The following is a 113,315-nucleotide window of genomic DNA, read 5'->3' as shown; positions in this document are numbered from 1 at the left end:
GCGAGCTGGACCCGGTCCGCTCCCTGGACCTCACCCGCCCCACCGGTCACCGGGGCTGAGCCGCGCGCCGGGGCTGAGCCGCGCGCCGGGGACGGCGACGGACGGCCGGTCCACGGCTCACCGGAAGGGGCCGGGCCCCGGGGGGAACAGCGCCCCGGGGCCCGGACTCCGTTCCGGTTACGGTCAGACCGCCGCGTGCAGGGCGTCCGCCAGGATCGCGGCGCCCTCCTCCGCCTCGGCGACCGTCAGCGACAGCGGCGGCGCGATCCTCAGCACGCTGGTGCTGTGGCCGCCGCCCTTCCCGAGGAGCAGTCCGCCTTCGCGGGCCGCCTCCAGGACGGCCGCCGCGGCCTCCGGGTGCGCCTCGTCCGTGCCGGGCTTCACCAGTTCGATGCCGATCATGAGTCCCCGGCCGCGCACTTCCCGTACGCACGACGAACGCGCGCCGATCGCCCGGAGGCGTTCGATGAGCAGTCCGCCGACCCGGCGCGCGTTGCCCTGGAGGTCGTGTTCCAGGAGGTACGAGAGGTTGGCGAGCCCGGCGGCCATGGTGACCGGGGAGCCGCCGAACGTCGAAATGGAGTTGGAGTCCAGGCAGTTCATGACCTCGGCGCGGGCCACGACCCCGCCGATGGACATGCCGTTGCCGATTCCCTTGGCGAAGGTGAGGATGTCCGGCGGCCCGTGCTCGCCGTGCGCCTGCCAGCCCCAGAAGTGGTCGCCGGTACGCCCCCACCCGGTCTGCACCTCGTCGGAGATCCACAGGATGCCGTGCCGGTCGAGGACTTCACGGAACGCCGCGAACAGCCCGTCGGGCGGTGAGGTGAAGCCGCCGACGCCCTGGATGGGTTCGGCGATCAGCGCGGCGGCCTCCCGGGTGTGCCCGAGCAGGTCCTCCAGATCGGCGACGCACGCCTTGATGAACCGCGCGTCGCTCAGTTCGGCGTACGGACCGCGGCTGCGGACGCCACCGTGGACGTACAGGGTCTGCAGCGGTGACAGACTCGTGGGCGACCAGGCGTGGTTGCCCGTGATGGAGACCGCCGAGAACGACCGTCCGTGGTAGCTGTTGCGCATCGCGAGGACCTGGTTGGACCGGCGGTACGCGGTGGCGAGCAGCAGCGCGGTGTCGTTGGCCTCGGTGCCCGACGTGGTGAAGAAGACCCGGGCGTCGGGGATGCCGGAGAGCGTGGCGACACGCTCGGCGAGCTCCACCATCGGCCGGTTGAGATAGAGCGTCGAGGAGTGGATCATGCGCGCGGCCTGCTCGGCCACCGCCTTGGTGACCTCGGGCAGGGCATGGGCGGTCATGGTGGTGAGGATGCCGCCGAAGAAGTCGAGATACCGGTTGCCGTCGGCGTCCCGGACATGACGGCCCTCGCCATGGGTGAGCTCCAGGGGCCGCCGGTAGTAGAGCGCCAGCCAGTCCGGACTGACCGCCAGATGCCGCTCGTGCAGTCCGGTCACGGCTCCACCAGCCCGTCGTACGCGTCCGGCCTGCGGTCCCGGTAGAACGCCCACTGCTGACGGACCTCCTCGATCAGGTCGAAGTCGAGGTCCCTGACCAGGAGTTCCTCCTCCTTGTCGCTGGCGACCTCACCGACGAACCGACCGCGCGGGTCGACGAAGTAACTCGTGCCGTAGAAGTCGTTGTCGCCGTACTCCTCCTGGCCGACCCGGTTGATCGCGGCGATGAAGTACTCGTTGGCGACGGCGGACGCGGGCTGTTCCAGCTGCCAGAGATAGCTGGAGAGACCGCGCGAGGTGGCCGACGGGTTGTAGACCAACTGAGCTCCGTTGAGACCCAGTTGTCGCCACCCCTCGGGGAAGTGCCGGTCGTAGCAGATATAGACGCCGACCTTGCCCACGGCGGTGTCGAAGACGGGCCACCCGGCGTTTCCGGGCTTGAAGTAGTACTTCTCCCAGAAGCCCTTGACCTGCGGGATGTGGTGCTTGCGGTACTTGCCGAGGTACGAGCCGTCGGCGTCGATCACCGCCGCGGTGTTGTAGTAGAAGCCGCTCTGCTCGACCTCGAAGACCGGCACGACGATCACCATGCCGGTCTCGCGGGCCAGGTCACGCATCCGCTGGACGGTCGGCCCGTCGGGCACCGCCTCGGCCCAGCGGTAGTGCTCGGGCTCCTGCACCTGGCAGAAGTAGGGGGCGTTGAACACCTCCTGGAACCCGATGATCCGCGCCCCCTGCCGGGCGGCCTCGCGCGCATGCTCCTCATGCTTGGCGATCATGGATTCGGTGTCGCCGGTCCAGGTCGCCTGGACAAGTGCGGCGCGTACGACGTGGGACATGAGCTGCTCCTTCGACGCGGCGTCCGAGAGCCTCTACGCGTTTCTACGCACGTAGACATCTGCGTTGGAGGAGAACGTAAGCCCCGCCACACGGCGGGGCAAGACCATCGCCGTGAACCGGCGGAGTCGATCATGTTTCGCACCCGAGCGGTCCACACCGTTCCGGCCGGCAGTCGATCGCGGTCGAAACAGGTGCCCGGCACGGCATGCGCGCCCGGTCCGATCCGGCGGAAAGCCCCGGGGAGCGCCCGACGCACGGAGGTGATTTGCGCTGGAGTGCGCTCCAGCTCATAGCCTCCGGGACACCACCCGACCGAAGGGGATCATTCGTGCGTTACACACTGTTCGGCAGAACCGGTCTGCGAGTCAGCGAACTGGCACTGGGTGCCATGACGCTGGGCAGCCATGAGTCGGGGCCGGACGCCGTCCGGGACACCAGCGGGCGGATCGTCGACGCGTATGTCGAGGCGGGCGGCAACTTCCTCGACACGGCCGACATCTACGCGGCGGGCACCTCGGAGACGGTCCTCGGGGAGGTGCTCGGCGACCGCCGCGACTCCCTCGTCCTCGCCAGCAAGTACACCTGCGCGACCGCCCGCGGCGACGTCAACTCCGCGGGAAATCACCGCAAGAACCTCGTGCGGTCGGTGGAACAGAGCCTCGGCCGGCTGCGCACCGACCGGCTCGACGTGCTGTGGGTGCACGCACGGGACAACTTCACCCCGGTCGAGGAGGTCATGCGGGCCCTCGACGATCTCGTACGCACCGGGAAGGTGCTCTACGTCGGGGTCTCGGACTGGCCCGCCTGGGAGATCGCCCAGGCCAGTACGCTCGCCGAGCTGCGCGGGTGGACGGCCTTCGCCGGTTCGCAACTGCGCTACAGCCTGCTGGAGCGTACGCCGGAACGCGAACTGCTCCCCCAGGCACGCGCCTTCGACCAGGCCGTCTTCGCCTGGAGCCCGCTGGCCCGCGGCCGGCTCACCGGCACCCACTCCGTCGACGGCACGGCTCCGGCGGCGGGCGACGGCCGCGACGGCACGGAACGCCGCGCGTACGAAACGGTCCGCGCGGTCGTGGAGATCGCCGAGCGGGGCGGCTGGACCCCGGCCCAGGTCGCACTGGCCTGGCTGCGCGGGCGTCCCGGCAACATCGTCCCGATCATCGGCGCCTCCACCGAGGCCCAGCTGACCGACAACCTGGCCTGTCTGGACGTCGAGCTGGACGCCGACGCGGTCGAGCGCCTGGACACGGTGAGCGCGGTGCCGCTGGGCTTCCCGCACGACTTCCTGCGCGAACCGGGAATCAGGGAGACGGTGTACGGAGACCGTTGGGCGGACATCGAGGACCGGCGCTCCACCTACCGGCGTACGACCGGCGACGTCCGGTAGCGGCGCGGGGCGCACCTCCGGCGCGCACGCGGCCCCGCCGGCCGACGCCCTACGTCCCCGCCACACCCGCCACCCGCAGTGCGTGCACCAGGTCCCATTCGCTCTCCGCGGACACCTGACGGGCGGCGGCCAGGAGGCGGGGGACGAGGTGGGCCCGGCCGCCCCCGGCGACCCCGGCCGCGTCCTGCGGGGTTCGTACGCGCACGAAGGCGCCCAGCAGTGCCCGCGCCTCGGACGCCCGGCCCGCGCGGTCCAGGGCGACCACGGCGTCGGCGATGTCGGCGGCGGGGCGCGCCACCCCCAGGCGCAGCAACTGCCCGCAGTCCTCGGTGCGGCCCGCCGCGGCCAGCGCGCCCACCGCACCGGCGAGTCCTTCGGGCGGCAGCAGCGACACCTCCCACAGCAGGGTCGCCCAGTCGGCCGCCAGCCCCGCGCGGTGCAGAGCGAGGGCCAGTACCGGCAGATGTCCGGCGGGCCACGCCGCCGCCTCGCAGAGCACGACGTGCGCCTCGCCACTGCGGCCCCCGGCGCGCAGCCGGAGCAGCTGCGCGACGGCGGTGGACGCGACGCGGAGGGCGGCGGGGTCCGGTGGCGTCTCCGGCACCGGGGCGGCGGCAGGGGCGGGGCCGTTCCCGTCCCGCACGCCGCCGAAACGGGCACCGCGCGGCACCGCGGCACCGGCCGAGGGAACGGGCGGCACGGGGACGGGCGAGGGGGCGTACCCGGTCTCCTCGTCGTCCACCTCAAGACCGGCGAACCGGGCCCCTCGGGGTTTCTTGCGCCGGGGCGCGGGCGCCGGGGCAGGTGCCGACACGGGCTCCGGAGCGGCCTGACGCGCGGCGTCCTCGCCCGCAGCGGTGGGCCCGGTGGCCGGAGTGGCTGAAGGGGCGACGGAAGGCGCGGGACCGGTGGGTGCGGGGAGGTGTTCCGCGCCGGGCCCGGGCCGGGGGCCCGGCACCCGCGCGGCGTCCTCGCCCGCGTCGCCCTCCTCCCGGAACCACCCTTCCGGCACCGCGAGGGCCGCCATCCGCTCGCGCAGGTCCGTGCAGCGGGCCGAGGCGCGTTCGTGGTCGTCCCGGGCCCAGGCGAGCGCGTCCGTGTCCGGTGCGTGCGGGCCGCCCGCCCCTGCCGCACTCAGCCGCTCGGCCGCCCGGCTCTGTTCCCGGAGCATCAACTCCAGCCGGTGGACGAGCGCTTGGCGCCCGCCGGGCGCTCGGTCGTGGGCGGCGGCCGATGCGGAGTACAGCGCGGCGGCCCGTACCGATTCACGCTCCGCGAACGCGGTGCCATGTGACACGGCGAGGTCCGACAGCAGGGACTCCACCACGTCCCAGGGCGGGATCTCGACACCGTCGAGGCAGGCTCTCATGCCGACGGGATCGCGGCGGGTGAAGACGCCGAACCACCCGCCTGCGGGGTCCAGCCGGGCCGCGAGGTCCCGGAGGTACTGTGCGAACGCCCCTACTTCCACCGCGTGTTCATGCACCGTGATCGTCGCCCTCGCCGACTGTCGACTGGAGCCTTCCAGTCCGGAGGCATTCGACCGCAGGTGTGTTACGGGCGGGTCACGCGCGTCTTTCCACCGCGGTGCGGGCTCAGAAGGTGACGGCGATACCCGTGTGCGGGCGCTTGCCGAGCCGGACGACCGTGGCGGGCCAGTCGACGATCCAGAACTTCCAGGTGTACTTGCGGGCCAGCACCTTGCGTACCGCCCGGGTCCCCGCCTCGTCGAGCAGCCGTGCGGTGCCCTCGGCGCCGGTGGCGCCCTCCGCGATCCGGCCGCGCATGTCGCAGACGGTGACCAGGACCCGGCCGTTGTTGCGCAGGCGTTTCACCTTCCACGAGTCGGAGCGGGTCCAGATGTACAGCACCTCGCCGTCGGCCGCCGCCCAGACGGGCGTGGCGACGGGGGTGCCGTCCTTCCGGTACGTGGTGAGGCTGACGTACTCGCTGCGGGCGAAGTCCTGAAGAGTCACGGGCGTGACCCTACGCGCCCGCTCAGGCGATCAGGGGAACCGCATCCGGTTCCGGCGCGCATCGGGTGAGCAGTTCGTCCATCGAGAGGCCGAGTGCGCCGGCCAGTGCCGCCACCGTGAAGAAGGCGGGGGTCGGGGCCCGGCCGGTCTCGATCTTGCGGAGGGTCTCGGCGGAGAGTCCGGCGCTCGCGGCGATGGTGACCATGCTGCGTCCGCCGCGAGCCTCGCGGAGCAGTCGGCCGAGCCGTTCGCCGCGGAGGCGCTCTTCGGGTGTCAGTGGCGTACGTACCATTCCGTCATTCTAATACCGTGCGGACCGGTACAGTCATTGGCTCGTCACCGCTCGGGGCAGACGCATACCCGGGGCGGACACGTCCCTCACGGTGCGGGCCGGCCGACGCACGAGGATCCGCCGCTCCGGTCCCGTCCGCTTCCCCGTCCGCTCCGGTCGACTGCGCCGGTCAGGTGAGGCTCACCCGCTGCCGAGGAACTTCCTCGCCAGCGCCTCACCGGTGGTGACCGCCTTCGCTCGGCTCTCGATCGGCGAGACCCGGGAGCCCTTGAACACGAGGTAGGTGACGCCGGAGCCGGTGCCGCCGGTCCGGGGGTCGGGGTCGATGCCGAGCGCGCGGGCGGTGGCGTACGACGCCTCTCCGATGATGCCGCCGGGGCCCGTGTCACCCACCACGGCGTACCGCACCCGGTCACGGTGGATGACGGCGGCGACGCTGCCGCCCCTGATCTGGGACTTCCGGTAGTCCCAGACGGAGCTGGGGCCCGGCACCACGATGTACGGGAGCGCGGCCGAGTCCAGCGGTCCGCCGCCCGACGTCACGAACGCCGTCTCCGGCAGGAAGTACGGGTCGGTCTTCCTGTTGCACGCCTTCGTCTTCCGGCCGTCGCAGTCGATGTCCATGTCCGCCTTCCAGAACACGGCATCGTCCGTGCCGCACACGGGGACGGTGGCCTTCGGCCGGGAGGCGTCCGTGCGGTACTTCCCCTTGGAGATCCGCGTACAGGACGTCATCCGGGCCAGCAGCGCGGCGGCGGTGACCGGCCCCTCCCCGTCCCCGGCCGGCCGGGAACCGGCAGTGGCGTTGGCGGGCAGTGCCGCGGGGCCGAGCAGAGCGGCGCCGCAGACGGCGGTCAGGGCGAGCGTTCGGGTACGCACTGTGGGGGACTGCCTTTCCGCTGGACCTGAGGGCTCCGTCGAGCCTTCCTTGCCGACGCGGAGCCTCCGGCCGCCCCGCATCCGGCCGGGGCGGCCGGAAGCCGCGTCAGGACGGCGGGACCGGTACGCGCGACAGGTCGCCGCGTACCGGTCCCGCCGACGTGCTCGTCCGACCGGGAGGTCAGTTCCTGCCGCTCGGATGCACCACCATGGCCGAGCCACCGCCCCGCCGCACCTTTTCCGCCGCCGCCAGCCACCGGCCGTCCGGCAGCCGCTGTACGCCGGTGGCCGCGCCGATCTCCGGATTCAGCTTGAAGACGTGGCCGAGCGCCTCCAGCTCCGCCCGCACCGGGCTGTCCCAGATTCCGGGCTCGATCTCCGTCGTCGGCGCGTTGCGCTGGCTGGCGCGCGGCGCGGCGATGGCGTCGACCAGCGGGAGGCCCCGGTCGACATGGCCGGTCAGGGACTGGAGCACGGTGGTGATGATGGTGGCGCCGCCCGGGGACCCCAGGGCCAGCACCGGCTTGCCGTGCTTCAGCACGATGGTCGGTGAGATCGACGACCTCGGCCGCTTGCCCGGACCCGGCAGATTCGGGTCGTGGACCGCCGGGTTGGCGGGCGCGAAGGAGAAGTCGGTCAGCTCGTTGTTGAGCAGGAAGCCGCGGCCGGGCACCGTGATGCCGCTGCCGCCGGTGGACTCGATGGTCAGGGTGTACGCGACGACGTTGCCCCACTTGTCGGCGGCCGTCAGATGCGTGGTGTTCTCCCCCTCGTACGTCGTCGGGGCGGCCGTCCCACCGGTCGCGCAGGCGGTCGGGTCGCTCGGGTCACCGGGCGCGAGCGGGCTGGTCAGCACCGCGTCGTCCTTGATCAGACACTCCCGCGAGTCCGCGAACCGCTGGCTCAGCAGCCCGCGGGTCGGCACGTCCTCGAACGCCGGGTCGCCGACCCAGCGCCCCCGGTCGGCGAACGCGATCCGGCTCGATTCGATGAGCCGGTGCAGATACTGGACCTTGCCGGCCCTCGAAAGGTCCGTGGACTCCAGGATGTTGAGCGCCTCACCGACACTCGTACCGCCGGACGAGGACGGCGCCATGCCGTACACGTCGAGCCCCCGGTAGCCGACCTTCGTCGGGTCCTGCCGCAGCGCCCGGTACGCCTTGAGGTCCTTGCCCGTCAGATCGCCGGGCCGCACCACCCGGTCGGCCCGCGGGTCGACCGGGGGCCGGCGGACCGTACGGACGATGTCGTCGGCCAGTTCACCCCGGTACAGCTCGTCGACGCCCTCGCGGCCCAGCTCCCGGTAGGTGCGCGCCAGATCGGGGTTCTTGAAGACCGAGCCGACCACCGGCAGCCGACCGCCGGGCAGGAACAGCTCGGCGGACGCCGGGAAGTCGGCGAACCTGGCCTGATTTCCCTCGGTCTGCGAGCGGAACGTTTCGTCCACGACGAATCCGTCGTCGGCCAGCCGCTCGGCCGGCTTCAGCAGCGTACGCAGCGACTTGGTGCCCCAGGTGTCCAGCGCCTTGTCCCAGGTCGCCGGGGTACCGGGGGTACCGACGCCGAGGCCGCTGGTGACGGCGTCGTTGAACGGGATCGGCTTCCCGTTCTCCAGGAAGAGCGAGGAGTCCGCGCTGCGCGGCGCGGTCTCCCGGCCGTCGATGGTCCGGACGGTGCGCTTCTTCGCGTCGTAGTAGACGAAGTAGCCACCGCCGCCGATGCCCGCCGAATACGGCTCCGTGACACCGAGCGCCGCCGCGGTCGCCACGGCGGCGTCAACCGCGTTGCCTCCCTTGCGGAGCACCTCGATACCGGCCGCCGAGGCGTCCTCGTCGACGCTCGCGACAGCTCCCCCGTACCCCACCGCCACGGGCGACTTGGCCGGCGCCGGGCGCGTGGCGGCCGGCGGCGCGGAACCGGCCGGGGCCGCGGCCCCGATCGAGGCGACAACAGCGAAAACAGCTAAGAACGACGTGTTCCGGCCGACGGAACGGCGCATGTGTACCTCCGATAAGCGTTCCGCGCAGGGTAGCGTCGTGCCGCCCCGAACGTCAGGACCGCCTCGGACAACGACCCGACGAGCGCCTGTTCCCCGAGCGGCGGGCCGTCGTCCGGCGGGGCGGCCACCCGGTACCGGCGCGGGCCCGCCTCCACGTCAGCGCCGCCGGAGCCGCCCCCGGCCCGCCGTCACCATCGCGTCGATCTCCACGATTCCCAGCGGCCGGGCCAGCAGGACCACCACGAGCAGCAGCACCAGGGCCCCGGTCCCGGCGGCCGCCGCGTCGCCCGCGCCCTCCACCGCCCGTGCCGCCCCGTACGCCAGCGCCCCGGCCGGCACGCACGCGGCGATCAGCCGGAGGTGCGCCCCCAGCGCGGGCGACCGCAGCAGCGCGCCGCCGCCCGCCCCCGGGACGCGCCGGTGCAGCACATACGCGGTGACGGCGAACCCCGCGAAGAACGCCACCGAGTGCGCCCCGGCCATCCCGGTCACCGCCCAGCGGGCGGGCAGCAGCAGATACGCGGCCACGCACAGTGCGGCGTTGACCCCGGCGATCACCAGGTTGAGGAGGAAGGGGGTGCGGGTGTCGCTCATCGCGTAGAAGCCGCGGGTGAGCACGTACTGTCCGGAGAAGGCGATCAGCCCCGGTGCGAAGGCCGCCAGCATGCCTGCCATCACCGCGATGTCGGCGTCCGTGGTCCGCCCGTACCCGAAGACCGACCCCATCACCCACGGTGCCAGCACGAGCAGGACGGCCGCCGCGGGCACGACGGCCGCGGCGCTGGTCCGCAGGGCGTACGAGACGTCCCGCCGCACCCCGGCCGCATCCCCGTCGGCCGCCGCCCGGCTCATCCTCGGCATCAGCGCGGTGACCAGGGAGACGGTGATGATGCCCTGCGGGACGACCAGGAGCTGGTACGCGTAGCTGTAGGCGGTGTATCCGGCGCCGCCCGGCACCCCCTGGTCGACGGCGCGCTGCCCGGTACCGGTGGAGAGCCGGGTCACCACCCAGTAGGCGAGCTGGTTGGTCAGGACGAGCAGCACGAGCCAGCCCGCCGAGCGCAGCGGCCGGGTCAGCCCGCTGCCGCGCCAGTCGAAGCGGGGCCGCCAGCGGAACCGGGCGGCGCGCAGCGCGGGGATCAGGGCGAGGGTCTGCACCGCTGTTCCGGCGGTCGTCCCCCAGCCGAGCAGCTGGGCGTCGGCGTCGCCGAGGGCGCCGTCGGAGCCCGCCGCGACCGAGAGGTAGAGACCGAACACCGCGATGATCACGACGTTGTTGAGGACCGGGGTCCACATCATCGCGCCGAAGCGGCCGCGGGCGTTGAGGACTTGACCGAGGAGGGTGAAGAGCCCGTAGAAGAGGATCTGCGGCAGGCAGTAGCGGGCGAGGGCGACGGTCAGCTCGGCCTGCCGGCCCGTGTAGTCGGTGTAGAGGGAGACGATGAGGGGCGCACCGGCCACCGTGATCGCGGTGAGCGCGACGAGGCCGACCGTGCACACGGTCAGCAGCCGGTCGGTGTACGCGGCTCCGCCGTCGGCGTGGTGTCCGGCTGCCCTTACCAGCTCGGGGACGAAGACCGCGTTGAGGGCGCCGCCGATGAGCAGCATGTACAGGATGTTGGGGACGGTGTTGGCGACCGTGTACCCGTCGGCGGCAAGCCCGGTGCCGAGTGCGGCGACGACGACCGCCGAGCGGATGAAGCCGGTGGCGCGGGAGACGACGGAGCCCGCCGCCATGACGGCTCCGCTGCGCAGCACGGAAGCGGGCTTCGCCGTGCCGTCCCCGGCGGCCTCCGCGCCGGGGACGATGGCGACGGAGGTTCCGGCGGCGGTTCCGGCGGCGGGGCTCAGTGCGGGGTCGGTTCCGCCCACCGGTCTCTCCTGGTCTCCGAGGATGTCGAGGGCCTCGTGCCCGGTCGTCGGGCCGAGTGCCGACGGCCGGAGGCCGAGGGTGGAGGGTACCCCGCGCGGCTCGTACACCCGTACGCCCTGAGCGGGCCCTGTCGTCCCGCACCGCGCCGGTTGTCACACCGGGAGTTCCTCGATTTCCGGAAATTTACGGAACCTTGGGCCGGGGAAATGCCTCTCTTCTCACGAGAAGCACTTGTCCTGGAGGTTTTCCCGTTGAGCTCTGCACGCCGGCACATACGCCGCATCGCCCCGGCCGGCCGTCCCGCCCGGCACGCCCTGATCGGCCCGGTCGTGGTGCTCGGTGCCGCACTCACCGCCTGTTCCGGTGGCGGGTCCACCGCGGTGGCGGGGTCGGGGAAGGCTCCGGACACCAGCATCTCGGTGAACCTGCGGGGCACGAAGGCCGCCGCGGGCGGGCCGGTGAAGGTGACGCTGGCGCGGGGCGAGCTCAAGAAGGTCACGGTGACCGGGGGCGAGGGCGGGGCACTGGCCGGGCGGATATCCGCCGACGGCCGTAGCTGGACGTCCGAGCGGGTCGCGGCGCCCGGCACGGCGTACACCGTGGAGGCGAAGGACACCGACGGCGGCAGCGACCGGGCCGGCTTCACCACGGCACCGGCGGACAAGGTCAACAAGCTGACCCTCGCCCCGGGGAAGAACACCACGGTCGGCATCGGGCAGCCGCTGTCGATCGTCTTCGACAACCCGGTGAAGGACAAGACCGCGGTGGAGAAGCGCCTGAAGGTCTCCACCTCGAACAGCACCGAGGGCTCCTGGGGCTGGCTCCAGGACTACTCGGGCAAGGACCGCGTCGACTGGCGGCCCAAGGAGTACTGGAAGTCCGGCACCGAGGTCACCCTGGACGCGGAGCTGAACGGCGTCGACACGGGCGGGGCGGGCGGCTGGTTCGTACGCGACTACACGACGACGTTCACGATCGGTGCCGCCCAGGTGGTCAAGGTCGATCTCGACAACCACCGGCTCGCCCTGCACCGCGACGGCAAGCAGGTCATGGACGTCCCGATGTCGGCGGGCACGCCCGGCGGCGACAAGGCGTCCTGGCGGGGCACGGCCGTCCTGATGTCCAAGGAGGGCACGATCAACATGCGCTCCGAGACGGTGGGCCTCGGCGATGCCTACGACAAGATGGTCGACTCGTCGATGCGTCTGACCTGGTCGGGCATGTACGCGCACGCCGCACCGTGGAACGCCGCCTACTTCGGCCGCGTCAACCACAGTTCGGGCTGTGTCGGCATGAGCGACGCGAACGCCGCGTCGCTCTACCAGCAGGTGCTAGTCGGTGACCCGTTCGAGATCACCGGGGCCGACGCCAAGGGCACGGTGGCCGAGGGCAACGGCTACGGCGCGTGGAACGTCTCCTGGGCCGACTGGCGGACGAAGAGCGCGCTGAGCTGATCCGCGGCGCCCGCGCCCACTACTGACAACTCGTCCAACAATCGTTACCCTCGCGCAACACACCGACCGGTTACCAGCGGTAAACAACCGGGGTTACCGTCGGGTCACTTTGCACTGACACGCGTGAGGAGTGACCCGTGGGACGTCCGAACCCGGCTCTGCGCACCACCGCTTCGATCACGACCGCCGCGGTCCTGTTCGCCGGAGCCGCCCTCGGGGCGGCCCCGGCGGCGGCCGCCCCGCCCGCCACCGCTCCGGCGGGCGCCTCCGCCTCCGGCCTGACCTTCCACGACATCCCCGGCTCGGGCGGCATCACGCTCAAGGGCAATGTCTTCACCCCCGCCGGAGCCGCGGCAGGCACGAAGCATCCGCTGATCGTGCTCCCCACCAGCTGGGGGATGCCACAGATCGAGTACGCCGCACAGGCCCAGCGGCTCGCCGACTCCGGCTACGTGGTGGTCAGTTACACCTCACGCGGCTTCTGGCTCTCCGGCGGGAGCATCGAGGTCGCCGGGCCGCCGGACATCGCCGATGTCTCCGCCGTCATCGACTGGGCGCTGGACCACACCCCCGCCGACCCGGACCGCATCGGCATGGGCGGCGTCTCCTACGGCGCGGGCATCAGCCTGCTGGCCGCCGGGCACGACAAGCGGATCAAGGCCGTCGCCGCGCTCAGCGGCTGGGCCGATCTCATCGATTCGATCTACAGCGGCCGCACCCAGCACCTCCAGGCCGCCGCCCTCCTCGGCGGAGCGGGGCTGCTCACCGGCCGCCCCGGCGAGGAACTCACCCGGACCCTGACCGACTTCCTCGGCTCCAACCTCGCCAAGGAAGCGGACATGATCGCCTGGGGCAAGAAGCGCTCCCCCGCGACGTATCTGGACCGGATCAACGCCAACGGCGCCGCGATCATGATGGGCAACGCCTGGGGCGACACCATCTTCCCGCCCAACCAGTACGCCTCGTTCTACGAGAAGCTCACCGGCCCCAAGCGCCTGGAGTTCCGCCCCGGCGACCACGCCACCGCCGAGGCCACCGGACTGCTCGGCCTGCCCAACGACACCTGGACGAGCACGCACCGCTGGTTCGACCGGTATCTCAAGGGCGAGCGCAACGGCATCGACACCGAGCGGCCGGTCCAGCTCAAGTCCCGTACCGACAAGGGCTACGAGGGCTACCCGGACTGGAAGTCGGTCGGCGCCGGGAAGCACCGGATCGAGCTGGACGGCACGAAGAAGATCCTGGCGAATGTCGACTCGGGTGCCAACGGCGGCATCGTCATGCTGTCCAACGCCCTCGACCAGTTCGTGAAGCTGCCGCCCGTCGCCTCCATCCCCCTGCTGCCGCGCGCCTTCGCGAGCGTCTGGCAGTCCGGGCCGTACGCCGCCGCCCGGCACATCCGCGGCACCGCCGCGCTGCACACCACGGTCACCAGCACCGAGGAGAGCGGCACCCTCGTCGCCTATCTCTACGACGTGGGGCCGCTCGGCCTCGGCAAACTGGTCAGCAACGCCCCCTACACGTTCCACGGGCAGACCCCGGGCCGGCCGTTCCCCGTGGACCTGGAGCTGTTCTCCACGGCCTACGACGTCCCGGCCGGTCACCGGCTCGCCCTGGTGATCGACACCGTTGATCCGCTGTACATCGAGCACAACCCGACCGGCTCGCAGCTGACCTTCTCCTCGCCCGGTGCGGATCCGAGTTACCTCTCGGTCCCGCTGCGCGAGAAGTGATCACCGGCTGCTGCCGGGCGGGCGCTGCCCGGCTACTGCCCTCCCGGCAGCAGCGTCCCTGGTTCGGCCGGGGCCACATCCACCGCCTCGGTCTTCGGGTTGCGCCGCTGTCGTTTCGCCACCCAGGTGGCGAACCAGGAAAGCAGCATGCACATCCCGATGTAGATGGGTGAGATCACCATCACCACAGGGATGAAGGGAAGATCGTAGTCGAGATTCGACGCGATCAGCTTTCCCGCGTGGAGGAATTCCTCATAGGTGATCAGATAGCCGAGCGAGGTGTCCTTCAGGGCCACCACCAGCTGGCTGATGATGGTGGGGAGCATGGCGCGTACCGCCTGGGGTGCGAGGACGAAGGTCGTGACCTGCGTCTTGCGCATGCCGAGCGCGTACGCGGCCTCCCGCTGACCGCGATCCACCGAGTTGATGCCGGTACGGAACACCTCCGCGAGGACGGAACCGTTGTAGAGGGTCAGCCCGGCGACCAGCGCGGGCAGCGGCTGCACCTTCAGCGCGACGAAGATGAAGAAGATCATCACCAGCACCGGCATGGCCCGGAAGAATTCGACCAGCAGCGTCGAGATCCAGCGCACCGGCCGGTGCGCGGAGAGCCGGCCGACGGCGAGCAGGGCACCGAGTGCCAGTGACAGCACCGCGGCGTACCCGAACGCCTTGAGGGTGTTGCCCAGTCCGCGCAGCAGCAGCTCCTGGATGCCCTTGTACTCGAAGGGCGTCCACTTCTCGCTGGTGAACTGGTCGGTGTCGAAGAGCAGATAGATGACCCAGCCGACCAGCGCGAGGATCAGGATCGTGGAGCCGACCCCGTAGAGGAAGTGCCGTCTGCGGGTCAGCGGGCCCGGGATGTCGTAGAGCGCGGTGGCCGTGGGCATGGAGCGTGCGGTCATCGGGCGACTCCCCAGCGCTTCTCCAGCACGTTGAAGAGCGCGCTGATGGAAAGGGTGATGATCAGGTAGCCGACGGCGATCCAGATGAACGTCCAGATGATGCTGTAGCCCAGCTCATTGAGGGTCTTGTAGGTGCCGAGCAGCTCCGTGACGCTGAACGCTCCCGCGATCGCGGAGTTCTTGGCCAGCGCGATGAGGGTCGAGCCGACCGGCGGGATCACCGAGCGGAAGGCCTGCGGCAGGACCACATGGCTCAGCGTCTGGCCGAAGGACATGCCGAGGCTGCGGGCGGCCTCGCCCTGGCCGGTGGGCACGGTGTTGATGCCGGAGCGCAGCACCTCGCAGATGAACGCGGAGGTGTAGCAGCCGAGCGCGAGGACCGCGAAGACCTTGAACGGCAGGACCAGGCCGAAGCGCGGCAGGCCGAGCAGGACGGCGAAGAACAGCAGGGTGAGCGGGGTGTTGCGGAGCACCGTCACCCAGACCGTGCCCAGCACCCGGAAGGAGCCGACGGGCGCGACCCGGCAGGAGGCCATCACGAAGCCGAGGACCAGCGCCAGGACCGAGGCGTACACGGTCAGCTCGACGGTACCGAGGAAGCCCTTGCCGTAGAGGGAGAAGTTCTCTGTCAGTACATCCATGTGCGGTGCCGTCCCCTCAGTTCGCCGGGTAGCGGTCGATGGGCGGGGGCTTCGGCGCGGGCACTCCGGACAGGCCCAGCGTCGCTTCGAACGCCTTCTTCCAGTTGCCGTTCTTCTCGTTGGCCTCCAGGGCGTCGTTGAGCGCGGCGCGCAGCGCGTTGTCGCCGCGGGGCACGCCGATGCCGTACGGCTCCTGCGAGAACGGCTTCCCGACCACCTTCATCTCGTCCGGAGCCTTCGCCGCGAAGCCCAGCAGGATGGCGTCGTCGGTGGTGACGGCGTCGACCTGGTAGGTCAGCAGGTTGTCGACGCAGATCGAGTACGTGTCGTAGGCGACGAGGTGCGCCTTGGGGTAGTCGGCGGCGATGCGCTGGTACGGAGTGGAGCCCGCCGCCGAACAGACGGTCTTGCCGTCCAGGTCCTGCGGCCCGTGGATGTCGTTCTCGTCGGTGCGCACCAGCAGCCCCTGTCCGGCCAGGTAGTAGGGGCCGGCGAACCCGACGAGCTTCTTGCGCATGTCGTTGATGGTGTAGGTGCCGACGTAGTAGTCGATCTGGCCGTTCTGCAGGGCTGTCTCGCGGTTGGCCGAGGCGATCGTCCTGAACTGGACCGCCTTCTGCCCGAAGCCGAGCGAGGCCGCCACCATGCGGGCGATCTCGATGTCGAAGCCGGAGTAGATCCCGGTGGCCGGGTCCTTCTCGCCCAGGTAGGGCTGGTCCTCCTTGGCGCCGACCACGAGGTGGCCCCGCCTCTTGGCCTTCTTCCAGGTCGTGGAGCCGGGCAGTTCGAAGCCGGTGTCGACCTTGTAGTGCGGCAGCGCCTCCGGCTTCGGCCCCTTGACCGGCGGGCTGCCCTCCTTGCCGCACCCGGCGGTGAGCAGGGCGAGCAGAAGGCCGGCCAGAGCGACCGCGCCCGTCCTCGTACGTGACCTTTTCGTACGCGAGTTCCTCGTACGCAACATGGAGCCCCCCGTCAGTGCTTGAGGATCTTGGACAGGAAGTCCTTGGCGCGGTCGCTCGACGGCGCCGTGAAGAAGTCCTCCGGGGTGCGGTCCTCGACGATGCAGCCGTCGGCCATGAAGACGACGCGGTTGGCGGCGGACCGGGCGAAGCCCATCTCGTGCGTGACCACGATCATGGTCATGCCCTCCTGGGCGAGCTGCTGCATGACCTCCAGCACCTCGTTGATCATCTCCGGGTCGAGTGCCGAGGTGGGCTCGTCGAAGAGCAGCGCCTTGGGGTCCATGGCCAGGGCGCGGGCGATGGCCACGCGCTGCTGCTGACCGCCGGAGAGCTGAGCGGGGAACTTGTCGGCCTGGGAGGCGAGGCCGACCCGGTCCAGCAGTTCCCTGGAGCGCCGGTCGGCCTCGTCCTTCTTGCGCCTGCGGACCTTGAGCTGGGCGAGCGAGACATTGGCCAGCACGGTCTTGTGGGCGAACAGGTTGAACGACTGGAAGACCATGCCGACTTCGGCCCGGAGCTGCGCGAGCCCCTTCCCCTCCTCCGGGAGGGGCTTGCCGTCGATGGCGATGTAGCCCGACTCGATCGTCTCAAGTCGGTTGATCGCCCGGCAGAGCGTTGATTTGCCGGATCCGGAGGGGCCGATGACCACCACCACCTCCCCGCGGCCGACGGTGAGATTGATGTTCTGCAGTACGTGCAGCTCTCCGAAGTGTTTGTTGACGTCCCGCAGCTCGATCAACGGATCGACGGCCATACGCTGCCCTACCCACTTGTCGCTGTGTCGAGGTCAGCGCAAACTATCCATCCCGACAAGGGACTTCGTACCCGACACGCGCATATAGGGCATAAGGCTGTTTATCTCGATTCGGTGACGCGGGTCAGTTCTCGGCGGACTCCGCGTACACCTGGGAAAGCTCGGGGCTGCCCGCCATCGCCCAGTCGAGACCGGCCGCGACGACATCGATCTCACGTCCGGAGGCCAGGCGCACCACGGGCTGGCCGCTCGGCCAGACGTCCCAGGCCGCACCGGGCACGGTCCGCACGAGAACCGTGCCGAGATAGAGACCGGCGTCGTTGCCGAGCCAGGGCAGTTCCTCGGGGTCGTCGCGCCAGCGGGGCGGCAGCTGGTCGAGCGCGGTCAACGAGGCGGGGCTGTCGTCGAGTTCGAGTCCGTTCTGCCCCGCTCGGACACGCAGCAGTTCGCATTCGGCGAGCAGCTCGGCCACGCCGTCGGGATCCGCTTCGACGGCGGCAGCGAGAGCCGCTCCCGGCGTACCACCCTGACGCTTACGCCAGTTGTCCAAGAAAGGGATGTTCATACCACTAGGGTCCCATCCCCGCCGCGATCCGCACCACAGGGCGCGCGGCCGTTGCCGATCCGACACCCGGCCCGGGTCGCGCGGGACCCGGCACCTAGGGTGCGTACATGATCTCGCAGACCTATCTGTCCGAACTGTTCTCCCTGGAGGGCCGGGTCGCCGTGGTGACCGGCGGGAGCTCCGGCATCGGCCGGGCGATCACCGGAGCCCTCGCCCGCGCGGGGGCGAGCGTCGTCGTCGTGGCACGCCGGGAGGCGGAGCTGGCCGCGACGGTGGACGAGCTGACGGGCGAGGGCTGCCGGGCGGCGTGGGTGAGCGCGGATCTGAGTACCGCCGAGGGTGTGCGTACGGGAGCCGAGGCGGCGGCCGCGCCTTACGGGGAGCCCGACATCCTGGTGAACTGCGCCGGGATCAATCTGCGGCCGCCCATGGGCGAGCTGGGCGAGGACGTCTGGGACACCACGATGACGGTGAACCTGAAGGCGCCCTATCTGCTGGGGCAGCGCTTCGGACCCGGCATGGCCGAGCGTGGCTTCGGGCGGATCATCCACATCACCTCCCAGCAGGCGCACCGCGCGTTCGTGAACAGCGGCGCCTACGGGGTGTCCAAGGGCGCCCTGGAATCGCTGGCCCGCTCACAGGCGGAGGCGTGGTCTCCGCACGGCGTCACCTGCAACACGCTGGTGCCGGGGTTCGTGCTGACGCCGCTGAACGAACGGCTCGCCTCCGACCCGGAGAAGGTGGCGGCCCTGGCGGCGCGCACCATGGTCGGACGCAATGGACTGGCCGAGGACTTCGCCGGCGCCGCGGTGTTCCTGGCGGGCCGGGGCTCCGGCTATGTCACCGGCCAGTCGATCTTCGTCGACGGCGGGTTCTCGGTGCACTGAACCCGCCGCCGCACCCGTCGGTCAGGATTCCCGCTGCCCCGAGGCCGCCGCCGCTTCGGCCACGGCGGTTTCGACGGCGGCCGATACCGCGTCCTTGCCGAGGCCGAGGCCGGTGAGCGCACCGGAGCCGTCCTCGAATTCCAGCAGGGCCAGCAGAATGTGCTCGGTGCCGACGTAGTTGTGCCCGAGCCGGAGCGCCTCACGGAAGGTCAGCTCCAGGACCTTGCGGGAATCCGCGTCGTACGGGATCAGCTCGGGCACCTCGTCCGCGGCGGGAGGCAGCGTGGCGGCCGCGCCGGTGCGGATGGCGTCCGGGCCCACCCCCTGGGCGGTGATCACCCGGGCGGCGATGCCGTCGGGCTCGGCGAGGAGGCCGAGCGCCAGGTGGGCCGGGAGGATCTCGGCGTGCCGGGCGGCCTGGGCCTCGTTGTGGGCGGCCATGACCACATTGCGGGCGCGCGGGGTGAAGCGGCCGAAGCCCTGGCTCGGGTCCAGGTCGGAGCCGGAACCGGCGCCCGCCTCGGTCCTCTTGGGAACGAAGCGCTTCTGGGCGGCCTGCCGGGTGACTCCCATGCTCCGGCCGATGTCGGTCCAGGAGGCGCCGGAGCGGCGGGCCTGGTCCACGAAGTGGCCGATGAGATGGTCGGCGACATCACCGAGATGGTCGGCGGCGACGACCGCGCCCGACAGCTGCTCCAGGGCGTCGGTGTGGCTGTTCTTGATGGCCGCGATCAGATCGTCGAGGCGCACGGACGGCGTTGCGGGAAGAGGCTGCGTCATATGTCAACCGTAGGTTGACGCCCTTGAGGTGTCAACCTACGGTTGTCAGCAGATTCCGCCGCCGTAGCTCAGAGGTCGAGGTCGACGACTACCGGGGCGTGGTCGGAAGCGCCCTTGCCCTTGCGCTCCTCCCGGTCGACATAGCTGTCCTTGACCGCCGCCGTGAACGGGGCGTTGCCGTAGACCAGGTCGATGCGCATGCCCCTGTTCTTCGGGAAGCGCAGCTCGCGGTAGTCCCAGAAGGTGTACGGGTGGTCGTACTTGAGCGGGCGGGGCATCACATCGCTCAGCCCCTCCTCCCGGAGCGTCGCCAGGGCGGCGCGCTCGGCGGGGGTGACATGGGTGGCGCCCTCGAAGAGCGCGGGGTCCCAGACGTCCTCGTCCGTCGGGGCCACGTTGAAGTCGCCCAGGACCGCGAACGGCAGCGCCCCCGCGGCGTCCACCGCCACGGCCTTCTGGAGGGCCTCGAACCAGCGCAGCTTGTACGCGTAGTGCGCGTGCTCGACCTCGCGGCCGTTGGGCACGTAGACCGACCAGACACGGACCGGGCCGCAGGTCGCGGAGATCGCCCGCGGCTCCTGCACCCCGTCGTACTCCGGGCCGTCCGGCAGTCCCGTGACGACATCGGTGAGCCCGACCCGGGAGAGCAGCGCGACCCCGTTCCACCGGCCGGTGGCGTTGACCGCGGACTCGTAGCCCAGCTCGCGCAGCTCGTCGGAGGGGAACTGTTCGGCCGTGCACTTGGTCTCCTGGATGCACAGCACGTCGGTGCCGGTGCTCTCCAGCCAGGCCAGCAGCCTCGGGAGCCGGGCGGTGATCGAATTGACGTTCCAGGTGGCGATGCGCATGGCAGCAAACCTAGCCGGTCCCACTGACAGTCGCCGTCGGTCCGGCCCGAGCGCGACCGTGCGTCCGGTCGCCGGGCAGTCCGGCGACCGGCCGGCCGTTCAGACTTCCGTGACGTCCCCGGGCGCCAGCCGGCCGTGGTCGGCGCCGCCGAGGCTGCCGATCTGGCTGTCGTAGATGGGCCGCGCGAGATCGGTGAGCAGCGCGTCGTGGATGTCGATGGCACGCCGCGGCCTGACCTCGCGCACGTAGTCGATGACCTCCGAGATCTTGTTCCACGGGGCCATCACCGGGAGCATCAGGGTGTCCACCGGCCGGTCGGGGACGGTGAGCGCGTCCCCGGGGTGGAAGAGCGAACCGTCCACCAGGAAGCCGATGTTGGTGACCCTCGGGATGTCCGGGTGGATCACCGCGTGCAGCTCTCCGTGCACGGCCACCTCGAAGCCCGCGGCGGTGAAGGTGTCACCGTGCCCCACGGTGTGCACCCGCCCCGGGAAGGCGGCGGAGAGCTGATCGGCCACACTGCGCAGCGTCCAGATCTCGGCCGCCGGGTTGGCCGCGAGACCGGCCCGCAGCCGCGCCTCGTCGAAGTGGTCCGGGTGTTCGTGCGTGACCAGGATGACGTCGGCACCGATCGCGGCGTCGTCCTCGGAGAAGCCACCGGGGTCGATGACGAGCGCCTGCCCGTCCTTCTCGATCCGGATGCACGAGTGCGTCTTCTTGGTGAGTGTGAGAGGCGATGCGTTCATGCCGCTCATCCTGCTACGCGGGCGGTGTGGTTTCCTCCTGGATCACGGACCGTGCGATGTCGAAGGCGGCACCGGCGGCCGGAATGCCGCAGTACACCGCGGTCTGGAGCAGGACTTCCTTGATCTCGGCGGGCGTGAGCCCGTTGCGCAGCGCCGCCCTCGTGTGCGCGGCCAGGCCGTGGAGGTGGCCGGAGGCGACCAGCGCGGTGAGCGTGATGCAGCTGCGCGTCCTGCGGTCCAGCCCCTCCCGGGTCCAGACCTCGCCCCAGGCGTACCGGGTGACGAGGTCCTGGAAATCCTCGGTGAAGGCGTCGGACGAGGCGTTCACCCCGTCGACGTGGGCGTCTCCCAGCACCTCGCGGCGGATCTTCGTACCGCTGTCGAGCACGTCGCCGCGGCCCGCGCCGTCGGCCTCGGGCCGGGCTGCCGCGGGGGCGATCTCGGCGACGGGGGTGAAGGGAACGGAGAGCGCCGGGACGACGGGCAGGACCGGAATGGCGGCGAGGGTGTCCTGCCAGGCCGTGGAGAAGTGGGTCAGGAGCAGATCGCAGACGGCGCCGGGCTGCTCGACGGGGGCGAGGTGGGAGGCGCCGGGGACCAGGGCGAGCCGGGCGTCCGGGATGCCCGCGACCAGGGTGCGCGCCTCGGCGGGGCCGGTGACCTGGTCCTCGGCGCCGACCAGGACGAGGGTCGGGACGCCGATGCGGCCGAGTTCGGCGCGGATGTCGAAGGCGGCCAGCGCCTCGCAGGCGGCGATGTAGCAGCCGGGGTCGGTGGTGCGGACCATCTGCACGGCCCACTCCACGATGGCGGGCTGGGCGGCGGCGAAGCCGGGGGTGAACCAGCGCTCCGGCGCGGTGCGGGCCATCGGCTCCAGCCCGTTGGTCCGGACGATCACACCGCGCTGGCGGAACTCGTCGGCGCTGCCGAACCGGGGCGAGGCCGCCACCAGGGCCAGCGAGGCCACCCGGTGCGGGTGGCGCAGGGCGAGCTCGGCGCCGATCGCGCCGCCGATGGAGCAGCCCGCGTACCCGAAGCGCTGGACACCGAGGCTGTCGAGGGTGGCGAGCAGCCGGTCCGCCAGCTCCGCGACGGCGGTGGCGGGGTGGGCGGGGGCGCCGCCGTGGCCCGGCAGGTCGTAGCGGAAGACGCGCCAGTGCTGGGACAGCTCGGGTATCTGCCGGTCCCACATGTGCCAGGTGGTCCCCAGCGAGGGGCCGATCACCAGGACGGGCGCGTCGTCCGGCCCGTCGAAGCGGTACTGAAGGGTCTGCGGGGCCTGGGGAGCGGGCGGGGGCACGGGCGCCCGAGCGGCGTGCGGAGCCTGCGGGGGTGTCGGGGACTGCGGGGGCGTGGGGGCCTGCACCGCCTGCGGGACCATCGGGGCCTGTTCCGCGTACGGGCCCATCGGGGCCTGTTCCGCGTACGGGGGCACGGGGACGTGGGCGGCGTGCGGGGGTGCCGGTGCGGGCTGCGGGGCCGGAGCGATGTGCGCGGGCGGCTCGCCCGGACCCGGCTGCGGGGCGGGGGCGGCCGGTGCGGGCTGCGGGGACATGGGGTGGTGCTGCGGGGCCACGAGGGCGTGTGGGGCCAAGGGGGCCTGTACGGCGTGCGGGGCCACCGGGGCCTGCACCGTGTGCGGGGCCGCAGGGGCCTGCGGAGCTGTCGGTGCCGGGGCGGCGGGCTGCGGGGCCGGCGCGGGCTGCGGGGTCGTGTCGCTCACTTCACTCACTCGCTCCAGGTTAGTGAGCGCGCTGCCGGGCCGCGGTCAGGGGGTCGCCGCGGAAACGACATACACGACAGGGCTGGCCGGATCGGTCATGTTGACGGTGATGTTCTGGGTGGGACGCGGGTCCTTGTTGGTGTGGGTCGTACCCGCCCAGAACACACCGGGCCCGAAGTACCAGTCGCTGATCTTGATATCGCGTTCACCGATGGTCACCGCCCCCGGCTTCAGGGCGGCGCGGCCCGTTCCGACGCCGGACAGGAACCGGTCGAGGCCGGCGGATGTCGTACGGAACTTCACGTACATCCGGCTGGCCTTCCAGTTGTTGGTCTCGTAGTACTGGACCCCCGTGGCGTTCCCGGGGATCGGCACCTCGAAGATCCGGCGCTGCATCCCGGACGGCCAGTCCTCGCGGAGACCCTGCGCCGCCGCCTCGGCCTCCTTGTCCTTGCCGGAGCGGCGGCTCTGGCCTGCGGAGATCAGCAGATAGCCGGCCGGGATGCCGATCAGCAGCACGATGATCGTCGCCGTGATCAGCCGTCGGCGGATCACCCGCCGGCGGTCCTGCGGAGGCTTGCCGTCGCCGTCGCCCGGCGGAACGGACTGGCGCGGCACGACGGGGTGCTCGGCTGCGGTCATGATCGGAGTTCCCTTGGTACTGCGGCTGCTGCGGATGCGGTCACTGGCCGGAGGACGCCGCGCGGCGCGGCCGCGGTTCAGTCGGCGGTGCGGGTGGATCGCGTGTTGCGGATGGTGCTCGCGGCCTGGTCGTAGATCTGCGCGTACCGCTCGTACCGCTCCACGCGGCGGCGGTTGGCCCGGCGGAATCTGCGGGCGACCAGTCGGGCCAGGTCCGCGGCGCCGACCATACCCGCCTCGGGGCCGAGCTGGGCCTTCGCGATCCGGGCCTCGGGGCGGTAGCCGCGCCCTGTGAGATGCCGCTTGAAGGCGTCCCTGGCGGGGCCGATCAGCAGGTCGTCGGCGGCGCTGACGCCGCCTCCGATCACAAAGCAGGACGGGTCGAGCGCGGCGGCCAGGTTGGCGATGCCGACACCGAGCCACTGACCGATGTCCTGGAGGAGCTCGATGCACATCGCATCGCCCTCCCGGGCCAGTTCGGTGATGAGCGGCCCGGTGATGTCGGGGATGTTGCCCTTGACCCGGTCCAGCAGATAGTGCGCGACCGGGGAGTCCGCCGCGGCCAGCTCCCTGGCCTCGCGCACCAGCGCGTTGCCGGAGCTGTACTGCTCCCAGCAGCCGCGGTTGCCGCAGGGGCAGCGGTGGCCGCCGGGGACGACCTGCATGTGGCCGAACTCACCCGCGACGCCGTACTTCCCGCGCTTGACCTGGCCGTCCTCCAGGATCGCGCCCCCGATGCCGGTACCGAGCGTGATCATGACGAGGTGGTCCTCGCCTCGGCCCGCGCCGAAGCGCCATTCCGCCCAGGCGGCCGTATTGGCGTCGTTGTCGACCATGACGGGGACAACGAGGCGGGAGGCGATCGCGTCGCGCAGGGGTTCGTCGCGCCAGGCGAGGTGGGGGGCGAACAGGACCTTCGAGCGGTCGGCGTCCACCCAGCCCGCCGCGCCGATGCCCACGGCATGCACGTCGTGCCGGTCGGAGAGGTCCAGGACCAGCTCGACGATGGTGTCCTCGACGACCTTGGGGCTCTTGGACTTGTCCGGGGTCTCGGTGCGCAGCTGCTCCAGGATGTTGCCGTCCGCGTCGACGACGCCGGCCATCACCTTCGTCCCGCCGATGTCGATGCCGACGGTCGGGACGCGTGGCGCGGTGAGGTGCGAGCGCCGCTCCCTGGTGCCGACGGTCTTGAGGACGGTGGCGCGGGCGGAGCCGCGGTGTGTGAAGTCGCGGTACGTGCTCATCGTCCCTGCGGGGTCTGGAGGGCCGGTCGGGTGCTGCTGCCGGCGGCGGACGGCGTCCACCGCGCTCGATTCTGCCACTGCCGGCCCCCCGGGGCCGGTGGGCGGGGTCGGCCGCGCCGGAAGCTATGCCTCCACTACGGCGTGCCGTCGCCCGCCCCGGGCACTTCGGGACGGCCGGGCGCGAGGGTGCGCTCCAGCTCGTGGCTGAGCTCGTCGAGCTCGCTGCCGCCCGCCATCTGGCGGGTGAGCTCGTCCAGGGTGATGTCGTCCTTGGTGTGGCTGCCCGACATCGCGCCACGCTTGAGCAGCACGAACCGGTCCCCCACGAGGTAGGCGTGGTGCGGGTTGTGCGTGATGAGAACCACGCCGAGCCCGGCGTCCCTGGCGGCCGCGACGTACTTGAGGACGACACCGGACTGCTTGACGCCGAGTGCCGCCGTCGGCTCGTCCAGGACGAGGACCTTGGCACCGAAGTAGACGGCGCGGGCGATCGCCACACACTGGCGCTCGCCGCCGGACAGGGTGCCGATCGGCTGGTCGACGTCGCGCAGGTCGATCCCCATGCGCAGCAGCTCGGAGCGGGTCGTCTCGCGCATCCGGCGCACGTCGAGGCGCTTGAAGGGCCCGGAGCCGATCGTCGGCTCGGAGCCGAGGAAGAAGTTCCGCCAGACCGGCATGAGGGGGACGACGGCGAGGTCCTGGTAGACCGTGGCGATGCCCCGGTCCAGGGCGTCGCGCGGGTTGGCGAGGGCGGTCTCCTCGCCGTCGATCAGGAAGGTCCCCGCGTCGTGCCGGTGCAGCCCCGCAATGATCTTGATGAGCGTGGACTTGCCGGCCCCGTTGTCGCCGAGGACACAGGTGATCTCGCCCGCGTGGACCACCAGCGAGACGTGTTCCAGCGCCTTGATGTTGCCGTAGAACTTGGCTACGTCGGCCAGCTCGACGAGTGCCCGGTCGGCCGTCACTTTGTCGCCTCCGCGCGCTTGCGTACCCATGCGTTGAGCAGGGTGGCCAGGAGCAGCATCGCTCCCAGGAAGAACTTGAACCAGTCCGGGTTCCACTCCGCGTAGACGATGCCCTTGCTGGTCATGCCGAAGATGAAGGCACCGACCGCGGAGCCGATCGCGGAGCCGTAGCCGCCGGTGATCAGACAGCCGCCGATGACGGCCGCGATGATGTACGTCAGCTCGTTGCCGACGCCCTCGCCGGACTGGACGACGTCGTAGCTGAAGAGCAGGTGCTGCCCGGAGACCCAGGCGGCGAAGGCCACGCCGAGGTAGAGGCCGATCTTCGTACGGATCACCGGGACCCCGACCGCGCGGGCCGCGTCGGCCTCACCGCCGACGGCGAAGATCCAGTTGCCGAAGCGGGTACGGAGCAGGATCCAGGTGGCGACCGCGACGAGCGCCGCCCACCACAGGATGGTGACCTTGAACTCGACGTCACCGATCGTCAGCTGGGAGGCGAACACCTTGCGGGCCGACTCGAAGCCCTCCATGTCGCCGATCGCCTTGGTCGAGACGGTTTCGCTGATCAGTTTGGTGAAACCGAGGTTGAGTCCGGTCAGCATCAGGAACGTACCGAGCGTGATGATGAAGCTCGGCAGCTTGGTACGGGTCAGCATGAAGCCGTTGAACGCGCCGACGGCCAGGGTGACCAGCAGGGACACGAAGACGCCGACCCAGACGTTGGCCGTCATCTGGTAGCTGAACATCGAGGAGATCAGCGCGGAGCTGGTGACCAGCACACCGGCGGAGAGGTCGAACTCGCCGCCGATCATCAGCAGCGCCACCGGCGCCGCCATGATCCCGATGGTGGAGGCCGCGTACAGCACCGTGCCCAGACTGGATGCCTGGAGGAAGCTGTCCGCGACGATCGTGAAGAAGAGGAAGACGGCCGCCGCGCCGACGACCGAACCGAGCTCGGGACGGCCGAGCAGCCTGCGCAGCGGCGAGGTGCGGAGCAGCCGCTCGTCGGCACCGCCCTTGGACGGGGCCGGAGCCGGGGCCGGGGCCGCGGGCTGTCCGGTCCCGCTCATCGAGTTCCCCGCTTCGTGTATGCGGCGAGCGCGTCGGCATCGTCGGACGTGATGACCTGCGGGCCGGTCAGGACGGGCAGGCCGCCGCCGAGCACATTGCGGTTGTAGCGGTAGAGCCAGAGCAGGTCGACGGCCTCGTAGCCCTGGAGGTAGGGCTGCTGGTCGACGGCGAAGCCGAGCTTCTTCTCCTTGAGCCCGGCGGCGACCTTGGCGTTCAGGTCGAAGGTGTCGATCTCCGCCTTGCTGCCCGCGGTCGCCTTGGCCTGGACGGCGGCGTCGGCGAACGGCGCGCCGAGGGTGACGACCGCGTCGATGCTCCTGTCGGCCTGGAGCTTGGCCTCGATGGACGCCTGGACGTCGGGCATGTTGGTGCCGTCGACGTACAGGTTCTGCATCGTGCCGGCGAAGGACTTCTTCGCCCCCGCGCAGCGCTGCTCATGGCCGACGTTGCCCTGCTCGTGCAGGATGCACAGGGCCTTCTTGCGGCCCCGCTCGTCCAGCTCGTCGCCGACCGCCTCACCGGCGATGGACTCGTCCTGGCCGATGTGGGTGAGGGCGCCGAACGCCTTGGACTCCGCGGAGCCCGAGTTCACCGTGATGACCGGGATACCGGCCTTGACGGCCTTGGCCACCACGGCCTTCATGGCGTCGGGCTTGGCGAGCGTGACGATCAGCCCGTCGACCTTCTTGTCGATCGCGGTCTGGACGAGCTGGGCCTGCTGCTGCGCCTCGTCGTTGTGCGAGTACAGGAAGTTGATGTTGTCCTTGGCTGCCGCCTGCTCGGAGCCCTTCTGGACGATGTCCCAGAAGGTGTCGCCGTCGCCCGAGTGGGTGACCATGGCGAAGGTCCAGCGGGGTGTGGACACCGCGGACCGGCCCTCGGCGGCCTCAGCCGCGCGTTCTTCCGCCCGCTTGCCACCGGTGCTGCTGCATCCCACGAGGGAGGCGCCGAGCACCGCTGCCAGCACGGCGCCCATCGCGCGTACCCCTGTCCGAACCCTTGCCACGACGCCGTGCCCTTCTTGTGCTGCTCGCTGTGCTGCTTGGAGGAGCCGGGGGGAGCGCTGTCCCGGCCCGGCTGCCCAAGTATCCCCGAGCCCCGCCCGGCATCGCCCGGCAGGGGCCGGGCGGGGGCGGGTCGCGGTGGTGCGGCGGCGGTTCACCGGGTGCCGCGCTCGGTGAATTTCTCCAGCTCCGGTACGTCCTTCGCGGTGACGATCGCCGGTCCGGTGAGCACCGGCCTCCCTCCGCCGACGACATTTCCGTTGGTCCGGTTGAGCCACAGTCCGTCGACGGCGAGATAGCCCTGGAGGTAGGGCTGCTGGTCGACGGCGAAGCCGACCTCCTCGGCCTTGAGGCGCCCGACCACTTCGGCGTTGAGGTCGAAGGTGTCGACCTCCGCGGTGGAACCGGAGCCCTTCTTGGCCTTGACGGAGGCGGCGGCGAAGGGGGCACCGAGGGTGACGATCGCGTCGATGCCCGTGTCCGCCTGGAGCTTGGCCTCGATGGAAGAGGTGGCGGCGGGCATGTTGGTGCCTTCGACGTTGAGGTTCTCGACGGTCCCGCCGAAGGTCTCGGCGACTCCGGCACAGCGCTCTTCGAGTGAGACGTTGCCCTGTTCGTGGATGACGCAGACGGCCTTCTTCCGGCCGCGTGCGTTCAGCTCGCTGCCGACGGCCTCGCCCGCCACGGTCTCGTCCTGCCCGATGTGGCCCAGTGCGCCGACCTCGGTGGAGAACCGTGCCCCGGAGTTGATCGTGACGACGGGGATGCCCGCTCCCACGGCCTTGGCGACGACGGCCTTGAGCGCCTCGGGTTTGGCGAGGGTGACGATCAGCCCGTCGACCTTCTGGTCGATGGCGGCCTGGACGAGCTGGGCCTGTTCCCTGCCCTCCTTGTCCGCGGAGTACAGGAATGCGACGTTGTCCTTGGCCGCGGCCTGTTCGGCACCGTTCTGGACGATGTCCCAGAAGGTGTCGCCCTCCCCCGAGTGCGTCACCATCGCGATCTTCATCCGGGGCGTGGAGACCGCCTTGCCGCCTCCCCCGCCGCCGGAGGTGCCCTCGGAGTCCTTGCCGCCGGAGCCGCTGCATCCGGCGACGGTGAGGGCGACTGCGGCGATCAGGACTGCTGCCGTGCGAGTCGTACGCAAGGTGGGTCCGCCTTCTCTCCCCGGCCGCCGGAGTGCGGCTGGAGGAGTTCTAGCGGCGTTGTATGACCACCGTCAATAGTTTGTCCGAACATGACGCCGGGCTACGGGGCCGACCGGGCGGGGCCGGACAGGTCCGGCCGGGTCGGATCGGTCCGGCCCGGTCGGGTCGGGTCGGGTCGGGATCGGGTCGGGATCGGGTCGGGTCGGTCGGGTCGGCCAGATCACTCGGAGCGGGGCCTGGGTCGGGTTCAGGAGCGTACGAGCAGCTGGAACTCGAACGCGTACCGCGCCGCCCGGTAGACGTGCGAGCCGAACTCGACCGTGCGGCCCGTGTCGTCGAAGGTGGTCCGCTCCATCGTGAGCAGCGGCGCACCCGTCGCCTCGTGGAGTTCGCCGGCCTCCCGCTCGGTGGCGGCGCGCGCGCCGATGGACTGGCGGGCGCTGTGCAGGGTGATGCCCGAGAGGCGCATCATCCGGTACAGCCCGGTGGCCTCCAACTGCTCGGTGCCGAGGGCGAGCAGTCCCGGAGGCAGGTGGTTGCGCAGCAGTGCCACCGGCTCGTCGTGCGCGTACCGCAGCCGCTCGACGAGGTGGACCTCGCTGCCCTCCGGGACGCCGAGGGCGGCGGCGACCTCGGCACCGGCGGGTTCGAGGGTGTTGCGCAGGACGCGGGTCGCGGGGCGCTGACCGGCCGCCTCCAGGTCGTCGTAGAGCGAGCTGAGTTCCAGCGGGCGCCGGACCTTGCTGTGCACGATCTGGGTACCGACGCCCCGGCGGCGCACCATCAGCCCCTTGTCCACCAGCGACTGGATCGCCTGGCGCACGGTGGGCCGGGACAGGCCGAGGCGGGAGGCGAGCTCGATCTCGTTGCCGAGCAGGGTGCCGGGGGCCAGCCGGCCCTGTTCGACGGCCGCCTCCAGCTGTTGCGCCAGCTGGAAGTAGAGCGGCACCGGGCTGGTGCGGTCCACGCTCAGCGGGAGCGGCTGGTCGGTTCCTCGTTCGGTCACGGGCCGAGCGTAGTTCGATTGTCCGGACAAAACCATGGCGGCCGGTGCAGCGGGAGAACGGTCCCTCATTTGTCAGGACAAACGCTTGACATGACGAAGGGGCGAACGTCACCTTTGGGCCATGCGCATCGGACTCATCGGAACGGGACGAATCGGCAGTTTCCATGCGGAGACGCTGAGCCGTCACTCCGCCGTGGACTCACTGGTGGTGGCGGACGCCGATCGGGACCGGGCGGCCGGGGTCGCCGCGCGGACCGGGGCCGCGGCCGTCGCGGTGGACGAGATGTTCGCCTCCCGCGCGGACGGCGGTGTGGACGCGCTGGTGATCGCCTCGGCGACCTCCGCCCACGCGGGTCTCATCGAGCGGGCCGCCCGCGCCGGGCTCCCCTCGTTCTGCGAGAAGCCGATCGCCCTCGATCTGCCCGGCACCCTGGGCGCCCTGGCGGCGGTCGAATCGGCGGGATCCGTACTCCAGCTGGGATTCATGCGGCGCTTCGACGCGGGGTTCGCCGCGGCCCGCGCCGCCGTACGGGAGGGGCGGCTCGGACGGTTGCACACCGTGCGCACGATCACCTCGGACGCGGCGCCGCCGCCCGCCGCCTACCTCCCGCTCTCCGGCGGCCTGTACCGGGACTGCCTGGTCCATGACTTCGACATGCTGCGGTGGGTGACGGGCCGCGAGGTGAGCGAGGTGTACGCCATGGGGTCGGACGCCGGGCCCGCGATGTTCCGCGAGGCGGGCGATGTCGACACGGCCGCGGTCCTGCTGACCCTGGACGACGGGACGCTCGCCACGGCCACGGCCACCCGGTGCAACGGCGCCGGATACGACGTACGGATGGAACTGGCGGGCGAACGCGATCAGCTCGCGGTCGGCCTCGACGACCGCACCCCGCTCACCTCGGCGGAACCGCAGGGCCCCGCCGCCCCGCCGAAGCCCTGGCCGGGTTTCCTGGAACGGTTCGCGCCGGCGTACGAGGCGGAGCTGGACGCGTTCCTCAGGGTGGCGCGGGGCGAGCTGGCCAATCCGTGCGACGGGCGGGAGGCGCTGCACGCGCTGCGGATCGCGGAGGCGTGCGAGGTGTCACGCCGCGAACGCCGGCCGGTGAGCCTGCGGGAGATCCCCGGGGACTGACCGGCCGGCGTCCCCGGGCAGTCACCCGCGGCGCGGCATCACCGGACCGGGCGCCCCACACACGGGGCGGGCACTCACCAGGCCACCGGCAGGGTGAGCGGCCCCCGCATCAGCATCCCGGTGCGCCAGCTCAGCGTCGCCGGGTCCGCGGCCGGTCGCAGGTCCGGGCAGCGCTCCAGCAGCGACCTGATGGCGATCCGGGCCTCGATACGGGCCAGCGGCGCACCCAGGCAGTAGTGGATGCCATGGCCGAACGCGACATGGCCGCGGGCGTCCCGCGTGATGTCGAAGCGGTCCGCCTCCGCGTACCGGGCGGGGTCGCGGTTGGCGTCCGACATCGCCACGAGGACCAGCTCCCCGCCGCCCGGGATGACCGTGCCGCCGACCTCGATCGGCTCGGTGGTGAAGCGGTACGTGGGGGTCTCGACGGGTCCCTCGAAGCGCAGGATCTCCTCGACGGCCTTGTCGATGAGGCCGAAGTCCGCGCGCAGAGCCATCAGTTGATCCGGATGGGCGAGCAGATGGTGTATGCCGTTGGTGATGAGGCCGACGGTGGTCTCGTGTCCCGCGATGAGCAGCAGCCAGGCCATGCCCAACAGCTCGTCGCCGGAGAGCCGGTCGCCGTCGCCGTCCGATGTGTGGATCAGCGCGCTGAGCAGGTCGTCGCCCGGCTGCTCGCGCTTGCCGGCCAGGAGCCGGGTCAAGTAGGCGGTCATCTCCGCCGTCGCGTGGGCGCGGGACTCGGCCGCGGCGGCCGAGAGGGCGAGGTTGGACCACTCCCGGAACACCGTCCGGTCCAGGAACGGCACCCCCAGCAGTTCGCAGATGACGGACATCGGCAGCGGGAAGGACAGCCCCTCCACGAGGTCGGCGCTCCGGCCCTCCGATGCGAGCATCGCGTCCAGGAGCTCGTCCGTCATCTCCTGGATACGCGGCGCGAGTGCTTCCATGCGGCGCGGGGTGAACTCCCTGGTCACCAGCTTTCTCAGCCGGGTGTGGTCGGGCGCGTCGCTGCTGAGCATGGTCGTACCGGCGGAGACCTTGGACACGCCCAGCGCGGGCGAGGCGTTCTGCCACTGCTTGGACAGGCGCTGGTCGGCGAGGAGTTCACGCCCCACGTCGTAGCCGACGACGAGCCAGGCAGGAGTGCCCTCGGGAATGCGGACCCGGTGGACGGGTCCCAGGGCCCGCAGTCGCGCGTACACGGGGTAGGGGTCGCGAACGAAGTCCTCGCCGAGTGCGGCGAGGTCGACCATGGCTTCGGTGGTCAACACGGTTCCTTTCCGTATGACATGGCGATCGGCCGCGCGAATCGCTCGGCGATCGGCCCGGCGGATGACCTGGTGGACGGCTTGCCCGATCGCACGGGCCGCGGCCGGGGTGTACGGGGCGGCGTCACCAGCGCACCGGCAGCCGCCGCACACCCCGCAGCAGCAGGCCGGGCACCCACTCGGGCTCCCCGCCGTCCGGGTCGCGTGCGAGGCCGGGGCAGCGCTCCAGCAGTGCCCGGATCGCGATCCGGGCCTCCATCCGGGCCAGCGGCGCACCCAGGCAGAAGTGCACCCCGTGTCCGAAGGCCAGATGTCCCTGGGTGTCGCGGCGGATGTCGAAGGTGTCCGGGTCCGGGAAGCGGCCGGGGTCACGGCCGCCGGAGCCCAGCGCCACGACCACCACTTCGTCCGCCGGGATGACGGTGGAGCCGATCGTCACCGGTTCGCGGGTGAACCGCAGCGTGGCCGTCTCCACCGGTCCGTCGTAGCGCAGCGTCTCCTCGATCGCGCCGTCGATCAGACCGGGGTCGGCCCGGAGCAGGGCCAGTTGCGCCGGATGGTCGAGCAGCGCCCGTACCCCGTTGGAGATGAGATTGACCGTCGTCTCGTGGCCCGCGACGAGCAACAGGAAGGCCATGCCCACCAGTTCGTCGGGAGACAGCCCGTCACCGCCCTCGTCGCGCGCCCGGATCAGCGCGCTCATCAGGTCGTCGCCCGGCGAGCATCGCTTGTCCTCGATGAGTTCGACCAGGTAGTCGCCCATGGCGCCGACCGCATCGCCCTCCTTCTGCTCCGGGGTCGGGGAGACGACTCCGTTCGACAGCAGGCGAAAGGCGTCGCGGTCCAGGTCCGGCACACCGAGCAGCTCGCAGATGACGGTCATCGGCAGCGGAAAGGCGAGCGCGTCGACGAGGTCGGCGCTGCCGGTGGCGGGCATCGCGTCGAGCAGTTCCGCGGTGATCTCCTCGACGCGCGGGCGCAGCGCCTCGATCCGCCGGGAGGTGAACTCACGGGCGACGAGCCTGCGCAGCCGGGTGTGCCGGGGTGCGTCCAGCTCCAGCATGTTCGTGCTGATCGCACTGTCCCCGTCCGGCCAGCGTCCCGTCGGCCGCCAGTCCTTGTTGAAGCGCGGGTCCGCGAGGGCCGCCCTGCCCTCGTCGTACCCGACGATCAGCCACGCCCGTTCGAGTTGATCGGTGCGAATGGCGTGCACGGGCCCCTCGACGCGCAGTTTCGCGTAGTACGGATACGGATTCGCCACGAAGTCCGGCACATCACGCAGATCGATCACGGACATGGTCCGCCCCCTTCAGGTCCGGTCCGGTCAGCGTATGCCGCCCCCGTCCCCACCGTCCTCGTCGAGCAGCCCGGCGTCGTGCACCAACAGTGCGATCTGGACACGGTTGTTGAGGTCGAGTTTGGCGAGAATCCGGGACACGTGCGTCTTCACGGTGGCCACGCTCAGATACAGCGAACCCGCGATCTCCGCGTTGGACCCGCCGCGTCCGACGGCGAGGGCGACCTCCCGTTCCCGCTCGGCCAGATCGTCGAAGCGCCTGCGCGCCCGGTCCGCACGGCTGCCGCGGTCGTCCGGTGCGCCGCCCGCGGCACGTGCCATCAACTGCCGTGTGACAGCGGGCGAGAGGACCGGATCACCGGCGGCCACCCGCCGGACCGACTCGACGATCTGCGCGGGTGGGGTGTCTTTCAGGACAAATCCTGCGGCTCCCGCGCGAATGGCCCGCAGCACCTGCTCATCGGCGTGGAAGGTGGTGAGGACGACGACCTCAGGGGCCGAGGGACGGCGGCGCAGCTCCTCGGTCGCGGTGAGCCCGTCCATGCCGGGCATCCGGATGTCCATCAGCACCACATCGGGGCGCAGCCGGTCGACCAGTGCGGCGACCTCGTGGCCGTCGGCGCCCTCTCCCACGATGTCGATGCCGTCGGCGCCGCCGAGCATCAGCGTGAGCCCTGCCCGGACGAGCGGGTCGTCGTCGACGATGAGCAGCCGGACCGGTTGCGCCACCGGGGGCGTGGGAGACATCGGGGTGTTCATGAGGGCCACCGTAGCCAGCTCCGGCGGGGGTCCCGCACCCGGCCCGCGGCCGCTCCCGGCCGTCGCGGCATCACGCGGCGGGCCACGGCAGTCGGGCGCGGACGGCGAACCCGCCGTCGGCCTCGGGCCCGTGGTCCAGGTGGCCACCGGTGAGGGTGGCGCGTTCGGTGAGTCCGATGAGCCCCTGTCCCGAGCCGGGCACCCGCTCGAAGGGTTCGGTGGGGGCCGGGTTGCGGACCTCGATCGTGAGCCCCTCGCCCGGCCCGCCGGTCACGGTGACGGTGACCTCGGCGCCCGGCGCGTGCTTGCGCGCGTTGGTGAGGCACTCCTGCGCGATGCGGTAGACGGTGCGGCCGGTGGCAGCGGGGGCGGCGGCGGGGTCGGCCACACGGTTGTCGAGGGTGACCTTCATTCCGGCCAGCCGGGACTCGGCGATCAGGGCGTCCAGGGTGACGAGGGTGGGCTGCGGCCGGTGGCTCTCGTCGCCCTCCCCGGGCGCTCGGAGTACGCCGATGATCTCGCGGAGGTCCTGGAGCGCCTCGTGGGCGCTGTCCCTGATGACTCCGGCGGCCCGGCCGACCTCGGCCGGGGGCGCGTCGGGGCGGAATTCGAGTGCTCCGGCGTGCACGCTGAGCAGGGTCAGCCGGTGGGCGAGGACATCGTGCATTTCGCGGGCGATGGCCTCGCGGGCCAGCCGCTGGGCCTGTTCCGCGCGCAGTTCGGCCTCGGCCTCCGCCCGGCGCGCCCGTTCCCGCAGGGTGACGACGAGCTGGCGCCTGGACCGTACGACCATGCCCCAGCTGAGCACCAGCAGGGTGAGCAGCACGCCGATGACCGTCGAGGCGAGGTAGGAGGTCTCCGGGTCCGGGCGCAGATAGGGCTGGAGCGGAGCCACGGCGAGGGCGAGGGCGCCGACGACCGCGGTGGGTCTGAACGGCCGGTGCACGGCCAGGCTGAACAGGGCGACCAGCAGGGCGCCCGCCGCGACCGGCTCCACGATGCCGACGGCGATCATGGCCACCGCCAGCCCGACGGGCCAGCGCCGCCGCACCCAGAGGGCGCAGCACGCGGCCGCGCCGATCAGCGAGTCCACGAAGACGACCATGTCCGGCGTGGTGTGGTCGGCGTCGATCGCACCGACCACGAGCATGCCGAAGAACGCGGCGCACAGGAAGGCCGCGATGTCGACGGCCCAGTCCCGCACGGTGCGGCGTGAGCGCGCCCGGTCGTCGGGCAGCTCTGGTTCGGCCATCGCCGACGGCAACAGCCAGCGGTACTCGGTGCGGGTCATATCGATAAATCTATGCGGGTGAGCGGCCCGGACGGGCCTGCCGGGGGCAGGAAGCGACCAAAGTCGTACGGTCCGCGACTTTCGGCGCGCGGACGAAGACCGGTGGCCGACGCGGGGGCGGCGGCACGGGCGGAAGGCTCGGCCCATGAAGAAAATTGTCGAGTCGGTCGGGTTCCTCGTCTTCGCCCAGGGCGCCGCCGGGCTCCTCTACGAGTGGACGGGCTGGTTCCGGCTGTGGACGGTGGTGCGGCGGCTCGACTTCATGAGCGAGTACGGGGTGTTCGTCAATATCGTGCTGGTGGTGACGGGGGCCGCGGTGATGATCGCGGCCGACTCGATCAGGACATGAGCCTCACGGCACGATCGGTCAGGAGGCGGGCGGCGCTCCGTCCGCGCTGCGCCGTCCCCACGCCGTGCCGGCCAGCACCAGCAGCGCGCCGGACAGACCGAGGACACCGAGCCGCTCGCCGCCGATCGTGATGCCCACGGCGGCGGCCCACAGCGGCTCCGTACCGAGCAGCAGGCTGACGCGGGAGGGTGAGGTGCGGCGTACCGACCACATCTGCACGAAGAACGCGAAGAGCGTACAGAACACGGACAGGAAGATCAGCCCGGCCCACTCCCGGGCACCGAAGTCCGCCGCGACGGTCCAGGGCGCGGAACCGGTGCCCGGAACGGCGGCGAGGACGGCGAAGACCGCGACGGCGCCGCCGAGCTGGACGGTGGTCAGGGAGAGCGAATCCGCTTCCTGGACCGCCTTGATACGGGCCATGGCCAGGACATGGACGGTCCGGGCGAGAGCGGCCAGCAGCATCAGGAGGTCACCGGTCGAGGGGCTGGTGAACCCGCCCCCCTGGGTCAGGAGCACCACACCCGCGACGGAGAGCCCCGCCGCGGCGAGGAAGCGGGCGGGCGGCCGGACCCGGGTCACCGCGGCCTCGGCGAGCGGGGTGAGGATCATCGTGAGGCTGATGATCAGTCCCGCGTTGGTCGCCGAGGTGTGCACCACTCCATAGGTCTCCAGCAGGAAGATCCCGCTGAGCACGAGGCCGAGCAGACCGGCCCCGCGCCACTGCCCGGCGCTCAGCGCCCGCAGCCCCCGCCACCCGGCGACGGCCAGGACCGGCAGCACGATCGCGAAGCGCAGGACGAGGACGGCGACGACGGTGTGGGTCGTGGTGATGCCCTTGGCCGCGAGATAGCTGGCACCCCAGACGACGGCGACCAGCAGTACGGGCAGGTCGGTGAGCCAGGCGCGGCGCGGCGGCACGAGGACGGGCAGGGCGACAGAGGACACCGGGTTCTCCTGGTTCTCCACAACGGGAAACGATGTGGAGACCTCGCCGGCTCACACGCGGAGCGGTCACGGTACCGGGCGGGAACCGCCGACGGGAACACCTGTCTCAACGGCCGGTCTCCTGGACCGGGCACCCACCGGTGGCGCTCCTAGAATGACGCCTCCCGCCCTTCGACGCACGGAGTTGGCACATGACTGGATCGCGGCCGGACGACCGGCCCGAGCGGACCGGACGGGCCGGACCGACCGGGCGGACCGTCCCGACCGGGCAGATCGAGCGGACCGGGCATACCGTCCAGACCGAGCGGACAGAGCGGACCGGGAAGGAGGACGGGACCCGGCAGCTGATTCTCGGGCACGCGGCGGCGGTCGCCTCGACCCAGGGCCTGGCGGGAATCTCGCTCCGAGGGCTGGCCACGGACCTGAAACTGAGCACGAGCGGTGTGTTCGCCCTCTTCGGCTCCCAGGAGGAGCTTCAACTCGCCACCGTCCAGACCGCCGTCACGATCTACGTCGACCATGTGCTGAAACCCGCCAGGGCCCTGCCGGCCGGTCTGGGGCGCTTATGGCGGCTGTGCGAGAGCTGGATCGCCTACTCACGGGGGCGGGTGTTTCCCGGCGGCTGCTTCTTCTACTCCACCATCGCCGAATTCGACGCCGTCGAGGGCCGGGTGCACGACGCACTGGTGTCCGCACAGACCGGCTGGGTCACCTTCGTCGAGCAGACGGTCGAGGAGGCCCGTGTCCTCGGCGAACTCGCCGAGGACACGGACGTCTCCCAACTGGCCTTCGAGATCATCGCGTTCCTCGAACTGGCCAACGCGGAGTCGGTGCTGCACGACAACACGATCGGATACACGAAGGCGGCGCGGGCGATCCTCGGACGCCTGCGCGCCTGCGCGACGAACGGGGCCCCGCTGCCGCCCCCACCCTGAAGCCACGGCTCACTCGTCGAGGGCGAACGATCCGTAGCGCGCCCGGCCGCTGGGGCGGTAGGTGTGGATCGCGACGCCGGTGGAGGTCGTGCGTGCGGCCGCCAGTTCGAACGCGGTCGGCAGTGCGCCCTCCGCGAAGAGGCGACGGCCGGCGCCGAGGACGACGGGGAAGATCAGCAGGTTGTACTGGTCGATGAGATCGAGCGCCATCAGCTCCTGGGCGAGCCGGACGCTGCCGTGGATCTGGAGCTCACCGTCCCCGATCCGCTCCTTCAGCCCGGCCACCTCGGCCGCGAGGTCCCCGTCGACAACAGTGGTGTGCTCCCACTCCGGGTCCTTGAGCGTCGAGGAGACGACGTACTTCGGCAGCCCGTTGAGCCGGGCCGCCACCTGGTCCCCCTCGTCGGTGACCTTGGGCCAGTGCGCCGCGAAGATGTCATACGTACGCCGTCCGAGCAGGAAGGCCACCGGGCGCTCGAACACCTCGCTGATGAACTGGCCCATGCCCTCGTCCGCGAACGGCACGATCCAGCCTCCCTGCCCGAAGCCGCCGCTCCTGTCCTCTTCGGGGCCTCCGGGTCCCTGGATGACTCCGTCGAGCGTCAGGAAAGTGGTGAGAGTCAGTTCGGCCATGCCCGTGCTCCTTCTGATCGCGCACCGGGCCCCGTCGACAGGGCCGGCGCCTGCTCACTCATGACTCCACTCTCGCCCGTAACTCATCGGCTCACCTGTCGGGCGGAGCGAAGGGGTCCGTACACGCGTGCCGGCACGCGTGTACGGAGTGGCTGTCCGTTTCCCGCCGGTGTCCGGGCCGCCGGAGGACTTTCCTTGTCCTTGTCGCCGCAGGACGTGGTCAACACGACGTCGTGGTCTGCGCGACACCACTCCCCTATCGCCCATCGGCAAGGAATCCCGCATGTCCAGCACCACCGGCTCCACCGGCATCACCACCACCAGGACCGCGCTCGTCACCGGCGGCAGCCGCGGCATCGGCGCCGCCACCGCCCTGCGGCTCGCGCAGGAAGGAGTCGACGTGGCCGTGACGTACGTACAGGACGAGGAGGCGGCCCTGGCGGTCGTCCGGAAGATCGAGGGCCACGGACGCCGGGGCATCGCCCTGCGCTGCGACGCCGCGGACGCCGAGGCCGCCGCCGAAGCCGTGAACCGTGCGGCGGACGCACTGGGACGGCTCGACATCCTCGTCAACAACGCGGGGATCGGCGTCCTCGGCCCCATCGCCACGCTCAGCACGGCGGACGTCGACCGGGTGCTGGCCGTGAACGTACGCGCGGTGTTCCTCGCCTGCCGGACCGCCGCCGAGCGGCTGGCCGACGGGGGACGTGTCATCACCGTCGGCACGGCCCTCAGCCGGTACGCCGGCGGCCCCGGCGGCACCCTCTACGCGATGAGCAAGTCCGCGCTGTCCGGTCTCACCAAGCCGCTCGCCAGGGAACTCGGCCCGCGCGGCATCACGGTGAACCTGATCCAGCCCGGTCCGGTCGACACGGACCTGAATCCGGCCGACGGGCCGTTCGCCGAGGGCCAGCGCTCGGCGACCGCACTCGCCCGGTTCGGTACGACGGATGAAGTCGCCTCTCTGATCGCCTACTTGGCGAGCACCGAGGCGGGGTACGTCACCGGGACCGAGGTCGTCGTGGACGGCGGCCACGCGGCCTGACGGGCTCGGGCGCCTCCCGTACCGGGCGCGGGCCATGGCCGTGCCCGGTACGGACGGCCTGCGCGCCGCCGCTCATCATCCAGGCCTCGCGGCCCCCGAGCGGATCGCCCGCGGCCCGGTCCGTACGCCATGCGGACCCGGGCGCCATGCGGACCCGGGCGGCGCGCGGGCCTCGGCGCGATCAGGAACCCGGCCTTCCGCCGGCGGCCGGGGTCCGCTCCCGTCGCAGGTCGCACACATCGCCGGTCTCCGCGTGGGCCGGCCGGGGTCCTGACCCCCCACGCGCTCACCCCGCCATGGCGCATATGCCCCGTTCCGGTACCCGGCCTACCCTGGTCGGGACGGAAGCCGAACGGGAAGAGAGATCATGACAAGGACTCCGGCCCGCCCCCTGAACGACGGCCACGCCATCCCCGCGGTCGGCCTCGGTACCTGGCCGCTGGACGACGACGCCGCCGAGAAGGCGGTGGCCGGGGCCCTGGGCCTCGGCTACCGGCTCCTCGACACCGCGATGAACTACCGCAACGAGACCGGTACGGGGCGCGGGATCGCCCGCGGCGGCGTACCGCGCGAAGACGTCTTCCTCACCACCAAGGTGCCCGGCCGGCATCACGGGTACGAGGAGACGCTGGCCTCGTTCGAGGAGTCGCGCGGCGCCCTGGGGGTCGAGTACGTCGACCTGTATCTGATCCACTGGCCGCTTCCCCGCGTCGACAAGTACGTGGACACCTGGCGGGCGATGATCAAGCTCCGCGAGGACGGGCTGGTCCGCTCCATCGGTGTCTCCAACTTCACGGCCGCCCATCTCGACCGGCTGGAGCGGGAGACCGGTGTGCTGCCCGCGGTGAACCAGATCGAGATGCACCCGCTGCTCGTGCAGGACGAACTGCGTGCCGTGCACGCGGCGAAGGGCATCGTCACCGAGAGCTGGAGCCCGCTGGCCCGGGGCCGCGACGTGCTCGACGCCCCGGAGACCGTGGCCGTCGCCGCCGCCCACGGGGTGAGCTCCGGTCAGGCGGTGCTCCGCTGGCACACCCAGCTCGGTGCGGTGCCGATCCCGAAGTCGGCGGACCCCGGCCGGCAGCGCGAGAACCTGGACCTGTTCGGGTTCGAGCTGACGCCCCGGGAGATGGCACGGATCGCCGCCGGTCCGCAGCGGCGGTTCGGCGGCGACCCCGATGTGCACGAGGAGTTCTGAGCCTCCTGGAAGCGTCAGCGGTTGCGCGGGGTGACCTCCGCCATCCGCGACCAGCCGTCGCCCGGCACCTCGACGTTGACGATCTCCGGAACCTCGGCGACCATCTCCGACATCGTCTTGATCGCCGCCGTGAAGTGATCGGACTTCACGTGCGCCGCACCGGCGTCCGCGTCGGCGAAGGCTTCCAGCAGCACGAACTGGTTCGGGTTCTCGACGCTGAAGGACCACTCGAAGAACACGTTGCCCGGTTCCGAGCGGGTGGCGACGGTGAAGTCCTCCAGCGCGGGAAGCCAGTTGTCGCGCTCGGCGACGAGGACGGTGAACTTGACGGCGATGAAGATCATGGCAACTCCTGGTCGGGACGTCCGAGAGTGCGGCGCCGCGCCCCAGGGGCACCTCGCCGCACCTCGACCAGGGTGACACAAGCCCTCGTATCCGGACTCATCGGGCACACCGGAGTACCGGAGTACTGGAGCACCGGAGGGCGGATGCTCAGCCGACCGGCTCCTCGTGCCGGGCGGCCAGCCGGGCCGCCCCCTCCTCGGTGAGCGAGCCGAAGAGCCGCAGCCGGGAGATACCGCCGTCGGGGAAGATGTCGATCCGGACGCGGGAGCCCCGGACGGCCCGCTCCAGGACGAAGCGGTGGTTGGTGTCGGGCTGGAGCCGGGTCCTGGGCAGGATCTCGGTCCACTCGCCGTCGCCGTCGTCCCCGTCCTGGACCGAAAGGCTCGCCCAGCCCGCCGAGTTGCCCTTGAGATAGGCGGTGTCGATCTCCACGGCCCGGATCTCCGCCTGGGCGGCGAGCGCGTAGCGGATCCAGTCGTTGCCCTTGTCGCGTCGGCGCCGGGTCTCCCAGCCGTCGTCCATCTTGCGGGAGCGGCCCGGCTGGATGGTGTGGGTGGCCGGGGAGTAGAAGCGGTCGGAGGCGTCCTCGACCCGCCCGCCGTTCTCCAGGGCCGCGAGGTCGAAGGTGCCGAGGGCGGCCAGCCAGGCGGGGTCCGGGGCGACTTCGCCGTACACGCGGAGCCGGGCGATTCCGCCGTCCGGGTGCTGGTTGACCCGCAGGTGGGTGAAGCGGGCTCCGGCGTCGATGGCGAACCCGTTGGCGGCGTGGCCGCCGACGGCCGTACGGGGAACCAGCGTTGTCCACTTCACGTCGGGGGCGAGCAGTTCCCCGGGGGACGGGGAACCGGCGACGCAGGCCGCTTCGACGGAGACCGCCTGCGGGTAGTTGCCGCGGAAGTGGGCGGTGTCGACGACGATCCCCCGGACGACACCGGGCGCCCCGAGCCGCACCAGCGCCCAGTCGTGGTCCTCGTCCGTGGGGTGCGGCTCCGCGGCGCTCACGCCGCGGCGGCGGCGGGTCTCCCAGCCGTCCATGATCTTGCCCTTGTGCCCGAAGCGCTCCGGGTCGAACTCGGCGGGCTCCGGCTTCAGCAGGTTCTCCCGCTCGGCGAAGAACTCGTCGTTGGCGGCGATCACTCCGGCGCCGAGCCGCCGGTCGGCGAGGTCGACGAGATGACCGAAGGGGAAGTCGGCGGTGCGGTGGTCGGCGTACGGGTCGCCGCCCGCGTAGGGGCTCGCGTCGCCGGTGAAGCGCGGTATCGCCGCGTCCGTCATGGTCACTGGGTCCTTTCGAGGAGGCGGCCGGTGGGTTCGGCGAGTACGCCGTCCGCCGCTATGCGGACACCACGCAGCCAGGTGGACTTCACGACGCCGTGCAGGGTCCTGCCCGCGTAGGCGGTGACCTGGTTGCGGTGGAAGAGTTCGGCCGGGTCGACGGTGAACGTCTCCTCGGGGGCGAGGACGGCGAAGTCGGCGTCGCGTCCGGCCTCGATGGCGCCCTTGCGGGTCAGTCCGGCCAGGTCCGCGGGGGCCGTCGACATCCAGCGGGCCACGTCGTCGAGGGAGTGACCACGCCTGCGGGCCTCGCTCCAGATGGCGGGCAGGCCGAGCTGGAGGGAGGAGATGCCGCCCCACGCGGAGGCGAAGTCGGGGGTCTTCAGATCGGTGGTGCAGGGCGAGTGGTCGGAGACGATGCAGTCGATGGTGCCGTCGGCGAGCCCGTCCCACAGCGCGTCCTGGTTGGCGGCCTCCCGGATGGGCGGGCAGCACTTGAACTCCGTGGCCCCGTCCGGGACTTCCTCGGCGGTGAGGGTGAGGAAGTGCGGGCAGGACTCGACCGTGACGCGCACGCCCTCGCGCTTGGCGGCGGCGATGAGCGGCAGGGCGTCACTGGAGGAGAGGTGCAGGACGTGGATACGGGCGTTCAGCCGCTCGGCCTGGGCGATCAGGGTCTCGATCGCGGTGTTCTCGGCGTCGCGCGGGCGGGAGGCGAGGAAGTCCGCGTACGCGGGGCCGCCCCGCTGCGGTGCGGCGGCCAGCCGGTGCGGGTCCTCGGCGTGGACGATGAGCAGTCCGCCGAATCCGGCGATCTCGGCCATGGAGCGGGCCAGTTGCTCCTGGTCCAGCTCGGGGAACTCCTCGACGCCCGAGGGCGACAGGAAGCACTTGAAGCCGAAGACCCCGGCCTCGTACAGCGGTCGCAGGTCCTTGGTGTTGGACGGTATCGCGCCGCCCCAGAAGCCGGTGTCGATGTGCGCCTTGGGGGCGGCGACCCGCTGCTTGGTGCGCAGGTGGTCGACGGTGGTGGTCGGCGGGAGGGAGTTGAGCGGCATGTCCAGGAGGGTGGTGATGCCGCCCGCCGCGGCTGCCCGGGTGGCGGTGAAGAAGCCTTCCCACTCCGTGCGGCCGGGGTCGTTCACATGGACGTGCGTGTCGACGAGTCCGGGCAGCAGGACGTCGTCGCCGAGGTCCTCCAGCCGGGCCCCGGAGGGCGGCTCGGCGTCGTACGGCAGGACCGCCTCGATCGTCCCGCCGGCGACGGCGACCGACGCGGGGCGCGTGCCTTGGGGGGTGACGACGCGCGTCGAGCGCAGTATCAGGTTCACGTCCGGACCGGACACCCGTGCTCCTCACTCAAGAATTCAACGAACTGTTGAAGGAGTCTTCACTCGGGAATCCGCTCCGTCAAGACCCCGCCCGCCCTGTTGCCTCGACTGGAGATTTCCACAAAGTAGAAGGCAAATTTCGGAGGGCGGAACGTAGCATGGAACAGTGGCGCCCTCGCCGCACCTTGGGCCCGAACGTCGGCACCAGGACAAAACAGGCTCTGACCGGCAAGGACGCCGCACCGGGAGCAGTGGGCCGATCAGGAACAGCCCGGTAGGCTGCTGCCTTGCCTTCCGCTTCGAAAGGACCGTTGACGTGCCGTCGTCCCACGCCAGCACATCCGACTCCAAGCCCACCGGTTCCAGCGGTGGGGTGCAGTCCCTTGAGCGCGCCTTCGATCTGCTGGAGCGGATGGCCGACGCCGGGGGCGAGGTCGGGCTGAGCGAGCTCTCCGCGAGCAGCGGGCTTCCGCTGCCCACCATCCACCGGCTGATGCGCACGCTGGTCGTCTGCGGTTACGTACGCCAGCAGCCCAACCGCCGCTACGCGCTCGGCCCGCGCCTGATCCGGCTCGGCGAGTCCGCGTCCCGGCTGCTCGGCACCTGGGCCCGCCCGTACCTCCAGCGCCTGGTCGAGGAGACCGGCGAGACGGCGAACATGGCGCTGCTCGACGGCGACGAGATCGTGTACGTCGCCCAGGTGCCCTCCAAGCACTCGATGCGCATGTTCACCGAGGTGGGCCGCCGGGTGCTCCCCCACTCCACGGGGGTGGGCAAGGCACTGCTCGCGAACACGCCCGCCGACGAGGTACGGGCGCTGCTCGCGCGCACCGGGATGCCGGCCGCCACCGAGAAGACGATCACCACCGCCGACGGCTTCCTCGAAGCGCTGGAGCAGGTGCGCAGGGCCGGTTACGCGGTGGACGACAACGAGCAGGAGATCGGGGTCCGCTGCCTGGCCGTGTCCGTGCCCAACTCCCCCACCTCGGCCGCGATCTCCATCTCGGGCCCGGCGGGACGGGTGACGGAGACGGCGACGGAGCGGATCGTGCCGATCCTCCAGCAGGTCGCGAAGGAACTCTCGACGGCACTGGCGAGCAGCGGCTCGGCCGGCTGAGACGCGCGGGAACCCGGGCCGTGCCCGGGTTCCCGGTCCACCGGAGAACGGCGGGTCCCCGCCGAAGGCGGCCGGTCCCCACCCCGAGCCGCCGGTCCCCGCCAACGGCGGCCGGTCCCTGCCCGGGGTCGCCGGGCCGTCCTGCCGGCCCCGCCCCACGACGCCCGGTCCGCCCTCAGACGGCGGGCACCTGCGCGGTCAGCCGCCCGTCGTCCATCGCCACCGTCCGGTCCATCCGGTCCAGGTGCGCCCGGTCGTGCGTGACCAGCACCGTGGCCGTGGACCGTTCCCGGGTCAGGGCCGTCAGCAGATCGAGCACGGCCGCGCCCCGTTCGTGGTCGAGTGCGCTGGTCGGCTCGTCGACGAGCAGGACCGCCGGGTCGTTCATCAGGGCGCGGGCGATATTGACCCGCTGGCGCTGACCGCCCGACAGCTGGTGCGGGCGGCGGTGCGCCTGATCGGCGAGGCCGACCGCGTCGAGCAGTTCGAGGGCGCGGCCACGGGCGGCCCGCGCCGCCCGGCCCGACAGATGGGTCATCACCTGGAGCTGTTCGACGGCGGTCAGTGAGGGCAGCAGGTTGGGCTGCTGGAAGACGATCCCGATCCGCTCCCGGCGCAGGGCCGCCAGATCGGCGCGGCCGAGTCCCTCGGTCCGGGTGCCCGCGACGACGACCCGGCCCTCGTCCGGGGTGACCAGGGTGGCGGCCACCGCGAGCAGGCTGGACTTCCCGGAACCGGAGGGCCCGACGACCGCGGTGAGCGATCCCGCGGGGACCTCCAGCGAGACCCGGTCCAGTGCGGTGAGCCTGCCGTCGCCGTCCGGGTAGGTGAGGGTGACATCGGACAGGGTGAGGGTCATCGGGCACTCCCGAGCGCGGTGAGCGGATCGACGGCGGTGATCCGCCGGATGGACAGGGCCGCCCCGAGCGCGCCGAGGACGATCATGACGGCCGCCGGCACGAGGACGGTCGAGGCGTCCAGGACGAAGGGCACGGCACCCCCGCTGATCAGGGCGCCGACGCCGGCGGCGAGCGCGGTGCCCAGCCCCGTACCGAGGGCGAGCATCACGACGGCCTGTCCGAGCGCGTCCCGCAGCAGATACGGGGTCGAGGCACCGAGCGCCTTCAGTACGGCCACGTCGCCGCCGCGCTGGATCGTCCAGACGGTGAAGAAGGCGCCGATGACCAGGGCGGAGATGGCGAAGAGGAACCCGCGCATCAGCTGGAGGGAGCCGTTCTCGGCCTGGTAGGAGCCGATCGCGGTGAGGGAACCGTCGAGGGTGAGCGTGCTGGTGCCCGCCGCCTCGTCCCCGGCGGCCAGATCGGCGCCACCCGTCGTGGTGAGGGCGATGACCGTGGCCGCTTCGTCCGGTCCGCGCCCGTCGTGCCCGATCCGCTGCCAGTCGTCGAGGGAGGCCCAGACGACGGGCGTATGGCTGTACGAGGCGTCTCCCGCGACGGCGGCGACGGTCTCGTCCATGCCGCCGATCCTGATCCGGTCACCCGCTCCGGCGCCGAGGTCCTCGGCGGCCTGCTCGGAGAGGACCACCTCTCCCGGGGCGACGCGGGCGCCGGGGGGCGCGAGCCCACCGGACGGCTCGACGCCGAACACCGACACGGCGGCCGTACGGTCGCCGGGGGCGGCGGCGTTCAGGGTCCGGATGCCCAGGGGCTGCGCGGCGGTGACACCGGGCCGCCCGGCCCAGCTCCGCCAGGCCGGCTCCCGGACGGTCGAATCGGTGAAGGACACCGACCGGCCGTCGGGCGGCGCGGCGAACGCGAGGTGGTCGGCGTTCAGCCCGGTGACGGCCGAGGTGTTCTCCCGGGCGAGCCCGGCCGTCAGACCGGACAGCAGGCCCACGAGCAGCGTGATCAGCACCACGACCGAGCCCATGAGCGCGAACCGGCCCTTGGCGAACCGTAGATCTCTCCATGCGACGAACATGGCTCCAGCCTCGCGCCGCGGGCCCGGGGAAACATCGCACGGTGGAGGGGCCAGACATCAACCTTTCGATTGACCGGGCACGCACGGGGCGCGTCTACGCTGGACGGACCATGGACTCACCCACACCCACCCCCGTCGCAGCCGCCCTCAGGCTGTGCCTGCACGCGCTGCTGCTGGGGCTGCTCGTGCTCGCCGCGGCCCGCGCGCCCGGTGACCCGGCCGCGCACACCCCGGCGGTCGTCGTCATGGCGGCGGTGATGGCCGCGGTGTACGCGGCGGGCGTCCTGGCCCCCGGCGTACAGCCCCGGACGCGGGCCGGGGCGTTCTGGCTGGCCGCGCTCGGCGCGGTATGGGTGGCGCTGCTCGCACTGTCGCCGGACGCCCTGTGGGTGGCCTTCCCGCTCTACTTCCTCCAGCTCCACCTGCTGCCGTCGCGCTGGGGGCCGGCCGCCGTCACGGTCACCGCCGGGGCCGCGATCACCAGTTTCGTGCTGCACGAGCAGGCGATCAGCCCCGGCGCGTTCATCGGGCCGCTGCTCGGGGCGGCGGTCGCGGTCGCCACCGTGTTCGGGTACGAGGCCCTGTTCCGGGAGAGCGAGCGGCGCCGCGAGCTGATCGAGGAGCTGGTCTCCACCCGGGCGGAACTGGCCGGGGCGGAACGTACCGCGGGCACGCTGGCCGAGCGGGAACGGCTGGCCCGGGAGATCCACGACACCCTCGCCCAGGGGCTCTCCAGCATTCAGCTGCTGCTGCGGGCCGCCGAGCGCTCGCTGCCGTCGGACGCACCGGCCGCGGCACATGTGCGCCGGGCCCGCGAGGCCGCCCAGGACAATCTGGCCGAGGCCCGCTCCTTCGTCCGCGCACTGACGCCGCCGGACCTGGAGCACGGGTCGCTCGCGGCCGCCCTTGAGCGGCTGTGCGCCCGCACCACGTCGCCCGGTCTCACGGCGCAGTTCGCGGTCAGCGGCACCCCGGTGGCCCTGCCCACCCCGTACGAGGTGGCGCTGCTGCGTACCGCGCAGTCGGCACTGGCGAACACGGTGCGGCACGCGCACGCCGGGCGGGCGGAAATCACGCTCAGTTTCATGGACACCTCGCTCTCCCTGGACGTCGTCGACGACGGCACGGGCTTCGACCCCGCGGCGGGCGGGCCCGACGAGGCGGGGAACAGCGGTTTCGGGCTGCCCGCGATGCGGGCGAGGGCCCGCTCGCTGGGCGGCACGCTGAGCGTGGAATCGGCTCCCGGACAGGGCACGGCGGTGGCCGTCACGCTGCCCCTTCCCCTCCCGGGCGAGGAGGCACGGGCCGCATGAACGACGAAGGACGACGCCGCACGGGCGACCCGATCAGGCTGCTGCTCGCCGACGACCACCCGGTGGTACGGGCGGGGCTGCGCGCCGTGCTCGACACCGAGCCGGACTTCCGGGTCGTCGCCGAGGCGGCCACCGCGGAGCGGGCCGTCGCCCTCGCCGCGGCGGGCGGCTTCGACGTCGTGCTGATGGACCTGCAGTTCGGCCCCGGGATGCACGGCGCGCAGGCCACCGCCGCGATCACCGCGGCGGCCGGAGCGCCCCGGGTACTGATCCTCACCACGTACGACTCGGACGCCGACATCCTGGCCGCCGTCGAGGCGGGCGCGAGCGGGTATCTGCTCAAGGACGCCCCGCCGGAGGAACTGGCCGCGGCGGTACGCACGGCGGCGGCCGGCCGCTCGGCGCTCGCCCCGGCGGTCGCCCACCGGCTGATGGACCGCATGCGCACCCCGGCGGAGGCACTGACCAAGCGGGAGCTGGAAGTGCTCCAGCTGCTGGGCGAGGGGCTGTCCAACCAGCAGATCAGCAAGAAGCTGTTCCTGAGCCAGGCGACCGTGAAGTCCCATCTGGTGCACATCTACGCCAAGCTGGGCGTCGACTCACGCACCTCGGCGGTCGCGGCGGCGACGGCCCGCCGCCTGATCCGCCGCTGATGCCCCCGGGCGCGCGAACGTGCCGCTGAGGGTCTCCTCCGCGAACCCCTCCAGCGTCTGATGCCCCCGGGCGTGCCGCTGCCCCGGCGCCACGTACGCACGGCTGCCGCGTCCCGCACATGTGACGGGCCGCGGGGGCTCGTACGCACGATCCCCCCGGCACGTACGCGTCACGGGATACCGGGCCCCGCGTCAGCGGCGGGGCGGCTCCCCGAACAGGTCCACCGCGTTCCGTACGTCCCGCAGTCCGGCGGCCAGCGCGCTCACCGAGCCGATCGCCCCCGCGATCAGCAGCAGCGAACGGCGCAGCCGGGGAATCTCCGGCGTGCCGCTGATCGCCATGGCGTCCAGCGCCGCCAACTCGTCCTCGGCGATGCCCCGGTCCGAGAACTCCGAGGGATGTCCGGCCAGTTCGCGGCGGAGCCGGGAGACGGCCGTGCGCAGCTCCGCCACTCTCGGGTCCTCGGTGCTGCCGGTCACTCGCTTCTGCCCCACGCTTCGCAACAAAGCACTCCCCCTCACACGTCTTTGCGCCGGTGTTTCGACCAGGACCCGGACCGTGGTCAAGTGCCTGGGGTTGCCCGCAAGTTAACGCCATCGGAGGTGGGCGGCGCCACTCGAAGGACAGAATTCGGGGTTACCCCTGAGGGTGACATTTCTTTCGCCTGTGCGAACCGCGCGGTGGTATTCAGGGGGCATGGCTCCTACTGATGAGAACCCTGTGGTCGCTGGGGTGCTGCTCGCCGCGGGTGGCGGCCGGCGCCTCGGCGGCCGGCCCAAGGCACTGCTCGAACACCGCGGCCGCCCCCTGGTCGAGCACGCCGTGCGGGCCCTGCGCAACGGCGGCTGCGGCCCGCTGTACGTGGTCCTGGGCGCGGCTGCCGACGAGGTGCGGGCCCGCGCCGATCTGACGGGGTGCGTGGTGACGGTCAACCCGGAGTGGGAGGCGGGCATGGGTACCTCGCTCCGGGCGGGGCTGGCCTCTCTCTCCGGTACGGGTGCGGACGCGGCGCTCGTCCTTCTGGTGGACCAGCCGGGCATCGGCGCGGAGGCGGTGGCGCGGGTGCGGTCGGCCTACCGGTCACGGGCGGGCCTGGCGGCCGCCTCGTACGCCGGGGAGCGCGGTCATCCGGTGCTCTTCGGGGCGGCCCGGTGGGCGGATGTCGCGGCGGCTGCGGTGGGCGACCGGGGGGCCCGGACGTATCTGCGGACGCACCGCGATGCGATCACGCTCGTCGAGTGTTCCGATGTGGCTCAGGCGTACGACATCGACACCGTGGAGGATCTGACCCGCCTGGAGTGAACGGTCCGTATGCGCACTGGCACGCTGCGCCGCCGGGCGGGCACTTGTGTCGACCCGGAGAATCTCGACATCAACAAACCATTGAACTTCCACCATGAGGAAACTACTATCCACTGGTCAGAAGCCCTCTGTACCCCGGACGGCGCCCACGGCCGTATCCCGGAGCCATGGCACGCCGTGCCTCTCAGGCGACCCGGCGGCCCGTGAGACGCCGCCCGCACCGCCCGCTGAAGGAGTGACAGCTCATGTCCGCACCAGCGCCGTCCCCGCTGGCCATCGTCGATGCCGAGCCCCTGCCCCGGCAGGAAGAGGTCCTGACCGACGCGGCCCTCGCGTTCGTGGCCGAGCTGCACCGGCAGTTCACCCCGCGCCGTGACGAGCTGCTCGCCCGGCGCGGCGAGCGCCGCGCCGAGATCGCCCGTACCTCCACGCTGGACTTCCTGCCCGAGACGGCGGCGGTCCGCGCGGACGAATCCTGGAAGGTCGCACCGGCCCCGGCCGCACTCGACGACCGCCGGGTGGAGATCACCGGTCCGACCGACCGCAAGATGACCATCAACGCCCTCAACTCGGGCGCCAAGGTCTGGCTCGCCGACTTCGAGGACGCGTCCGCCCCCACGTGGGAGAACGTGGTCCTCGGCCAGCTGAATCTGATCGACGCCTACACCCGCGCCATCGACTTCACCGACCCGAAGTCGGGCAAGTCGTACGCCCTCAGGCCCGCCGGCGAACTCGCGACGGTCGTCACCCGCCCGCGCGGATGGCACCTGAACGAGCGTCACCTCCAGCTCGACGGAGCCCCGGTGCCCGGCGCGCTGGTCGACTTCGGCCTCTACTTCTTCCACAACGCCCAGCGCCTCATCGACCTGGGCAAGGGGCCGTACTTCTATCTGCCGAAGACGGAGTCGCACCTGGAGGCCCGCCTCTGGAACGACATCTTCGTCTTCGCCCAGGACTACGTCGGCATCCCGCAGGGCACGGTCCGTGCGACCGTCCTGATCGAGACGATCACCGCGGCGTACGAGATGGAGGAGATCCTCTACGAGCTGCGCGACCACGCCTCCGGGCTGAACGCGGGCCGCTGGGACTACCTGTTCTCCATCGTCAAGAACTTCCGTGACGGCGGAACGAAGTTCGTCCTCCCGGACCGCAACGCCGTGACGATGACCGCCCCGTTCATGCGGGCGTACACCGAACTCCTCGTCCGCACCTGCCACAAGCGCGGGGCGCACGCCATCGGCGGCATGGCGGCGTTCATCCCGTCCCGCCGCGACGCCGAGGTCAACAAGGTCGCCTTCGAGAAGGTCAAGGCGGACAAGGACCGCGAGGCCCACGACGGCTTCGACGGCTCCTGGGTCGCCCACCCCGACCTGGTCCCCATCGCCATGGCCTCCTTCGACGCGGTCCTGGGCGAGAAGCCGAACCAGAAGGAGCGCCTGCGCGAGGACGTCTCGGTGGCGGCGGGCGACCTGATCGCGATCGACACCCTCGACGCCCGCCCCACGTACGACGGCCTGCGCAACGCCGTCGCGGTCGGCATCCGGTACATCGAGGCGTGGCTGCGCGGCATGGGCGCGGTCGCCATCTTCAACCTGATGGAGGACGCCGCCACCGCCGAGATCTCGCGCTCGCAGATCTGGCAGTGGATCAACGCGGACGTGGTCTTCGAGAACGGCGAGCACGCCACGGCGGAGCTGGCCCGCACGGTCGCGGCCGAGGAACTCGACGCGATCCGCCGGGAGGTCGGCGAGACCGCCTTCACCGCGGGCAAGTGGCAGCAGGCCCACGACCTCCTGCTCCAGGTCTCCCTGGACCAGGACTACGCGGACTTCCTCACCCTCCCCGCGTACGAGCAGCTGGCCTGACCCGAGCCACAGCTGCCCGCCCGCACCGCCCCCGGTACCGCACAGCACCGGGGGGCGGTGGGGGCGTTGCGCACGGCGGAGGGCGGGCCAGGCGGACGGCCGCCCCCGGCCGTCAGGACGGAGCAGCCGGCGGACAGCCCTCAGCCCACCTCGGCCGCCTCCGCCTTGGCCGCCGCGTCGTCCAGCGACTTGAGCACCACCGCCGGGTCACCGCCGCTCAGTACCGCCCGGCCCACGTCCCTGCGTATCGCGCTGCGCACCTCGGGCCAGGACCGCATGTTCACCGGCGCGAAACGGGCCTGCGGCAGCTGGTCGATGAAGGGCCACAGCGGACGGGTGGCCGACTCCTCGCGCACGGCGTCGGACGCGGTGTACGTCACGGGCAGCGCGGACTGGCTGCCGCCGTAGGCCGCCGCGGACTGGCCGCTGTACAGGAAGTCGAGGAACGCACCGCACTCCTTGCGGTGACCGTTGCGCTTGAACGCCATCAGCCAGTCGCTCAGGCCGATCGGTGCGGGGCTGCCGCCGTCCCTCGCGGGGAACGCGGCATGCGCGTACGGGAGTTTGGCCTGGTCGGCGGCGCCCATCAGTACGGGGTGGGCGACCATCATCCCGATGTCGCCGCGCAGGAACCGCTCGTACGCCTCGGTCCGGTCGAGCTTCTCGGGTGCCGCGCCCGCCAGGTCCTCGGCGACCAGTTCGTCGCGCAGCCAGGCCAGGGCGTCGATGTTGGGCTGCGTCTCGAAGTCGTAGCCCACGAGGTCCGTGAAGCCGCCGCCCGCCGCGAGCATCCAGGACAGGGCCTCGTCCTCGGCCGCCTCGGGGCCCAGCTGGAGTCCGTACGGCGTCTTCACGCCGATCCCCTTCAGCGCTGCGGCGGCCGAGCGCAGTTCGGCCCACGATGTGGGAGCGTCACCGACGCGCGCCCGCCGGAAGAGCTCCTTGTTGTAGAAGAGCCGGGGCGTGCTGGCCAGGAACGGGAACCCGTAGAGCTCCCGGTCGACCGTGCCCGCGTCGGCGAACGACCGGATGAAGTCGGCCTGCGTCGAGATGCTGAACAGCTCGCTCGCGGTGTAGAGCAGATCGTCCTCGCCGTAGGGGGCGAAGATGTTCGACTGCGCGATGTCGGGCTCCCGGCCGTCCGCGACCCGCTGCGCGAGCCTCTTGTCGATCTTGTTGTACGGGACCCGCTCCAGCGCGACCTTGATGTCGGGGTGCTTCTTCCGGAACGCCGCGATCACGCTGTCCCACTGGTCTCCCAGCGAGGCACCCACGCTCTCGTCGTAGCTGGCCACGAGGAGGTCGAGCGTCGCGCCGGAACCGGCGTCGCAGCCGGCGAGGCCGAATCCGGCGGCCGTAGCACCGGCGAAGCCGGCTGTCTGGAGAAGAAACCGCCGCCGACGCACCGCTGTTGCCACCTTTTGTTCGTACCGCAACGCCTTGAGTGACAGATTGTGTCATACAGGCAATCTCTGCCGATCAAGAGAGGTCGGCCGGTGGCCCGGTGGGCATAACCTGCCTCGCATGCAAGGTGCTTCGTTGACAGAGCGGCGCAAGGCCGCGACCCGGTGGGACATCGCCCGTACCGCGGCCGCCCTCTTCGTGGAGAACGGCCTGCGGGCCACCCGCGCCGAGGACATCGCCCGCGCGGCGGGCATCGCCCCGCGCACCCTCTACCGCTACTGCGCGACCAAGGAGGAGGCCGTCGCCCCGCTCTTCGCCGTGGGTTCCCAGCAGTGGGTGGAGGCCGTGCGCGACGCCCCGCACACCCTGTCCCTGCCCGATGCGCTGCGGTACGCGGCGGCGCGGACGCTGGCCGCCGCTCCCGGTGACACACAGGGCACGGAGTCCCTGGAGTGGGTGCGTTCCCTCTTGCGGATGGCCGCGGACAGCCCGGCGCTGCGGTCGGTGTGGAACGACGCGTGCCGCGAGTCGGAGGCCACGCTGGCCACCGTGCTCGCGGCGCGGGCCGGCCACCCGGCCGACGCGGGCACCCTGGACATCCGGCTGACGGCGGCCACCGCCGGAGCGGCGGTGCGCGTGGCGGTGGAGACCTGGGCGGCGAGCGACGCCCCGGCGACGGGGCCGGAGGGGCCCGCCGCGCTGGCGGAGCGCTGCCTGGCATCGACGGCGGGCGCGTCGAGGAGCGGCTGAGCGGGCTCCCCTCCCGCGTTCACCCCACTTCACCGCCCCCGCCGCGCGGCTCGTTCACCGCGCCCCGCCCCACCGCCTCAGGTCCACACCGCCCCCAGCGCCACGAACCCGCTGATCAGCACGAACAGGATCGCCAGCAACGGCCAGACGAAGCGCAGGTACTTGTCGTAGCCCACCTTCGCCAGGGCCACCCCGCCGATGGTGACGGCCGTGGTCGGCACCCACAGGTTCATCCAGCCGCTCGCCGACTGCCAGGCCGTCACGACGACCGCCCGCGAGACGCCGGCGAAGTCGGCGAGCGGGGCCAGGATCGGCATGGCGAGGGTGGCGTGGCCGGAGGTCGAGGGGATCAGGAAGGCCAGCGGCAGGTTGACGATGAAGACGAAGACCGCGAAGACGGCCGAGGACGTGCCCGAGACCAGCCCCTCGATGGAGTGCAGCACGGTGTCGGTGATCTGCGAGTTGTTCATGATGACCGTGACACCGCGGGCCAGCACGATGACCAGCGCGGGCGAGATGAAGTCCGCCGCCCCCTGGATGATCGTCGCGCTGACCTTCTGCTCGCCGAAACGCGCCACGACACCGATGATCACGGCCGCGACCAGGAAGAGCGCCGCCAGCTCCGGGAAGGACCAGCCGAGTTCGAAGCCGTACGCGGTGGCGTCGGCGTCGCCGGTGACGGCGCTGGACCACGGCACCACCGAGAAGATCATGAAGGTGAAGACCAGGGCGACCAGCACCAGGACCGTCTTGTGGAGGGGGGTCAGGTCGGGGGGCTCGCCCGCGTCCGCCGCCGTGTGGTCGCGGTCGCCGGGCAGGAAGCCGGAGAGCGAGCGGCCGGGGTCCTTGCGGACCCGTCGCGCGTACCGGATGACGTAGGCGATGGTCACCGCGGTCAGTACGACCCACATGATGGCGCGCAGCACGATGCCGTCGCCGAGCGAGATGTCGGCAGCGGACGAGGCGACCCCGGTCGCGAACGGGTTGACCGTGGAGCACAGCACCCCGATGCCAGCGCCGAGGATGATCGTGCCGGTGGCCACCATCCGGTCGTAGCCGAGGGCCAGCATCAGCGGCACGATCAGACCGTAGAAGCCGAGGGTCTCCTCCGCGAACCCCTCCACCGTGCCCAGCAGCGCGAAGACCAGCATCACACCCGCGATGAGCAGCGCACCCCGGTCGCGGAGCCGGTGGGCGAGACGGCCGATGCCCCGGTCCAGGGCGCCCGTGGCGAACACCATCGTGATGAACGCGCCGATCGCGAGGACGAAGAGGAACACCCCCGCGCTGCCGTACAGTTCGCCGGCCAGGTCCGGGCCGACCCGGCCGGTCCTCTCGTCCTGCACGCCGTAGAGGCCGTTGACCGGGGAGAGGAAGAGGTCGTTGAGACGGTCGACGAAGCTCTGGTCCGACGGGACCCGGTGGTACGTGCCCTGGACCGGCGCACCGTCCTTGTCGCGGTCGTAGGCACCGGAGGGGATCAGAAAGGCCAGTGCCCAGACCGCCAGGGTGACGAGGGCGAGAATGGTCAGGGCGCTGGGGAAGACGAACTTCTTCCCGGCCGGGGGCTTCTCCTCCGGGGCGGTCCGGGAGTCCGTGCTCACGCGGCGCTCCCGCCGCCGTGCGCTGCGGCGAACTCCCGCAGGAACGCGGCCTCGGCGATCACCGCCGACCGCAGCTCCGAGAACAGCACCCGCTCATTGGGCGCGTGCAGGTTGCACATGCTGTCCTGGGCGCCGAAGAGCAGTACCTCCGCGCCGGGCACCGCCTTGGACAGCCCGTTGACCAGCGGGATCGAGCCGCCGCTGGCGACGAACGCGGGTGGTGCCCCCCAGCCCTCGCGCAGCGCGGTGAGGGCGGCGCGGTAGGCGGGGCCGCCGGTCGCGGGCTCGAATCCGGGGCCGGTGTCGCCCGGGGTGACGGTGAGCGGAATTCCGAACGGGCGCAGTGACTCCAGATGGGTGACGAGCAGGCCCTGCGCCTCCTGGGGATCCTGCTCGGGGTGGAAGCGGAGGTTCAGCTTTGCCCTGGCGTAGGGGACGACCGCGGAGGCCGCGTGGTCGACGCTCGGGGCGTCGATGCCGATGACGGTGATGGCCGGTCCGCTCCAGAGGCGTTCACCGAGGCTGCCGGAGCCGATGAGCCCGATGCCGTCCTCGACTCCGGCGAGGCCGCGGAACTCCTCCTCGGTGTAGGTGGTGCCCTTCCACTCCTCGCGGCGCAGCCCCTCGACGGCCACGTCGCCGTGCACGTCGTGGAGCGTGGCGAGGGCCTTGAGCAGGACGAGCAGGGCGTCCGGGGCCGCGCCGCCGAACTCGCCGCTGTGGCGGGGTTCGGCGAGGGTACGGACCTCGACGACGACTTCCGACGCACCGCGCAGACCCGTGGTGAGCGTGGGGCTGCCGGGGCGGAGGTTGCCCATGTCGGCGATGACCATGGCATCGCAGGCGAACCGGTCCGGGTCGGTGGGCGGGTAGTCGTCGAAGGCGCTGCCGTACTCCTCCTGCCCCTCCAGGACGATCTTCAGCCCGACCGGGGGTCTGCCCCCGTACGCCCGCAGTACGCCCAGGTGGACAAGGATGTTGGACTTGTCGTCGGCGATGCCGCGGGCCCGCAGGCCGCCCTCGACCGCGGTGGGTTCGAAGGGCGGTGACAGCCACAGGCTCTCGTCGCCCGGCGGCTGTACGTCGTAGTGGCCGTAGAGCAGCACGGTCGGGGCGCCGGGGGACGGCGGCGGGACCTCGGCGACGATGACCGGCGCGGTGTCGGGGAGGTCGAGCCGGTCGATGTGCTTGACGCCCGCGCCGCGCAGCAGGTCCACGAGGAGGTCGTGGGCCTGCCGCACGGGCTCGGGCGGGAAGCCGGGAAAGGCGATCGACGGAATGGCGGTCAGCCGTTCCAGATCCGCGACGAGTCCGTCCATCAGTGCGTCGACCCTGGAGCTCAGGTCCATCGTTCAACCCCTGTTCCTCATGGTGCTCAGTGCTGAGGTTCCGGGATCAATGGACCATATGGGGCGGGTTCCCGCATGCCTGAGGAACGGTCAGTCCCCGAGGACCACGGTGCGCTGGGCGGAGAAGTCACCCCACTTGCCGTCCGGGAGCTTGGCGCGCAGCTTCACCGAGTAGCGGGTTCCGGCCGGGTCGGCGAGCGTCAGCCGGTAGGTCGCGCGCCCCTGGGGCGGGGTGCCGCCCCAGACGATGGTGGTGGTCATCTTCCCGTTGAGGTAGAGCTGGTACGCGGGGATCTCGCCGCCCGTCTCGGGCTGGTCCCAGGACAGGTCGACGGCGAACTCGCCGCCCTCGGCCGCGGTGGTGGTGCGAAGACCGGTGGGGGCGGTGCTCGCGGGGGCGCCGGGAGCGGTGGCGGTGGTGAGGTCGAGGGCGTTGCTGTCCGGCGAGGACTTGTCGGAGGCGTCGCGGGCCCGGACGGTGAAGGTGTAGACGGTGCCGGGGCGCAGCCCGGTGAGCCGGGCCGTGGTGGCGGTGCCCGGCACACTGTGGATCCGGGAGTCCTCCTGGTAGATGTCGTACGAGGTGACGCCCACGTCGTCCGTGGAGCCGCCCCAGGCCAGGGTGGCGGCGCGACCGCCGTCGGCGGTGCCGCGCAGCTTCACCGGAGCGGTCGGCGCCCGGTCGTCCTTCGGCGGGGTGGGCTGGGTGGTGACGGGTACGGCGGGGCTCGGCTCGGAGAGGTTCCCGGCGGCGTCGCGGGCCCGGACGGTGAACGTGTAGGCGGTCGAGGCCGTCAGCCCGTCGATGTCGATCATCCGCTTGGCCGCCGGTACGGACTTCACCTTCGTGCCCTTGCGGTAGATCTCGTAGCCGGTGATCGCCTTGTTGTCGGAGGCGGGCTCCCACATGACGTGCACCGATGTGGAACTGCTGGCCTGCGCGGTCACGTCTCGTGGGGTGGTCGGTTTCTGCGTGTCCGCTTCGGCCGCGCCGCCGCACGCGGTGAGCGTGGCGAGGAGCAGGGCGGCGGAACAGGCCAACGCGGCAGGTGCGTGGGGGCGTTGCACGGTCTTGCCTTCCATCCGGACAGCAATGGTCCAGACCTGTATGCCATGGTGCGGGGGTCGCCGACAAGGGGGTGGAGAGGAACGTTCCGCAATGTGCCGGTGTGCACCGCACCAGGAGGAACGGCGGGCGGGACGGTTGAGGACGGTGGGTTCCGGGGACGGTTGAGGGCGACGAGTTTCACGGCCCCGGACAGTCGGAACGGTGTGTTCATGGACAGCAGTACCGCCCCCGCCCTCGATCTCGAACCGGCCGCCCGGCAGATCGCCGCGCTGCTCGACTCCATCGAGGACCGCCGGCTGGCCGGACCGACCCCCTGCCCCGACTACGCGGTACGGGAACTGCTCGCCCATGTGGTCGGACTGACGGCCGCCTTCCGCGACGCGGCGCACAAGGATCTCGGGCCGACGACCGAGGTCTCCCCCGGAACGGCGCCCCTGGTGCTCGGCGACGACTGGCGCGAGGTGCTGCCGCCGCTGCTCGACGAGCTGGTGGCGGCCTGGCGCTCGCCCGCCGCCTGGGAGGGCATGACGCGGGCGGGCGGTGTGGATCTGCCCGCTCCGGTGGCCGCCGCGGTCGCGCTCAACGAGCTGGTCGTCCACGGCTGGGACCTGGCCAGGTCGACCGGGCAGCCGTTCCGGGCGGACGAGGCGAATCTGCGCTCCTGCGAGGCGCTGCTGACGCCCGTCGATGACGACCCGGACGCCGGAGCGATCTTCGGCCCGCCGGTCCCGGTACCGGCCGGCGCTCCGCTCGTGGACCGGGTGATCGCACTCAGCGGCCGCCGCCCCGACTGGCAGCCGGACCGACGGCCGCAGGACTGACGTCAGCCGGCGGTCGCGGCCCCCGCCACCGCGTCGCCGCCCAGCACCCGCACCGCCGCTCGGGCCCGCTCACGCACCCGCTCGTCGGCGGTGACCGCGCCGAGGACTCCGGACACATGCAGTCTCAGGTCCTGCTCGGCCAGCCGGGCCAGCCGCGCACGGGCGTCCTCACCGACCGCCTCCGGTCCGAGGGCGATCAGCGCCTCCACCGCCTCGACCGGGGCGGTTCCGCACTCCGCCGCGTCCAGCAGCAGACCTGCCGCCCGGTGCGCGTCGAGCCTCCCGGGGGCGATGGCGAGCAGGGCGAGCACCGCACCCGGCACCTGCTCCGGATCCGCGAGCAGCGCCTCCAGCACGGGAACGAGCGGCCCGCCCGCCGCACCCGGGCCGAGCCCGGCGGCGACCCTCGTCGCGTGGACGAACGCCCAGCGGCTCCAGGTCATTTCGGTGTCCGTGAGCACCCCGGCCAGCACCGGCACGGCTTCCGCCAGGTCTCCGGTGATGCGGTGCAGGGCTGCGGCGATGTCGATGTCCGCCTGCATCTCGGGGATGTTGCGGTGCGCGTCGGGAGCGTTGAACGCGGCCCGCAGCGCCGGAACGAGCTCCGCGGCGGCCGGTCCCAGCCCGGCGGCGGCGACCGCGGCCTCGCGTATCCCGTTGCGGTCCTCGGCGAGCCGGTCGGCCACGGCGGTCAGCAGCGGAGCGTCCTCCCCCGTCAGTGCGTGCAGGGCCCGCGCGGCCTCGAAACGGTCCTCCACCGGGCCGGAGCGGGCCGCCGTACGCAGCAGCTCAGCCACGTCCTCCCGGCGTTCGGGCGGGCATACGGCGACCAGCACCTTGGGCACCAGCTGCGGGAACCTGGGCAGCGCGGCGCACAGTTCGGGTACGGCCCCGGCCGCGTCCGCGCCCCAGGACTCCAGCAGTGCCGCGAGCCGGAACGAGCCGTTGCCGCCGGGCTCCAGCGTGCCGAGCCACTGGCGGAGCGACACGAGGAGTCCGGGGTCGTACGGCAGGACCGGTGCGGCCCCGAAGGATCCGCCGCATGCCGCACCGAGCGCGCGCGGCCGCTGCGCCGGATTCCGGGCCAGGAGCGGCGCGGCCCGTTGCGGATCCACCACGACCAGGACTTCGAGGGCGCGGTCGGCCTCCTCCCCTTCGCCCTGGGCGAGCCGGGCCAGCATGCCCGCCGCCGGGGCCGCGAGTGCTCCGAGAAGCTTCAGGGCGGGCAGCACGGCCGGGACATCGGCGGCCCGGGGGCCGGTGGCCAGGGCGAGCAGGGGCGCGGCCAGCCGCCGCGGTGCGCTGCGGGACAGCCGGCAGGCGGCCTCGGCCGCCCACACCGCTTCGCCGCACGCCTCGGGCGACCCGTCGGCGAGCGCGGCGCCGAGCAGCGCGAAGACCGCGTCGCGGTCCTCGTCCGTGTCCCGGAGCAGCAGGGACTCAGTGATGTGGTGCAGGGGTTCGCCGCGGTCCTGGTCGAGCCGTTCGGCGACGAGCCCGTCGGCGGGGAGCAGGGAAAGCATCGCCTCGTGGTGGAGCGGGCCCCAGGGGAGTCCGCCGTCCACGCAGGCCAGCAGTGCCGCGATCCGCAGCTCCCCCGGGTGGTCCGGGCCCACCGCCTCCGTCGCCGCGGCGGCCGTGCCCGCCGCATCCAGATGCGCCAGGGCGAACAGCAGCTCGGCGCGTACGAGCGGGACCTCCTCCACGGCGGCCCGTTCGCGGAGCACCGGCAGCGCCCGCCCGGCCGCTCCGGTCATCGCGGCCGCCCAGACGGCGCACTGCCGTACTTCGGGGACATCGGAGGCGACCGAGTCGAGCAGCAGGGGGAGCTGGCCGACGACGGCACGGCGACAGGCCGCCTCGTCGCTCTCGCCCGCCCCGTCGCCGTCGTCGAATTCCGTCCCGCCCTCCGCGATACCGCCGAGGAGGGCCAGCAGGTCCACCGTCCGGACGCCCCCGGCGGCCAGCCGGGCCAGGAACGGCACCGCCTTCGCGGACGCCTCGTACACCGACCCCTGGTGGAGGATGCTCGCGTACAGGTCGCCGAGCGCCGCGTCCGCCGCGTCCTTGTCGTCCCCCGCGAGCGCCCGCAGGCAGTCGGGCACGTCCTCGGCGCTGCCGTAGGCGTGCTCGTAGGCGGCCCAGGGCTGCGCGTCGAGGTCGTCGAAGAACGTCACGAGATCCATGGCGCCGATCATGGCACCGGGGACTGACAACGCCTCGTGCCTCCGGCCCCGGGGCACGCCACCGGACCGGCGGGGAACCGGCCGGCCGACGCGTGGGGCCGCCGGGTCAGCTCGTGAAGAACTCGGTGATCTGCTGGGCGACCTGGTCGGCCCGGGTCTCGTGCACCCGGTGGCCGCCCGGCACCGTGATCAGCCGGCAGTCCGGGATCAGGGACGCCATGTCGGGCAGGCGCTCCTGCGGCATCGCGCTCTCCGGGCCGCCCGAGACGAGCATCGTCGGCGCGACGATCTCGCCCAGGCCCTCCGCCCACTCCGGGTCGGGGTCGGCCACCTGGGCCCGGACGGCGGGCACCGCGTTCTCGTCGTAGTCCACGGGCCCCTCGGGGCGACCGACCGGTCCCGGATCGCCCGGCCACGGCGCGGGGGTCTCCACCAGCACCAGCCGCTCCACCCGGTCGGAGTGCTCCTGGGCCAGCAGCTGGGCGACGACCCCGCCCATGCCGTGACCGACCAGACCGACCCGGTCGAGCTCCAGCTCGTCCAGGAAACCGAGCACGTCGTCCCGCATCAGATCCAGGCCGTACTCGTCCGGCCAGTCGCTCTCCCCGTGCCCGCGCAGATCCAGGGCGAACACCCGCCACTCCTCGCCGAGCAGGCTCCCGGCCGCCTCCCAGTTCGCGGCGGAGCCGCCGAGCCCGTGCAGCAGGACGACCGGCGAGCCGAACGGGTCACCCCAGGTCCGGTACGCCAGCCGCACATCGCCGACATCCACAACAGACTGATCTTCCATGCCCCTGACGCTACAGCCGCGGGGCACCCTCCGGCGCCCGGCCCCCGGCCTGGCAGGCTCGGCACGTGAAGCGCATACTCCGCACCCTGCTCGCGCCCGTCCTGGCGGCCGCTGTCCTGACCGGCTGCACCGGACCGGAGCCGGCCACCGAGGACGCCGGGCTCCGTGATCCGGCGAAGAAACGGATCGCCATGCAGCTGGTCTCCAGCGCCGAGAACTCCTCGCTGGACTGGCGGGCGCAGTACGCGTACATCGAGGACATCGACGACGGCCGCGGCTACACGGCGGGCATCATCGGCTTCTGTTCCGGGACCGGCGACCTGCGCGACGTCGTGGAACGGTACGCGGCGGCGCGCCCCGGAAACCCGCTGGAACGGTTCCTGCCCGCGCTGCGCACGGTGGAGGGAAGCGCCTCGCACGCGGGGCTCGGGCGGCCGTTCACCGATGCCTGGGCGAAGGCGGCCGACGACCCGGAGTTCCGTTCGGCGCAGGACGGGGAGCGCGACCGCGCGTACTTCGAACCGGCGGTGGAGCGGGCCCGGGGCGACGGGCTCGGCGCGCTCGGGCAGTTCATCTACTACGACGCCTATGTGATGCACGGCGCCGGTGACACCGACGGCGAGGACGGCTTCACCACGATCCGCCGAAGGGCGCTCTCGACGGCCCGGCCGCCCGCGAAGGGCGGCGACGAGCAGGCGTATCTGGACGCCTTCCTCGACGCCCGGGTGGCCGCCATGCGCCAGGAGGCCGCCCACAGCGACACCAGCCGGGTGGAGACCGCCCAGCGGGTGTTCGTACGCGAAGGCAAACTCGGGCTGGAGACACCGTTGCGGTGGAAGGTGTACGGCGACAGCTACCGCGTCGACGGCGGCTGAAACATGGCCGCCGGACGCGTGGGGCGGCGGCCCGGCGATCGGCCTGCGCCGGTTGTGACACCGGATGACCTGTGTGTTCTTCCGACCGCGTGGGTGAACGCGCCCACCCGTGACCCCGGGGCGGGTCGTCCCGTTGAGGGGGCCGGAGGCGCGCACACGGGCGCGCCCCGGAGCGTCAGGATGTACAGGATGCTGAAGAAGATGTTGCTGACCGCAATGGTCCTGGGTGCGGGCCTCGGCCTGGCCGCGGGCCCCTCCGCCCAGGCCGTGACCGCCCCCGCCGCAGCCGTCCGGACCGCACCGTCCGTCCAGGCGCCGCCGCAGGTCTGCACGGTCAACGACAACGGGGTGAACTTCCGCGGCGGTCCGGGGACGGGGTACGCGGTGCTCGGCACGGTGAACCGGGGACAGAACCTCAACGCCCGGGGCCAGGAGGGCAGCTGGGTCATGGGTGACCTGTGGGGCGGCCCGACCGGCGTCTGGATCCACGTGGCCTACCTCAACTGCTGAGCGCGGTCCGCCACCGGCCCCGCTCCGCGCGTTCCCCGCGCGGAGCGGGGCCTTTCCACGTCCGGACCCCCAGGGGACCGGCGTACGCCTCCCGTGCGGCCACCCGGCTCTCAACTCACTTGCGCCGAAGGGGTGTACGCCACACCTATCACCCTGATAGTAAAGCTTCCTAACAGAACCCCGGAACGGCGAACTCCCCTGGAGGACAGGTGCACAACCCCCATCTCGGCACCGTACGTCGCACCACTCGGCTCACCCGCCCCGTCGGCATCGCCGCCGTGGCGCTCGGGCTGGCTCTCACCGCCATCCCCGTCGCCGCGCACGCGGGCGACACCCCCGCACAGCCTTCGGCCGACCGGCCCGCGCGGGCCGCGCAGCCGCTGAAGGCCGCAGCGAGCGGACTCGACGACCCGGCGAAGAAGGAGATCGCCATGCAGCTGGTCTCCAGCGCCGAGAACTCCTCGCTGGACTGGAAGTCTCAGTACAAGTACATCGAGGACATCGACGACGACCGCGGCTACACGGCGGGCATCATCGGCTTCTGTTCCGGCACCGGCGACATGCTCGACCTGGTCGAGCTGTACACCGAGCGCAAGCCCGGCAACGTCCTGGCGAAGTACCTGCCCGCCCTGCGCAAGGTGGACGGCACCCCCTCGCACGCGGGTCTCGACCCGAACTTCACCAAGGACTGGGTGAAGGCGGCGTCCGACTCGGCGTTCAAGCAGGCGCAGAACGACGAGCGCGACCGGGTGTACTTCAACCCGGCGGTCAAGCAGGGCAAGAGCGACGGCATCGGCACGCTGGGCCAGTTCGCGTACTACGACGCCATCGTGATGCACGGCGACGGCTCCGACAGCACCAGCTTCAGCTCCATCCGCAAGCGGGCCCTCTCGAAGGCCAAGCCGCCGTCGCAGGGCGGCAACGAGACGACGTACCTCAACGCCTTCCTCGACGCCCGGGTCTGGGCGATGCAGCAGGAGGAGGCCCACTCGGACACCAGCCGGGTCGACACCGCCCAGCGCGTGTTCCTGAAGAAGGGCAACCTCAACCTCGACCCGCCGCTCGACTGGAAGGTGTACGGGGACAGCTTCCACATCGGCTGACCGGCGACCGCCCCTGACGGGACCGGGCCTCCGCCCACCCCGTCAACACCTGTGGCGCGTACGGCGACCCCGCCGAGGGCCGCCCTGCGCGCCACAGTGCTCCACCGGTCGCTCAGTGGACGCCCGCCCCGGCCGCCGCCGGGACCACGTGCTCACCGCTCCGGGTCTCTTCCTCCTCCATCCCCTCCGGCTTGCGGCCCAGGTGGTTGAAGGCCAGGTTGAGCAGGATCGCCACGACGCATCCGGTGGAGATGCCCGAGTCCAGGACGACCAGCAGGTCCTGGGGGAAGGCGTGGTAGAACTGCGGTGCGGCGATCGGTATCAGGCCTATGCCCACGGCGGCGGCCACGATCAGCGCGTTCTCGCCCTTCTCCAGCGCGGCGGTGGCCAGCGTCTGGATGCCGCTCGCCGCGACCGAGCCGAACAGCACGATGCCGGCGCCGCCGAGCACGGGCAGCGGAACCAGCGCGATGACGGACGCGGCCACCGGCACCAGGCCGAGCACGATGAGGATGCCGCCGCCCGCGGCGACGACGAACCGGCTGCGGACCTTGGTCATCGCGACCAGGCCGATGTTCTGGGCGAAGGCGCTGCACATGAAACCGTTGAACAGTGGGCTGATGGCGCTGCCCAGGGTGTCGGCGCGCAGACCGCCCTCGATGGTCCGCTCGTCCGCCGGCCGGCCGACGATCTTCCCGAGGGCCAGCATGTCCGCGGTGGACTCGGTCATGCAGACCAGCATGACGATGCACATCGAGATGATGGCCGCGATCTCGAACTGCGGGGCGCCGAAGTGGAACGGCGTGGGGAATCCCACCAGTTCGGCGTCCTTGATGGCGCCGAAGTCGGTGATGCCGACGGGGATGGCGATCAGGGTCCCGATGACCAGGCCGAGCAGGATCGCGATCTGCTGGAGGAATCCGCGCAGCAGTTTGCGCAGCGCCAGCACGATCAGGAGTGTGCCCGCGGCCATGATGATGTTGGTCATCGAACCGTAGTCGTCGGCCGTGGCGTTGCCGCCCTGGGACCAGTTGAAGGCGACCGGCAGCAGCGAGACACCGATCAGGGTGATGACGGTGCCGGTGACGACGGGCGGGAAGAACCTGACCAACTTGCCGAAGTACGGGGCGAGTACGAAGCCGAGCACGCTCGCGACGATGATCGCGCCGAAGATCACGGCGATCCCGTCGTGGCCCCGGTCCTTGCCTATCGCCACCATCGGGGTCACCCCGGCGAAGGAGACTCCGTTGACGAACGGCAGCCGGGCGCCGATGCGCCAGAAGCCGAGGGTCTGCAGGAGGGTGGCTATGCCCGCGGTGAACAGGCTCGCCCCCATCAGGAAGGCGGTCTCCTTGGCGGTGAGACCCACGGCGGGCCCCACGATCATGGGCGGTGCCACCACTCCGGCGTACATCGCGGCCACGTGCTGGAGGCCGCTGGTGAACATCTTCAGAGGTGGGAGTGTTTCGTCGACCGGGTGCTTCCGGTCGGATCCTGCGACTGCGTCCTTGCGAAACCTGGGCTTGGCGGCCACAGCGGTTCCTCCAGTCGGGTACACGTCGTCGGGGACGTGGGTGTCAGGGAGGTGGGGCGACGTGGTGCGGTGGTGCGGCTCTCACAGGTGGTGCGGCTCTGCACGGGAGGGTGCGGCCCTCGCGCCGGTGCGGGCGTCGCCGCGGGCGCGGGTGCTCATGGGGGGTGCCGGCGGGGGTGTGCCGAGGTCGTGCGGGCAGCGTTCATCACCGGTCCGCGGGGCGCACACATTGGGGTGTGCGCCCCGCGGACCGGCTGCCGCGGACCCCGCTCGGGTCCACGGCGGCCGGTCGAGGGCCGTCCCCCTCGGCCGGCCGGTCGGGGGATTTAGCGGAGCGTCAGGCTCCGGCGGCGATCTGCGCGAGGCGTCTGGCCTCGTCGCGGGTGACGCGGGCGATCGCGTCCTCGTCCACCGTGATCAGGTGGTTGCCCTCGACGACCGGCTTGCCGTCGACGAGGGAGAGGGTGACGGGGGCCGCGGCGCCGAAGACGAGCGCGGTCACCGGGTCGGCGATGGAGGCGTGGGCCAGGGTGTCCAGCTTCCAGAGCACCAGGTCGGCCAGCTTGCCGACCTCCAGCGAGCCGATCTGACCGGCCCTGCCCAGGACCTGGGCGCCACCGTACGTACCCAGGCGCAGTGCCTGACGGGCGTTCAGGGCCTTCTCGCGGTGGGCGCCGAGGCGGTTGACGAGCAGGGCGTTGCGCAGCTCGGTGTGGAGTTCGCCGGACTCGTTGGAGGCGGTGCCGTCGACGCCGAGGCCGACCGGGACGCCCGCGGCGAGCATGTCGGGGACCCGGGCGATGCCCGCGGCGAGGCGGGCGTTGGAGGACGGGCAGTGGGCGACGCCCGTTCCCGTGCGGGCGAAGGCGGCGATGTCGGAGTCGTTCATGTGGACGCAGTGCGCCATCCACACGTCGTCGCCGAGCCAGCCGGTCGACTCGAAGTAGTCGGTCGGGCCCATCCCGAACAGTTCCTTGCAGAACTGCTCCTCCTCGACGGTCTCCGAACCGTGGGTGTGCAGCCGTACGCCGCGGCGCCGGGCCAGCTCGGCTCCCTGCCGCATCAGTTCGGTCGACACGGAGAACGGTGAGCAGGGCGCGACGGCGATCTGGGTCATCGAGCCGAAAGAGGCGTCGTGGTGCGCGTCGATGGTCGCCTCGGTGGCGGTGAGCGCGCCCTCCAGGGTCTCGACCGCGAAGTCCGGCGGCAGTCCGCCGTCCTTCTCGCTGCGGTCCATGGAGCCGCGGGCGAGGGTGAAGCGTACGCCCATGTCGCGGGCGGCGCCGATGATGGCTCCGGAGAGGTCGCCGGAGCCCTCGGGGTAGACGTAGTGGTGGTCCATCGCGGTGGTGACACCGCCCCTGGCCATCATCGCGAGGGACCCCTGCGCGGCGGCGCGGGCCATCGGCTCGTCGATGCGCGCCCAGGTCGGGTACAGCGCGACGAGCCAGTCGAAGAGGTTGTGGTCGGTCGCCAGGCCGCGGGTGATCCACTGGTAGAAGTGGTGATGGGTGTTGACCAGTCCGGGCGTCACGAGATGTCCGGTGCCGTCGACGCGGCGTACGACATCGGCGAGACCCTCCGGTGCCCTGCCCGCGCCGATGGACTCGATGCGGTTGCCCGCCACGACGATGTACCCCGAGGCGTACTCGGTGTCGTGGGCGTCGACGGTCGCGATCGAACAGTTCTCGATGACGATGCGCTGAGGCCCTGCCGGAGCTGCCATGATGCTTCCTTCTTCTCTCATCGGCGATGTGGGCACGGCAGGACCCTAGGAGGATTTGAGTGCCACAGCGCTGCGGCTGTGGGTGCCGAGATGGTGGAAGAACAGGTTGAGCAGGACCGCGACCAGCGCCCCGGCACTGATTCCGGAGCCGAGCACGGTCTGCGCCCAGGAGGGGAACCCCGCGTAGAAGGCGGGTGCGGCGAGCGGGATGATGCCCGCGCCGAGCGCCACCGCGACCAGGATGATGTTGGAGCTGTCGTCGAGGCCGGCTTCGGAGAGCGTACGGATACCGCTCACCGCGATCGAGCCGAACAGGACGATGCCGGCGCCGCCGAGTACGGGCATCGGCACGAGCGAGACGACCGCGCCGAGGACGGGGAAGACGCCCAGGACGAGCAGGGCACCGCCCGCGGTCGCCACGACGTAGCGGCTGCGCACTCCGGTCAGCGAGACGACGCCGACGTTCTGTGCGAAGGCGCTGGTCGGGAAGCCCCCGAAGACGGGGCCGAGGAGGGTGGCGATGCCGTCGGTGCGCAGGCCGCGGGTGATGGTGCGGCCGTCGGTGCGCCGTTCGCAGATCTCGCCCAGGGCCAGCATGCCGGCGGAGGACTCCGTCATCAGGACCAGCATGACGATGCACAGGGAGAGGATCGCCGCGGGCCTGAACTCGGGGGCTCCGAAGGCGAAGGGGGTGGGGAGGGCGGCGAGCGGTGCGGACTTCAGCGCGGAGAAATCGGCGAGCCCGAACGGGATCGCTGCCAAGGTGCCGACCAACATGCCTACGAGCAGGGCGACTTGCTTGACGAAACCGCGCCCGAAGCGCTGGATGAGCAGGATCACGGTCAGGGTGAAGGCGGCGAGGGCCAGATACTTCATGGCCCCGAAGTCGGCGGCACTCCTGTCGCCGCCCTGCGCCCACGCGACGGGTACCGGCATCAGCGTGACGCCGATGAGGGTGATGACGACGCCGGTGACGAGCGGCGGGAAGAACCGCAGCAGTCTCCCGAAGAACGGCCCGACGGCCAGGCAGAAGACTCCGGCGACGAGCACCGCCCCGTATATCGCGGGGAGTTGGTGCCCGGTGGCGCTGGTCTCGGCGATGGCGAGCATCGGCGCGATCCCGGCGGAGGAGGCGGCGTTGACGAACGGCAGCCGGTTCCCGGCGAAGGCTCCGACACCCAGGGTCTGCAGGACGGTGGCGAGTCCGGCGATGAGCAGACTCGCCGCGATGAGGCGGGTCATGCCGGCCGGGTCCAGGCCGACGGCCTGGCCGATGATCAGTGGAGGGGTGACGACGCCCGCGTACATGGCGGCGATGTGCTGGAGTGCGGCGGGGACGAGCCGCGAGGGGGGAAGCTTCTCGTCCACCGGGTGAACTGCCTTACCGGCAGCGGTCGGTGGGGCGGAACATGGGCCTTCTGCCGGCCCCGTTGCAGGCTGTGCCATGGGTGTTCCCTCCGGGACGTCCCGCCCCCGCCCGGCTGTGGGCGGGCGGGGGCGGGCTCAGTTCCGCGTCAGAGGTTGGTCATGTCGACCGGGATCTGCGGCGCTGTGCCGTCCCGGAGCACGGTGGCCTCGATCAGGCCGTACGGCCGGTCCGCCGCGAAGTAGACCTCATGGTCGTTCTTGAGGCCGAACGGCTCCAGGTCCACCAGGAAGTGGTGTTTGTTGGGCAGCGAGAAGCGGATCTCGTCTATCTCGCTGCGGCTGTTGATGATGCGCGAACCCATCTGGTACAGGGTCTGCTGGAGGGAGAGGGAGTACGTCTCGGCGAATGCCTGGAGCATGTGCTTGCGCGCCTGCTCGTAGGACTTCTCCCAGTTCGGCATCCGCTGCTCGTCGCTGGTCCAGTTGTACCGCCACCTGGCGGAGACCTCGGTCGCGAGGATGCGGTCGTACGCCTCCTTGAGCGTCGTGTACTGGTCCTTGACGTAGCCCCAGAACTCGGAGTTGGTCGAGTTCATCACCGTGAGGTCCTTGAGACCCGAGATGACCTCGAAGTTCTCGCCGTCGTAGGTGATCTGGGTGGTGCGGGTCTCCTGGCCCTTGCGGACGAAGGAGTGCTTGACCTCGTCGGCGCCGATGAACCGGGAGTTGCCGTCGGAGGTCGCGATGCGCTCCCAGGCGTACTCCTCGATCCTGATCCGCGCGACCTTGATCGGGCCCTGCGAGGTCACGAAGTGCCGGGCGAGGTGGATGCCGAACTGTTCGGCGGACTCTATGCCGTGCTCCTTGGCGAACGCGTACACCGTGTTCTTGGTGGTGTCGGTCGGCAGGACATGGGCGTTGGAGCCGGAGTAGTGCACATCGTCCATGTCGCCGGAAAGGGCGACCGAGACGTTCAGGTCCTTGATGTGGTGGGTGTCGCCGTCCCGCGTGATCCTGACGACGCGGTTCTCTGCTTTGCCGTACTGGTTCTGGCCGAGAATCGTGGGCATGTCTGCTAGCTCCCTCGGTAAACGGAGTAGCCGAACGGGTTGAGCAGCAGCGGTACGTGATAGTGCTCGCCCGGCACGACGGCGAACGCGATCGCCACCTCCGGGAAGAACGCACCGCTGTCCCTTACGCGGGGGGCGTCCTGCTGCGCCTCGGCTTGCTTCTTGGAAAAGTACGTCCCGGTGTCGCACACGAGACGTACGTGGGTGGTGCCCTCCGGCAGCGCCGGCAGGTCCTTGCAGCGCCCGTCGGCATCGGTGGCGGACGCGCCGAGCGTCACGTACTCCGCGCCGGCGCCACCGCGGGCGGCGAGGGACACGGCGACGGACGCGGCCGGACGGCCGATGCTGGTGTCCAGGATGTGCGTGGACACCGATGCGGTGGTGTCGGTACTCAAGACCGTCACTCTCCTTGTTCTCAAGAGTCCTGTACGAGACGGGCCAGCCGGATGCGGTTGATCTTGCCCAGCTCGGTGCGCACGTTCTCACGCTCCCGCTCGGGCGGATTCCCGATCCGGGTCCTGACCGCGTCGCGCATCTGTTCACCGGTGGCGCCGGTGGCGCAGATCAGGAAGACATGTCCGAAGCGCTCCTGGTAGGCCAGGTTCAGTTCGAGCATCTCGGTCTTGAGCTCCTCGGAGGCGCCGGCCATCCCCCGCTGTTCACGGGAGGAGGTAGGGTCCCCGGGCTTCGGGCGGCCGATCGGCGGGTGACCGGCCATCGCCTCGGCCAGATCCGCGGCGGTGAGCTCGGCCATGGCGGCGTCGCTCGCGGCGAAAAGGGCGTCGGCTGTGGCGTACGGGCGCCGGGAGAGGATGGCCCTCCCCCAGGCGGCGCCGGCACACACTTCGTGCAGCACGGCGGTGGCCTCGCTGTCCGCCAGGGTGTTGAACCGGGCCAGGCCCGGTGTGGAGCTCGAAGTCACGGGAGCCTCCGTGGCTGTTTTTCGCTGTGCGTTGTACGGGCTGCGGATAGCTAACGCCCTCGACAACATCACGTCAACACTTTGTTGAAATATCGCGAACGAAGAAAGCCGCCGTCCCGGCATCCGGACGGCGGCTTTCCTCGGTGTTCGCTCAACTACTCACCCTTGGCGGCATTTTCCCTATTCAGGTAGTTGTAGACCGTGAAGCGGCTGACCCCCAGGGCGCCCGCCACGGTCTCCACCCCATGGCGCACGGAGAAGGCACCACGTGCCTCCAGAGTCCGTACGACGGACTGCTTCGTCCGACGGTCCAGGTCGGCGAGCGGCATCCCGTGCCGTCGCTCCATCGCGGCGAGGATGTGGTCGAGCGAGTCCGAGAGCTGGGGCAGACGGACCGCGACGACGTCCCGCCCCTCCCAGGACAGCACCACATCATCGGTCTGCGCCTGTTCGGGCCCCAGCAGCTCGGCACCCATGGCGTCGACGAGCGGCTTCACCGCGGCGATCAGGGGGTGATCCACCGGGTCCAGAGGGGGGTGGTCCGCCGATGTGGTCACTGTGCGCCCTCCCCGATCACATTGACCTGGAGCGAGACCCGGGTGGCGCCGGAGGCCAGGGCCTTGCGCAGCAGGGAGTCCACCGCGGTGAGCACCTGGTCCGCTCCCCCTTCGGCCGTGTTCCCGAACGGGCCGACGTCCACGGCGTCGAGTTCGGCGGTCTGGATGACCTCACGGGCCACCACCGCGTGAGCGGGCGCCTCGTCGAGATCGAAGGGCTCGGTGGTGAACTCCACCCTCAAGCGCACTGTGCCTCCCTGTTGTCCTCGCGTGTGCTCGCCGCCGACCTGCTCCTGCGCGGCTCGGCCATGACCATAACCCGCTGGTGACCGGCCGGGCGGGCGGTCACAGCGACATCAGAGCGGCAGCACGCAGACCGCGACCGGAGCCGCCACCGGCCGACCCGCGCCGCTCAGAGCACCGTCGGCCCGGTCCACCCGGAAGACGGTGACGGTGGACGAGCGCTGGTTGGCGGCGAAGAGCAGGGCGCCGTCCGGGGAGAAGGCGATCTGACGGGGGAAGTCGCCACCGACGGGCACGGTGTCCAGCAGCCGGAGCGCCGCCCCGTCCTGCTCGACGGCGTAGCGGGTGAGGCTGTTGTGGCCCCGGTTGGCCAGGTAGGCGAAGGCCCCGTCGGCGGTGACCAGGAGCTGCGCCGGATAGCTGGTCCCGGGGCCGGTCCCGGTGGACTGGCCGGTTCCCGGGGTGAGGGTTCCGGTGACCGGGTCGTATCCGCAGACGACGGCGGTGTTGTCCAGCTCGCACGCCAGGTAGGCGAAGCGGCCGCCCGGATGGAAAGTGAGGTGGCGCGGCCCGGCCCCGGGTTTCAGCGCCGCGCGGGAGACCTCGGTGAGCGTTCCGGCGGTCGTGTCCAGGCGGTAGGTGTACACGGTGTCGTTGCCCAGGTCGACGGCGAGGACATGACCCCCGTCGGGCGAGGTGACGATCTGGTGGGCGTGCGGCCCGTTCTGACCCGGTCCCGGCGGCGGCGAGGTGTGCGTGACGAGGTCGGTGCGTTCGCCGATGGAACCGTCCGCGGCGAGGGGATGCACGGCGACGCTGCCCGAGGTGTAGTTCGCGCTGAGCAGCCACTCGCCGGTGGGGTGCACGCAGAGGTGGGTGGGGCCGGCGCCGCCGGTGTCCCGGCTGCCGAGGACCCGGTGGGCGCCGTCCGGCGCCAGCGCGACGGCCGTCACGGCACCCCGGTCCTGCTCGTCCACGGCGTAGACGGTGCTGCCCGAAGGGTGCGGGGCGAGGTACGAGGGGTTGTCGACCCCCGTGATCACGGGGCCGGTGGCGATCGCCCCGGTGGTGGTGTCGTACGTGGCCGTGCCGATGCCGGTGCCGCCTCCCTCGGCCGAGGTGTACGTACCGAGGAGGAGCGGCCGGATGGCGCGTGGGGCGCCCGGCGGCACGGGGGCGGGCCCGCCGGGGGCGGCGGTCCGGGCGGGCGCCGTGGGGGCGGCGGACAGGACGGCGCCCGCGAGCAGGGCTCCGAGGAGGCTGCGGCGGCTGGTGGCGGTGTGGTTCATGCGAGGCACCTCGTGGGGGGGGCGGTGGCTGCTTCGGATGCGTCAGCCACCCTGGCCCGCCCCGCCCCCGACGGCAAGGGGCCCCGGCACCGGCCGGGCGTGCCGTCGGCCGGCCCGAATTTCGGGCACCCCCTTGACAGCCTCGCCACCCGCCGGGCAATCTTCCGTTAAGCAGAAACTAACTTCCGCAATACGGAAGGAGCGCCGAACCCCTCATGGGATACCCGGACCAGCGCTTCGATGTGAACCTTTCGATCCTCTTCACGGAACTCCCGCTCCTGGAGCGCCCCGCGGCAGCCGCCGCGGCAGGCTTCACGGCGGTCGAGCTGTGGTGGCCCTGGATCGAGACCCCCACCCCGCCGCAGGCGGAGCTCGACGCCCTCAAGAAGGCGCTCGACGATGCCGGCACCCAGCTGGTGGGACTGAACTTCTACGCCGGACAGCTGCCCGGCCCCGACCGCGGCGCGCTCTCCGTGCCCGGCGCCGAGTCGGACCGCTTCCGCGCCAATATCGAGGTGGCGGCGGCGTTCGCCGCCTCGGTGGGCTGCACCGCGCTCAACGCGCTGTACGGCAACCGCGTCGACGGCGTGGACCCTGCCGTCCAGGACGAACTCGCCCTGGAGAACCTGGTACTGGCCGCCCGTGCGGCCGACCGGATCGGGGCGGTCCTGCTGATCGAGACCCTGAACAAGCCGGAGTCACCGCTCTATCCACTGGTGAGCGCACCGGCCGGGATCGAGATCGTCGACAGGGTCAACGCGGCGACGGGCCTGGGGAACGCGAAGTTCCTGCTGGACCTCTACCACCTGTCGATGAACGGCGAGGACCTGAGCCAGGTGATCAAGACGTACGCCGGGAAGACCGGCCACGTCCAGATCGCCGACAACCCGGGCCGCGGCGCGCCGGGCACCGGCTCGCTCCCGCTGGAGCGGCTCCTCGACGAGCTGACCGAGGCCGGCTACGCGGGACGGGTCGGCCTGGAGTACAAGCCGGGCGACCGTCCCAGCGCCGAGTCCTTCGGGTGGCTCCCCCGGTAGGGGCGGCCGAACTCCCTCACGTACACCCGTTTTTCAGGAAGGCACCCTCATGAGCAACAACCTCCCCAAGGTTGCGTGGATCGGGCTCGGCATCATGGGCTCCCCCATGTCCGAGAACCTGGTCAAGGCCGGCTACGACGTCACCGGGTACACCCTGGAGCAGGACAAGATCGACCGCCTGGTCGCGGCCGGCGGCAAGGGCGCCCCCTCGATCGCCGACGCCGTCGCGGACGCCGATGTCGTCATCACGATGGTGCCCGCCTCCCCGCAGGTCGAGGCCATCGCGTACGGCCCCGAGGGCATCCTGGAGAACGCGAAGCGCGGCGCGCTGCTGATCGACATGTCCTCGATCACCCCGCAGACCTCCGTGGACCTCGCGAAGAACGCCCTGGACAAGGGATTTCGCGTGCTGGACGCCCCGGTGTCCGGCGGCGAGGCGGGCGCGGTCGAGGCCGTTCTCTCGATCATGGTCGGCGGCGAGCAGGCCGACTTCGACACGGCCCGGCCCCTGCTGGAGGCGCTGGGCAGGACGATCGTGCTCTGCGGCCCGCACGGGTCCGGCCAGACCGTGAAGGCCGCCAACCAGCTGATCGTCGCGGTCAACATCCAGGCGTGTGCCGAGGCCGTGGTCTTCCTGGAGAAGTCCGGCGTCGACCTCGCCGCCGCGCTCGACGTCCTCAACGGCGGTCTGGCCGGTTCGACCGTACTGACCCGTAAGAAGGACAACTTCCTCAAGCGCGACTTCGCCCCGGGATTCCGGATCGATCTGCACCACAAGGACATGGGGATCGTCACGGACGCCGCCCGCAATGTCGGTGCCGCGCTGCCCGTCGGCGCCGTCGTCGCCCAACTGGTCGCCTCCCTGCGCGCGCAGGGTGACGGCGGCCTGGACCACTCGGCCCTGCTGCGCTCCGTCGAGCGCCTCTCCGGCTCGCAGGTCTGACACCCGGCCCCGTCACGGGGCCCCATGAACTCCGGGTCGCGGTGGCGCTGACACCTGTCCTGTCGCGCCCAGGCGCCGCCGCGACCCGGAACCTCACCCTTCACTTTCAACAAACTGTTGACGCGTCGTTCATGGCGAACCTACGCTCCTCAAGCCGTCAGCAGCTCCGTACGGAAGGTCATCCCGACATATGGCTAAGCGTGTGCTCACGACCGAGTCAGGCGCCCCGGTCGCCGACAACCAGAACTCCGCCACCGCCGGCGTCGGTGGACCGATCCTCCTCCAGGACCAGCACCTCCTTGAGAAGCTCGCCCGCTTCAACCGTGAGCGCATCCCGGAGCGCGTGGTGCACGCCCGCGGCTCCGGCGCCTACGGCTACTTCGAGGTGACCGACGATGTCACCGGCTTCACCCGCGCCGACTTCCTCTCCGAAGTGGGCCGCCGCACCGAGACGTTCATACGTTTCTCCACGGTGGCCGACTCGCTGGGCGGCGCCGACGCCGTCCGCGACCCGCGCGGCTTCGCCCTCAAGTTCTATACGGACGAGGGCAACTACGACCTGGTCGGCAACAACACCCCGGTGTTCTTCATCAAGGACCCGATCAAGTTCCCCGACTTCATCCACTCGCAGAAGCGCGACCCGTTCACGGGCAAGCAGGAACCGGACAACGTCTGGGACTTCTGGGCGCACGCCCCCGAGGCCACGCACCAGGTCACCTGGCTGATGGGCGACCGCGGCATCCCCGCCTCGTACCGTCATATGAACGGCTACGGCTCGCACACCTACCAGTGGACCAACGCCCAGGGCGAGGCCTTCTTCGTCAAGTACCACTTCAAGACCAACCAGGGCGTGCGTTCCCTCGCCGCCGACCAGGCCGCGGAACTCGTCGGCAAGGACGCCAACTCGCACCAGACTGACCTGCTCCAGGCCATCGAGCGCGGCGTCAACCCGTCCTGGACGCTGCATGTGCAGGTCATGCCGGCCGCGGAAGCCACGGACTACCGCTTCAACCCGTTCGACCTCACCAAGGTGTGGCCGCACAGCGACTACCCGCTCCAGCGGGTCGGCCGGCTCGTGCTGGACCGCAACCCGGACAACGTCTTCGCCGAGGTCGAGCAGGCCGCGTTCTCCCCGAACAACTTCGTGCCCGGCATCGGTCCCTCCCCGGACAAGATGCTCCAGGGCCGGCTGTTCGCCTACGCGGACGCGCACCGCTACCGGCTGGGCGTCAACCACACCCACCTCCCGGTCAACGCGCCCCGGACGGCCACCGCGGACAACTACGGCCGCGACGGTCTGATGGCCACCCGCAACGGCTCGCGCCACGACAAGAACTACGAGCCCAACTCGTACGACGGTCCGGCGCAGACCGGCGCGGCACTCGCCGCCCCGCTCGCCGTCCAGGGCTGGACCGGCACGCACGAGGCGCCCGCCCACACCAAGGACGACGACTTCTTCCAGGCGGGCGAGCTGTTCCGGCTGATGTCCGAGGACGAGAAGGGCCGGCTGGTCGCCAACATCGCCGGGGGTCTCTCGCAGGTCACCCGTGACGATGTGATCGAGAAGAACCTCGCCCACTTCCACGCCGCCGACGCCGACTACGGCAAGCGTGTGGAGGAGGCCGTCCGCGCCCTGCGCGAGGACTGAGCCTCTCCCCCATGAACCCTGCCCGCGCCGCGCACCCGGATGAGGGGTCCGCACGGCGCGGGCAGGACGAGGCCGCGGTCGCCGAGCGATGCCAGTGCGGTGGTGACGGGTGCGGGGTCCGCCTTCTGACCTGAAGGAGGCGGGGTTCCGGGCCGATCGCCGGCGCCGCGGTCCCTGTCGGGGCCTGTGCTGTCGAGGGCACGGAGTACGGGTACGTCCCGTGCTCCGTGCCCTTTCTTTGTGTCCTCAAGCGCCGGACGGGCTGGGGTGGGCGCCTCCCGGACCGGGGCTCGGGGTTCCGTCCTCAAGCGCCGGACCGGCTGCCATGAGCGCCTCCCGTGCCGGGGCTCGGGGTTCCGTCCTCAAACGCCGGACCGGCTGGGGTGGGCGCCTCCCGTGCCAGGGCTCGGGGTTCCGTCCTCAAGCGCCGGACCGGCTGCCATGAGCGCCTCCCGTGCCGGGGCTCGGGGTTCCGTCCTCAAACGCCGGACCGGCTGGGGTGGGCGCCTCCCGAACCGGGGTTCAGGGTTCCGTCCTCAAGCGCCGGACCGGCTGGGGTGGGCGCCTCCCGAACCGGGGCTCAGGGTTGCGTCCTCAAACGCCGGACCGGCTGGGAGGGGCGGGGTGGGCTCTGCGTCCTTGGGCGGCCGGGCATGGGCAGGGCCCCTCCCCTGGGCTTCGGGGGGAGGGGCCCTGCTCGTTCCGGTGTGGTCAGGACACCGTCAGCGGGCGGATCGCGGTGGGTGCGTGGCCCGGCTCCGTCGCGATGTCCTCGAACTCGTTGACCGACGCGATGTCCGTACCGCTCATCGCGATGTTCGTGACCCGCTCCAGGATCGCCTCGACGACCACCGGCACCCGGAACTCCGCGGCCAGCTTCTTCGCCTCCTCGAAGGCGGGCAGCAGCTGGTCCGGCTCGGTGACCCGGATCGCCTTGCAGCCGAGGCCCTCGACGACCTTGACGTGGTCGACGCCGTAGACGCCGAGCTCCGGCGAGTTGAGGTTCTCGAACTCCAGGTTGACCTGGAAGTCGATGTCGAAGTTGCGCTGGGCCTGGCGGATGAGGCCCAGGTAGGAGTTGTTCACCAGGACGTGGACGTACGGGATGCGGTGCTGCGCGCCGACGGCCAGCTCCTCCAGCATGAACTGGAAGTCGTAGTCGCCCGAGAGCGCGACCACGGTGCCGTCCGGGTCCGCGGTGGCGACGCCCAGCGCGGCCGGGATGGTCCAGCCGAGCGGACCGGCCTGGCCGCAGTTGATCCAGTGGCGCGGCTTGAAGACGTGCAGCATCTGGGCGCCGGCGATCTGGGAGAGCCCGATGGTGGTGACGTAGCGGGTCTCGGGACCGAAGGCCCGGTTCATCTCCTCGTACACGCGCTGCGGCTTGAGCGGCACGTTGTCGAAGTGGGTCCGGCGCTGCAGCGTGGCCCTGCGCTCCTGGGTGGAGGCGGCCCAGGCCGAACGGTCCTTGAGCGTGCCAGCGGCCTTCAGTTCGCGTGCCACCTCGACGAAGAGTTCCAGCGCGGCCCTGGCGTCGGAGGCGATGCCGAGGTCGGGGGCGAAGATCTTGCCGAGCTGGGTGGGCTCGATGTCGACGTGGACGAACGTACGGCCCCGCGTGTAGACGTCCAGCTTGCCGGTGTGACGGTTCGCCCAGCGGTTGCCGATGCCGAGGACGAAGTCGGACTCCAGGAAGTTCGCGTTGCCGTAGCGGTGCGAGGTCTGGAGGCCGACCATGCCGGCGTTCAGCTCGTGGTCGTCGGGGAGGATGCCCCAGCCCATCAGGGTCGGGACGACCGGGACGCCGGTCAGCTCGGCGAACTCCACCAGGAGCGCGGAGGCGTCGGCGTTGATGATGCCGCCGCCCGCGACGAGCAGCGGGCGCTCGGAGGCGTTCAGCATCTCGATGGCCCGCTCGATCTGCCGGCGGGTCGCGGCGGGCTTGTGCACCGGCAGCGGCTCGTACAGCTCGGGGTCGAACTCGATCTCGGTGAGCTGCACGTCGATCGGCAGATCGATGAGGACCGGACCGGGACGGCCCGTGCGCATCAGGTGGAAGGCCTGCTGGAAGACGCCGGGGACCTGCGCGGCCTCCAGCACCGTGGTGGCGGCCTTGGTGACCGGCTTGGCGATCGACGCGATGTCGACGGCCTGGAAGTCCTCCTTGTGCAGGACCGCGGTCGGGGCCTGGCCGGTGATGCAGAGGATCGGGATGGAGTCGGCGATGGCGGAGTACAGGCCGGTGATCATGTCGGTGCCCGCCGGGCCCGACGTACCGATGCAGACGCCGATGTTCCCCGCCCCGGCGCGGGTGTACCCCTCCGCCATGTGGGAGGCGCCCTCGACGTGGCGGGCCAGGGTGTGGTGGACGCCGCCGGACGCCTTGAGTGCCGCGTAGAACGGGTTGATCGCCGCACCCGGCACACCGAACGCGTTGCTGACGCCTTCGCGCTTGAGGATCTCAACTGCCGCTCGGGCAGCGGTCATACGAGGCATTGAGTGCTCCTGCTCGGGCTGGGTGGAGTCGGGCTCTGTCGCGCCACCTGAGAGCACCAATTCCGTATTACGGAAGTTTAGTTCTGCTATACGGAAGCAATCTAAAACGCGGTGCGTCAGCCGTCAAGGGAGCGCGGGGCCACCGGACCCCACGGAGTACGGCGATTCCCTCCCCAGGGCCTCGCTCTTGGTGGACGATGACCGTGACGGCGGGGCCACGCGACGCGAACGCCCCGCAGGACGTACCGGAGGGAGACGACCGTGGAGTCCGTGCCGGTACGGTGTCCCGCCTGTGGCCGCGGCCACGCGTACGCCGCACCGGCCTACCCCTGCCCGTGCGGCAGCCCGACCGCCCCGCCGCTGCTGCGCGGCGCCCCGGCCGAACCGCTCACGCACCGCACCTGGGACGACGACTGGGTGACGGTGCGCTGCGCCGGGTGCGGACGCCTGGACCAGTGGCCGCAGCCGGAACTGTGCTGCCCGTGCGGGACGGTGCTGCGCGTTCCGGTCCGCCCGGTCACGGCCGCGCGTACGGACACCCCGGCGCCCGGCGCCGATACCGCCGCACCTCCCGACAGGACCGGAGCGGTCGGCCCCTCCCACATACCGCTGCCCCGCACGGCCGCCCATCCGCGGCCGTCCTTCCACCCGACGGCGATCCGCACCGGCCGTGACGCGGTGAACGCTGCCGCCCGGTATCTGGCATGGCTGGGCTACCGCGAGATCACACAGCCCCCGGAGCGGCCCGCGTCCCGGATCGACCTGCGGGCGGCGGGGGTCGTCGCCCAGGTCGACGCGGGCACCCGGCCGGCCACGCCACGCGATGTGGAGTGCCTCTGGCTGAACGCCCTGAACGCTTCGGCGGCGGGCGTGTTCTTTTCCATGGCCGGCTACACCGAGGACGCCGGGGCGCGCGCGGACGGCCTGGGCATTCCGCTCTTCGTCCTGGATCCCACCGGGACACCGCAGCCGGTGAACAGCCCCGCGGACGAACTGATCAGCACCGGCGCCTGAACCCGCCCGAGCGGTTCCGCCAGGACCGGACAACGAACGACAGACACCGGATACCGGTCGCCGCATACCGGCGACCGGCGTCGCTCGCCATACTGGACGCATGCGTATCCGCCCCGCCAGACGCGCCGACCTCCCCCTGCTCCAGGACATCGAGCGCGCCGCAGGCGAACCGTTCCGCACCCTCGGCATGGCCTCCGTCGCCGACGACGACCCGCCGCCCCTCACCCTGCTGGAGAGCTACCGGCGGGCGGGGCGCTGCTGGGTCGCCACCGATCCCCTGGAGACCACCGACGACCGCCCGGCCGGCTATCTGATCGCCGACCCCGTCGACGGCGCCTTCCATATCGAACAGGTCTCGGTCGACCCGGCCGCCGCCCGTCGCGGCATCGGCCGCGCCCTCATCGACCACCTCGCCGCATGGGCGGCCGAACGGCGGCCGGCGCCGCTCACCCTGACCACCTTCACCGATGTCCCGTGGAACGCCCCGTACTACGCGCGCATCGGCTTCCGGACCCTCAGGGAGGGCGAACTCACCGATGGGCTGCGCAAGATCCGGGCGGAGGAGGCGGAACACGGCCTGGACCGCTGGCCTCGGGTCTGCATGCGCCGCGAGCCCTGAGAGGCGGGTCCGCCCGCGCCGCGCACCCCGAAATCCCGGGCGCGCCGACTCCGGGCGCGCACCGAGGGGGTCGCTGTCAGTGGCGGCAAGTAAGCTGAGCGCATGGTCTTAACTCCACGGCGCTCCATACCCTCCGGCCCGGCCCTGCCCGCTGCCCCGTCCGTCGACGAGGCCAGCCAGGCCGACCAGGCCAACGAAGCCATTCGCGCGCTCGTCGACGCCGGAGCCGGTCAGGACTGGTCGTCCGTGGAGTCGGCGAAGTACGAGGTGCTGCTGATCGAGTGGGCGGCCGCGACCCGGACCGCGGGCCCGGACATCATCGAGGCCGCCTGACCCACCGGGACGGGACGGCCGCGCACCGGCACCGCCCGCGCACCGGCCCGCCACGTGACATCCCTCAGCGGCTGTAGGTCTCGCGCAGCTCGATCTTCCGGACCTTCCCGCTCACCGTCATCGGGAAGGACTCCAGAATCCTGAGCGCGCGCGGGAGCTTGTAGTGCGCGAGCTGCTCACGGCAGTACGCGGTGATCTCCTCCAGCGTCGGCGGATCGGCCGGGTCGCGGGGGATGACACAGGCCAGGATCTCCTCGCCGTACCTCTTGTCCGGCACCCCCACCACCTGTACGTCGGCGATCTTCGGATGACCGTAGAGGAACTCCTCGATCTCCCTCGGGTACACGTTCTCGCCGCCCCGGATGATCATGTCCTTGATCCGGCCGACGATCTGGACATAGCCGTCCTCGCGCATCACCGCGAGGTCCCCGGTGTGCATCCAGCGGCCCGCGTCGATCACCTCGGCCGTCCGGTCGGGCTGTTCCCAGTAGCCCAGCATCACGCTGTAGCCACGGGTGCGCAGTTCGCCCGCCTCTCCGCGCGGCAGGGTCACCCCGCTCACCGGGTCGACCACCTTGACCTCGATGTGCGGCAGCACCCGCCCGACCGTGCCGGTCCGGCGGTCCAGGTCGTCGTCGCGGCGGGTCTGGGTGGAGACCGGGGAGGTCTCCGTCATCCCGTAGCAGATGGACACCTCGTCCATGTGCATCTCGGCGACGACGCGCTTCATCACCTCGACCGGGCAGGGGGACCCGGCCATGATTCCGGTGCGCAGCGAGGAGAGGTCGTACGAGGCGAAGTCGGGGAGGTCGAGCTCGGCGATGAACATGGTGGGGACGCCGTAGAGCGAGGTGCAGCGCTCCCGCTGGACCGCCGTGAGAACGGCGGTGGGTTCGAAGGACGGGCCGGGGATCACGATGCAGGCGCCGTGGGAGGTGATGCCGAGGTTCCCCATCACCATGCCGAAGCAGTGGTAGAAGGGCACCGGCAGACAGACCCGGTCCTGCTCGGTGTAGGCGACCAGCTCCCCGACGAAGTACCCGTTGTTGAGGATGTTGTGATGGGAGAGCGTGGCGCCCTTGGGGAAGCCGGTGGTGCCCGAGGTGTACTGGATGTTGATCGGGTCGTCGCAGGACAACTCGGCTTCCCGGGAAGCCAGTTGCTCGGCCGTGACGGACTGCGCGGCGGCGGTCAGTTCGGCCCAGGACGGGTCATCTATGTAGTGGACGGCGCGCAGGGAGGGGCAGTTGCCGCAGACCTGGCCGACGAGCGCGCGGTAGTCGCTGATGCGGTGGGCGAGCGAGGCGACCAGCAGGGAGATGCCGGACTGGTTGAGGACGAACTCCAGCTCGTGCGCCCGGTAGGCGGGGTTGATGGTGACCATGACGGCGCCGATGCGGGCCGTCGCGTACTGGACGAGCACCCACTCCGGGCAGTTGACGGCCCAGATCCCGACCCGGTCGCCCTTGGCCACGCCGGACGCCATGAGGGCACGGGCCAGTTCCTGGACGTCGGCCCCGAATTCGGCGTACGTCCAGCGCCGCCCGGACGCCACGTCGACCAGGGCCTCGCGCGAGCCGAACGCCTCGACGGCCCGGTCGAGGTTGCGTCCGATGGTGTCACCGAGCAGCGGGGTGGTCCCGGTGCCGTGCGCGTAGGACGGTTCGCTCATCGCAGGTCCCCCTCGTCGAACTCGGTGCCGGTCCCGGCGGCGGTGCGCCCGCGGAGCTCGATGCGGCGGATCTTGCCCGAGACGGTCTTCGGCAGTTCGGCGAACTCCAGCCGGCGGATGCGCTTGTACGGGGCGAGGACCGACCTGGAGTGCGCGAACAGTGCCCTGGCCGTCTCCGGTCCGGGCTCCCAGCCCTCGGCCAGCACGATGTACGCCTTCGGCACGGCGAGCCGGACCGGGTCGGGGGCGGGCACGACGGCGGCCTCGGCGACCGCTTCGTGCTCCAGCAGCGCGCTCTCCAGCTCGAACGGCGAGATCTTGTAGTCGGACGCCTTGAAGACGTCGTCGGCGCGGCCGATGTACGTGATGTAACCGTCCTCGTCGCGGGCGCCGATGTCACCGGTGCGGTAGTAGCCGCCCGCCATCGCCTCGGCGGTACGGTCCGGGTCGCCGTGGTATCCGGTCATCAGGCCGACGGGGTGGGCCGAGAGGTCGAGGGAGATCTCGCCCTCGGTGGCACCGGCCTCGCCGCTGACCGGGTCGAGGAGTTCGACCTTGAAGCCGGGACTGGGCCGCCCCATGGATCCGGCCTTCAGCAGCTGGCCGGGGGTGTTGGCGACCTGGACGGCGGTCTCGGTCTGGCCGAAGCCGTCCCGGATGGTGACGCCCCACTCGCGGCGCACCGTCTCGATGACCTCGGGGTTGAGCGGCTCGCCCGCCGCCACGACCTCGCGCGGCGGTGTCTTCAGCTGGGAGAGGTCGGCCTGGATGAGCATCCGCCAGACGGTGGGCGGCGCGCAGAAGCTGGTGACGGCCGAGCGGTCCATCTCCGCCATCAGCCGGGCCGCGTCGAAGCGGGTGTAGTTGAAGATGAAGACGGTGGCCTCGGCGCTCCACGGGGCGAAGAGGTTCGACCAGGCGTGCTTGGCCCAGCCGGGCGAGGAGATGTTCAGATGCACATCGCCGGGCTTGAGGCCGATCCAGTACATCGTGGACAAGTGGCCCACGGGGTAGGAGACATGGGTGTGCTCGACCAGCTTGGGGCGGGCGGTGGTGCCGGAGGTGAAGTAGAGCATCAGCGGTTCGTCGGCGTCGGTCTCCCGGTCCGGCGTGAAGGTCGTGGGCAGGGTGTCGGCACCCGCGTACGACAGCCATCCCTCGATGCCGCCGCTCCCGCTCCCGTCCGCGCCGCCGACGGCGAGCCGGGTGTAGTCGCCGGGCACCTCGTCGAACTTCGCGGTGTCCGCCCCCCGCACGAGCACATGGCGGACCCGGCCGCGTTCGACGCGGTCGCGCAGGTCGACGGGGCCCAGCAGCGGGGTCGCCGGGATGACGACGGCACGCAGCTTCATCGCGGCCAGCGCCGTCTCCCACAGCTCGACCTGGTTGCCGAGCATGACGAGGATGCGGTCGCCCTCGCGGACGCCCCGGTCCCTGAGCCAGTTCGCGGCCTGGTTGGAGCGGGCGGACATCCGGGCGAACGACACCTCGGTGCGCCGCCCGTCCTCCTCCACGATGTGCAGGGCGGTGCGGTCGTTGTTCTCGGCGATGACGTCGAACCAGTCGAGCGCCCAGTTGAAGTTCTCGGATCGGGGCCAGCGGAAACCCTCGTATGCCTTCGCGTAGTCCTCGCGGTGTTCCAGCAGGAAGTCCCGGGCGGCCCGGAACGTCTCCGTCGCACTGGTTGCCGACATGTGCCCTCCTCATTGCGGACCGGACCGGTCACTTAACATCATGTAAACAGTGACCCAGGTCTCACTACCCCCGGACGGGGGTGGAACGAACAGGGCGGAGCGACGTCACCATGCCCGAACCGGACGAAGCGGTCGAGATGCAAGCCGCGCTGCTGAGGCTGCGACGATCGAGTGGGCTTCCGGTGGCCTTCGGCGGGCTGCTGTCGGATGCGCGCCACGCCCGGATCGTGGAGCTGAACGGGGCGCAGACCACCGCGCTGCGCGGGCTGGTCATCTCGGCGGGCAGCGGGCTCGGCGGCAAGTCGATCGCGCTGTCACGGCCGTGCGCGGTGACGGACTACGCCTCCTCGCGCCACATCAGCCACGAGTACGACACGGCCGTCGCGGCGGAGGGGCTGCGTTCGGTGGTCGCGGTGCCCGTGGTCGTGCGCCGGAAGGTGCGGGGCCTGCTGTACGGGGCGCTGCGGAATCCGATCACCCTCGGGGACCGTACGTTCGACGCCGCCGTCGCCGCGGCCCGCGATGTGGAACAGGCGCTCGCGGTACGGGACGAGGTGCAGCAGCTTCTGGCGGCCACCCTGGAGCAGGTGACCGATCCGCACACGGGTCCGGGCGCCTGGGAGGACGTGCGCGAGGCGCATCGCGAGCTGCGGGCGCTCGCCCCGAAGATCGTCGACCCGGACCTCCGGGAGGAGCTGCTCACGGTGTGCGGGCGCCTCGCCTCGGCGTCCGGGGCGCCGGGACCGGCGGCCGGGACGGTGCGGCTGGCGCCGCGCGAGGTGGATGTCATCGCCTGTGTGGCGGCGGGGGCGACGAACGCCACGGCGGCGGACCGGCTGGGGCTGCGGCCGGAGACCGTGAAGGGGTATCTGCGTTCCGCGATGCGCAAGCTGGGGGCGCACACCCGGCTCGAAGCGGTGGTGGCGGCGCGCAGGGCGGGTCTGCTGCCCTGACAGCCCCGCCCGCCCGGGTGCCGGGCCGCTCTCAGTCCCCGAAGTCGATGAAGTCGGCGAACCGGACGTCGTACGCGGTCGCCTCCGACATCACCGACAGCATCCCTACGGCTTCCTCGCCGACCGCGTCGCGCTCGGCGCGGCCGAGCCTGCCGAGCGGCTGCACCGTGAGGTTCGCGGTGTCCCCGGTCCGGTCGGCCCGCCAGACGGCCGCGAGGAATCCGTCGACGAGGACGGTTCCGTAGGACTGGTTGCCCACCCCGTTGCGCCCCTTGTGGGCGGGCGGGATGACGCGGGAGCGGTCGGCGTGGCCGAGCAGGACGTTGTCGAACTCGGGCAGGAAGCGCGGCGGGGCCGGGGTGTCCGGGTCGGGGCGCGGGGCGTCGGGGAGGTCGAAGAGTTCGGCCCCGTTCTCGTCGCGGAACGTGCGCAGTCGTGGCCGCAGCCGTTCGAAGACCTCCCGCAGCCGGGTCAGCCCCGCCCATGTCTGCATGTCCTTCACGGACGCGGGCCCGAAGGCGCCGAGGTAGCGCAGGACGGTGCCGTCGGGTGCGGGAGCGGGCTGCGAGGACCGGCCGAGCCAGTGCTCGACGGTGGTCAGTTCGACCTGGCCGCTCCGGTCCCAGAGTCCTCGCGGGGTGACCTGGACCAGGGGCAGGCCGCATCGGGCGGCCACCGAGAGGGCCTGCGGATCGGCGTCCGGCCACTCGGCGAGGAGTTCCGCGCGCAGTTCCTTGTTGGTGCGGGGCCGTTCCTCGACGAGCTTCCGGCTGATCGCCGAGAGCCGGTCGAGGTCCACGCCGACGAGGCCCCGGCGGAAGGTCTTCAGCTCCCGGTCGCGTGCCGCCTGGACCAGCGGGCGCAGGGTGAGGGCGTCCTGGGCGGTGTGGGTGTGGATGGTGGAGCGGAGGGTGACCATCCGGACCACCTCGCGGGACTCCATCAGGGCGGAGAGCTCGGCGGGTTCGAAGCCTTCGAGCCGGGCGAAGAGCTGGAAGTACGGCGGCCTGGTGTTCTGCGCCTGGAGTCCGACGAGGTGCTCCACGGCCTCCTTGGCGGACATGTCCGCCCGGTGCAGCAGGAGTTGGCGCTCCAGCGTGGCGCGGTTGAGGGCGCGCGTGGAGAGCACCTGGGGGCGGGCGGGCGGATTCGTCTTCGCGGCCATGTGCGCACGTTACGCGGGCCACCGTCCGCACCGCGGCGGACGGTGGCCTTCCGGGCCGGGGCATCCGCGTCGCGCCGTACGGGCACCTCCCGCCCTCGACGCACCGCACGGCCGCCCTCCGTTCAGGGCCGTCCGCGCGCCGGGACCTCCTCGCCGGGCGGTACGGGCCCCGGAGGTGTTCCGTCGCCGAACGGGCGCCCGCCCAGCTCCTCCCGGTGGTGCGGGGTCAGCCAGCCGGACAGGTCGGGGCCGAGGGGCACGATGCCGGTGGGGTTGATGCCGGTGTGCACCCGGTAGTAGTGCTGCTTGATGTGGTCGAAGTCGACCGTGTCGCCGAAGCCGGGCGTCTGGTAGAGATCACGGGAGTACGCCCACAGGACGGGGTCCTCGGTGATCTTCGTACGGTTGCACTTGAAGTGTCCGTGGTAGACGGCGTCGAAGCGCACCAGGGTGGTGAACAGCCGGATGTCCGCCTCCGTGATCGTGTCGCCGACCAGGTAGCGGCGGTCGGCCAGACGCGCGGAGACGAGGTCGAGGCGGCGGAACACATCGGTGTACGCGGCGTCGTAGGCGTCCTGGCTGTCGGCGAAACCGGCCCGGTAGACGCCGTTGTTGACGTCGCGGTAGATCCCTTCCATCACCTCGTCGATCTCGTCGCGGAGGGGCTCCGGGTAGAGGTCGGGTGCGCCGGGGCGGTGCAGGGCGCTCCATTCGGTGGCGAGGTCCAGGGTGATCCGCTGGTAGTCGTTGGTGACGAGCTTGCCGCTCGGTACGTCCACGACGGCGGGCACGCTGACCCCGCCGGGGTAGCCGCGCTCACGTGCGTCGTACGCCTCGCTCAGGTACCGGATGCCCAGCACCGGGTCCCGGCCGTCCTCGTCGAGGGTGAAGCGCCAGCTGCGGTCGTCCTGGATGGGGTCGGTGATGCCGAGCGGGAGGGCGTCCTCCAGGCCGAGGAGGCGCCGTGAGACGAGGGCCCTGCTCGCCCACGGGCAGGCGCGGCTGACGACGAGCCGGTAGCGGCCCGCCTCGACCGGCCAGCCGTCGCGGCCGTCGGCGGTGATGCGGTCGGCGAAGTGGCTGCGGGAGCGTTTGAAGGGCTTGTGGCCGTACGAGGTGTTCGAGTCCCGGTCCTTTTCGTGGCTGTCGTTCATACCGCACTCCTCGCTGGGTTCGTGGCTTTTTCCGCACGGCGCGCGTCCCGTCGTCCGGCCAGGACGTCGGCCAGCGCCACGATCAGCGCGGCGAGGACGAACGCGACCGAGACGACGAGCCCGTGGTCGTACGCGGTGGCCCAGCCCTTGGGGCTCACCTGGGCGAAGAAGACCGAGCCGACGGCGGCGATGCCGATCGCGGAGCCGACGCGCTGGCCCGTCTGGAGGCTGCCCCCGGCGCTTCCGGCGTGGACCACCGGCACCTCGGACAGGGTCAGCGTCTGGTTCGGGGCGATGACCAGGCCGCTGCCGAGACCGGCGAACAGCAGGGGGGCCGCCATCGCCCAGCCCACGGACCGCCCCGGCACCAGATGGACGGCGAGCGCGGTGGCCGCGAGCCCCACCGCGACCATCACGAGGCCGACGACGATGAGGGGCCGGCCGAAGCGGCCGACCAGCCGGCCGCCGACCGAAGCGGCCACCGCCGCTCCGAGGGCGAACGGGGTGATGGCGAGCCCGGCCTGAAGGGCGGTGTAGTGCAGTCCGGACTGGAGGTAGAGGGTCGTGATGAAGAAGATCGAGGTGAATCCCGCGAAGTACAGCAGGATCATCAGGCAGCCCAGCCAGTAGGACCGCAGCCGGAACAGCGAGAGGTCCAGGACCGGTTGGACGGAGCGGCCCGCGCACCGTGACTCCCAGCCGATGAACGCCGCCAGCAGCACGGCGGCCAGGAGCACGAACAGCCATTTGGTGTTGCCGGGCCACTGCTGGGCCTGCACGAACGGCAGCAGCAGGGCCAGCACGCCCGCGCCGAGGAGCACGACACCCACCGGGTCGAGGTCGCGCGGACGTACCCGGCTCGCCGACGGGGTGTCCGGGAGCAGCCGCCGGGCCAGCACGAAGCAGACGACGCCGAGCGGGAGGTTGACGTAGAACACCCAGCGCCAGCCGTCGGCCGGCCCGGCCATCTGGATCAGCAGACCGCCGAGCAGGGGGCCGACGGCGGTGGAGATCCCGACGACGGTGCCGAACATACCGAAGGCCCGGCCCCGCTCCCGGCCGGAGAACATCTGCTGGATCAGCGCGGAGATCTGCGGGGAGATCAAACCGCCCGCCATGCCCTGGACCAGTCGGGCGACCACCAGCCAGAGGCTGGACTGGGCGGCGCCGCAGGCGGCCGACGCCAGGGTGAAGAGCGCGAGCCCGGCCAGGAACACCGCGCGGCGCCCGCGTGCGTCGCCCAGGCGTCCGGCGGGGATCAGCAGGAGCCCGAAGGCGAGGGCGTATCCGGAGAGCACCCATTGGAGGTCGGACTCGGGGGTGTGCAGCCCTTCCCGGATCGACGGCAGGGCGACATTGACGATGGACACGTCCAGCAGCGTCATGAAGCCCGCCACCAGGCAGACGGCGAGGGCTCGCCAGCGCCGTGGGTCGGGGCCGCCGGAATCCGGGCCGGGGCCCGGACCGCGCCCCGTCGGCCCGGGGTGCGCCGCACTCTCTGCCATGTTTCGCACCCTAGGGCGCGGCTCGCTTTTCCTCCATCCGGGGCGACCGGATCGATGCACTCCGGTTAATCGTTAGGAAAGTTTCCCAACACTGTTGACGAGAATCAGAAGGGACCTTTACTTTCAGTTTGCCGACATGGCGCCTCCCCTCCACCAACCCCCGACGGGAGCACCACCATGCACCAGCGCACCAATCTCCCCACCGAGCAGCCGACCGGGTCCCGACGCCGCCTCCGGGCCCGGACAGCCCTTCTCGCCTCGGCCGCCCTCGCACTCGGCGGCGCCCTGCTGTCGCCGGTCCAGGCGGGAGCCTCCCCGGCCCCCGCTGCCGCCACCCCGGCCGCCGCGACGCCGCTCGCCGCGAACGGCCAGCTCAAGGTCTGCGGCCTCCAGCTCTGCAACGCCTCGGGCCAGGCGGTCCAGCTCAACGGCATGAGCACGCACGGCACCCAGTGGTACGCCCAGTGCGTCACCAACGGCTCGCTCGACGCCCTGGCCACGGACTGGCGCGCCGATGTGCTGCGTGTCTCCACGTACGTACAGGAGGACGGGTACGAGACCGACCCGCAGGGCTTCACCGCCCGTGCGCAGAAGTTCGTCGACGCGGCCCACGCGCGGGGCATGTACGCGGTGATCGACTGGCACATGCTCGACCCCGGCGACCCCAACTTCAACCTCAGCCGGGCGAAGACCTTCTTCACGGCGATGGCGAAGAAGTACAAGGACAATCCGGGTGTGCTCTACGAGATCGCCAACGAGCCCTCCGGGGTGAGCTGGTCGACGATCAAGTCGTACGCCGAGAAGATCATCCCGGTCATCCGGGCGCAGGACCCCGACGCGGTGGTCCTGGTCGGCACGCGCGCCTGGTCCTCGTTCGGTGTCTCCGAAGGGGCGGACGAACAGGAGGTCGTCAGCAATCCGGTCAACGCCTCGAACATCATGTACACGTTCCACTTCTACGCGGCCTCGCACCGGGACGAGTACCTGAACACCCTGGACCGGGCATCGAACAAGCTGCCCGTGTTCGTCACGGAGTTCGGGACGCAGAACTACGCGGGCGAGGGCGCGGACGACTTCACGATGTCGCAGCGCTACCTCGACCTGATGAAGCGCAAGAAGATCTCGTGGACCAACTGGAACTACTCCGACGACCACCGTTCCGGTGCGGTCTTCAAGACCGGCACCTGCGACGGCACCCAGTGGACCGGCACATCGGTGCTGAAGCCCGCCGGCGTCTGGATCCGTGAGCGCATCCGCCAGTGACGGCTACGGCTTGAGGCGGGCGGCGAGGTCGTCGAGGTCGGCCACGAACCAGACGTGCCGGCCTCGATCGGCCTCCCGGATCAGGGCGGGCAGCGCCGAACCGCCCCTCAGATGGCGCGAGATGTCCCCGACGATCGCCAGGCGCAGCCGGTAGTTCGCGAACTTCTGGAAGACCTCACCGGCGAAGCCCGTACTGAGGTCGAAAAAACGGTCGTCGAAGCAGTCCGCCGGAACGGCGACCACCTCCGCACCCTGGAAGGCGGCACCGACCAGACGGTCCAGCGCGTCCTGCACCGTGGCGATCGGCGCACCGTCCGCGCCGTGGACGAGCACCGGTACGCCGTGGTGTTCCACGAAGAGGTCAGGCACGGTGGGCCGCCCCCTCGTCGCCGGACAGGAACATGCCGTTGCCGGGCCCCGTCACCCCGTCGACCAGACGCAGCAGGTCGGCGGTGGCGGTGGCGTTGCCGAGGATCACGATCTTCATGCGGGCGCGCTCCTGGTCGTAGACCGTCTGGACGCGCAGCGGCTCCGGGGCTTCCCGCCCGGACTGTGCGGCGGCCGTGACCAGAGTGCTCAGCCGGCTCGCCGCGTCCGGGCCGATCGAGTCGATCTGAACGATCCCCGACACCTCCACATGCCCGCGCGGCGCGGCGGCCCGAGGGGGCACCGGATCCACCGGGAGGCTGGTCAGCGCCGCCAGGTCCGCCCGGCTGATCCGGTACTGCTTGCCGATCCGCACGGCCTTCAGCCGGCCCTCACGGACATAGCTCCGGACGGTCCGCACATGCAGCCCCAGCAGCTCGGCGACCTCACCGACCGAATACAGCTCGCGCTCAGCACTCTCCATACGGCTGAACACTACCCTGAACAACCCTCAGAAGGGTGGGATAGGGATGGATACGGAATGCCGAGACGCCCCCGGACGCCGTTCGAGGTTCCCCCAAGGGCTGTCCCGCAACCCCTGCTCGGATTACTCCTCGGAGGGGAACCCGCCGCCCTCCAACTGGGTCTTGAGCGTCGAGAGGATCATGGCCCAGCCGTCGCGGACGCCCTCCAGCATCCTGCTGTCCGGGCTGTCGAAGCCGTCATGGGTGAGGGTCAGCCTGACGCCCATCGCGGGATCCTCGGCGGGCTCGATGTCGAAGGCGACCTTCGACCGCTCCCGGACCGCCTCCTCCCACTCCTCGTCCGACGCGAAGTCGAACATCTCCCGGTGCACGGGCTGGAGCGTGTGCCAGGTGTACGAGAGCCGTTTGCCGGGCTCCGCCTCCAGCACCCGCTGGCCGACCTCCTCGAACTCACCCTCCGGATCCATCTTCCAGCGGACCGGGGCGCCGGCCTCCCAGGTCGAATCGGGGCCGTGACCGCCCATGTGGACCTTGATGAGCTCCGGGTCGGTCAGCGCCCGGTAGAGCTCCTCGGGGGTGGTGCGGATGTACGTGACATAGACGAACTCGGGCTTGGTCATGGCCGGTCCTTCCAGAGAGTGCTCCTCACCTCCGATTCAAGCAACCGTATGGTTGCCTGTCGCGTCGACGGACCCCTTCGCATCGGCTCCACATCGGCGCGATGCGTGGAATTAACCTCTGATGCCTTGTCATGCCCCATCTACGCGCATAGTTTTCAGCCCTCACTACACAGTTGGGGGCAGCTCACGTGCGTATATCCAGACCCGGTTCCGTCCTACTGACCGGCGCCGTCGCCGTCGCTCTTTCGGTGACCGCCCTTCCCGCCGCCTTCGCGGCACCGTCCTCGTCCGCCGTGATCTCCGAGGTGTACGGCGGCGGCGGCAATTCGGGAGCGACGCTCACCCGGGACTTCATCGAGCTGGCCAATGCCGGTTCCGCGCCGTTCGGCCTCGGCGGCTTCAGCGTCCAGTACCTGCCGGGCAGCCCGTCCGCCGGTTCGCTGTGGCAGGTGTCCGCACTGACCGGCGCGATCGCCCCCGGCGGCCGCTACCTCGTCGCCCAGGCCGCGGGGACCGGCGGCACGGTGGCCCTGCCCACCGCCGACGCCACCGGAACGGTCCCGATGTCCGCGGCGAGCGGCACCGTCGCCCTGGTCTCCGGCACCACCCCGCTCACCTGCAGGACGGCGGCCGACTGCGCGGCCGACACCAGGATCGTGGACCTCGTCGGCTACGGCTCCGCGGTCGTGCGGGAGGGCGGCGGGCCCGTGACCGGTGCCTCCGCCACCGCGTCCGTCGCCCGCGCCGCCTCGCTCGCCGACACCGACGACAACGCCGCCGACCTCGCCGCGGGCGCCCCGACCCCGGTGAACGCGGCCGGGGAGACGTCCGGCGGCACCGGCCCCGGGGACCCCGGCGGCCCGACCGAGCCCGGCACCGTGCGGGTGCACGACATCCAGGGCACCACCCGGCTCTCGCCGCTCGCCGACCGGTCGGTCGACGGTGTCCCGGGCATCGTCACCGGCGTACGGGCCACGGGCTCGCGCGGCTTCTGGATCCAGGACACCGCACCGGACGACGACGCCCGCACCGGCGAGGGCCTGTTCGTCTACACGGGCTCCGCCGCACCGGCCGTGGCCGTGGGCGACTCGGTCCTCGTCAGCGGCAAGGTCGCCGAGTACTACCCGTCCGCGACCGCCCAGTCGCTCACCCAGCTCACCGCGCCCAGGACCACCGTCCTGTCCTCCGGCAACGCCCTGCCCGCGCCGGTCGTGCTGGACGCCGCCTCGGTGCCCGGCGCCTACGCGCCCACGGCCGGTGGCGGTCCGATCGACGCGCTCACCCTCGACCCGGCGACGTACGCCCTCGACCTGTACGAGGCGCTCGAAGGCACCCGCGTCCGCATCGCCGACACCCGCGTCACCGGGGCCACGACCGCGTACGACGAGATCTGGGTCACCGTCAAACCGCGCGAGAAGCCGACCGCGCGGGGCGGCACGCTCTACGCCTCGTACAACGACCAGAACACCGGCCGCCTCAAGGTGATGTCGCTCGACGCCGCCTCGCCGGTCCCCGTGGCCGACGTGGGCGACGTGCTGTCCGGCACCACCACCGGCGTCCTGGACTACGCGTCCTTCGGCGGCTACAACCTCCAGGCCACCGAGCTGGGCACCCTCACCGACAAGGGGCTGAAGCGCGAGGTCACCCGCAAGCAGAAGCGCGGGGAACTGGCCGTCGCCACGTACAACGTGGAGAACCTGGACGCGCTCGACGAGCAGGCCAAGTTCGACACGCTGGCCGAGGGTGTCGCGGTCAACCTCGCCTCGCCCGACGTCGTGTCGCTGGAGGAGATCCAGGACGACAACGGCGCGAAGAACGACGGCACGGTCGGCTCCGAGGCGACGCTGAAGCGGTTCACCGACGCGATCGTCGCCGCGGGCGGTCCGCGCTACGCCTGGCGCTACATCGCCCCCGAGAACAACAAGGACGGCGGCGAGCCCGGCGGCAACATCCGTAACGTCTTCCTCTTCAACCCGGCGCGCGTGACGTTCGTGGACCGCGCGGGCGGCGACGCCACCACCCCCGTGAGCGCCGTGGACACCCGCAAGGGCGTCAAGCTCTCCGTCTCCCCCGGCCGGATCAACCCGGCGAGCGCCGCCTGGGACGACAGCCGCAAGCCGCTGGTGGGCGAGTTCCGCTTCCGCGGGAAGCCGGTCTTCGTCATCGGCAACCACTTCGCCTCCAAGGGCGGCGACCAGCCGCTGCACGGACGCTACCAGGAGCCGACGCGCAGTTCGGAGACGAAGCGGATACAGCAGGCGGCGGAGGTCAACACCTTCGTCACCTCGGTGCTGAAGGCGGACAAGTCGGCCCGGGTCATCACGCTCGGGGACCTCAACGACTTCGCGTTCTCACCGACGATGGACGCGCTGACCCGCGGCAGGGTCCTCAAGCCGCTGATCAGCACGCTCCCCGCGAAGGAGCGGTACAGCTACGTCTACGACGGGAACTCGCAGACGCTGGACCACATCCTGACGAGTCCCGGCATCCGTCGGTTCGACTACGACGTGGTGCACATCAACGCGGAGTTCGCCGACCAGGCGAGCGACCACGACCCCCAGGTGGTGCGCGTGGATGTGAGCGCCGGAGGCAAGGGCCACGGGCACGGGCACGGACACGGGCACGGGCACGGACACGGGCACTGAGGTCCGCCGCCCGTCCGGGCGGGCCCGCTCGTTCGGGTCTGCCCGGCCGGGGCGGTGATCACCGTCCGGCCGCTTCCCCCGGCGGCCGGACGGCGGGCTCCCGCCGGTCAGGCCCTGGTGAGCACGAGCGCCGCGTTGTGGCCGCCGAAGCCGAGCGAGGTCTTGACCGCGCAGTCGAAGCCGGCCGCCCTGGCCTCCTTGCTCACCACGTCGACGGGGATCGCGGGGTCGGGCGCGTCGAGATTGACGGTGGGCGGCACCAACTGGTGCTGGAGGGCGAGGACGGTCAGCGCCGTCTCGATCCCGCCCGCGGCACCGAGGGTGTGGCCGGTCATCGCCTTGGTCGAGGTGACCAGCGGCCCCTCGCCGAGCACCCGGTGCAGCATGGTCGCCTCGATCAGGTCGTTGGCGACGGTCGAGGTGCCGTGGGCGTTGACGTGGCCCACGTCCGAGGGCGACAGCCCGGCGTCCGCGAGGGCGGCGCGCAGGGCGCGTTCGATGCCGAGGCCGTCGGGGTCCGGGGCGACCGTGGAGTGGGCGTCGCTGGAGGCGCCGTAGCCGTCGACATGGGCACGGACGGTGGCCCCGCGGGCGCGGGCGTGGTCCGGGTGCTCCAGGACGAGAAGGCCCGCGCCCTCGCCGACGACGAAGCCGTCGCGGTGGGTGTCGAAGGGCCGGCAGGCGGCCTCCGGGTCCTCGCGGCGGGTGGAGACGGCCTTCATCTGGCAGGCGCTGGCGAGCAGCAGCCGGGTGCAGGACGATTCGGCGCCGCCCGCGACGACGATGTCGCACGCTCCGGTGCGCAGCATCTGGTGGGCGGTGCCGATGGCGACGGTGCCCGAGGAGCAGGCGGTGGAGACCGCCTGGCTGGGCCCGTGGATACCGAGGTCGAGGGTGACGCTGCTGGCGGCGCCGTTGACGACGGTGAGCGGGGCGAGTTTCGGGGAGACGCGCCGGGCACCGCGCCCGGTGAGGGCGTTGTGCTGCTCGTCGTAGAAGGGGAGCCCGCCGTGCGCCGAGCCGATGACGACGCCGACCCGGCCGCTGTCCCAGACCGAGGGGTCGAGCCCGGCGTCGGCGACGGCCTCCCGGGCGGCGATGACGGCGAGCTGGGCGAAGCGGTCCATCAGCCGCTGGGCGGCCACGCCGAGCACGGCCTTCGTGTCGAGGCCGGTGATCGTGTAGAAGAAGTCGCACGGCAGATCGACGAGTTCGGGCCGCCGGACGACGGAGGGCCCGGAGGCGGCCCCGCATACTCCGCTCCAGGCGGCCTTGGCACCGACTCCGGCCGCGGTGACCAGACCGACGCCGGTGACGGCGGCGCGGAACGGCTCGACGCGCGGGCGGGAGTACGGCGTCGTGGACCGGCCGGACGACGGCTCGGTGCGCGGGCGGGTGCTCACGCGGACGCCTTGTCGTGCACGGCCGCCACCAGGCGGCCCACGGTGTCCCGCGAGGTCAGCGTGATGTCTTCCATGTCGATGTCCAGCCGGTCCTCGATGAGCAGCCGCAGCTCCTCCAGCGCGAGGGAGTCCAGGCGCAGCTGATGGAGCGGCACCTCGGGACGAATGGCCAGGGGGTCGGTACCGAAGTTCGCGACCAGCAGGGCGCTGATCTCTTCCGAGGTGCTCATTGAGGCGCTCCTCCGCTCAGGGACGCGGTGACGCCTGCCGCGTGGGGGTTGAGGTGGCCATCGGGGGACGCCGGCTGCTCCGGAGGGACCCTTTATACGCCTTCGCGGCCCGCTCCCCGGCCCCCGTTCCCCCGTGCGGTGGGAGGGCCGTCCAGGTGTACGAATCCGCCGGTCCGGCCGGGTTGCTGCCAGGATGGGCGGGCAACGCACCGTACGAGAGAGGGAGAGCCCACATGACGGCGGAGCAGGACGGCGACGCGGCGGTACGGACCAGCCCGGCCGACTGGGTGGCCCAGCAGGCCGAACTGTACGAGTCCTCCGGCGGAACCAAGGGCACCACGCAACTCGGCGTGCCGTGTCTGCTGCTGGACTACGTCGGGCGGCGCACCGGGGCCGTGCGGCGCACGGTGCTGATGTACGGGCGGGACGGCGAGGACTATCTGATCGTGGCGTCCAACGGCGGCTCGGACCGCCCTCCGCTCTGGTACCTGAACCTGCTGGCCCATCCCGAGGTCGAACTCCGGGTGGAGACCGAGCGGTTCGCGGCGATCGCCGAGACACTGCCGGAAGAGGAGAAGGCCCGGGTGTGGCCGCGTCTGGTCGAGCTCTTCCCCCGGTACGCGCAGTACCAGGCGGGCACCGAACGTGACATCCCCGTCGTTCGGCTCACAAGGCGCTGACCGGGACCTTTTGGTGCGTCGGCCGGGACCGTACACTCCGCGATCATGACGATCGAAACGGTTCGAGCCGACGCGTCCGCCCTCGACGGACCCGCCCTCTTCTCGACGATGTCCACCATGCGCGCCATGCGCCGCCTCAAGCCGGACGCCGTCCCGGACGAGACGACGGAGCAGCTGATCCAGGCGGCCGTGTGGGGACCCAGCGGCGGCAACATGCAGTGTTACGAGTACGTCGTGGTCACCGACCGCGAGGTGATGGCGCGGCTCGCCCCGCTGTGGAAGCGGTGTGTGGACGCCTATCTGGCGACGACCGGGAAGCACGCTCCGGCGGGCATGGACGACGCGGCCTACGGGCGGATGGTGGCCGCGATCGAGTACCAGCGCGATCACTTCGCCGAGACCCCGGTGCTGGTCGTCCCCTGCTACCGGTTCCCGGAGCCGCGTGTCGACGAGGAGGGGCTGCTGGCCTCCGCGCGGGCGCTCGGCCCGGCCGGGGCCGAGCAGCTGATGAACACCCAGACCCGCTTCCAGGCACTCGCCGAGGGCTCCTGCGTCTACCCGGGGGTGCAGAACCTGCTGCTGGCCGCGCGGGCGCTGGGGCTCGCGGCCAACATCACCATCTGGCATCTGATGCTGGAGCGGGAGTGGAAGGAGGCGCTGGGCATCCCGGAGGACATGCGGACCTTCGCCGCCGTTCCGGTGGGGTGGCCGCAGGGCAACTTCGGCCCGGTGAGGCGCCGCCAAGTGGCCGATGTCATTCACCGTAACGGCTGGTAATTTTCCGACAACTCCCTTGATGCATAGAGGAGTTGAAAGCGCCGCCGCGACACACCGGGATGTCATTGTCATGCTCTATTCATCTCGATAGCCTGTGCGGGCTCAACGGCCCTCGGCCCACCCCACCCGGGCCCGAGGGCCTTTTCTCTCCCCCACAGGGCCCCCACCGGGCACTTGAGACCCATAGAGCAGGGAGCACCCCCATGCCCCGACCCACCGCCGCGCGCACCAGAGGCCGCGCATCCGTTCTGGCGGCCCTCACCGTCACGGCCCTCGTCGCGACGGGCCACCCGGCCGTCGCGGCCGACCCCGACGCCGCCTCCGCCGGCTCCGCCACCGCGTCGGCCGTCGCCTCCGACCCGATGAACCGGGCCTTCGCGCGGGCCGCCGAGGAGTTCGGCGTACCGCGCGACCTGCTCGCCGCCGTCGGCTACGGCGAGACGCATCTGGACGGACACGCCGGAGCACCCAGCCAGGCGAACGGCTACGGCGTGATGCACCTGGTGAGCAACCCCGCCAACCGCTCGCTGGAGAAGGCCGCGGCGCTGACCGGCGAGCCCTTCTCGCGGCTGCGCCGGGACACCGAGACCAACATCCGGGGCGGCGCGGCCGTGCTGCGCGCCCACGCCGACGCCCTGGGCCTCGACCGTGCCGAGCGCCGCGACCTCGACAGCTGGTACCCGGCCGTCGCCCGGTACAGCGGTGCCCGGGACACCGCCGCCACCCTCTACGCGGACGCGGTCTACACCTTCCTGGCCGAGGGGCTGCGGACGACGGTGCCCGGTGGCGAGGAGGTCACGGTCACCTCCCGTCCGGTCGCCCCGCGCAAGGGCGCCCTCTCAGCGGCGGACGTGACCGCGCAGAGCCCGGACTACCCCTCGGCGCTGTGGGTGCCCGCGCACGCGAACAACTTCGCCGCCGGGCGGTCGGCGACGGTCGACAAGGTGGTCGTCCATGTCACCCAGGGTTCGTACGCGGGTTCCATCAGCTGGTTCCAGAACGCGACGTCCAAGGTCAGCTCCCACTACGTGATCCGCTCCTCGGACGGCCAGGTCACCCAGATGGTGCGCGACAGCGACACCGCGTACCACGCCAAGAGCGCCAACGCCTCGTCACTCGGTATCGAGCACGAGGGCTATGTCGACGACCCGTCGTGGTTCACCGACTCGATGTACCGCTCCTCGGCCGCGCTGACCGCCTACCTGTGCGACCGGTACGGGATCCCGAAGGACCGGTCGCACATCATCGGGCACAGCGAGGCCCCCGGCAACGACCACACGGACCCGGGCGTCAACTGGAACTGGACCTCCTACATGCAGCTCGTCGGCGGCTCCCCCGGCGGCGGCACCGGCAGCGGCGCGCTGGACTTCACCTCGTACGCGACCCAGCAGCAGGGTTCGACGGGCGCGCAGGTCACGGCCGTCCAGCAGCTGCTGAAGGAGCAGGGGTACGAGCCGGGCGCCGTGGACGGGAACTTCGGCCCCGCCACGAAGAGCGCCGTCCAGGCGTTCCAGGGCGCCCGGAAGCTCACCGCCGACGGCGCGGTCGGCCCGAGGACCTGGACCGCCCTGCTGTCGGCCGGGACCACCCCGACGCTCGCCCGGGGCGGCTCCGGGGACGCCGTGAAGCGGCTCCAGCGGAGCCTGACGGCGGCGCTCGGCTCCACGGTGGGTATCGACGGGAGCTTCGGCCCCACCACCGACACGGCGGTGCGCGGCTACCAGACCGCCCGGAAGCTCTCGGCCGACGGGAGCGTCGGACCCGCCACCTGGGCGGCGCTGCAAGCGGGGCTCTGACCGGCAGGGGCGTTCCGGCGGCCGGGTGTGCCGCCGGAACGCCCCCGGCCCACGGAGGGGGCCGCGACCGCGGCCCACGCGGCACTCGGCACATGGCACGCGGGAAAGCCCCCGCGCACCGGCGTAGGGGGAAGCCCCTGCTCACGCGGCACGCGAAGAACACGCGTCACGTTTCGGTAACCTGCCGGAAACCCTTGACGTTTGTCCTGACTCGTTCTTAACCTCACTGCGTAGTCCCGAGTCCTTCGCGACTCGGCAGTTCGCCAGATCGGCAGTTCAGCAGTTCACGTGCTGCGGCGCTTTCCGCAGTGTTTTGACAGGCACAGACATAGACCACCTGTCGGTGGTTTCGTCATGCCTGTTTTCCTGTGCTCCCCGTGCCGCCGATGGGTCTTCCTCGAAGGCGGATTCATGGCACAACGTCCGAGCGTCAAAGGCGTCGTCGATGTCGTTGCGCTCATCGATGGGCTGGGAAAGATCACCGGCCGGGCGCAAGTCATCTGGTTCCTCGTGTTCGGCGGGCTGTTCCTCGACGCCTATTCGAATGCCGCGCTGAGCGCGGGTCTGGGACCGATGACGTCCCAGATGGAGCTGACCAGTACGCAGGTCTCGATCCTCACGGCCACCGCTCCGGCCCTGGCGATCCTCTTCAACCCGATCGGCGGCTGGCTCGCCACCCGCTTCGGCCGGGTTCCCCCGCTGCTGCTGGCCAAGGTCTTCGCCATCGCGGGCGCCCTGACCGCCGCTTTCGCCGACGACTTCGGGGTCGTCTGGGTGGGCCGGGTCATGGTGGGCATCGCCTACGGCATCGACTTCGCCGTCGCCATGGCGCTGCTCGCCGAGTACACCCCCGCCAAGCTCGGCGGCCGGCTCAACCTGTGGCAGGCCGTCTGGTACGTCGCCACCACCAGCAACCTCGCCCTGGCGCTGCTCTTCTTCAACATGGACGTCGGCGCGGACATCTGGCGCTGGTCGGTCGGCTCCGCCGCCGTCGTGGCCGTCGCCCTGCTCATCGGCCAGTGGCTGATGCTCAAGGAGAGCCCCACCTGGCTGGCCAGCAAGGGGCGCCTGGACGAAGCGGTCGGCAATCTGGACCGGATCTACGGGATCAAGGCCGTCGCCGGAGAGCCCGACGCCGCCACCCGGGCCGCCACCGAGGCCCCCGCCGTCGGATTCCGCCAGGCCGGGGTGCTCTTCAAGGGCGAGTACCTGCCCCGCACCATCCTGTCCTCGGTGATCTCGCTCGGGCAGTCGATGCAGTACTTCGCGGTCGGCTGGTACCTCCCGCTGATCAGCCTGACGATCTTCGGCGAGAGCTTCGAGAAGGCCACCATCGGCTCGATGGTGTTCAACGCCTTCGGTATCGCGGGCGGTCTGCTCTCCGCCTACTTCGGCCGCCGACTCGGCCTGCGGCTCAGCTCCGCGGCCGGTTTCGCCGGAGTGTTCGTCGCGCTGCTGGCGATGGGCCTGACCTTCGAGAAGGTCCCCACGGCCGTGGCGTTCCTGCTGCCCGTGCTGTTCATCCTCTGCCACTCCGCGGGCCCCGGCGCCAACGGCAAGTCCATCGCCGCGCTCTCGTACAGCAGTGACATCCGCGCGCTCGGCACCGGTGTCACCGGCATGGTCGGCAGCTTCGGCAGTGTCGCCGGGCTGTACCTCTTCCCGCAGATCAAGGAATCGCTCGGCCTCGCCGACACCTTCCTGGTGCTCTCCGTCGTACCGCTGCTCGGCATGATCACCTGCCTGGCGATCAAGTGGGACCCGATGAGGGCCGGCCAGTCCCCGGAGGGGGCCGCCGCGGCCCCCTCCGCCGTCGGCCCGCAGGGCGATTCCCCCGAATCCGTGAAGGCCACGACCGCGCGCTGACCGTCCGCCGTGCCCGCCGCGTCACACGATGGTCCCCCTCCCCCTCCGTACCGCCGGCTCCGTACGTCCCGCTCCGCAGGACCGGCTCCGTACAGCTCGCGATGCTCGCAATGAAAGGGCTGCAATGACGCAGACGCTCCCCGGCGCCGCCCCACGGCGCGGTGTGCTGGCCATCGACGAGGGCACCACGGGTACCCGGGCCGGAGTCGTCCTCGACTCCGGCGCCGCCCACGAGGTGTTCTACCGGCCGATCAAGGTCAGCCACCCGGACGACCTCTCGGTCGAGCAGGACCCGATGGAGATCTGGACCGCCACCCTGGAGGTGGCGCGCCGCGCCGTCGGCCGCGCCCGCGAGGACGGCATCGAGGTCACCGCGGTGGCGCTCTCCACCCAGCGCGCCACCGCGATGCTCTGGGACCGGGTCACCGGGCGGCCGCTGCTGCCCGCGGTGGTGTGGCAGGACCGGCGGTACGCCGCCGAGCTCACCTCGTACGAGGCGGAGTGGGACACCGCCCTGCTGGCCCGCCAGGGCCGGCCGGTCGGCGCCCGCGCCCCGTTCCTCTGGGCCGCGCGGCAGATCGCCGCGCACCCGGAGGTGGCCGCCGCGCACCGCGCGGGGCGGCTGCTGTTCGGCACCGTCGACACCTGGCTGATCTGGCGGCTCACCGGTGGCGCCGTGCACGCCACGACGCCCACCAACGCCGCGTCCAGCGGCGGATACCTGCTGGAGCGGCACGCCTGGGACGAGGAGTGGATCGGCCGGCTCGGCTTCCCGCTCGACCTGCTGCCCGAACTCCGCTCCGACGACGCCGGATTCGGGCACACCGACCCGGCCGCCCTCGGCATCGCCGTACCGCTGGCCGCCTCCATGGGAGACCAGCACGCGGCCCTGCTCGCGCTCGGCGGACTCACCGCCGGCCAGGGCATGATCATGTACGGGACCGGCGCCTTCGTGGACGCCGCGACCGGCACCGTGCCCGCCCTGCCCCGGCCGGACATCTCCGGGGTGCTCGCCCAGCCCGGCCGGCGGCAGGGCGACATCAGCCACTACAGCCTGGAGGCCTACACCTCCACCGCGGGTTCGGCGCTGCGCTGGCTCTGTGACGATCTGGGCCTGTTCGCCTCGCCGAAGGAGCTCGGTGAGGAGGCGGGCCGGGTCCCCACCCGGCCGGGCCGTACCCCGCGTTTCGTCCCGGCGCTCGCCGGAGTGCGTACGCCGGTCTGGCACCCGGAGGCCACCGCCTCCCTCACCGGGCTCACCCTCGCCACCACCCGCGCCGACCTCGCCCGCGCCGTCCTCGACGGGATCGCGCACTCCGTGTGCGACCTGATCGACGGGGTCGCCGACACCATGGGCACGCCGTTCACCCGGCTGCGGGTGGGCGGCGGGGTCTCCGGCAGCGACCCGCTCATGCAGATCCAGGCCGATCTGACCGGCCTGCCGCTGGAGCGGGTCGCCGACTCGGCCACCGCGAGCCTGCGCGGCACCGCGTATCTCGCCGGGGTCGCCCGGGGGCTGTGGGGCTCGCTGGAGGAGGTCGTCGAGGCCCAGCCGGGCGGCAGGGTCTTCGCCCCCGCGATCCCGGCGGCCGAGCGCACCGCGCAGCGTGCCGCCTGGCGGGACGTCCTGATCGGCCACCTCAAGGACCCGGCGCTGCGCCCCCTGGAGGCGTCCGGACCGTAACCGCACACCCCCCACCGACGGCACCCTCACCGTCACCCCGGCGGACCGCCCGACCACGCGGCCGCCGTACCGAAACACCAGGAGTTGATGTTGTGATCACCTTGCCCGCCCGGAAACCGCGGCGCAGCGCCGCGGCGACCCGCCGAACGCCGCTGCATCTCGACCGCGCCGCAATCAAGCGCCGGCTGGCCGACGAGACCTATGACGTCGTCGTCATCGGCGGCGGGATCACCGGGGCGTACGCGGTGCTGGACGCGGCCTCGCGCGGGCTGCGCGCGGCGCTGATCGAGAAGGACGACTTCGCCTCCGGTACGTCGTCGAAGTCCTCGAAGATGGTGCACGGCGGCCTGCGTTACATCGAGCAGGGCAACGTCAATCTCGTGCGCCACTCGCTCCTGGAGCGCCACCGCTTCCGCAAGAACGCCCCGCACCTGGTGCACCGGCTGCCGTTCCTCTTCCCGATCCTGGAGAAGGAGGGCATCTTCGACGCCCGCCTGGCCAAGGGCTTCGAGGGTCTGCTGTGGACGTACGACCTGGTGGGCGGCTGGCGGATCGGCAAGCTGCACCAGCGGCTCAGTGTCCCGGAGGTCCTGGCACAGGCGCCGACCCTGCGCGCGGAGAACCTGAAGGGCGGGCTGATGTACTTCGACGCCCGCACCGATGACGCCCGGCTCGTGCTGACCATCGTCCGCACCGCGGCGGCGCTCGGCGCGAGCGTCCTCAACGGGGCGAAGGCGGAGGGTCTGCTGACGCAGATGGGCAAGGTGGCCGGCGCCCGGGTCTCCGTGGACGGCGACACCATCGACATCCGCGCGGGGGCCGTCGTCAACGCCACCGGGGTGTGGACCGACGAGCTGGACGCGAAGGCCGACGACGGTCACAAGCCGCAGGTCCGCCCGGCCAAGGGCGTCCACATCGTGGTGCCGTGGGAGAAGGTGCGGATCAACTGCACGGTCACCGTGCCGATCCCCGGCCGGGCCCGCCGCGCGACCTGCACCCGCTGGGGCAACAGCGTGGTGCTGGGCACCACCGACGAGGACTACCAGGGCTCCCCGGACGATGTGCACTGCACGCGCGAGGAGATGGACTTCCTGCTGGAGGGCGCCAACACCGCGTTCGAGGGGAAGCTCACCCCGGACGACGTGGTCGGCTCCATCGGCGGTCTGCGTCCGCTGGTCGGCGGCAAGGAGGGCGCGACGCTCGACATGCGCCGCGACCACCACATCACCATCGGCCGCACCGGCATGGTGACGGTGACCGGCGGGAAGCTCACCACCAGCCGGCACATGGGCGAGCTGGTCATCGACAAGGTGATGACGGTGCTGGGCCGCAAGGGTGCCAGCCGCACCGCGAACCTTCCGCTGCTGGGCGGCGCCGGTTACGACGCCGAGGCGGTCGCCGCGTCCGGTGGCATCGCCGCGCACCTGGGCGAGCGTTTCGGCACCGAGGCGCGCTTCGTCGGCGACCTGATCCAGGACGACCCGACACTGGCCGAGCCGATCGTCGCCGGGCTCCCGTACACCAAGGCCGAGGTCGTGTACGCGGCCCGCGCCGAACTGGCCCGCTCCGTCGACGACGTCCTCTCCCGCCGTATGCGGGCCCGGCTGTTCGCCCGGGACGCCTCCGCGGACGCCGCGGACGCCGTCGGCGCGATCCTCGGCCGGGAACTGAATCTCACCCAGGCCGAGGTGGAGCGTTCGGTCTCCGACTACCTCGCAGCCGTCCGTCACGAAAAGTCCGTACTCCTCGAAGGGGCAGCAGCATGATCAGCCGTCAGACCATCACCCACCCGTTCAACCGGGGCAACTACACGATCGGCGCCCCCAGCTTCGCCAAGTGGGCGCAGAACACCCCGATCGGGGACGGGGAGGCCGCGCTCCAGACCGATCCGGTCGAGGTCCCCGAGAGCGTGGTCGAGGCGCTGCGCGAGGCCGCGCACGCCGTGCACACCTCCCGCGACGAGGTCGTCACCCGGACCCGTGACTGGTGGGCCGGTTCGATGATCGGCGAGACCGAGGGCCGCCCCGCGACGCCGGACGCCGTGATCGTCGAGGCGGCGGACGCGGACCAGATCGCGGCCGTGCTGCGGATCTGCCACGCGGCCGGCATCCCGGTCACCCCGTCCGCGGGCCGCTCCAATGTCACCGGTGCGGCGCTCCCCGTCTTCGGCGGGGTCGTCCTGGACGTCTGCGCGCTGAACCGGATCACCGGTTTCGACGCCGAGTCGAACGTGGTGGACGTCGAGGCCGGCATGTTCGGTGACCTCTTCGAGAAGCAGCTCCAGGAGGAGTACGGCGTGACGACGGGCCACTGGCCCTCCGCGTTCGCCGTCTCCACGGTCGGCGGCTGGATCGCCTGCCGCGGCGCCGGTCAGCTCTCCACCCGGTACGGCAAGATCGAGGACATGGTCGTCGGGGTGGACGTCATCCACGCGGACGGCACCCGTGCCACGTACGGCGACTACGCCCGCGCGGCGGTCGGTCCGGACCTGCGTCAGCTGTTCATCGGCTCGGAGGGCACCCTCGGTGTCATCGTCTCGGCCCGGCTGCGCGTCCACCCGCTGCCCGAGTACGCCAAGGCCGTCGCGTTCGGTTTCCCGACCTTCGCCGAGGGTCTGGACGCCTGCCGCTCGATCATGCAGCGCGGTGCGACCCCGGCCGTCCTGCGGCTGTACGACACCCTGGAGTCCGGCACCCACTTCGGCCACCCCGGCACCAATCTGCTGCTCATCGCCGACGAGGGCGACCCGGCGATCGTCGACGCGTCGATCAAGGTCGCGACCGAGGTCTGCGCCGCGTACGGCCCCGAGCTGGACAGCGAGGCGGTCTTCGCGCGCTGGCTGGACGAGCGGATGCTGGTCGGCAAGTCGGCGGACGGCTTCACGCCGGGCCCCGGCTTCGTCGCCGACACCCTGGAGATGGCCGCTTCCTGGGCCGACCTCCCGGTGATCTACGACGAGGTGGTCGCCGCGATCCAGTCGGTGGAGGGCACCCTGGCGGCCTCCGCCCACCAGTCGCACGCGTACACCGACGGCGCCTGTGTCTACTTCTCGCTGCGCGGCGATGTGGCGCCCGAGTCGCGCCGTGACTGGTACCGCTCGGTGTGGGACGCGGCCAACGCCGTACTCGTCGCGCACCGGGCGGCGCTCAGCCACCACCACGGCTGCGGTCTGCTGCGCGGCCCCTACCTGGAGGAATCCCTCGGGGCGGGCTTCGCGACCCTCGTCGCGGTGAAGGCGGCCCTGGATCCGGCCGGGATTCTCAACCCTGGCAAACTGGGCCTTCCCAGCCGATTCGGTACGTCTCCGCTGAACTGACCCCAGCAGCCGCGAGGACCGGCCGGCCCCCAGGTGCCGGCCGGTCCGCCCCCTCCCCAGGCAGGCTCTTGCCATGACCCCCTCCCCGTCCCGGTTCAGCGCACCGCTCGACCCCCGGCTCGTCTCGGCCTTCGCCGAGGTGCCGGTGATCGCGTCGGTCGTCGGCACCCAGCCGCTGCGGCAGTTCCTGACCGCGCCGGCCAGGGTGTGCATCCTCGCGTCGTTCGCGGTGGGGCAGCTGCCCCAGGTCGTGCCGGCGCTGGGCCGGGCGGGGAAGACCGTGTTCGTGAACGTGGACAGCAGCCCCGGACTGGCGCAGGACCGGGGCGCGCTGGAGTTCATCAAGAACATGGGGGCGCACGGAGTGGTGAGCACCCGGCTCTCGCTGATCGAGAAGGGCCGCCCGCTCGGCCTGCTGACCATGATGAAGGTGTTCGTCACCGACCGGTCCAACCTGCGCCGTTCCACGGACGCGATCTCCCGCGGAGCGCCGGACCTGGTCGAGATCATGCCCGCCCCGATCATCGGCCGGATGACCGCGCAGGCACAGCGCGCGATGTCCCCGTCGGTCGCCGCGGGCTTCGTGGAAACCCCCGCGGACGTGGCGCTCGCCCTGGCCCTCGGGTCGGCCGCGGCCGCCACGTCCGACCCCCGCCTCTGGCATCTGCGCCGGGACCAGCTGCCGCCGGTCCCGCCGTCCGCCCTCAAGAGGCCCGCCGCACCACAGGAGTAGTCCCCGTGAGTTACGTAGTCGTCGCCCGATACCGCACCAGGTCCGGCGAGGAGAACACCGTCCTGACCCTGCTCGACTCGATGGCCGCCGCCTCCCGCGAGGAACCCGGCAACCTCGGTTACCGGGTCCACCAGGGCATCGAGGACCCCCGCGCGATCGTGCTCTACGAGGAGTACGCCACCGAGGCCGACTTCACCGCGCACTGCGCGACCCCGCACTTCCGGGAGATCGTGCTCGCCAGGGTGCTCCCGCTGCTGGAGAGCCGCGACGTGCTGCGCTGCGCGCCGCGCGGGGAGGTGGGGGCATGAAGACCCGTGCGGTGGTGCTGCGCGGGACGTCGACGTCCCGCCCCTACTCCCACAGCCGCCCGGTCGAGGTGGAGGAGCTGACCCTCGGCGCTCCGCGCGAGGGCGAGGTGCTGGTCCGGATCGCGGCCGCGTCGCTGTGCCACTCGGACCTCTCCGTGGTCAACGGCGACCGGGTCCGCCCGCTGCCGATGGCGCTGGGCCACGAGGCGGTGGGGGTGGTCCAGGAGACCGGTCCCGGTGTGCACCGCTTCTCCCCCGGTGACCATGTGGCGCTGGTCTTCGTCCCGAGCTGCGGCTTCTGCGAGGACTGTGCGGCGGGCCGCCCGGCGCTGTGCGCGCGGGCCGCCGCCGCGAACGGATCGGGTGGCCTGCTGCACGGTCCCCCGCTCCTCACGGACTCCTCCGGACAGCCGGTCCATCACCAGCTGGGCGTCTCCGCGTTCTCCGAGCACGCGGTACTGGCCCAGGAGTCGCTGGTGCCGATCCCCGACGACATACCGTTCGCCGTGGCCTCGATGTTCGGCTGCGCGGTCCTGACCGGGGCGGGCGCGGTCATCAACACGGCCGCCCTGCGCCCCGGCCAGTCCGCCCTGGTGTACGGGCTCGGCGGTGTCGGTCTCTCGGCGGTGCTGGGCGCCCGCGCGGCCGGAGCGTACCCGGTCATCGCGGTCGACCCGGTCCAGGAGAAGCGCGAGCTGGCCCTGCGCCTCGGCGCGACCCATGCGTACGCCCCCGAGGAGGCGACGGCCGCCGTTCGTGAACTGACCGGCGGTGGCGCCGAGTTGGCGGTGGAGGCGGTGGGCAGCCCGAAGGTGATGGCCGACGCACTGGCGGCCGTCGCCCGCGGCGGCAGGGTCGTCTCGGTGGGCCTCCCGGCCCCGGACCGCGTCCTGGAGGTCCCGGCCCTGGCCTTCGCGGGCGAGGGCAAGTCGCTGCTCGGCTCGTACATGGGCGACGCGGTCCCCCGCCGGGACATCCCGCGGTTCCTGGACCTGTGGCGGGCGGGCCTGATGCCGGTGGAGCGGATGCACACGGGCACGCTGCCGCTGACGGACATCAACGACGCGATGGAGGAGCTGGCTTCGGGCCGGGCGATCCGCCAGGTGATCGACACCTCGGGCCTGCTGGCCGGCTGAGCGCGCCGGGGCGCTCCTGGCGGGTGCGGGGCGTGCGGGTGCCATGGGGGCGGTTCCGCCGGAGTGTGAGGCGGGTGCGCCCGGACTGCCGCGGAAGCGACCTCCGTACGCCTGTCGCCCCTCTGCCGGGCCGGGCGATTCTGAGCGGGTCCGGCATACGTCGACCCAGCTCAGGGGGCGGTTCAGCATGGCTCGTACTCAGTCCATCTGCGGAGCACCGACGATGAAGGGGACCCGGTGCCGACGGCTGGCGATGCTGGGTGCTTCCCGGTGCGACCGCCACCGGGGCGACTGGTCGAAGTACACCGTCGAGCGCCGCAAGGCGATGGAGAAGCGGGCCAAGTCCCGCCGTGAGCGCAGGAAGTAGCGGCCGGGGCAGGGGGACCTGCGGGTACGGGGCAGGGGGGCCCGCGGGTACGGGCCGGGGCGGACCTGCGGGTACGCCCCGGCCCTCCACGGGTCCGCGGGGAAAGTACGTTTACGGGCCGTACGCCTGACCGAGCCCCGCTACAGTGGCGCCCATGTTCCTCCTCCGTGCGTAGGACACCGCGCTGACCGCACCCGCTCCGTGGGTGCGGTAGCTCCGTGTCCCCGTACGTTTCGGCGCCCGGACCGCGCGCCGCCTCTCCGAGGAACGCCCTCATGTCATCCTCTCCCCCTTCCTACGCCGGTGTCCTGCGCACCCACCACGCACCGAGCGCCTTCGGTGCGGCGCTGCTGGGGCGGCTCAGTTACGGAATGGTGCCCCTCGCGCTGCTGCTGGCGGTCAAGGACACCACCGGCTCCTATTCCGTCGCGGGGCTCGTGATGGCCCTGTTCGGCGCCGCGAGCGTGCTGCTCTCGCCCGCCCGTGCCGCGCTCATCGACCGCTACGGTCCGCGCAGGGCGCTGCCCTGGATGGCCGGCGCGTACGCGTCGGTGCTGATCGTGCTGGCCCAGGCCACCTGGCAGCCCGGTGCGTCCGGGCTGCGGCTGGGGGCGCTGGCGCTGGCCGCCGGGCTCTGCACGCCGCCGCTCGGGCCCGTCATGCGCACCGTGTGGAGCAGCCTCGTACCGGATCGCGAACTGCTGCGCCGTGCCTACAGTCTGGACGCCGTGGCGGAGGAACTGCTGCTGGTCGGCGGGCCGTTGCTGGTCGGGCTGCTGGTCGAGTTCGCCACGCCCGCGGCGGGCGTGGCCATCAGCGCCGGGCTGGTGCTGACCGGAACGCTCGCGCTGGCGTACTGTCCGGCCGTCCGGGACATCGGCGCACGCCCGCCCGGACCCGGTGCGCCCGCCGTGCCCGGCGAAGGCCGGACGCTCCTGAGCCGCGTGGGCGGGCTGCGGCACGCCGTGCTGATGATGGGCGGGGTGGGGCTGTGCCTCGGCGCGCTGGATCTGCTCGTGGTGGCCTTCACCGAACAGCGCCACCAGGGCTCGGCGGTGGCATGGGTGCTGGCCGCTCTCTCGGCGGGCAGCGCGGTCGGCGGCCTCGTCCACGGCGCCGTCCCGTGGCGCCTGTCCAACCGGGTGCGGCTGGGGGTGTTCAGCGGTGCGCTGGGGACGGCGCTGATCGCCGCGGGGCTCTCGCCGAGCGTTCCGGTGCTGGTGGGGATGGTCGCGGTGGCCGGGCTGTTCGTGGCCCCGGCCCTGACCACCGCCTATCTGCTCGCGGACGAGTCCGTCGGGAACGACAGCCGGACCCGGGCCGGCGCCTGGGTCAACACCGCGCTCAACGCGGGGATCTCGGCGGGCACGGCCGGGGCGGGGCTGCTGGTGGGCCGCCTGCCCCTGGCCGTGTGCTTCACCCTCTCGGCGGTCCCCGTCCTGATCGGTGCGACGGTTCTCGCCCGCCGGACTCAGGCCCGCAGGCCGGTGGAGGTGACCGGGTAGCCGATGTCCTCGATGTCCTCGGCCAGGTCATCGGGCAGCCGCTCGGGGTTCAGGGCCAGGACGATCTCGTCGGTCAGCGGGCGCAGTGCGAAGACATGGCGTACCGCGTCGAGGTCCACCGTCGTCTCGAAGTAGTCCTCGGCCCACTCCCGGTAGCTCTCCGGGCTTCCCGCGACGAGGAGTTGGAAGAGCCAGTCCGCGCCGTCGGATTCCTCGCCGTCCTCCGGGAACTCGATGGCGCCCGCGTGCCACCGGTCGTCGCCCTGCTGCCTCCAGAGGCACGCGGTGACGACGGGCATACCGTGCTCGTCCGTGAACGAGGGCTCTTCGACGTACGGCCGGAAGACCGGCGGGACGTCGTCGAGCACTCCGGGCCAGGGCGCGTCGTCGACGTAGGGGCTCATCGGTGATTCGTGGTCGAACCCGCGGAGGTAGGCACCGGCGGGCGCGAGCACGAGGGAGTACTCGTTGCCCGACCCGTCCCGCATGGAGGCCATGGCCTCCGACGCGGACCACCGCGCGTCGTAGCTGTGCCACCGGTGGTCCCATTCCGGGCACAGGACGGCATCCAGCATCGCCATCGAGCGGCAGAGGTCGGTGAGGACGGGTATGTCCGGCAGCCTGCGGGCCACGTCATGAACGCTCATGCGGCCATCCAACCGCACCGGTCCTCCCGCCCCGTCAGGCGGTACCCCCGGTTCCACTTCGATGGTCCCGGGGGTCCGGGGTCCGCGCGCCCGCGCCCGGGCCCGGGGTCCTCACGCGTCCCCGGGCGGTGCGGCCCGCCATGCCTCCCAGACCGCCGTCAGCCCGGCCTCCACCGCCGGGGCCACCGTGTCCACCAGCCGCACCTGCGCTCCGGGGCCCGCCAGGTCGGTGCGGTAGGGGTGCGGCGGCGCCCCGGGGACGGCGCCGAGGGCGGTGACGGAGCCGATGACGCGGTTCGGGCCGAGGAGACCGGGCAGTTCGCGGATCTCCGCGTCCCGCAGATCCAGGTCCTCGACCAGCAGTTCCCGGCCGTCGTACGTGGCGTGGGTCCGCGCCCGCAGGCTTCCGCCGCGTTCGCCGGTGCGGCCCAGCACCAGGGTCTCGCGCCACAGCATCCGGGCACCGGCGGCCAGGGTCACGTCCATGGAGCGCTCCACGTCCGCCCCGCCCGAGATCACGAACGGCCGGGCGTCCCAGTGCAGTTCGCCGCCCTCCGCGATCTCGATCCGGGCCCGCCACGTCGATGTGCCGCCGCGGTGGTCGTACGCGACGAGGCCGGACGGTTCGACGAGGCGCAGCCTGGCCCCGGGGCCGACCGTGATGTGCAGCGCGAGGTCGTCGCCCGCCAGGAGGCCGGCCCGGGTGCCGACGAGGGCGATGTGCAGGGCTTCCGGGTCCGGGAGGAGCGGGCGGGGGGCCAGGAAGGCGCCGGGCGTGAGGTCCCGGGCGAGGTGGCGGCCCGTGCCGTCGCGCTCGACGGTGAGCACGGTCGGCTCGGCGGCGCCCCCCGTCCGGTGACTCACGGGTGGGCGTGGCTGTGCGGTGCCATCGGGCCCGGGTCGGTGGGGATGTGGGTGCCCGAGCGGTGCCGGGCGAGCAACGCGCGTACCCAGTCGGCCAGTTCGGCGACCGACACCGGGTCCTTCTTGGACAGGGCCAGCACCGGGAGGCCGTCGCGGGCCGCCTCGGCGTCGGCGACCATGGCGGCGACGTCGACCTCCACGTAGGGGGCGAGGTCGGTCTTGTTGATGATCAGGAGGTCCGCGCCGGTGATTCCGGGGCCGCCCTTGCGGGCCACGTCGCCGCCGCCCGCGACATCGATGCAGAAGAGCTGCGCGTCGGCCAGGGCGGGGCTGAAGGTGGCCGTCAGGTTGTCGCCGCCGCTCTCCACGAGGACCAGGTCGAGCGGCCCGTACGCCTCCTCCAGGTCCTCGACGGCGTCGAGGTTGGCGCTGACGTCGTCGCGGATCGCGGTGTGCGGGCACGCCCCGGTCTCGACGGCGCGGATACGTTCGGTGGGCAGGACGCCCGCCGAGCGGAGGAAGCGGGCGTCCTCGTCGGTGTAGATGTCGTTGGTGACGACGGCCATGGACAGTTCCCCGGCGAGTTCGCGGCAGAGCGTGGCCAGGATGGAGCTCTTGCCGGTGCCGACCGGACCGGCCACGCCGAGCCGCAGGGCGCGGGGCTGGTTCAGGGGCTCGTGGAAGTGGGGGTTGGGCCGGTCGTCGTGGTCGCCGGTGGGGGCGTGGGTCGGCGCGTGGGCGTGGGCGTGGTTGTCAGGCAAGGAAGAGTCTCCGTTCGCGTCGGTCGTGTTCGAGTGCCCACTGTTCGGTGAGCAGGGCCGTGGGGGCGGGCAGTTCACCCGGGGTCCGTACGGCGAGGGCGGCGGCCACCGCGGCGGCGGCGTCCGGCTCCGCGGCGAGGATCCAGGCGACCGCGTCGAGCGGGTCGCCGGGCAGCAGTTTGAGGGCGGCCGAGGTGATGGTCTGGAGTTCGTCGTAGACGACCGCCTGGGCCAGTTCGTCCTCGGACACCTTCATGACGGCGCCCAGCGCGCCGAGCGTGACGGGCCGCAGCGGGCGTGGCCGGACCGTGGACAGGGCGGTGACCGCCGGGTGGTCCGGGGCCAGCCGCCGCGCGAGTCGGTGCACGCCCCGGCCGAGCGTGGCGGACGCCGCGCGCAGCGGTGCCACCGGGGTGCGGGCCGCGAGCGCGTGCTGTACGGGCCCGTAGTCCACCGGGTCCTGCCCGGCGGCGCGCAGGGCGAGGACGGCGGCGGCCGCCTCGGTGACCGCGGTGGTGTGCAGCCGGGCCCGCAGCAGTGCGGGGAGGCGGTCGCGGGTGAGTCCCGCGGCGACGGCCGGTTCGAGGCCCGCGCTGTAGGTGTACGCGCCGACCGGGAGCCGTCCGTCGGCCAGCAGGAGCCGGGCGAGCGCACCCAT

Annotated in this window: 108 protein-coding genes (2 of these 108 only partly in view); 41 read left to right on the top strand and 67 right to left on the bottom strand. The window is 71.7% G+C overall.

Annotated elements, in window-relative coordinates:
* Positions 1–59: the final stretch of an alkaline phosphatase family protein gene (locus OG251_RS32825; protein ID WP_326680499.1), read on the top strand. Its footprint begins 1,831 nt before the window's first position; 59 of the gene's 1,890 nt are visible here — the last part of the coding sequence; the start codon falls outside the window, past its left edge; it ends in the stop codon at positions 57–59.
* A gap of 124 nt (positions 60–183) precedes the next feature.
* Here the strand turns inward: OG251_RS32825 and OG251_RS32820 are convergent, their stop codons facing one another.
* Together OG251_RS32820 and OG251_RS32815 are read right to left on the bottom strand one after the other, a co-directional pair.
* Positions 184–1,467, bottom strand: a complete 1,284-nt coding sequence (locus OG251_RS32820; protein ID WP_326680498.1) for an aspartate aminotransferase family protein — start codon at positions 1,465–1,467, stop codon at positions 184–186.
* Positions 1,464–2,306: a nitrilase-related carbon-nitrogen hydrolase gene (locus OG251_RS32815; RefSeq protein WP_326680497.1), complete on the bottom strand. Its 843-nt coding sequence runs from the start codon at positions 2,304–2,306 to the stop codon at positions 1,464–1,466. Before OG251_RS32815 ends, OG251_RS32820 begins: the two co-directional genes overlap by 4 nt.
* 329 nt (positions 2,307–2,635) lie before the next feature.
* On the opposite strand from OG251_RS32815, the gene OG251_RS32810 reads away from it, so the two are divergent.
* Positions 2,636–3,694, top strand: a complete 1,059-nt coding sequence (locus tag OG251_RS32810) for an aldo/keto reductase (RefSeq protein ID WP_326680496.1) — start codon at positions 2,636–2,638, stop codon at positions 3,692–3,694.
* 49 nt (positions 3,695–3,743) lie between these two features.
* Here OG251_RS32810 and OG251_RS32805 read toward each other — a convergent pair whose 3' ends face one another.
* From OG251_RS32805 to murJ, 6 genes are all read right to left on the bottom strand, one after another.
* Positions 3,744–5,186 (bottom strand): hypothetical protein, encoded by a 1,443-nt coding sequence (locus OG251_RS32805; RefSeq protein WP_326681494.1) that lies wholly within the window; start codon positions 5,184–5,186, stop codon positions 3,744–3,746.
* 103 nt (positions 5,187–5,289) lie between these two features.
* Positions 5,290–5,670 carry a PPOX class F420-dependent oxidoreductase gene (locus OG251_RS32800; RefSeq protein ID WP_326680495.1) on the bottom strand — a complete coding sequence of 127 codons (381 nt, stop codon included), beginning with the start codon at positions 5,668–5,670 and terminating at the stop codon, positions 5,290–5,292.
* A gap of 22 nt (positions 5,671–5,692) precedes the next feature.
* Positions 5,693–5,962 carry a helix-turn-helix domain-containing protein gene (locus OG251_RS32795; RefSeq protein ID WP_326680494.1) on the bottom strand — a complete coding sequence of 90 codons (270 nt, stop codon included), beginning with the start codon at positions 5,960–5,962 and terminating at the stop codon, positions 5,693–5,695.
* 180 nt (positions 5,963–6,142) lie between these two features.
* The gene (locus tag OG251_RS32790) at positions 6,143–6,841 is read right to left on the bottom strand and encodes a glycoside hydrolase family 75 protein (RefSeq protein ID WP_326680493.1); all 699 of its coding nucleotides are present in this window, start codon (positions 6,839–6,841) and stop codon (positions 6,143–6,145) included.
* A gap of 181 nt (positions 6,842–7,022) precedes the next feature.
* Entirely contained in the window at positions 7,023–8,840 is a 1,818-nt protein-coding gene (ggt, locus tag OG251_RS32785; protein WP_326680492.1) for a gamma-glutamyltransferase, read from the bottom strand.
* 156 nt (positions 8,841–8,996) lie between these two features.
* Positions 8,997–10,649, bottom strand: a complete 1,653-nt coding sequence (gene murJ / locus OG251_RS32780) for a murein biosynthesis integral membrane protein MurJ (RefSeq protein WP_326681493.1) — start codon at positions 10,647–10,649, stop codon at positions 8,997–8,999.
* Positions 10,650–10,964: 315 nt separating this feature from the next.
* Here murJ and OG251_RS32775 point away from each other — a divergent pair, with 315 nt between their 5' ends.
* Together OG251_RS32775 and OG251_RS32770 are read left to right on the top strand one after the other, a co-directional pair.
* Positions 10,965–12,167, top strand: a complete 1,203-nt coding sequence (locus tag OG251_RS32775) for a L,D-transpeptidase (RefSeq protein ID WP_326680491.1) — start codon at positions 10,965–10,967, stop codon at positions 12,165–12,167.
* Between the two features lie 137 nt (positions 12,168–12,304).
* A complete protein-coding gene (locus tag OG251_RS32770) occupies positions 12,305–13,900 on the top strand; it encodes a CocE/NonD family hydrolase (RefSeq protein ID WP_326680490.1) in 1,596 nt (531 codons plus the stop codon).
* A gap of 32 nt (positions 13,901–13,932) precedes the next feature.
* Here OG251_RS32770 and OG251_RS32765 read toward each other — a convergent pair whose 3' ends face one another.
* The 5 genes from OG251_RS32765 to OG251_RS32745 form a co-directional block, all read right to left on the bottom strand.
* Positions 13,933–14,805 (bottom strand): amino acid ABC transporter permease, encoded by an 873-nt coding sequence (locus OG251_RS32765; protein ID WP_326680489.1) that lies wholly within the window; start codon positions 14,803–14,805, stop codon positions 13,933–13,935.
* A complete protein-coding gene (locus OG251_RS32760) occupies positions 14,802–15,446 on the bottom strand; it encodes an amino acid ABC transporter permease (RefSeq protein ID WP_326680488.1) in 645 nt (214 codons plus the stop codon). The genes OG251_RS32765 and OG251_RS32760 overlap by 4 nt, the downstream gene beginning before the upstream one ends.
* A gap of 16 nt (positions 15,447–15,462) precedes the next feature.
* Entirely contained in the window at positions 15,463–16,407 is a 945-nt protein-coding gene (locus tag OG251_RS32755) for a glutamate ABC transporter substrate-binding protein (RefSeq protein WP_326680487.1), read from the bottom strand.
* 11 nt (positions 16,408–16,418) lie between these two features.
* Positions 16,419–17,162 (bottom strand): amino acid ABC transporter ATP-binding protein, encoded by a 744-nt coding sequence (locus OG251_RS32750; protein WP_073719294.1) that lies wholly within the window; start codon positions 17,160–17,162, stop codon positions 16,419–16,421.
* Between the two features lie 124 nt (positions 17,163–17,286).
* Complete coding sequence (locus tag OG251_RS32745; protein ID WP_326680486.1) at positions 17,287–17,727, bottom strand: DUF6278 family protein; 441 nt, start codon at positions 17,725–17,727, stop codon at positions 17,287–17,289.
* A gap of 107 nt (positions 17,728–17,834) precedes the next feature.
* Between OG251_RS32745 and OG251_RS32740 the strand changes: the two genes are divergently transcribed.
* On the top strand, positions 17,835–18,614 hold the full coding sequence (locus tag OG251_RS32740; RefSeq protein ID WP_326680485.1) for an SDR family NAD(P)-dependent oxidoreductase: 780 nt from the start codon (positions 17,835–17,837) through the stop codon (positions 18,612–18,614).
* A gap of 21 nt (positions 18,615–18,635) precedes the next feature.
* Here OG251_RS32740 and OG251_RS32735 read toward each other — a convergent pair whose 3' ends face one another.
* From OG251_RS32735 to OG251_RS32685, 11 genes are all read right to left on the bottom strand, one after another.
* Positions 18,636–19,394, bottom strand: coding sequence for a Clp protease N-terminal domain-containing protein (locus OG251_RS32735; protein WP_326680484.1), 759 nt, complete (start codon positions 19,392–19,394; stop codon positions 18,636–18,638).
* 68 nt (positions 19,395–19,462) lie between these two features.
* Positions 19,463–20,242, bottom strand: coding sequence for an exodeoxyribonuclease III (locus tag OG251_RS32730; RefSeq protein WP_326680483.1), 780 nt, complete (start codon positions 20,240–20,242; stop codon positions 19,463–19,465).
* 99 nt (positions 20,243–20,341) lie between these two features.
* Positions 20,342–20,989 carry an MBL fold metallo-hydrolase gene (locus OG251_RS32725; protein ID WP_326680482.1) on the bottom strand — a complete coding sequence of 216 codons (648 nt, stop codon included), beginning with the start codon at positions 20,987–20,989 and terminating at the stop codon, positions 20,342–20,344.
* Positions 20,990–21,002: 13 nt separating this feature from the next.
* Positions 21,003–22,370 (bottom strand): bifunctional 3-oxoadipate enol-lactonase/4-carboxymuconolactone decarboxylase PcaDC, encoded by a 1,368-nt coding sequence (gene pcaDC, locus OG251_RS32720; protein WP_442818439.1) that lies wholly within the window; start codon positions 22,368–22,370, stop codon positions 21,003–21,005.
* A gap of 387 nt (positions 22,371–22,757) precedes the next feature.
* The gene (locus OG251_RS32715; RefSeq protein ID WP_326680481.1) at positions 22,758–23,354 is read right to left on the bottom strand and encodes a hypothetical protein; all 597 of its coding nucleotides are present in this window, start codon (positions 23,352–23,354) and stop codon (positions 22,758–22,760) included.
* A gap of 77 nt (positions 23,355–23,431) precedes the next feature.
* Complete coding sequence (locus tag OG251_RS32710; RefSeq protein WP_073719287.1) at positions 23,432–24,598, bottom strand: ROK family glucokinase; 1,167 nt, start codon at positions 24,596–24,598, stop codon at positions 23,432–23,434.
* A 134-nt stretch (positions 24,599–24,732) separates the two neighbouring features.
* Complete coding sequence (locus tag OG251_RS32705; protein ID WP_326680480.1) at positions 24,733–25,593, bottom strand: ATP-binding cassette domain-containing protein; 861 nt, start codon at positions 25,591–25,593, stop codon at positions 24,733–24,735.
* On the bottom strand, positions 25,560–26,636 hold the full coding sequence (locus tag OG251_RS32700; protein WP_326680479.1) for an ABC transporter permease: 1,077 nt from the start codon (positions 26,634–26,636) through the stop codon (positions 25,560–25,562). Before OG251_RS32700 ends, OG251_RS32705 begins: the two co-directional genes overlap by 34 nt.
* Entirely contained in the window at positions 26,633–27,643 is a 1,011-nt protein-coding gene (locus OG251_RS32695) for a sugar ABC transporter substrate-binding protein (protein ID WP_442818391.1), read from the bottom strand. The genes OG251_RS32700 and OG251_RS32695 overlap by 4 nt, the downstream gene beginning before the upstream one ends.
* 152 nt (positions 27,644–27,795) lie before the next feature.
* Positions 27,796–28,788: a sugar ABC transporter substrate-binding protein gene (locus tag OG251_RS32690; protein ID WP_326680478.1), complete on the bottom strand. Its 993-nt coding sequence runs from the start codon at positions 28,786–28,788 to the stop codon at positions 27,796–27,798.
* A gap of 248 nt (positions 28,789–29,036) precedes the next feature.
* A complete protein-coding gene (locus OG251_RS32685; RefSeq protein ID WP_326680477.1) occupies positions 29,037–29,795 on the bottom strand; it encodes a GntR family transcriptional regulator in 759 nt (252 codons plus the stop codon).
* A gap of 121 nt (positions 29,796–29,916) precedes the next feature.
* On the opposite strand from OG251_RS32685, the gene OG251_RS32680 reads away from it, so the two are divergent.
* Entirely contained in the window at positions 29,917–30,930 is a 1,014-nt protein-coding gene (locus tag OG251_RS32680) for a Gfo/Idh/MocA family protein (RefSeq protein ID WP_326680476.1), read from the top strand.
* Positions 30,931–31,004: 74 nt separating this feature from the next.
* On the opposite strand, the gene OG251_RS32675 is transcribed toward OG251_RS32680, so the two are convergent.
* The 4 genes from OG251_RS32675 to OG251_RS32660 form a co-directional block, all read right to left on the bottom strand.
* Positions 31,005–32,201: a cytochrome P450 family protein gene (locus OG251_RS32675; protein ID WP_326680475.1), complete on the bottom strand. Its 1,197-nt coding sequence runs from the start codon at positions 32,199–32,201 to the stop codon at positions 31,005–31,007.
* Between the two features lie 124 nt (positions 32,202–32,325).
* A complete protein-coding gene (locus OG251_RS32670) occupies positions 32,326–33,498 on the bottom strand; it encodes a cytochrome P450 family protein (RefSeq protein ID WP_326680474.1) in 1,173 nt (390 codons plus the stop codon).
* 27 nt (positions 33,499–33,525) lie between these two features.
* Positions 33,526–34,257 (bottom strand): response regulator transcription factor, encoded by a 732-nt coding sequence (locus OG251_RS32665; protein WP_326680473.1) that lies wholly within the window; start codon positions 34,255–34,257, stop codon positions 33,526–33,528.
* A 70-nt stretch (positions 34,258–34,327) separates the two neighbouring features.
* Positions 34,328–35,548, bottom strand: a complete 1,221-nt coding sequence (locus OG251_RS32660) for a sensor histidine kinase (RefSeq protein ID WP_326680472.1) — start codon at positions 35,546–35,548, stop codon at positions 34,328–34,330.
* A 145-nt stretch (positions 35,549–35,693) separates the two neighbouring features.
* Between OG251_RS32660 and OG251_RS32655 the strand changes: the two genes are divergently transcribed.
* Positions 35,694–35,897 (top strand): hypothetical protein, encoded by a 204-nt coding sequence (locus OG251_RS32655; RefSeq protein WP_326680471.1) that lies wholly within the window; start codon positions 35,694–35,696, stop codon positions 35,895–35,897.
* An 18-nt stretch (positions 35,898–35,915) separates the two neighbouring features.
* Here the strand turns inward: OG251_RS32655 and OG251_RS32650 are convergent, their stop codons facing one another.
* Entirely contained in the window at positions 35,916–36,845 is a 930-nt protein-coding gene (locus OG251_RS32650; protein WP_326680470.1) for a DMT family transporter, read from the bottom strand.
* A gap of 191 nt (positions 36,846–37,036) precedes the next feature.
* On the opposite strand from OG251_RS32650, the gene OG251_RS32645 reads away from it, so the two are divergent.
* Positions 37,037–37,780 (top strand): TetR/AcrR family transcriptional regulator, encoded by a 744-nt coding sequence (locus tag OG251_RS32645; protein ID WP_326680469.1) that lies wholly within the window; start codon positions 37,037–37,039, stop codon positions 37,778–37,780.
* 9 nt (positions 37,781–37,789) lie between these two features.
* On the opposite strand, the gene OG251_RS32640 is transcribed toward OG251_RS32645, so the two are convergent.
* On the bottom strand, positions 37,790–38,413 hold the full coding sequence (locus tag OG251_RS32640) for a dihydrofolate reductase family protein (protein ID WP_326680468.1): 624 nt from the start codon (positions 38,411–38,413) through the stop codon (positions 37,790–37,792).
* 283 nt (positions 38,414–38,696) lie between these two features.
* Here OG251_RS32640 and OG251_RS32635 point away from each other — a divergent pair, with 283 nt between their 5' ends.
* The gene (locus OG251_RS32635) at positions 38,697–39,458 is read left to right on the top strand and encodes an SDR family NAD(P)-dependent oxidoreductase (RefSeq protein WP_326680467.1); all 762 of its coding nucleotides are present in this window, start codon (positions 38,697–38,699) and stop codon (positions 39,456–39,458) included.
* Positions 39,459–39,825: 367 nt separating this feature from the next.
* Complete coding sequence (locus OG251_RS32630; RefSeq protein WP_326680466.1) at positions 39,826–40,656, top strand: aldo/keto reductase; 831 nt, start codon at positions 39,826–39,828, stop codon at positions 40,654–40,656.
* Positions 40,657–40,670: 14 nt separating this feature from the next.
* Here the strand turns inward: OG251_RS32630 and OG251_RS32625 are convergent, their stop codons facing one another.
* From OG251_RS32625 to allB, 3 genes are all read right to left on the bottom strand, one after another.
* Complete coding sequence (locus OG251_RS32625; protein ID WP_326680465.1) at positions 40,671–41,000, bottom strand: putative quinol monooxygenase; 330 nt, start codon at positions 40,998–41,000, stop codon at positions 40,671–40,673.
* Between the two features lie 148 nt (positions 41,001–41,148).
* The gene (alc, locus tag OG251_RS32620) at positions 41,149–42,276 is read right to left on the bottom strand and encodes an allantoicase (protein ID WP_326680464.1); all 1,128 of its coding nucleotides are present in this window, start codon (positions 42,274–42,276) and stop codon (positions 41,149–41,151) included.
* Positions 42,277–42,278: 2 nt separating this feature from the next.
* Positions 42,279–43,622 (bottom strand): allantoinase AllB, encoded by a 1,344-nt coding sequence (allB, locus tag OG251_RS32615; RefSeq protein WP_326680463.1) that lies wholly within the window; start codon positions 43,620–43,622, stop codon positions 42,279–42,281.
* Positions 43,623–43,923: 301 nt separating this feature from the next.
* Here allB and OG251_RS32610 point away from each other — a divergent pair, with 301 nt between their 5' ends.
* Positions 43,924–44,724: an IclR family transcriptional regulator gene (locus OG251_RS32610; RefSeq protein WP_073719270.1), complete on the top strand. Its 801-nt coding sequence runs from the start codon at positions 43,924–43,926 to the stop codon at positions 44,722–44,724.
* A 175-nt stretch (positions 44,725–44,899) separates the two neighbouring features.
* Here the strand turns inward: OG251_RS32610 and OG251_RS32605 are convergent, their stop codons facing one another.
* Both OG251_RS32605 and OG251_RS32600 read right to left on the bottom strand, forming a co-directional pair.
* Positions 44,900–45,583, bottom strand: a complete 684-nt coding sequence (locus OG251_RS32605) for an ABC transporter ATP-binding protein (RefSeq protein WP_326680462.1) — start codon at positions 45,581–45,583, stop codon at positions 44,900–44,902.
* Positions 45,580–46,668: an ABC transporter permease gene (locus OG251_RS32600; protein ID WP_326680461.1), complete on the bottom strand. Its 1,089-nt coding sequence runs from the start codon at positions 46,666–46,668 to the stop codon at positions 45,580–45,582. Before OG251_RS32600 ends, OG251_RS32605 begins: the two co-directional genes overlap by 4 nt.
* Positions 46,669–46,778: 110 nt before the next feature.
* Here OG251_RS32600 and OG251_RS32595 point away from each other — a divergent pair, with 110 nt between their 5' ends.
* Together OG251_RS32595 and OG251_RS32590 are read left to right on the top strand one after the other, a co-directional pair.
* Entirely contained in the window at positions 46,779–47,981 is a 1,203-nt protein-coding gene (locus tag OG251_RS32595; RefSeq protein ID WP_326680460.1) for a sensor histidine kinase, read from the top strand.
* On the top strand, positions 47,978–48,634 hold the full coding sequence (locus OG251_RS32590; RefSeq protein WP_326680459.1) for a response regulator transcription factor: 657 nt from the start codon (positions 47,978–47,980) through the stop codon (positions 48,632–48,634). The genes OG251_RS32595 and OG251_RS32590 overlap by 4 nt, the downstream gene beginning before the upstream one ends.
* A gap of 192 nt (positions 48,635–48,826) precedes the next feature.
* Here the strand turns inward: OG251_RS32590 and OG251_RS32585 are convergent, their stop codons facing one another.
* Positions 48,827–49,141 carry a DUF5955 family protein gene (locus tag OG251_RS32585; RefSeq protein WP_073719265.1) on the bottom strand — a complete coding sequence of 105 codons (315 nt, stop codon included), beginning with the start codon at positions 49,139–49,141 and terminating at the stop codon, positions 48,827–48,829.
* Between the two features lie 190 nt (positions 49,142–49,331).
* Here OG251_RS32585 and OG251_RS32580 point away from each other — a divergent pair, with 190 nt between their 5' ends.
* The gene (locus OG251_RS32580; RefSeq protein ID WP_326680458.1) at positions 49,332–49,937 is read left to right on the top strand and encodes a nucleotidyltransferase family protein; all 606 of its coding nucleotides are present in this window, start codon (positions 49,332–49,334) and stop codon (positions 49,935–49,937) included.
* 245 nt (positions 49,938–50,182) lie between these two features.
* Positions 50,183–51,802: a malate synthase A gene (gene aceB, locus OG251_RS32575; protein WP_326680457.1), complete on the top strand. Its 1,620-nt coding sequence runs from the start codon at positions 50,183–50,185 to the stop codon at positions 51,800–51,802.
* Positions 51,803–51,942: 140 nt separating this feature from the next.
* Here the strand turns inward: aceB and OG251_RS32570 are convergent, their stop codons facing one another.
* Entirely contained in the window at positions 51,943–53,220 is a 1,278-nt protein-coding gene (locus OG251_RS32570; protein WP_326680456.1) for an extracellular solute-binding protein, read from the bottom strand.
* A 106-nt stretch (positions 53,221–53,326) separates the two neighbouring features.
* On the opposite strand from OG251_RS32570, the gene OG251_RS32565 reads away from it, so the two are divergent.
* Entirely contained in the window at positions 53,327–53,956 is a 630-nt protein-coding gene (locus OG251_RS32565; protein ID WP_385894364.1) for a TetR/AcrR family transcriptional regulator, read from the top strand.
* Positions 53,957–54,033: 77 nt separating this feature from the next.
* Here the strand turns inward: OG251_RS32565 and OG251_RS32560 are convergent, their stop codons facing one another.
* The 3 genes from OG251_RS32560 to OG251_RS32550 form a co-directional block, all read right to left on the bottom strand.
* Positions 54,034–55,560 (bottom strand): YfcC family protein, encoded by a 1,527-nt coding sequence (locus tag OG251_RS32560; protein ID WP_326680454.1) that lies wholly within the window; start codon positions 55,558–55,560, stop codon positions 54,034–54,036.
* Positions 55,557–56,909, bottom strand: a complete 1,353-nt coding sequence (locus OG251_RS32555; RefSeq protein WP_326680453.1) for a M20/M25/M40 family metallo-hydrolase — start codon at positions 56,907–56,909, stop codon at positions 55,557–55,559. The genes OG251_RS32560 and OG251_RS32555 overlap by 4 nt, the downstream gene beginning before the upstream one ends.
* A 90-nt stretch (positions 56,910–56,999) precedes the next feature.
* Positions 57,000–57,992 carry a fibronectin type III domain-containing protein gene (locus OG251_RS32550; RefSeq protein WP_326680452.1) on the bottom strand — a complete coding sequence of 331 codons (993 nt, stop codon included), beginning with the start codon at positions 57,990–57,992 and terminating at the stop codon, positions 57,000–57,002.
* A 195-nt stretch (positions 57,993–58,187) separates the two neighbouring features.
* Between OG251_RS32550 and OG251_RS32545 the strand changes: the two genes are divergently transcribed.
* Positions 58,188–58,799 (top strand): TIGR03086 family metal-binding protein, encoded by a 612-nt coding sequence (locus OG251_RS32545; RefSeq protein WP_326680451.1) that lies wholly within the window; start codon positions 58,188–58,190, stop codon positions 58,797–58,799.
* 2 nt (positions 58,800–58,801) lie between these two features.
* Here the strand turns inward: OG251_RS32545 and OG251_RS32540 are convergent, their stop codons facing one another.
* Both OG251_RS32540 and OG251_RS32535 read right to left on the bottom strand, forming a co-directional pair.
* Entirely contained in the window at positions 58,802–60,985 is a 2,184-nt protein-coding gene (locus tag OG251_RS32540) for a hypothetical protein (RefSeq protein ID WP_326680450.1), read from the bottom strand.
* Between the two features lie 106 nt (positions 60,986–61,091).
* Positions 61,092–61,775 carry an alpha/beta fold hydrolase gene (locus OG251_RS32535; protein ID WP_326680449.1) on the bottom strand — a complete coding sequence of 228 codons (684 nt, stop codon included), beginning with the start codon at positions 61,773–61,775 and terminating at the stop codon, positions 61,092–61,094.
* 65 nt (positions 61,776–61,840) lie between these two features.
* Between OG251_RS32535 and OG251_RS32530 the strand changes: the two genes are divergently transcribed.
* The 3 genes from OG251_RS32530 to OG251_RS32520 all read left to right on the top strand — a co-directional run bounded on the left by OG251_RS32530 (position 61,841) and on the right by OG251_RS32520 (position 64,263).
* On the top strand, positions 61,841–62,650 hold the full coding sequence (locus tag OG251_RS32530) for a chitosanase (RefSeq protein ID WP_442818390.1): 810 nt from the start codon (positions 61,841–61,843) through the stop codon (positions 62,648–62,650).
* A gap of 189 nt (positions 62,651–62,839) precedes the next feature.
* A complete protein-coding gene (locus OG251_RS32525) occupies positions 62,840–63,160 on the top strand; it encodes an SH3 domain-containing protein (RefSeq protein ID WP_326680448.1) in 321 nt (106 codons plus the stop codon).
* Positions 63,161–63,369: 209 nt separating this feature from the next.
* Positions 63,370–64,263: a chitosanase gene (locus OG251_RS32520; protein ID WP_326680447.1), complete on the top strand. Its 894-nt coding sequence runs from the start codon at positions 63,370–63,372 to the stop codon at positions 64,261–64,263.
* Between the two features lie 112 nt (positions 64,264–64,375).
* Here OG251_RS32520 and OG251_RS32515 read toward each other — a convergent pair whose 3' ends face one another.
* From OG251_RS32515 to OG251_RS32475, 9 genes are all read right to left on the bottom strand, one after another.
* Entirely contained in the window at positions 64,376–65,797 is a 1,422-nt protein-coding gene (locus OG251_RS32515; protein WP_326680446.1) for a nucleobase:cation symporter-2 family protein, read from the bottom strand.
* Between the two features lie 337 nt (positions 65,798–66,134).
* Positions 66,135–67,523, bottom strand: a complete 1,389-nt coding sequence (locus tag OG251_RS32510) for an 8-oxoguanine deaminase (RefSeq protein ID WP_326680445.1) — start codon at positions 67,521–67,523, stop codon at positions 66,135–66,137.
* Between the two features lie 45 nt (positions 67,524–67,568).
* Complete coding sequence (locus tag OG251_RS32505) at positions 67,569–68,969, bottom strand: nucleobase:cation symporter-2 family protein (RefSeq protein ID WP_326680444.1); 1,401 nt, start codon at positions 68,967–68,969, stop codon at positions 67,569–67,571.
* Between the two features lie 68 nt (positions 68,970–69,037).
* Entirely contained in the window at positions 69,038–69,961 is a 924-nt protein-coding gene (pucL, locus tag OG251_RS32500; RefSeq protein WP_326680443.1) for a factor-independent urate hydroxylase, read from the bottom strand.
* 5 nt (positions 69,962–69,966) lie between these two features.
* Positions 69,967–70,356, bottom strand: coding sequence for a hydroxyisourate hydrolase (gene uraH, locus OG251_RS32495; RefSeq protein WP_326680442.1), 390 nt, complete (start codon positions 70,354–70,356; stop codon positions 69,967–69,969).
* A 20-nt stretch (positions 70,357–70,376) separates the two neighbouring features.
* Positions 70,377–70,883 (bottom strand): 2-oxo-4-hydroxy-4-carboxy-5-ureidoimidazoline decarboxylase, encoded by a 507-nt coding sequence (gene uraD / locus OG251_RS32490; protein WP_326680440.1) that lies wholly within the window; start codon positions 70,881–70,883, stop codon positions 70,377–70,379.
* Between the two features lie 155 nt (positions 70,884–71,038).
* A complete protein-coding gene (locus OG251_RS32485; RefSeq protein WP_326680439.1) occupies positions 71,039–71,440 on the bottom strand; it encodes a helix-turn-helix domain-containing protein in 402 nt (133 codons plus the stop codon).
* Positions 71,437–71,688, bottom strand: coding sequence for a hypothetical protein (locus tag OG251_RS32480; protein WP_073719362.1), 252 nt, complete (start codon positions 71,686–71,688; stop codon positions 71,437–71,439). The genes OG251_RS32485 and OG251_RS32480 overlap by 4 nt, the downstream gene beginning before the upstream one ends.
* A 108-nt stretch (positions 71,689–71,796) precedes the next feature.
* Positions 71,797–72,972, bottom strand: coding sequence for a lactonase family protein (locus OG251_RS32475; protein ID WP_326680438.1), 1,176 nt, complete (start codon positions 72,970–72,972; stop codon positions 71,797–71,799).
* 215 nt (positions 72,973–73,187) lie between these two features.
* On the opposite strand from OG251_RS32475, the gene OG251_RS32470 reads away from it, so the two are divergent.
* The 3 genes from OG251_RS32470 to OG251_RS32460 all read left to right on the top strand — a co-directional run bounded on the left by OG251_RS32470 (position 73,188) and on the right by OG251_RS32460 (position 76,600).
* Positions 73,188–74,009 (top strand): TIM barrel protein, encoded by an 822-nt coding sequence (locus OG251_RS32470; RefSeq protein ID WP_326680437.1) that lies wholly within the window; start codon positions 73,188–73,190, stop codon positions 74,007–74,009.
* Positions 74,010–74,058: 49 nt separating this feature from the next.
* A complete protein-coding gene (locus tag OG251_RS32465) occupies positions 74,059–74,952 on the top strand; it encodes a 2-hydroxy-3-oxopropionate reductase (protein ID WP_326680436.1) in 894 nt (297 codons plus the stop codon).
* 190 nt (positions 74,953–75,142) lie between these two features.
* The gene (locus OG251_RS32460) at positions 75,143–76,600 is read left to right on the top strand and encodes a catalase (RefSeq protein ID WP_326680435.1); all 1,458 of its coding nucleotides are present in this window, start codon (positions 75,143–75,145) and stop codon (positions 76,598–76,600) included.
* Positions 76,601–77,311: 711 nt separating this feature from the next.
* Here the strand turns inward: OG251_RS32460 and gcl are convergent.
* Positions 77,312–79,096: a glyoxylate carboligase gene (gcl, locus tag OG251_RS32455; RefSeq protein ID WP_326680434.1), complete on the bottom strand. Its 1,785-nt coding sequence runs from the start codon at positions 79,094–79,096 to the stop codon at positions 77,312–77,314.
* A gap of 261 nt (positions 79,097–79,357) precedes the next feature.
* Between gcl and OG251_RS32450 the strand changes: the two genes are divergently transcribed.
* The 3 genes from OG251_RS32450 to OG251_RS32440 all read left to right on the top strand — a co-directional run bounded on the left by OG251_RS32450 (position 79,358) and on the right by OG251_RS32440 (position 81,062).
* On the top strand, positions 79,358–80,110 hold the full coding sequence (locus OG251_RS32450) for a hypothetical protein (RefSeq protein ID WP_326680433.1): 753 nt from the start codon (positions 79,358–79,360) through the stop codon (positions 80,108–80,110).
* Positions 80,111–80,210: 100 nt separating this feature from the next.
* Positions 80,211–80,729, top strand: coding sequence for a GNAT family N-acetyltransferase (locus OG251_RS32445; RefSeq protein ID WP_326680432.1), 519 nt, complete (start codon positions 80,211–80,213; stop codon positions 80,727–80,729).
* A gap of 102 nt (positions 80,730–80,831) precedes the next feature.
* On the top strand, positions 80,832–81,062 hold the full coding sequence (locus OG251_RS32440) for a hypothetical protein (protein WP_326680431.1): 231 nt from the start codon (positions 80,832–80,834) through the stop codon (positions 81,060–81,062).
* Positions 81,063–81,126: 64 nt separating this feature from the next.
* On the opposite strand, the gene OG251_RS32435 is transcribed toward OG251_RS32440, so the two are convergent.
* Both OG251_RS32435 and OG251_RS32430 read right to left on the bottom strand, forming a co-directional pair.
* Entirely contained in the window at positions 81,127–82,734 is a 1,608-nt protein-coding gene (locus tag OG251_RS32435) for an AMP-binding protein (RefSeq protein WP_326680430.1), read from the bottom strand.
* The gene (locus OG251_RS32430) at positions 82,731–84,428 is read right to left on the bottom strand and encodes an AMP-binding protein (RefSeq protein ID WP_326680429.1); all 1,698 of its coding nucleotides are present in this window, start codon (positions 84,426–84,428) and stop codon (positions 82,731–82,733) included. Before OG251_RS32430 ends, OG251_RS32435 begins: the two co-directional genes overlap by 4 nt.
* 110 nt (positions 84,429–84,538) lie before the next feature.
* Between OG251_RS32430 and OG251_RS32425 the strand changes: the two genes are divergently transcribed.
* Entirely contained in the window at positions 84,539–85,381 is an 843-nt protein-coding gene (locus OG251_RS32425) for a response regulator transcription factor (RefSeq protein ID WP_326680428.1), read from the top strand.
* A gap of 31 nt (positions 85,382–85,412) precedes the next feature.
* Here OG251_RS32425 and OG251_RS32420 read toward each other — a convergent pair whose 3' ends face one another.
* The 3 genes from OG251_RS32420 to OG251_RS32410 all read right to left on the bottom strand — a co-directional run bounded on the left by OG251_RS32420 (position 85,413) and on the right by OG251_RS32410 (position 89,205).
* On the bottom strand, positions 85,413–86,546 hold the full coding sequence (locus OG251_RS32420) for a winged helix DNA-binding domain-containing protein (RefSeq protein WP_326680427.1): 1,134 nt from the start codon (positions 86,544–86,546) through the stop codon (positions 85,413–85,415).
* Positions 86,547–86,668: 122 nt separating this feature from the next.
* Positions 86,669–87,700, bottom strand: a complete 1,032-nt coding sequence (locus OG251_RS32415; protein ID WP_326680426.1) for a glutathione S-transferase family protein — start codon at positions 87,698–87,700, stop codon at positions 86,669–86,671.
* Positions 87,697–89,205, bottom strand: coding sequence for an MFS transporter (locus OG251_RS32410; protein ID WP_326680425.1), 1,509 nt, complete (start codon positions 89,203–89,205; stop codon positions 87,697–87,699). Before OG251_RS32410 ends, OG251_RS32415 begins: the two co-directional genes overlap by 4 nt.
* Before the next feature lie 177 nt (positions 89,206–89,382).
* Between OG251_RS32410 and OG251_RS32405 the strand changes: the two genes are divergently transcribed.
* Positions 89,383–90,468, top strand: coding sequence for a glycoside hydrolase family 5 protein (locus OG251_RS32405; protein ID WP_326680424.1), 1,086 nt, complete (start codon positions 89,383–89,385; stop codon positions 90,466–90,468).
* A 3-nt stretch (positions 90,469–90,471) separates the two neighbouring features.
* Here the strand turns inward: OG251_RS32405 and OG251_RS32400 are convergent, their stop codons facing one another.
* The 3 genes from OG251_RS32400 to OG251_RS32390 form a co-directional block, all read right to left on the bottom strand.
* Positions 90,472–90,837, bottom strand: a complete 366-nt coding sequence (locus OG251_RS32400; RefSeq protein ID WP_326680423.1) for a DUF4180 domain-containing protein — start codon at positions 90,835–90,837, stop codon at positions 90,472–90,474.
* Positions 90,830–91,318 (bottom strand): helix-turn-helix domain-containing protein, encoded by a 489-nt coding sequence (locus OG251_RS32395; protein WP_326680422.1) that lies wholly within the window; start codon positions 91,316–91,318, stop codon positions 90,830–90,832. The genes OG251_RS32400 and OG251_RS32395 overlap by 8 nt, the downstream gene beginning before the upstream one ends.
* 123 nt (positions 91,319–91,441) lie before the next feature.
* Positions 91,442–91,939: an SRPBCC family protein gene (locus tag OG251_RS32390; RefSeq protein WP_326680421.1), complete on the bottom strand. Its 498-nt coding sequence runs from the start codon at positions 91,937–91,939 to the stop codon at positions 91,442–91,444.
* 188 nt (positions 91,940–92,127) lie between these two features.
* Here OG251_RS32390 and OG251_RS32385 point away from each other — a divergent pair, with 188 nt between their 5' ends.
* Positions 92,128–94,584 (top strand): endonuclease/exonuclease/phosphatase family protein, encoded by a 2,457-nt coding sequence (locus OG251_RS32385; protein ID WP_326680420.1) that lies wholly within the window; start codon positions 92,128–92,130, stop codon positions 94,582–94,584.
* 107 nt (positions 94,585–94,691) lie between these two features.
* On the opposite strand, the gene OG251_RS32380 is transcribed toward OG251_RS32385, so the two are convergent.
* Positions 94,692–95,987 carry a beta-ketoacyl-[acyl-carrier-protein] synthase family protein gene (locus OG251_RS32380; protein ID WP_326680419.1) on the bottom strand — a complete coding sequence of 432 codons (1,296 nt, stop codon included), beginning with the start codon at positions 95,985–95,987 and terminating at the stop codon, positions 94,692–94,694.
* On the bottom strand, positions 95,984–96,217 hold the full coding sequence (locus OG251_RS32375) for an acyl carrier protein (protein ID WP_073719228.1): 234 nt from the start codon (positions 96,215–96,217) through the stop codon (positions 95,984–95,986). Before OG251_RS32375 ends, OG251_RS32380 begins: the two co-directional genes overlap by 4 nt.
* A 233-nt stretch (positions 96,218–96,450) precedes the next feature.
* On the opposite strand from OG251_RS32375, the gene OG251_RS32370 reads away from it, so the two are divergent.
* From OG251_RS32370 to OG251_RS32315, 12 genes are all read left to right on the top strand, one after another.
* A complete protein-coding gene (locus OG251_RS32370; protein ID WP_326680418.1) occupies positions 96,451–96,897 on the top strand; it encodes a nitroreductase family deazaflavin-dependent oxidoreductase in 447 nt (148 codons plus the stop codon).
* A 45-nt stretch (positions 96,898–96,942) separates the two neighbouring features.
* Positions 96,943–97,674: a nitroreductase family protein gene (locus OG251_RS32365; RefSeq protein ID WP_326680417.1), complete on the top strand. Its 732-nt coding sequence runs from the start codon at positions 96,943–96,945 to the stop codon at positions 97,672–97,674.
* A 203-nt stretch (positions 97,675–97,877) separates the two neighbouring features.
* Positions 97,878–99,470, top strand: coding sequence for a peptidoglycan-binding protein (locus OG251_RS32360; RefSeq protein ID WP_326680416.1), 1,593 nt, complete (start codon positions 97,878–97,880; stop codon positions 99,468–99,470).
* Between the two features lie 411 nt (positions 99,471–99,881).
* Positions 99,882–101,336: an MFS transporter gene (locus OG251_RS32355; RefSeq protein ID WP_326680415.1), complete on the top strand. Its 1,455-nt coding sequence runs from the start codon at positions 99,882–99,884 to the stop codon at positions 101,334–101,336.
* A gap of 124 nt (positions 101,337–101,460) precedes the next feature.
* A complete protein-coding gene (locus tag OG251_RS32350; RefSeq protein ID WP_326680414.1) occupies positions 101,461–103,020 on the top strand; it encodes an FGGY family carbohydrate kinase in 1,560 nt (519 codons plus the stop codon).
* 92 nt (positions 103,021–103,112) lie between these two features.
* Complete coding sequence (locus tag OG251_RS32345; RefSeq protein ID WP_326680413.1) at positions 103,113–104,786, top strand: glycerol-3-phosphate dehydrogenase/oxidase; 1,674 nt, start codon at positions 103,113–103,115, stop codon at positions 104,784–104,786.
* On the top strand, positions 104,783–106,336 hold the full coding sequence (locus tag OG251_RS32340) for an FAD-binding oxidoreductase (RefSeq protein ID WP_326680412.1): 1,554 nt from the start codon (positions 104,783–104,785) through the stop codon (positions 106,334–106,336). The genes OG251_RS32345 and OG251_RS32340 overlap by 4 nt, the downstream gene beginning before the upstream one ends.
* A 73-nt stretch (positions 106,337–106,409) precedes the next feature.
* The gene (locus tag OG251_RS32335) at positions 106,410–107,069 is read left to right on the top strand and encodes a glycerol-3-phosphate responsive antiterminator (protein WP_326680411.1); all 660 of its coding nucleotides are present in this window, start codon (positions 106,410–106,412) and stop codon (positions 107,067–107,069) included.
* A 5-nt stretch (positions 107,070–107,074) separates the two neighbouring features.
* Positions 107,075–107,377, top strand: coding sequence for a putative quinol monooxygenase (locus OG251_RS32330; RefSeq protein ID WP_326680410.1), 303 nt, complete (start codon positions 107,075–107,077; stop codon positions 107,375–107,377).
* On the top strand, positions 107,374–108,513 hold the full coding sequence (locus tag OG251_RS32325; protein WP_326680409.1) for a zinc-binding dehydrogenase: 1,140 nt from the start codon (positions 107,374–107,376) through the stop codon (positions 108,511–108,513). Before OG251_RS32330 ends, OG251_RS32325 begins: the two co-directional genes overlap by 4 nt.
* Before the next feature lie 187 nt (positions 108,514–108,700).
* A complete protein-coding gene (locus OG251_RS32320; protein ID WP_326680408.1) occupies positions 108,701–108,880 on the top strand; it encodes a hypothetical protein in 180 nt (59 codons plus the stop codon).
* Between the two features lie 275 nt (positions 108,881–109,155).
* Positions 109,156–110,385, top strand: a complete 1,230-nt coding sequence (locus OG251_RS32315) for an MFS transporter (RefSeq protein ID WP_326680407.1) — start codon at positions 109,156–109,158, stop codon at positions 110,383–110,385.
* Here OG251_RS32315 and OG251_RS32310 read toward each other — a convergent pair.
* Positions 110,352–111,032 carry a hypothetical protein gene (locus OG251_RS32310; RefSeq protein ID WP_326680406.1) on the bottom strand — a complete coding sequence of 227 codons (681 nt, stop codon included), beginning with the start codon at positions 111,030–111,032 and terminating at the stop codon, positions 110,352–110,354. The two genes, OG251_RS32315 and OG251_RS32310, sit on opposite strands and share 34 nt — an antisense overlap.
* 111 nt (positions 111,033–111,143) lie before the next feature.
* Entirely contained in the window at positions 111,144–111,896 is a 753-nt protein-coding gene (locus OG251_RS32305; RefSeq protein WP_326680405.1) for an urease accessory protein UreD, read from the bottom strand.
* On the bottom strand, positions 111,893–112,657 hold the full coding sequence (gene ureG / locus OG251_RS32300; protein WP_385729921.1) for an urease accessory protein UreG: 765 nt from the start codon (positions 112,655–112,657) through the stop codon (positions 111,893–111,895). The genes OG251_RS32305 and ureG overlap by 4 nt, the downstream gene beginning before the upstream one ends.
* Entirely contained in the window at positions 112,650–113,315 is a 666-nt protein-coding gene (locus tag OG251_RS32295; protein WP_326680404.1) for an urease accessory protein UreF, read from the bottom strand. Before OG251_RS32295 ends, ureG begins: the two co-directional genes overlap by 8 nt.
* Position 113,315, bottom strand: a 1-nt sliver of a protein-coding gene (locus OG251_RS32290) for an urease subunit alpha (protein ID WP_326680403.1). Its footprint extends 1,703 nt past the window's final position; a 1-nt sliver of its 1,704-nt coding sequence is all that appears in the window; its start codon lies off the right edge, out of view; the stop codon is cut by the window's right edge — 1 of its three bases falls inside, at position 113,315. Before OG251_RS32290 ends, OG251_RS32295 begins: the two co-directional genes overlap by 1 nt.

It is taken from the genome of Streptomyces sp. NBC_01237, assembly GCF_035917275.1.
In the GTDB taxonomy this organism is placed as follows: domain Bacteria; phylum Actinomycetota; class Actinomycetes; order Streptomycetales; family Streptomycetaceae; genus Streptomyces.
This window is presented reverse-complemented; position numbering and strand designations above follow the sequence as displayed.

Excerpts from the sequence above, each read along its gene's own strand:
- OG251_RS32405 (WP_326680424.1), top strand. The coding sequence starts at position 89,383 with ATGCACCAGCGCACCAATCTCCCCACCGAGCAGCCGACCGGGTCCCGA.
- OG251_RS32730 (WP_326680483.1), bottom strand. The coding sequence starts at position 20,242 with ATGCGCATCGCCACCTGGAACGTCAATTCGATCACCGCCCGGCTCCCG.
- OG251_RS32355 (WP_326680415.1), top strand. The coding sequence starts at position 99,882 with ATGGCACAACGTCCGAGCGTCAAAGGCGTCGTCGATGTCGTTGCGCTC.
- OG251_RS32475 (WP_326680438.1), bottom strand. The coding sequence starts at position 72,972 with ATGAACCACACCGCCACCAGCCGCCGCAGCCTCCTCGGAGCCCTGCTC.
- OG251_RS32375 (WP_073719228.1), bottom strand. The coding sequence starts at position 96,217 with ATGAGCACCTCGGAAGAGATCAGCGCCCTGCTGGTCGCGAACTTCGGT.
- OG251_RS32590 (WP_326680459.1), top strand. The coding sequence starts at position 47,978 with ATGAACGACGAAGGACGACGCCGCACGGGCGACCCGATCAGGCTGCTG.
- OG251_RS32325 (WP_326680409.1), top strand. The coding sequence starts at position 107,374 with ATGAAGACCCGTGCGGTGGTGCTGCGCGGGACGTCGACGTCCCGCCCC.
- OG251_RS32545 (WP_326680451.1), top strand. The coding sequence starts at position 58,188 with ATGGACAGCAGTACCGCCCCCGCCCTCGATCTCGAACCGGCCGCCCGG.
- OG251_RS32605 (WP_326680462.1), bottom strand. The coding sequence starts at position 45,583 with ATGACCCTCACCCTGTCCGATGTCACCCTCACCTACCCGGACGGCGAC.
- OG251_RS32815 (WP_326680497.1), bottom strand. The coding sequence starts at position 2,306 with ATGTCCCACGTCGTACGCGCCGCACTTGTCCAGGCGACCTGGACCGGC.
- OG251_RS32655 (WP_326680471.1), top strand. The coding sequence starts at position 35,694 with ATGAAGAAAATTGTCGAGTCGGTCGGGTTCCTCGTCTTCGCCCAGGGC.
- OG251_RS32420 (WP_326680427.1), bottom strand. The coding sequence starts at position 86,546 with ATGGCCGCGAAGACGAATCCGCCCGCCCGCCCCCAGGTGCTCTCCACG.
- OG251_RS32625 (WP_326680465.1), bottom strand. The coding sequence starts at position 41,000 with ATGATCTTCATCGCCGTCAAGTTCACCGTCCTCGTCGCCGAGCGCGAC.
- OG251_RS32295 (WP_326680404.1), bottom strand. The coding sequence starts at position 113,315 with ATGGGTGCGCTCGCCCGGCTCCTGCTGGCCGACGGACGGCTCCCGGTC.
- OG251_RS32540 (WP_326680450.1), bottom strand. The coding sequence starts at position 60,985 with ATGGATCTCGTGACGTTCTTCGACGACCTCGACGCGCAGCCCTGGGCC.
- OG251_RS32435 (WP_326680430.1), bottom strand. The coding sequence starts at position 82,734 with ATGAGCGAACCGTCCTACGCGCACGGCACCGGGACCACCCCGCTGCTC.
- OG251_RS32600 (WP_326680461.1), bottom strand. The coding sequence starts at position 46,668 with ATGTTCGTCGCATGGAGAGATCTACGGTTCGCCAAGGGCCGGTTCGCG.
- OG251_RS32745 (WP_326680486.1), bottom strand. The coding sequence starts at position 17,727 with ATGAACATCCCTTTCTTGGACAACTGGCGTAAGCGTCAGGGTGGTACG.
- OG251_RS32525 (WP_326680448.1), top strand. The coding sequence starts at position 62,840 with ATGCTGAAGAAGATGTTGCTGACCGCAATGGTCCTGGGTGCGGGCCTC.
- OG251_RS32760 (WP_326680488.1), bottom strand. The coding sequence starts at position 15,446 with ATGGATGTACTGACAGAGAACTTCTCCCTCTACGGCAAGGGCTTCCTC.
- OG251_RS32535 (WP_326680449.1), bottom strand. The coding sequence starts at position 61,775 with ATGGAAGATCAGTCTGTTGTGGATGTCGGCGATGTGCGGCTGGCGTAC.
- pcaDC (WP_442818439.1), bottom strand. The coding sequence starts at position 22,370 with ATGGTCCCGCAGGCGGTGCAGGCCCCCACGCCCCCGCAGTCCCCGACA.
- OG251_RS32630 (WP_326680466.1), top strand. The coding sequence starts at position 39,826 with ATGACAAGGACTCCGGCCCGCCCCCTGAACGACGGCCACGCCATCCCC.
- OG251_RS32550 (WP_326680452.1), bottom strand. The coding sequence starts at position 57,992 with ATGGAAGGCAAGACCGTGCAACGCCCCCACGCACCTGCCGCGTTGGCC.
- pucL (WP_326680443.1), bottom strand. The coding sequence starts at position 69,961 with ATGCCCACGATTCTCGGCCAGAACCAGTACGGCAAAGCAGAGAACCGC.
- OG251_RS32700 (WP_326680479.1), bottom strand. The coding sequence starts at position 26,636 with ATGAGCGGGACCGGACAGCCCGCGGCCCCGGCCCCGGCTCCGGCCCCG.
- OG251_RS32430 (WP_326680429.1), bottom strand. The coding sequence starts at position 84,428 with ATGTCGGCAACCAGTGCGACGGAGACGTTCCGGGCCGCCCGGGACTTC.
- OG251_RS32320 (WP_326680408.1), top strand. The coding sequence starts at position 108,701 with ATGGCTCGTACTCAGTCCATCTGCGGAGCACCGACGATGAAGGGGACC.
- OG251_RS32415 (WP_326680426.1), bottom strand. The coding sequence starts at position 87,700 with ATGAACGACAGCCACGAAAAGGACCGGGACTCGAACACCTCGTACGGC.
- OG251_RS32470 (WP_326680437.1), top strand. The coding sequence starts at position 73,188 with ATGGGATACCCGGACCAGCGCTTCGATGTGAACCTTTCGATCCTCTTC.
- OG251_RS32635 (WP_326680467.1), top strand. The coding sequence starts at position 38,697 with ATGTCCAGCACCACCGGCTCCACCGGCATCACCACCACCAGGACCGCG.
- OG251_RS32510 (WP_326680445.1), bottom strand. The coding sequence starts at position 67,523 with ATGGCAGCTCCGGCAGGGCCTCAGCGCATCGTCATCGAGAACTGTTCG.
- OG251_RS32715 (WP_326680481.1), bottom strand. The coding sequence starts at position 23,354 with ATGACCGCAGCCGAGCACCCCGTCGTGCCGCGCCAGTCCGTTCCGCCG.
- OG251_RS32505 (WP_326680444.1), bottom strand. The coding sequence starts at position 68,969 with ATGGCACAGCCTGCAACGGGGCCGGCAGAAGGCCCATGTTCCGCCCCA.
- OG251_RS32665 (WP_326680473.1), bottom strand. The coding sequence starts at position 34,257 with ATGAACACCCCGATGTCTCCCACGCCCCCGGTGGCGCAACCGGTCCGG.
- OG251_RS32750 (WP_073719294.1), bottom strand. The coding sequence starts at position 17,162 with ATGGCCGTCGATCCGTTGATCGAGCTGCGGGACGTCAACAAACACTTC.
- OG251_RS32640 (WP_326680468.1), bottom strand. The coding sequence starts at position 38,413 with ATGGCCGAACTGACTCTCACCACTTTCCTGACGCTCGACGGAGTCATC.
- OG251_RS32410 (WP_326680425.1), bottom strand. The coding sequence starts at position 89,205 with ATGGCAGAGAGTGCGGCGCACCCCGGGCCGACGGGGCGCGGTCCGGGC.
- OG251_RS32340 (WP_326680412.1), top strand. The coding sequence starts at position 104,783 with ATGATCAGCCGTCAGACCATCACCCACCCGTTCAACCGGGGCAACTAC.
- OG251_RS32425 (WP_326680428.1), top strand. The coding sequence starts at position 84,539 with ATGCCCGAACCGGACGAAGCGGTCGAGATGCAAGCCGCGCTGCTGAGG.
- OG251_RS32680 (WP_326680476.1), top strand. The coding sequence starts at position 29,917 with ATGCGCATCGGACTCATCGGAACGGGACGAATCGGCAGTTTCCATGCG.
- OG251_RS32365 (WP_326680417.1), top strand. The coding sequence starts at position 96,943 with ATGACGATCGAAACGGTTCGAGCCGACGCGTCCGCCCTCGACGGACCC.
- OG251_RS32370 (WP_326680418.1), top strand. The coding sequence starts at position 96,451 with ATGACGGCGGAGCAGGACGGCGACGCGGCGGTACGGACCAGCCCGGCC.
- OG251_RS32795 (WP_326680494.1), bottom strand. The coding sequence starts at position 5,962 with ATGGTACGTACGCCACTGACACCCGAAGAGCGCCTCCGCGGCGAACGG.
- OG251_RS32555 (WP_326680453.1), bottom strand. The coding sequence starts at position 56,909 with ATGGACCTGAGCTCCAGGGTCGACGCACTGATGGACGGACTCGTCGCG.
- OG251_RS32580 (WP_326680458.1), top strand. The coding sequence starts at position 49,332 with ATGGCTCCTACTGATGAGAACCCTGTGGTCGCTGGGGTGCTGCTCGCC.
- OG251_RS32350 (WP_326680414.1), top strand. The coding sequence starts at position 101,461 with ATGACGCAGACGCTCCCCGGCGCCGCCCCACGGCGCGGTGTGCTGGCC.
- OG251_RS32670 (WP_326680474.1), bottom strand. The coding sequence starts at position 33,498 with ATGTCCGTGATCGATCTGCGTGATGTGCCGGACTTCGTGGCGAATCCG.
- OG251_RS32735 (WP_326680484.1), bottom strand. The coding sequence starts at position 19,394 with ATGACGCAGCCTCTTCCCGCAACGCCGTCCGTGCGCCTCGACGATCTG.
- OG251_RS32725 (WP_326680482.1), bottom strand. The coding sequence starts at position 20,989 with ATGAACGCATCGCCTCTCACACTCACCAAGAAGACGCACTCGTGCATC.
- OG251_RS32315 (WP_326680407.1), top strand. The coding sequence starts at position 109,156 with ATGTCATCCTCTCCCCCTTCCTACGCCGGTGTCCTGCGCACCCACCAC.
- OG251_RS32645 (WP_326680469.1), top strand. The coding sequence starts at position 37,037 with ATGACTGGATCGCGGCCGGACGACCGGCCCGAGCGGACCGGACGGGCC.
- alc (WP_326680464.1), bottom strand. The coding sequence starts at position 42,276 with ATGACGGACGCGGCGATACCGCGCTTCACCGGCGACGCGAGCCCCTAC.
- OG251_RS32445 (WP_326680432.1), top strand. The coding sequence starts at position 80,211 with ATGCGTATCCGCCCCGCCAGACGCGCCGACCTCCCCCTGCTCCAGGAC.
- OG251_RS32310 (WP_326680406.1), bottom strand. The coding sequence starts at position 111,032 with ATGAGCGTTCATGACGTGGCCCGCAGGCTGCCGGACATACCCGTCCTC.
- OG251_RS32390 (WP_326680421.1), bottom strand. The coding sequence starts at position 91,939 with ATGACCAAGCCCGAGTTCGTCTATGTCACGTACATCCGCACCACCCCC.
- OG251_RS32705 (WP_326680480.1), bottom strand. The coding sequence starts at position 25,593 with ATGGGTACGCAAGCGCGCGGAGGCGACAAAGTGACGGCCGACCGGGCA.
- OG251_RS32440 (WP_326680431.1), top strand. The coding sequence starts at position 80,832 with ATGGTCTTAACTCCACGGCGCTCCATACCCTCCGGCCCGGCCCTGCCC.
- aceB (WP_326680457.1), top strand. The coding sequence starts at position 50,183 with ATGTCCGCACCAGCGCCGTCCCCGCTGGCCATCGTCGATGCCGAGCCC.
- OG251_RS32755 (WP_326680487.1), bottom strand. The coding sequence starts at position 16,407 with ATGTTGCGTACGAGGAACTCGCGTACGAAAAGGTCACGTACGAGGACG.
- OG251_RS32465 (WP_326680436.1), top strand. The coding sequence starts at position 74,059 with ATGAGCAACAACCTCCCCAAGGTTGCGTGGATCGGGCTCGGCATCATG.
- OG251_RS32595 (WP_326680460.1), top strand. The coding sequence starts at position 46,779 with ATGGACTCACCCACACCCACCCCCGTCGCAGCCGCCCTCAGGCTGTGC.
- OG251_RS32710 (WP_073719287.1), bottom strand. The coding sequence starts at position 24,598 with ATGAGCACGTACCGCGACTTCACACACCGCGGCTCCGCCCGCGCCACC.
- OG251_RS32660 (WP_326680472.1), bottom strand. The coding sequence starts at position 35,548 with ATGACCCGCACCGAGTACCGCTGGCTGTTGCCGTCGGCGATGGCCGAA.
- OG251_RS32395 (WP_326680422.1), bottom strand. The coding sequence starts at position 91,318 with ATGGAGAGTGCTGAGCGCGAGCTGTATTCGGTCGGTGAGGTCGCCGAG.
- ggt (WP_326680492.1), bottom strand. The coding sequence starts at position 8,840 with ATGCGCCGTTCCGTCGGCCGGAACACGTCGTTCTTAGCTGTTTTCGCT.
- OG251_RS32360 (WP_326680416.1), top strand. The coding sequence starts at position 97,878 with ATGCCCCGACCCACCGCCGCGCGCACCAGAGGCCGCGCATCCGTTCTG.
- OG251_RS32765 (WP_326680489.1), bottom strand. The coding sequence starts at position 14,805 with ATGACCGCACGCTCCATGCCCACGGCCACCGCGCTCTACGACATCCCG.
- OG251_RS32565 (WP_385894364.1), top strand. The coding sequence starts at position 53,327 with ATGCAAGGTGCTTCGTTGACAGAGCGGCGCAAGGCCGCGACCCGGTGG.
- OG251_RS32740 (WP_326680485.1), top strand. The coding sequence starts at position 17,835 with ATGATCTCGCAGACCTATCTGTCCGAACTGTTCTCCCTGGAGGGCCGG.
- OG251_RS32460 (WP_326680435.1), top strand. The coding sequence starts at position 75,143 with ATGGCTAAGCGTGTGCTCACGACCGAGTCAGGCGCCCCGGTCGCCGAC.
- OG251_RS32335 (WP_326680411.1), top strand. The coding sequence starts at position 106,410 with ATGACCCCCTCCCCGTCCCGGTTCAGCGCACCGCTCGACCCCCGGCTC.
- gcl (WP_326680434.1), bottom strand. The coding sequence starts at position 79,096 with ATGCCTCGTATGACCGCTGCCCGAGCGGCAGTTGAGATCCTCAAGCGC.